This window comes from Streptomyces sp. NPDC052701 (assembly GCF_040678355.1).
Classification (GTDB): domain Bacteria; phylum Actinomycetota; class Actinomycetes; order Streptomycetales; family Streptomycetaceae; genus Streptomyces.
In genome coordinates this window covers 1-115,343 of record NZ_JBFATO010000021.1, presented here as the reverse complement: position 1 = coordinate 115,343, position 115,343 = coordinate 1, and the positions used below count along the sequence as shown (strand labels likewise).

Genomic DNA, 115,343 nt, shown 5'->3' with positions numbered 1-115,343 from the left:
CGTGGGGCGGTCCGCTCAGCCGGCGGCCTCCTGGGCGAAGACGTCGAGGTACGTCTCGCAGAACGCCTTCAGGTCGTCCGGCTTACGGCTGGTGACCAGCTTGTTGGAGCCGTGGTCGCAGACCTTCACCTGCTCGTCGACCCAGGTGCCGCCCGCGTTGCGGATGTCGGTCCGCAGGCTCGGCCAGGAGGTCAGCACCCGGCCGCGCACCACGTCCGCCTCGACGAGCGTCCACGGCGCGTGGCAGATCGCGGCGACCGGCTTGCCCTGCTCGAAGAAGTCCCGTACGAACGCGACGGCCTTCTCCTCCATGCGCAGGAAGTCCGGGTTGGCCACGCCGCCCGGCAGCACCAGCCCGCCGAAGCGGCCGGCCGAGGTCTCGCCCACCACCTCGTCCACGGGGAAGGTGTCCGCCTTGTCGAGGTGGTGGAACGCCTGGATCTCGCCCGGCCGCGTCGACACGAGCACCGGTTCGTGGCCCGCGTCCTTCGCCGCCTGCCACGGGTCGGTGAGCTCCACCTGTTCCACGCCTTCGGGTGCGGTCAGAAAAGCGATGCGCATGATGGTTCAACGCCCTTTCGTGGGTCCTCGCGGCGCGCCGTCGAGCCTCGTCGCCCGGGGCGCGCTCCCTCTTCCGTCTTCCGCCGTCCCGCGTGCCCACGCCCGCCGTCCCGCGCGTCCTGCGGCGCGGCGGTCCCCGCCCGCGGTCCGGACCGCGGGCGGCGGGCGGCGGCGCGGGTCGCGGTGCCCCTTCCGGCCCGGTCGCGGCTCACGCACCGCCCCGGGCGTCCGGCTCGGCACGGCTGATGTCGGCCAGCGCCGACTCCGGTTCCTCGGCCTCGGCCAGGTCGCCGAGGCTGACGACACCGACCGGCAGGCCGTTCTCCACGACCGGCAGCCGGCGTACGGCGTGCGCCCGCATCAGGGCGAGGGCGGCCGACACCGGGTCGTGCGGCGCGACCGTCACCGGATCCGGCGTGCACACCGTGCGGGCGCTCACGGTCAGCGGGTCGATGCCCTCGGCGACGGCCCGTACCGCGATGTCACGGTCGGTGAGCACGCCGACGACCTCCTGGCCGTCGGCCACCACCACGTCGCCGATGTTCTGCGCGCGCATCAACTGCGCCGCCTCGACCAGCGAGGCGTCCGGACGCACCGCGACCACGCCCGGAGTCATGACGTCCTTGACGAACTGAGCCATCCCTGGGCCCCTCCTCAGCCGCCCGGCCGCCGGGGGCACCGCGGACGGCCGTCGCCGCGCCGCCCGCGGTGCCCCCGCGCCGGGTCCCTATGTGCGGTTCTCCTGTCCGGACCGCCCGCCGGTGTCCGCCCGCGCGGCCCCCTGCCCGGCCTCCCCGGAGCGGACCACGGCCTCGGCGAGCTGCTGGACCGTGCCGTAGTGGTCCCGGTGGGGCAGCCGCTCCACCGCCTCGACGAGCGCGTCGGGCGCCTGGTGCTCGCGCAGGGCCCGGGTCAGCTCGCGCCCGCTCGCCGGGAAGGCGCGGCGGCCCAGGATCCGGGCCAGCTCCAGCCGCACCGCCTCCAGCGACGTCGGCGCGCGGCTCGGTGTCACCGGTCCGCGGAAGACCTCCGGGTCGTCCTCGGCGGCCGGCTCCGGGTCGTGCCACTCCTCGGTGCGCGTGGGGTGCCCGGACCTGAGCAGACCCTGCAGTTCGTGCTTCATCTCGTCGTCCCGGTGGACGCTCAGCCGGTCGCTGCCTCGCTGCATGTCTCCCTCCACATCTACGGGGGTCCGCACCGCGTACCCGGACACCGCACGCCGACACCGGGTTGCCGCGCCGGATCGCCGCCGTCCGGGTTCGCCCCGCGTGCGACGGCGGACGCGGCGCCCCCGCGGCCGCTACTTCTTCTCGCGGCCCGGCAGGAACTCCTGCATCTTCGCCTTGAAGCCCTGCTTGATCACCGACCCCCGGTCGGCGTCGCCCTTCAGGAGGGAGGCGGCCGTCGCCTCCATCTGCTCCCAGGTGGCGTGCGGCGGAACCGGCGGCACGGCCGGGTCGGTCAGGAACTCGACCACCGCGGGACGGTCCGCCTCCAGGGCGGCCCGCCAGGCGTCCTGCACCTCCTCCGGCTTCTCCACCCGGATCCCGACCAGTCCGAGGGAGCGGGCGAACGCGGCGTACTGCACGTCCGGGAGTTCCTGCGAGGGCAGGAAGGACGGGGCGCCGCCCATGGCCCGCAGCTCCCAGGTGACCTGGTTCAGGTCGTGGTTGTTGAAGACGCCCACCACCAGGCGCGGGTCCTCCCACTGGTCGCGGTACTTCGCCGCCGTGATCAGCTCCGCCATGCCGTTCATCTGCATCGCGCCGTCCCCGACCAGGGCGATCGCGGGCCGGTCCGGGTGCGCGAACTTCGCGCCGATCACGTACGGCACGCCGCAGCCCATCGTGGCGAGCGTCCCGGACAGCGAGCCGCGCATACCGGCCCGCAGGGTCAGGTGCCGCGCGTACCAGTTCGCCGTCGACCCCGAGTCGGAGGTGACGATCGCGTCGTCCGGCAGCAGCGGGTCCAGGGCGCGGGCCACGTACTCCGGGTTGACCGGGTCGGCGCTCAGGCCCGCGCGCCGCTCCAGCACCTCCCGCCAGCGCCGGACGTTGTCGCACACCGTCTCGAACCACTCGCGGCCGCGGCCCCCCTCGATCAGCGGGATCAGCCGCTCCAGCGTCGCCTTCGCGTCCCCGACCAGGTTCACCTCGTAGGGGTAGCGCATCCCGACCATGTGCGGATCGACGTCGATCTGCACGCCCCGCGCCTTGCCGTACTCCGGCAGGAACTGCGAGTACGGGAACGAGGACCCGATGGTCAACAGCGTGTCGCAGTCCCGCATCAGCTCGTACGAGGGACGGGTGCCCAGCAGGCCGATCGAGCCGGTGACGTACGGCAGTTCGTCGCTGAGGACGTCCTTGCCGAGCAGCGCCTTGGCGACGCCCGCGCCGAGCAGCTCGGCGAGCCGCTCCACCTCGGCCCGCGCGCCGGCCGCGCCCTGGCCGACCAGGATCGCCACCTTGTCGCCGGAGTTGAGGATGTCCGCGGCCCGCCGCACGGCGTCGTCGGAGGGCACCGTCGTCCACGAGGTGCGGTCCAGGCTGGAGGGCACCATCTTGAACTCGTGCGTGGGCGGCGAGTAGTCGAGCTCCTGCACGTCACCGGGGATGATGACCGCCGTGGGGCAGCGCCGCGCGTACGCGGTGCGGATCGCGCGGTCCAGCACGTTCGGCAGCTGCTCGGGCACCGTCACCGTCTCCACGAAGTCGGAGGCGACGTCCTTGAACAGCGTGTGCAGGTCGACCTCCTGCTGGTAGGACCCGCCCATCGCGGTGCGGTGCGTCTGGCCGACGATCGCCAGCACCGGCACGTGGTCGAGCTTGGCGTCGTACAGGCCGTTGAGCAGGTGGATCGCGCCGGGCCCCGACGTGGCCGCGCACACGCCGAGACGGCCGCTGAACTTGGCGTACCCCACCGCCTGCAGCGCGGACATCTCCTCGTGCCGGGACTGGACGAAACGGGGCCGGTCCTCGGCCCGGCCCCAGGCGGCGAGCAGGCCGTTGATGCCGTCGCCGGGATAACCGAAGACGTGCTCCACCCCCCACGCGCGCAGCCGTTCGAGGACGTGGTCGGAGACGGTGGTGCTCATGTACGACCTCCCGGACGTAAGGGACACGGGCAGCACCGCTACGAGTCACCCCGCGCGCTGGGGGAAAACCTGCGCGGGGTTCGCGGCCGGGGGCGGGGGCGGGCGCGTGTCAGTGCCTCGGACAGCAGGCACGCCCGTGGGAGCGGCGCGAGGCCGCTCCGGACGCGTCTGTGCCGGCCTGCGGGTGCGCTTCCACGGTGACCTCCCAACCCGGAGCACCTTGGAGGGAGTTGCGACGCGCCATGCCGACCCGGCTCAGCACCCGGCAGCACCCGCACGACGACGCCCCGGCACCGCCGACGCCTTCCGCAGGCTCGCCGCGCTTTCCCGGGGCCCGAGCGCGACGCGCTCCGCGACGAGGTCGTCGAGGCCCGACTGCCCATGGCCGGCCGGCTCGCCGGACGCTTCCGCAACCGCGTCCGCTTCGCCTGCCAGGACCTGTCCCGGACCGTCTCCGGCCGCCGGCCCGCCGTCGCCGAGGTCGCCGGGCACGCGAACCCGGGCGAGGAGGACGTCCGGGCGGGGCGGGCGGCGCTGCCCGAGCGGGAGCGGACGATCCTGTACATGAGGTTCTTCGGGGACGTGACGCAGAGCCGCATCGCCGAGCAGCCGGGGATCTCGCGGATGCACGTGTCCCGGCTGATCGGCCGGTGCTGCGGCCGGGTGCGGGAGGAAGCCCTGCGGGACGCGCGGCAGGGCGTTCGCCCCCGGTGCGGGAGCCGCTCCCGCGCCGGACGCGAAGACGCCGGGGACGTCGCCCGTTCGGACGCGTCCCGTCCCGCTAATGGGGTCCGGCCGCGCGCGGGCGCCCCGCGGGCGGGCTGTGATGGCTGCGTAGCCGTAACCGCTCGAAGGAGCCCGTCCCATGCGCCGCACCGCCCGAGCCCTGTCCGCCGCCCTGCTGGCCGGTACCGCGTTGGGCGTCCTTTCGCCGGCCGCCTCCGCGGAGCCGACCGCGGAGGTCGGCGAGAGCACCGTCGCACCGGGCGGGAGCGTCACCGTCGAGGTGTCCTGCGACCCGGTCGGCGGCACACCGCCCGACACCGTGGAGGCCGTCTCGCGGGCCTTCGCGGAGGGCACCGTCCGACTGCGCCGCGCCACCGGCGGCGACGACGCGGCGTCCGGCCCCGCCTACCGGGGCACCGCCAAGGTCGCGCCCGCCGGCGATTTCGAGGAAGACCCCGACGCGGCCGGTGAGGACTCCCGGTGGACCGTCGACGGCACCTGCCCGTCGCCCTCGGGGAAGGACGGCGAACCCTGGAGCGCGGCGTTCACCGTCGCCCACCGCAACGGCACCGGCAGCTCCGGTTCCGCCCAGGAGTGCTCGGACCCGCACGCCACCGACTGCGGCGACTCCGGATCCGTCCCCGGTGGCGACTCCGGATCCGAGGCCGGAGGTGACTCCGAATCCGAGACCGGAGGTGACTCCGAATCCGGCGCGGATGGCGACTTCGCCTCCGGCGGCGACTCCGGGTCCGTCCCCGGTGGTGATTCCGAACCCGGGTCCGGTGGCGACTCCGAATCCGCCCCCGGTGGCGACTCCGGATCCGAGGCCGGAGGTGACTCCGGATCCGAGGCCGGAGGTGACTCCGGATCCGAGGCCGGAGGTGACTTCGAATCCGTCCCCGGTGGCGACTCCGGATCCGGGTCCGGCGGCGACTCCGAATCCGGCGCGGATGGCGACTTCGCCTCCGGCGGCGACTCCGGATCCGTCCCCGGCGGCGATTCCGAACTCGAGTCCGGCGGCGACCCGGGCTCCGCCCAGCCGTGCCCCGACCGGCACGCCACCCCCTGCGGCGCCGCCACGGTGCAGCGCGGGGTGCGGGCCGGTGCGGGCGGTTCCTTCACCGACTCCGTGCCCGCCCTGGTCGCGGGCGGACTGCTGATCGCCGGCGCGTGCGGCGCGGCCGTGCACCGGCTGCGCCACCGGGACACCGGCATCCACGGCTGACCGTTCCCCCGCGGGCGCGCCCATGCTGTGACCGGCACAACCCTGCCGGGCACCCATGGGCGGCGCCGCCGTGGGTATCCAAAGGCCGAGGGCACGAGCCGCACCGTACGCACCGTCCGGCAGCGCACGGCACACGAGCACGAGCCGAGGGCGTTCAGGACACGGCACGAGGACTGCGCGGAGGCAGGCATGCGGCGGACGGACCCGGTAGGCCACGGCCCCGTCCGTTTCGGGCCGTCGCTCCCCGAGGACGGGCTGCCCGTGCTGCCCGAACTGTCCGCCGTGCTCGCCGCCGCCGCGTCCCGCCCCGGGACCGAACCCGTCGGCGGCGGCCCCGCCCTGCTGGAGGCCGCCGGCGGCTACTGGGGCCGGCGCGGCCTGCCCGCCCGCCCCGAGCGGCTGGTCGCCGCCCCCGGCGCGCCCGCCCTGCTGGTCGCGCTGACCGCCGCGCTCGGCGGTGACGTCCTGGTGCCCAGACCCTGCGCCGCCTGGTGGGCGCCGTACGCCCGCCTGCTGGGCAGACCCGCCTTCCACGTGCCGACGCCGGCCGAGAACGGCGGCGTCCCCGACCCGTACGCCCTCCTGGAGACCGTGCGCCGGGTCCGCGCCGAGGGCGGCGACCCGCGCCTGCTCGTGCTGTCCGTCGCCGACGACCCCACCGCCACCGTCGCCCCGCCCGAACTGCTGCACGAGACCGTCGAGGCCGCCGCCGGCGAAGGGCTGCACCTGGTCAGCGACGAGACCTGGCGCGACACCCTGCACGAGCCGCACGACACGGTCCTGCTCAGCCCCGCCGAGATGCTGCCCGAGCGGGTCACCGTCGTCACCGACCTGGCCGGTGCCCTGCTCCCGCCCGGCTGGCCCGCCGCCGTGGCCCGCTTCCCGGCGCACCGGGCCGGGGACGACCTCCGCGCGCGCGTGCTCGACGTCCTCACCGCGCTCGGCGCCCGCGTCGCCGCCCCCGTCGCCGCCGCAGCCGGGTACGCGCTGGGCGAGCCGGAGCCGGTCACCGCGCGCGTGGCCGCCGCCGTACGCCTGCATGCGCGCGTGGCCGCCGCCGCACACGCCGCCGTGGTCGCCGCGGGCGCGCTCGCCCGGCCCCCGCGGGCCGGCCGCCACCTGTACGTCGACCTTGCCCCGCTGCGCCCCGCGCTGGCCGCGCACGGGGTCGGTGACGCACAGGAACTGGAGGACTTCCTCACCGCCCGGCTCGGCGTGCCCGCGCCGGGCGGCCACCGCTTCGGCGACGACCTCGCGGCGCTGCGCGTGCGCCTGTCCACCGGCTCCCTGCTGGGCGGTTCGGACGAGGAGCGCGCGGAATGCCTCGGGTCCCCCACGCCGTTGGAACTGACGCACGTGCAACGCGCGTTGAATCACCTGAAGTCGGTTTTCGACGATCTTTGCGACGACGCTCAGCGATGGGAGCCTCCTCGATGACGCAGCAGTCCGAGTCGACCACCACGAGCACACCCACCCCGGAAGCCGACGTTCCGCCGGACCCTTCCCCGCTCGCGCCCCCTCTTCCGCCGCTCCCGGCCCCCCGGCCGCTCGGCGAACGCCGGGTGTGGCCGAGAACGTTCCACGACCGGCTGACCGCTCCGCTGCCCGGCCTGAAGGCCATCGCCCGGTTCGCCCGCGAGGGTTCCGTACGCCCCGGCAAGGAAGGGCTCGCCGACATCCCCCGGCTGCCCTTCGAACCGGAGCCGCTGCCCCGGGTGGACGCGCGCACGGTCGCCGTCTCCTGGGCGGGGCACGCCAGTTGGGTCGTACGGATCGGCGGGCTCACCGTGCTCACCGACCCGGTCTGGTCCCGCCGGATCATCGGCACCCCGGCCCGGATCACGCCCGTGGGCATCCCCTGGGAGGCGCTGCCGCCCGTCGACGCGGTCGTCATCAGCCACAACCACTACGACCACCTGGACGCCCCCACCCTGCGCCGACTCCCGCGCGACACACCGGTGTTCGTGCCGGCCGGGCTCGGCCGCTGGTTCCACCGCCGCAGGTTCACCCGCGTCACCGAGCTGGACTGGTGGGAGGCGGCCGAACTCCCCCCGCGGGACGGTGCCGCGGGCGCCCCGGCCGAGGACGGCGGCGGGCGGCGGGCGGGGGTCCGCTTCGACTTCGTCCCCTCCCACCACTGGTCCAAGCGCACCCTCACCGACACCTGCCACAGCCTGTGGGGCGGCTGGGTGCTCACGGCCCCCGACGGCAAGCGGGTCTACTTCGCGGGCGACACGGGCTACGGCCACTGGTTCTCCCGCATCGGGCAGCGCTACCCGGGCATCGACCTGGCCCTGATGCCCATCGGCGCCTACGACCCGCGCTGGTGGCTCAGCGACGTCCACTGCGACCCGGAGGAGGCGGTCCGGGCCACCCTCGACCTCGGCGCACGGCGCATGGCGCCCATGCACTGGGCGACGTTCGTGCTGTCGGCGGAGCCGGTCATGGAACCCCTCACCCGGGTCCGCGCCGCCTGGGAGAAGGCGGGCCTGCCCCGCGAGGACCTGTGGGACCTGCCGGTGGGCGGGTCGCGCGTGGTGGACTGAGCGACCGGGGAACTCCCGGGCCGGGGGTGTCCCGCACCGGGGGCTGGTGCCAGAGGTGTGCCGGACCGTTCCGGCGGCGGGCGGGACCCCGGCCGCCGGGCGTCCGCCCGCGCCGCCCGCGCCGCCGCGGCGGCGACCCCAGGCCGCCCCCGGGGCCACCGGGACTACCGGGCGACCGTCCCGCGCAGCCGTCGCCACACGGACGGGGCCGCGCCGACCAGCAGGGTCAGTGCGACCGCCGCGACCACGCCCTCCCACGGCTCGGGGAACAGCGAGCCGCCGAGGATCCCGATCAGCTGGTACGTCACCGCCCAGGCCAGGCAGGCCGGCAGGTTGCCGCGGACGAAGCGCCGCAGCGGCCACTTCGCCATGAGGCAGGCCAGCATCACCGGTATGCGGCCCGCCGGCACCAGCCGGGACAGCACCAGCACCGCCACCTTGTGCTCGGTGAGCTTCTCCTGCGCCTGCGCCAGCCGGTCCTCGGGTGCCCGCGAGCGGATCGCCTCCAGCCAGCGCGAGCCGTTCTTCGACCGCATCCCGCGCCGCCCCAGCCAGTACAGCGCCGCGTCCCCGAGGAACGCCGCCAGCGACGCGGTCACGAACACCATCGCCAGCGAGAACGGCGCCGTCCGGTGGACGGCCACCGCCGCCGCCGAACTCACGATCGCCCCGGTCGGCACCACCGGCACCAGCGCCCCGATCAGCACCAGCAGGAACAGCGAGGGATAGCCGATCGCCTGCTGGGCGGACTCCGGCGTCAGGGTCGCGGGCGCGGCGGCGGCCAGGGCGGGCAGCGGCCCCGCCGCACCCAGCTGCGCGGCCGCGGCGGGCCACGTCACCGGGCGACCTCCAGGCGCACGCTCTCCCCGTGCCCCAGCCGGTGCACCGTCACGCCGGGCGCGTGCTCGGCCGCCAGGCGCACGAACTCGTCGCCCGGCGCGTGGAACTCGTGGGGGCGCACACCGTCCATGCCGATCGGCCAGTACGTGCCGTAGTGCACCGGCACCGCGCTGTGCGGCGCCAGCCGGGCCAGTGCCCGGGCCGCCCGCCCCGGGTCCAGATGCCCCTCCCCGAGGAACGGCCCCCAGCCGCCCACCGGCAGCAGGGCCACGTCGACCGGGCCGACCTCCTCGGCCATGCCGTCGAACAGGCCGGTGTCCCCGGCGAAGTACGTGCGGGCCTCGCCCTCGACGACGTACCCGAGGGCGGGGGAGCGGTGCGGGCCGAACGGCAGCCGCCGCCCGTCGTGCCGTGCGGACACGGCCCGTACCAGCAGGTCGCCCACCCTGGTCCGGTCACCGGGCGCCACCTCGCCGATCCGCAGGTGCGTGAGCCGGCGCAGCCCCGGCACCGCCCGTCGTGCGCCCCGGGGCACGAGCAGGCGCGTGCCCGGGGCGAGCCGCGCCAGCGACGGCAGGTGCAGATGGTCGGCGTGCAGATGGGAGACCAGCGCCAGGTCCGCGTGCCGGGCGCCGGGCGCCGGCAGCGCGCCGCGCCGGCGGCGCAGGTGCGCGAGCCGGCGCGCGAACAGGGGATCGGTGAGCACGCGTATGCCCGAATCACGGATCGCGCACGTCGCGTGACCCCACCAGGTGATCTCCACCGGCACCTCTTCGCCTCCTTCGCGCGACTCCCCGAAGCCTACGGGCAGGAGTAGGGTCGGCGGCGAAAACCGGAGGTGAGGGGGTGCCATGGGGCCGGTCAGGGTGACGGCGATCGCGAGTCTGACGCCACTGGAGGAACTGGACGCCGATCCCTTCCTGGTGGACTCCCGCAGCCAGTACGCCATGTGCGCCCGCTGGGCCGCCGAGCGCGGCTACGTCGTCACCCGGGAGTTGCTGGTACGCGGCCTGCGGCCCGACCACGGCGTGCTGTGGGACGGGGTGCGGCCCGGGCTCGACGTGTTCGTGGCCCCCAGCCGCCGGGTACTGGAGAGCGCGTTGTCCTCCGCCGAGGAGTTCGCCGCCGAGTGCGCCCGGCGAGGGGTGCGGGTGGAGACCGCGGGCCTGCGGGAGCCCTCGTACGACGCCGCGATGAAGGCGTGCGTGCACCGCCGGCTGTCCATGCCGACCGCCGGGTACGACGGGCGCTGACGCCCCTGCCGGCGCGCCGCGCGCGGGCGCCGGCGACCTGCTCGAGGCCGGGCCGGGGCCGGGCCGGGGCTCGGGGACGAAGGGCGGTCCCCGCCCGTTGTGCCAGGGTAGGTGCGGGCCCGCGCCGACGACGGGCCGGGACGTGAGGGGGGGGGCGGGCGTGCGTGGGGAGCGTTGGCGGCGGATCGCCAGTCAGGCCGGGCGCAGCGTCGCGGTGTGGGCGGTGTCCACGGTCACCCTGCTGGTGCTCGCCGGGATCCTGCCCGACTTCCGGCTGCGGGCCGCCGACGGCGACAGCGCCACCGACATCGCGGTGACCGCCGCGTTCGGCGCGGGCGCCTTCGGTGTGCTGTCGGCGGTGGTGTGGCCGCTGCTGGTGCGCCTCCTGCTGCTCGTGCCGGCGCTCGTCCTCGGTCTGCTGGTGTTCTTCCTCAACGGCGCCCTGCTGCTGCTCGCCCTGCGCCTCGACCCCGGCGAGCGCGGTGCCGCCGCGCCGGAGACGGCGGTGGTGGTCGCCGCCGTGATGTCCGCCGTCGCCTCCGCCACCGGTGCCGCCCTCGCGGTGCGCGACGACGACTCCTACCGGCGCCGGCTCTACCGCCTCGCCGACCGGCGCCGCAGGTCCGGGCCGCCCTGTCCGGCCACCCACGGCACCGTCTTCCTCCAGCTCGACGGCGTCGGCCACGACGTCCTCACCCAGGCCGTCGGCAAGGGCCTGATGCCCACCGTCGCCCGCTGGCTCGGCACCGGCGACGGCCGGCGCCCCACCCACCGGCTCACCCCCTGGCGCACCGACTGGTCCAGCCAGACCGGCGCCAGCCAGCTCGGCATCCTGCACGGCAGCAACCACGACGTCCCCGCCTTCCGCTGGTACGAGAAGGACACCCGCGAGGTGGTGGTCTGCAACCGCCCCACCAGCGCCGCCGAGCTCCAGCGCCGCGCCGCGCGGAACGCGGGCCACGACGGCCTGCTCGCCGTGGACGGCGCCAGCCGCGGCAACCTCTTCAGCGGCGGTGCCGGCGAACAGGCCCTGGTGCTGTCCATCGCCACCCGCCGCCGCAGCCGCGAGAACCGCTCCCGCGCGGGCTACTTCGCCTACTTCTCCGACCCGGCCAACGCGGTGCGCACCGCGCTGTCCTTCGTGGCCGAGGTGGGCCGGGAGATCGGCCAGTCCGCCCGGGCCCGCCTGCGCAAGCAGCGCCCGCGCGTCTCCCGGGGCGGCCTGTACCCCTTGGTGAGGGCCTTCGCGACCGTGGTCGAGCGGGACGTGGTCGTCGCCGCCGTGATGGGCGACATGCTCGCCGGGCGCACCGCCGTCTACGCCGACCTGGTGGCCTACGACGAGGTGGCGCACCACTCGGGGCCGGCCGGCCGGGACGCCGAGAAGGTCCTCGCCCGCCTCGACCGCTCGCTGGCGCTGATCGAGAAGGTCGCCGAACACGCCCCGCGTCCCTACCGGATCGTCGTGCTGTCCGACCACGGCCAGAGCCCGGGCGAGACCTTCCGCGCCCGCTACGGCCTCACCCTGGGCGACCTGGTGCGGGCCGGCTGCGGGCTGCCCGTGCCGCGCCGGGCGGAGCGCACCCGCAGCGGCGCCGAGGCCCGCGCGGCCGCCCGCGCCGCCCTGCGCATCCACGTCGGGGAGAGCGGTGAGCGGCACTCTCCCGCGCGCCGCTCGGAGCCGATCGTGCTCGCCTCCGGCAACCTCGGCCTGGTCTCCTTCCCGGACGTGCCGCACCGGATGAGCAAGGAGGAGATCGACGCCCGGCACCCCGGACTGCTGCCGACGCTCGCCAACCACCCGGGCATCGGCTTCCTGCTGGTGCGCAGCGAACGGTACGGAGGGGTGGTGCTCGGCGCGTACGGCGCGGAGATACCGCTGGACGAGCTCGACGACGACCCCGGCCCGCTCGCCCCCTTCGGGCCGGGAGCCGCCGAGGCCGTGCGCCGCACGCACGGCTTCCCGCACACCGCCGACATCATGGTCAACTCGTTCTACGACCCCGCCGACGGCGAGGTCCTCTCCTTCGAGGAGCAGATCGGTTCGCACGGCGGACTCGGCGGCGCCCAGGGATGTCCCTTCCTGCTGTCGCCCCTCGCCCTCTCACCGCCGGTCGGCGACGGGGCGGAACTCGTGGGAGCCGAGCGCGTCCACGACGTACTGCGCCGCTGGCTGCGCGAGTCGGACGGACCGCAGGTGCCGGTGGACGATTCCCGGCCGCGGGTGGCTGAGAACGCACCTTTTGCGGTGCCGGACGGGGTCGTACAGGACAAAAGCGCGTGATTTGGAGCCGTGTCGGGTCATGCCCGACCATGGGCGCCGCCCCGGCGATCCCGGGCACCAGTTCGAAGAGAGGCGCACCACCCCATGCACGTCACCGGAACCGCCCCCCAGCCGGCTCCGGCCCCGCAGGAGACCGCGGCACCCGCCCCCACCCCCGCCGAAGACCCGGCGGGCGGCACCGGCCGGCACACCCGCCGCTTCGGGCTGCCCGTCGCGACCGCCCTGGTCATGGGCAACATCATCGGCGGCGGCATCTTCCTGCTCCCGGCCTCCGTCGCCCCGTACGGCACGGTCAGCCTGCTCGCCTTCGGCGTCCTGACCGTCGGCGCCATCGCCCTCGCGCTGGTCTTCGGGCGGCTCGCACAGCGCGATCCGCGCACCGGCGGCCCCTACGTCTACGCCCGTGAGGCCTTCGGCGACTTCGCCGGCTTCCTCGCCGCCTGGGCGTACTGGATCACCACCTGGGTGTCGAACGCGGCGCTCGCCGTCGCCGCCGTCGGCTACCTCGACGTCCTGATCCCGGTGGACGACCACCGCTGGACCGCCTGCCTGGCCGCGCTCGCCATCCAGTGGCTGCCCGCGCTCGCCAACTTCGCCGGCACCCGGTACGTGGGCGCGGTCCAGCTCGTCTCCACCGTGCTGAAGCTCGCGCCGCTGCTGCTCGTCGCGGTCGGCGGGCTGTTCTTCTTCGACCCGGACAACCTCGGCCCGTTCCACACCGGCGAGGGCGGCGTCGTCGGCGCGGTGTCCGCGTCCGCCGCGCTGCTGCTCTTCTCCTACCTCGGCGTGGAGTCCGCCGCGGTCAGCGCCGGAGAGGTCGACAACCCCAGGCGCAACGTCGGACGGGCCACCGTCATCGGCACCGCGGGCGCGGCCCTGGTCTACCTGCTGGGCACCCTGTCCGTCTTCGGCACCGTCGCCCACGACCGCCTGGTGGAGTCCTCCGCCCCCTTCTCCGACGCCGTCGACGCCATGTTCGGCGGCGGCTGGGGCGGCTGGGCCGTCGCGCTCGCCGCGCTGGTGTCGATGACCGGCTGCCTCAACGGCTGGACCCTGCTGAGCGCCCAGACCCCCTACGCCGCGGCCCGCGACGGGCTGTTCCCCGCCGCGTTCGCGCGCCGGCGGCGCGGGGTGCCCACGGTCGGCGTCGGCGTCACCGTCGTGCTGGCCTCGCTGCTGACCGTCTACAACTACACGGCGGGCTCGGCGAAGGTGTTCGACGTCCTGGTCCTGGTCACCACCTTCACCGCGACCGTGCCGTACCTGCTGGCCACCGCCGCGCAGCTGCGCCACCTCGTGGCGGGCCGGGGCGACCTGGTCGACCGCGCGCGCCTGGTGCGGGACGCGGTGGTCGCGGCCGTCGCCGCCGCCTTCTCGATGTGGCTGGTCGCGGGCGCCGGCTACGCGGCGGTGTACCAGGGCGTGCTGTTCCTGTTCGCGGGCGTGCTCGTGTACGCGGTGATGACGGGCCGGCGGCAGCGGGCCGCCTGAGCCGGGCCCGCGCGCGTCCGGGCGGCGCGGTGCGGCGCCCGGCCCGGACGCGCGGCGCGGGGCGCGGGCGGACGCCTCCCCGCCCGGGTGCGCGCCCGGCCCGGGCCCGCGGTAATTCGGCTGCGCGGCGCCCGCCCGACGCCCACACTGTTCGCGTCGGACCCCGGACACCCCGGGGTCCCCGTCGAGCATCCCGAGGAGCCCCTGCGTGCAGGCAGCCGTCACCGTCACTCCCGCCCGTGTCCCGGAACTGCTGCTCGGCCTCGCGACCGTGCGGCCGGTCTTCCTCTGGGGCGCCCCCGGCATCGGGAAGTCCTCCCTGGTGCGGGAGTTCGCCGAGTCGCTGGGACTGGAGTGCGTGAGCCTGCTCGGCACCCAGCTCGCCCCCGAGGACCTGATCGGCGTCCCGCAGATCCGCGACGGGCGCTCGGTGTTCTGCCCGCCGGAGGCCATCGCCCGCGACGAGCCGTACTGCCTGTTCCTGGACGAGCTCAACGCGGCCACGCCGGACGTGCAGAAGGCGTTCTACTCGCTGATCCTGGACCGCCGGATCGGCACCTACGAGCTGCCCCGGGGCTCCATCGTGATCGGCGCCGGCAACCGCGCCACCGACAACGCCCTCGCCCGCCCGATCGCCTCCGCCCTCGTCAACCGCCTCACCCACGTGCACCTGGAGGCCTCCGCGAAGGACTGGCTGACCTGGGCCGCGAACAACGGCATCCACCCCTGGATCCTCGACCACCTCACCGACCGGCCCGACCACCTGTGGTCCAAGCCGCCCAAGACCGAGGAACCGTTCTCCACGCCCCGCTCGTGGCACATGCTCTCCGACGCGCTGCACTCCTTCGGGACCGACCTGGACGAGGAGACCCTGAAGGTCCTCGCGCACGGCACGCTCACGCCCGCCCACGCGACCGCGTTCTGCGGCTACGTCAAGATCGTGCGCAGCCGGTTCGGCATCGAGGCCGTCCTCAAGGGCGAGGCGGGCTGGCCGCGCCGCCCGCAGGACCGCGACCTGCTGTACTACCTCGCCGAGTCCTTCCGCGGCCGGCTCGCCAAGGAGCTGCCGGCGAGCAAGGAGCACATGTCGGCGAGCGGCCGGCAGACCGCGTACCGGGCCAAGTCGCTGCTCGTGCAGCTCGCGGAGATCTCCGTGGAGGTCGCCCAGAGCGTCATCGCCTCCGACGCGGACGGCAACCCGGTGCTGCCGTCCTGGTTCCTGGTGGAGGCCGCCCGCGACATGCCGCGGCTGGTGGAGGCCCGGCGGTGAGCCGCGACCGCGGGAAGGGGCGCAAGAAGCGGGACCCCGCGGCGGAGGCCTTCGCCGAGGGCCTGCGGCTGATGCGGGCCCATCCGGCGCTGGACGCGGTGGAGTTCACCGTCTGCCGCGCCGAGGACTGCGCCCTCGGGCCCCGCGACGGCCTCGTACGCGCCGACTCCGACGCCGTCCTGCACGTCCACCCGGCCCGCACGGCCGACCCGGCGACCTGGGCCTGGGCGCTCGCGCACGCCGTCCTGCACCTGGGCTTCGGGCACCTCCCGGCGGCCCGGGGCGAGCGGGAGCAGCCCGACCGCCACGACCTGGCCGCCCGCTGCGTCGTCGTCAACCGCTTCCTGCTCGGCTTCCCCGTCGGCCGGGCCCCCGACGACCTGCCCGCCTCCTACCCCGACGGCGACGAGGAGCAGCTCGCCGCCCGCTGGCGGCGCGACGGGCTGCCGGCCGTGTACGAGCACTGCGGCACGGCCGGCCGGGGGCCCGACCAGCTCCTCGTGGACTGGCACGACCGGTGGACACCGCCCCCGGACCGGCAGCTGGCGTTCGCCACCGCCCTGACCCGGACCGTGTCCGCGGCGATCGACATGGCGGGCGGCCGCCGCGACTCGCTGACCGGCGAAGCGCCCCCGGCGCGGCCCTGGGAACAGGCCCTGAGCTGGTTCGTCTCCTCCTACCCCCTGCTCGGCGGCATCGCGGCCGGCATCGAGCTGGTCGCCGACGCCGAACTCGCCCGCGCCCACGACATCTCCGTGGCGGCGGTGAACGCGGAGGCCGGGGAGATCTACATCAACCCGCTGCGGCGGTTCGAGACCGAGGAGTGGCGGTTCATCCTCGCCCACGAGATGCTGCACGCCGCCCTGCGCCACGGCGACCGCTGCGGCGCCCGCGACCCCTACCTGTTCAACGTCGCCTGCGACTACGTCGTCAACGGCTGGCTGTGCGAGATGCAGGTCGGCACCATGCCCGACGGGCTGCTGCACGACCCGCGGCTCGCCGGCCTGTCCGCGGAGGAGATCCACGACCGGATCGCCGGCGACCTGCGCCGCATGCGCCGCCTGGCCACCCCGCGCGGCAGGGGCGCCGGCGACATGCTCGGCGCCCCGCTCGGCCCGCCCCGCCACCACGTCGACCTCGACGCCTTCTACCGCCGGGCCCTCGCCCAGGGCCTCGACCTGCACGAGCGGCAGGAACGCGGCTTCCTGCCCGGCGGCCTCGTCGAGGAGATCCGCGCGCTCAGCCACCCGCCGCTGCCGTGGGACGCGCAGCTGGCCCGCTGGTTCGACGAGTTCGTGCCCAGCCCCGAGCCCGTCCGCTCCTACGCCCGCCCCGCACGCCGCCAGGCGGCCACGCCCGGCATCCCCCGCGCGGGGAGGTACTTCCCGCCCGAGGAGACCGCCCGCTGCACCTTCGGCGTGGTCCTGGACACCTCCGGCTCCATGGACCGGGTCCTGCTCGGCAAGGCGCTCGGCGCGATCGCCTCCTACGCCCAGGCGCGCGACGTGCCGGCCGCCCGGGTCGTGTTCTGCGACGCGGCACCGCACGACGCGGGCTACCTGCCGGTCACCGAGATCGCCGGCCGGGTGCGGGTGCACGGGCGCGGCGGCACGGTGCTCCAGCCCGGCATCGACCTGCTGCACCGCGCCGGCGACTTCCCGCCGGGCGCCCCGGTCCTCGTCGTCACCGACGGCCGGTGCGACGTCCTGCGGGTGCGGCGCGAGCACGCCTACCTGATCCCGCAGGGCGCGCGGCTGCCGTTCACCGCCCGTGGTCCGGTCTTCCGGGTACGGTGAGCCCGAGTGTGATCGGATGGGAACACGGAACCCCGCAACGGGTCCACACGCGAAAGGAACAACCGTGGCTACCACGCGCTCCGCACACACCGTCTGGGAAGGCAACCTGCTCGAGGGCAACGGTGTCGTCACCTTCGACTCCTCCGGCGCCATCGGCGATCAGCCGGTGTCGTGGCCCTCGCGCGCCGAGGAGGCGAAGGGCAAGACCAGCCCCGAGGAGCTGATCGCCGCCGCCCACTCCAGCTGCTTCTCCATGGCGCTGTCGCACGGCCTGGCCGGCGCCGGCACCCCGCCCACCAGGCTCGTCACCTCGGCCGACGTCACCTTCCAGCCGGGTGAGGGCATCACGGGCATCCACCTCACCGTCGAGGGCACCGTCCCCGGGATCGACGACGACGCGTTCACCGCCGCCGCCGAGGACGCCAAGGCCAACTGCCCGGTCAGCCAGGCCCTCAAGGCCGTACCGATCACCCTGTCGGCGAAGCTCGCCTGACCGGACCCCGCAGGCCGGCGTCGCGCGGGCCCTCCCCCGGGAGCGGCCCGCGCGACGCCGGTTCGCGCCCGGGACCGGGCAGGGGAACGACACCGCCGTCCGACGCACGGAAGGAACGCGATGGTCCCGGGAACGACGTCCGGCACAGCCAGGGCACTCGACCGCGCCACCCGGGACCGCAGCCGCGTCCGCGCGCTGCCCGGCCCGGCCGGCCGGCTCCGTCCGCGGGCCGCCGCCCCCGGCCGCCTCCCCGGCCCGGCCGCCCGCGGGAGGGCGTGCACGCCGGCCCGGCCGCCCTTCGCCGTCCCGGTCGTCACCGGGTCCCTCCTGCCCAGGAGGACCGGCACCCGCTCCGGACCGCTGCCGGCCCGGCCCGGGGACGAACCCGTGCCCGTGCCCGCGCCGCGCCCCCGCGCAGGGAGCTGACCCATGACACGACCCGCCGTCTCCGCCCACCAGGGAGGCGCCGAACGCGTCCGGCCCGCCACCCGGGAGGCGTACCAGGACGCGCTGCGCTCGGGTGCGGAATACGCCGAGTTCGACGTCCGGCGCACCGCGGACGGCGTCCTCGTCGTCCACCACGACCCCCGGGTGCGGCACACCGGGCCCCCGCTGTCCACGCTCACCCACGCCGAACTGTGCGAGCGGGCCGGGTACCCGGTGCCCGTCGTCGAGGACGTCATGGAGCTGATCGCCGGAAAGCTCCTGGGGCACCTGGACCTGAAGGAGCCCGGTTACGAGCGGGAGCTGATCGACCGCGCGATCGCCCTGCTCGGGGCGGACGGCTTCGTCGCCACGACCCTGGAGGACCGCTCTGTCGCCGCCATCACCCGGGCGTTCCCGGCCGTGCGCACCGCGCTGTCCCTGGGCCGGGACCGCAGGGAGCTGGGGCTGGCCCGGCTGCCCGGGACCCGGCTGAGCGAGCTGCTGCCGATGCGCCGGGTCCGCGCCTGCGGCGCCCACGGGGTCGCCGTGCACCAGCGGCTCGCCCGCGCCACCGTGCTGCGGGAGGCCGCCCGCAACGGCCTGTTCACCCTGGTGTGGACCGTCAACGACGACGCCCCGATGCGGGCCTTCCTCGCCGACGAGCGCGTGGACGTGCTCGTCACCGACCGGCCCCGGCGCGCCGTCGGCCTGCGCGGCCGGCCGCCGGGCGCGGACGACCCGTCCCGGAGCCCTCTCAAACGCTCCTCGCCCTGACGGGAAACCCACCCCCGGCATTGACAAGACTCCACTCAAGTTTTGTGCTGGAGTTCCGGAGGTGCCCTGACGGAAGGGGACGGCGATGGGACGCGCGGTCGGAATCGATCTCGGCACCACGAACTCGGTGGTGGCCGTGCTGGAGGGCGGCGAGCCGACGGTCGTCGCCAACGCGGAAGGGGCCAGGACCACGCCGTCGGTCGTGGCGTTCGCCAAGAACGGCGAGGTGCTGGTCGGCGAGGTCGCCAAGCGGCAGGCCGTGACGAACGTCGAGCGCACCGCGCGCTCGGTCAAGCGCCACATGGGGGACGCGCACTGGCGCTTCCCGGACACCGGCGACATCGACGGCAGGCGGTACACCGCGCAGGAGATCTCCGCACGCGTGCTGCAGAAGCTGAAGCGGGACGCGGAGACCTACCTCGGCGAGGACGTCACCGACGCGGTGGTCACCGTGCCGGCCTACTTCGACGACGCCCAGCGCCAGGCCACCAAGGAGGCCGGGGAGGTCGCGGGCCTGAACGTGCTGCGGATCATCAACGAGCCGACGGCCGCGGCCCTGGCGTACGGCCTGGACAAGGGGAACGACCAGACGGTGCTGGTCTTCGACCTGGGCGGCGGCACCTTCGACGTGTCGCTGCTGGAGATGGGCGAGGGCGTCATCGAGGTGAAGGCCACCAACGGCGACACCCGCCTGGGCGGCGACGACTGGGACCAGCGGATCGTCGACCACCTGGCCGAACGGTTCAAGAACGCCCACGGCGTGGACCTGTCCAGGGACAAGATGGCCGTGCAGCGGCTGCGGGAGGCCGCCGAGAAGGCCAAGATCGAACTGTCCAGCTCGTCCGAGACCTCGATCAACCTGCCCTACATCACGGCCTCCGCCGAGGGCCCGCTGCACCTGGACGAAAAACTCACCCGCGCCCAGTTCCAGCAGCTCACCGCGGACCTGCTGGAGCGCTGCAAGGGCCCGTTCCACCAGGCCGTCAAGGACGCCGGCATCAAGCTCCCGGCGATCGACCACGTCATCCTCGTCGGGGGCTCCACCCGGATGCCCGCCGTCACCGACCTGGTCAGGGAACTGACCGGCAAGGACCCGCACAAGGGCGTCAACCCCGACGAGGTCGTCGCCGTCGGCGCCGCCCTCCAGGCGGGCGTCATCCGCGGTGACGTCAAGGACGTCCTGCTGCTGGACGTCACCCCGCTGTCCCTGGGCATCGAGACCAAGGGCGGCATCATGACCAAGCTCATCGAGCGCAACACCACGATCCCCACCCGGCGCTCGGAGATCTTCACCACGGCCACCGACAACCAGCCCTCGGTCGGCATCCAGGTCTACCAGGGCGAACGCGAGATCGCCGCCTACAACAAGAAGCTCGGCGTCTTCGACCTCACCGGCCTGCCGCCCGCCCCGCGCGGCGTGCCGCAGATCGAGGTCGCCTTCGACATCGACGCCAACGGCATCATGCACGTCTCCGCCAAGGACCTCGCCACGGGCCGCGAGCAGAAGATGACCGTCACCGGCGGCTCCGCGCTGCCCAAGGAGGACATCGACCGCATGATGCGGGAGGCCGAGCAGTACGCCGAGGAGGACCGCAGGCGGCGCGAGGCGGCCGAGACCCGCAACCAGGCCGAGCAACTGGTCTACCAGACCGAGAACTTCCTCCGGGACAACGCCGACAAGGTCCCGGCGGACACGAGGGCGGAGGTCGAGTCGGCCGTGGCCGAGGTGAAGGAGCAGCTGGAGCGGCAGGCCGACACGGCCGCCCTGCGGGCGGGCGCGGACAAGCTCGCCACGGTCAGCCAGAAGCTGGGCCAGGCGATGTACGCGCAGGCCCAGCAGGGCTCCGCGGAAGGCACCGGGCCGCACACCGAGCCCCGGGACGAGGAGGACGTGGTCGACGCGGAGGTCGTCGACGAGGACAGGGAGGGGAGGGAGGGCCGGGGCGCCAAGGGCTCCGAGGACGGGGCCGCCTAGGGTCTGTCGTCGAACTCCCGCCCGCCCCGTGACGCCCTGCACGCACTCTCGCCGCACCGGGCGCGGACCCGGGTACATCCGGTACGAGGGCCGGCGCCCGGCACGCCGGGAGCACGCACCCGACGCCGCGGGGCCCGCCCTCCGGGCGGACGACGGGAGTTCGGCGACAGACCCTAGTCCCCCGCGGACGCGGCCGGCAGGGTCGCGCACACCGCGTCGAGGACGGACGCGTACGGCGTGCCCAGCTCCGTGAGGCGGGCACGCAGCCGCTCCAGCCCGGCGCGGTGCCGGACCAGCGGCCCGGTGTCGCCGGTGCGGGCCGCGAACTCCAGCACCGCGGGCAGGAAGTCGGGCAGTTCCCCGCCGGTGAGCGCGAGACCGTGCGCCCGGTACAGCTCCCCGAAGGAGGCCGGTGACATCCCGGGCCGCCGGGTGCCGCCCTCGCGCCACGCGCTCACGTACAGGCCGCGGCCGCGCCGGGCGTCGAAGACCTCGGCGTAGTGCGCGGCCAGCTCACCCGGCGGGCTGAGGGCCGCGTGGTCGGTGAACTCCCGCAACTGCGGGGCGGCTTCCCGCAGCAGCGGCAGCCGGGCGCGCAGGTCGCCGCCGGGGTACGTCAGGCACAGCGCGGCCGCCTGGTACAGCACCTCGAAGCCGGGCATCGGGCCTCCTTCGCGCAGCTCCCTCGCCTCGCCCCGTGGGACCGACGCTAGGGGCGGGCGGGGGAGCGCACCCGTCGGCGGGGCCCGTACGGGTCAGGGACGCCGCCGGCTCCCGTACCGGCCGGTCGCCCCGGACGGGCGGCGGGGCCGCGGCCCGTGCGGAGGGGCGCGCCGGTCAGAACGTGTCGCGGTACTCGCGCAGGAGCTTCTCCGTGCGCTCGACGGAGGCGGCGCCCGCCGTCATGTGGTCCAGGACCTCCAGGTGCGTGGAGACCTCCTTGCGGGAGTCCAGGTACAGGGCACCCGTCAGGTACTCGGTGAACACCATGTCGGGCAGCTCCGGCTCGGCGAAGCGGAACAGCGAGAACGGCGCGTACGTCCCCGGGTGCGGGCCGCTCGCGAACTCGGCGACCTGGAGCGTGACGCGGTCGCGCGCGGCGTACTCCAGGAGCTTGTCCAGCTGGTCGCGCATCACCGCGCCGTCCGCGCTCACCGGGCGGCGCAGGGCCGTTTCGTCCATGATCACCCACAGGTGGGGCGGGTCCGCGCGCTCCAGCAGCCGCTGCCGCTCCATGCGCAGCGCCACATGCCGCTCCACCGTCCCGGGACCCGCGCCGCCGATCGTCCCGGCCTCCATGACGGCCCGCGCGTAGTCCTCGGTCTGCAACAGGCCCGGCACGAAGTGCGGCTCGTAGGAGCGGATGATCCGGGCGGCGCCCTCCAGGCTCACGTACAGGCTGAACCAGTCCGGCAGCACGTCGTGGTACCGCTGCCACCAGTCCGGCCGGTTCGCCTCCTCGGCGAGCGCGACGAACGCGGCGACCTCCTCGTCCGGCACGCCGTACGCGGTCAGCAGGATGTGCACGTACGGGATCTTCAGCGCGACCTCGGCCGTCTCCATCCGCCGCACGGTCGCGGGGGCGACCCTGAGGACGCGGGCGGCCTCCTCGCGCCCGAGGCCCGCCGCCTCCCGCAGCTCCTGAAGCCGCCTTCCCAGCACCACCTGGCCCACGGTGGGTGCGGCCCGCCGCTCACTCACGCCACGCCTCCCCAACGCGCCCAAGCATGCGCTCAGTCTGCCATGCTCCGCCGGCGGTCCCACGGAGAGGCGGGGAGAGGGCCGGTGCCGCGCCCCCCGCGCGAGGTCCGGGGGCGCGCGTTTGGCGTCCGCCGGGCCGTTACCCCGCGGGTAATCGACCCGGCCGAGGCCCGGGCGGGATCGTGGACGCGTCGGGTCCCGGGCCGGCGCACTCCGGCCCGGGATCCGTCCCCCGCTCACGTACCCGACCCCGACGGAGGGTGATCCGCCATGTCCGCGACCCAGCTCGCCGTGCTCGCCCGGACCCGTGAACCGCAGTCGATGCTGCGCCGCTTCCTGGCGCTGGACGCCGTGGTGACCGGCGCGAACGCGCTCGCCTACCTCGCGCTCCCCGGCCCGCTCGGACGGCTCTTCGGCGTCGACGGCACGCTCCTGCTCGGGCTCGGCGTGTTCCTCGCGGTGTACGCGGCGGGCGTCGCCCGGCTGGCCTCGCGGCCCAGCCCGTCGGCGCTCGGGGTGCGGGTCGTCGTCGAGGCCAACCTCCTCTGGGCGGCGGCCGGCTTCGTCGCCCTGGCGCTGTGGCTCGCGCCGAGCACCGCGGGCGCGGTGTGGACGGTGTGCCAGGCCCTCACCGTGGCCGGTTTCGCCGTCCTGCAGCACACCGCCCTGAAGGTCCGTCAGGACACGTATTCCTGAAGGTACTTGGCCGTCGCCGGGTCGGCCGGGAGGAGCGTCTCGACGGCCAGCTCGGCGACGGTCACGTCCATCGGGGTGTTGAAGGTGGAGATCGAGGAGATGAAGGACAGCGTCCGGCCCTGGTGCTCGATCCGCATCGGCAGCGCGAAGTACGGCACCGGCTCCGGCGGTTCCTCCGCGTCCCTGGGCCCGGGCTCCGGCACCGGGTACGCCGCCACCTCCTCGTACAGCGCCCGCAGCGGCTCGAAGCGGCGCAGCGCGATCTGCCGCTCCATCTGCTCCAGCAGGTGGCCGCGCCACTCGCGCAGGTTGCGGATGCGCGGCGCGAGGCCCTGCGGGTGCAGGGTGAGCCGCATCGCGTTCAGCGGCGGCCGGAGCAGGTGCTCCGGGATCCCCTCCAGCAGCATCAGGATGCCCCGGTTGGCGGCCACCACCTGGTACGCCGCGTCGACCACCAGCGCCGGGTAGGGCTCGTAGCCGCCGATCAGCCGCTCGATGCCCGCGCGCAGGGCGCCCAGCGCCGGGTCGTCCAGCGGGGTCTCGGGATAGCGCGGGGCGTAGCCGGCCGCCAGCAGCAGCGCGTTGCGCTCCCGCACCGGCACGTCCAGGTGCTCCGCCAGCCGCAGCACCATCTCCTCGCTGGGCCGGGAGCGGCCCGTCTCGATGAAGCTGATGTGCCGGGCGGAGGAGCCGGCGCGCAGCGCCAGCTCCAGCTGGCTCACGCGCCGCCGCTCCCGCCAGGCCCGCAGCAGCGGGCCGGCCCCGGGGGCGGCGGAGGCGGGGGAGGGCGTGGCAGCGGTCATGCCAGGACCGTAGCCGAGAAGCGGCCGAACCGGGGAGGACCCTTCCTGACCAGGGCCCGCGGGCCCGCGCTGTGGCAGGCTGGGAGCGCGGCCGTGTGGGGTCGTCCGAGGGAAGGAGCGCAGCCCATGCCCGTCGAACCGCTGTCGCAGGAGGAGATCCGGGACCGGCTGGCCGAACTGCCGGGCTGGTCGCTGGACGGCGACCGCCTCACCCGCTCCTGGCGGCTCGGCTCGCACTTCGCCGCGACCGCCATGGTCATCCACATCGCCCAGGTCCAGGAGGAGCTCGACCACCACTCCGACCTCACCCTCGGCTACGACACCGTCTCCCTGTCCGTGCACACGCACAGCGTCGGCGGCGCCGTCACCGAGAAGGATTTCGAGCTCGCCCGCAGGGTGGACGCCCTGGCGCCCGGGCACGGGGCGCACTGACGCGCGTGCTCGACTACGACGAGGAAGCGGAGCGGTACGACGCCGCACGCGGCGGCGAGCCCCGGGCGGCGGCCGCCGCCGAGGCGGTGCTCGCCCTCGTGCCGCGGGAGGCGCGCAGTCTGCTCGACGTCGCCTGCGGCACCGGCATCGTCACGCGGCGGTTCGCGGCCGGGCGGGACGGCCTGCGGGTGACGGGCGTCGACCTCGCCCCCGCGATGATCCGCCGCGCCGCCGCGCGCCTGCCCGGCGCCGTCGTCCGGGCCGACGGCCGCCGGCTGCCGTTCCGGGACGAGGGGTTCGACGCGGTGACCAGCGTGTGGCTGCTGCACCTGGCGCGCAGCCCCGAGGACGCGCGGACCGTCGTCGGCGAGTGCGCCCGCGTGCTGCGTCCCGGCGGGGTGTACGTCACCACCGTCGACAAGGGCCCCTCCCACAACGTGGGCAGTGACATCGATGTCGTCCTCGCCTCCCGCCCGCCGAGCCCCGTCCGGGACGCCGCGGCGGCCGTGGCGGCCTACGCCGCCGGGCACGGCCTGCTGCCGGCCGGTGAGGCGCGCTTCCGGGGGCACGGGCAGGGCCGCAGCCCGCGCCGCACGATCGCGGACCTGCGGCGCGGCTGGTTCATGACGCTGCCGCCCGGTAGCCCGCTCGCCGAGCGCTTCGCCGCGCGGCTCGCCGAACTGCCCGACCAGGACCGGCCCCGCCCCGACCCCGTGTTCACGCTCAGGGCGTTCCGCAAGCCGGCGGGCCCGCCGGCCGAGTGAACTCCCGGGTCCGCTCTCCTGACGACCTGTGCGGGTGAAGTCCGGCCCCCCGTCCCGGTCCTCCTGCCGCTGCAGCTTTGCGGCGCCCGCCCGCCGTCCGACCGCCGCCCGGCCCCATTCCGGCGGGGCCGGGGCACTCCTCCCGGCCGGACCGCGCGGCCGGACCGCCCGGACCGTCGCGGAACCGCCCGGACCGTCGCGGAACCGGCCGGACCGCCCGGACCGTCGCGGAACCGGCCGGGCGGCACGGCAACTCCGGGGCGGGCGGCGGCGACTGAGGGGACGGAACCCTTCCGCCCCCGAGGAGGTACCTCGCATGTCCCACGAGCACCCGCGCACCCACCGCAGACGCCGGATCGCCGCCCTGCCGGCGGCGGCTGCCGCCGCGGCCCTGGCAGGAGCCGGCCTGACCGGGTTCGCCGCCGACACCGCGCAGGCCGCCACGGCCCGGCAGGTGGAGAGGCTCGACCGCGGCGTCGTCAGCGTCCACACCGACGGGGGCAACCTGGTCGGCTGGCGCTGGCTGGGCACCGACCCGGACGACGTCTCCTTCAACGTCTACCGCGCCGGCACGAAGGTCAACGCCACCCCGGTCACCGGCTCGACGAACTTCTTCCACGCCGGCGCCCCCGCCCAGGCCGACTACACGGTCCGCGCGGTCGTGGGCGGCGTGGAGCAGGCCGACTCCGTGCACGCGATCCAGTTCCGCACCGGCCACCAGGACGTCCCCCTCACCCCGCCGGCCGGCGGCACCACCCCCGACGGGGTGGCCTACACCTACGAAGCCAACGACGCCTCCGTCGGCGACCTCGACGGCGACGGCGCCCTCGACATCGTCCTGAAGTGGCAGCCCACCAACGCCAAGGACAACTCCCAGTCCGGCTACACCGGCAACACGGTCGTCGACGGCATACGCCTGGACGGCACCCGGCTGTGGCGCCTCGACCTGGGCCGCAACATCCGCTCCGGCGCGCACTACACGCAGTTCCAGGTGTACGACTACGACGGCGACGGCAGGGCCGAGGTCGCCATGAAGACGGCCGACGGCACGAAGGACGGCACGGGCGCGGTCGTCGGCAGCGCGTCGGCGGACCACCGCAACTCCGGCGGCTACGTGCTGTCCGGCCCCGAGTACCTGACCATGTTCGACGGCCGGACCGGCAGGGCGATGCAGTCCGTCGACTACGTCCCGGCCCGCGGCACGGTCTCCTCCTGGGGCGACTCCTACGGCAACCGCGTCGACCGCTTCCTGGCCGGCACCGCCTACCTCGACGGTTCCCGCCCCTCCCTGGTCATGGCGCGCGGCTACTACACGCGGACGGTCGTCGCCGCCTGGGACTGGCGCAACGGCTCCTTCACACGCCGCTGGACCTTCGACACCAGTTCCTCCACCAACAGCGGCAAGGGCTACGACGGGCAGGGCAACCACAGCCTGTCCGTCGCGGACGTCGACGCCGACGGCAGGGACGAGATCGTGTACGGCGGCATGACCGTCGACGACGACGGCTCCGGGCTGTGGACGACGGGACTGGGCCACGGCGACGCGGGCCACGTCGGCGACCTCGACCCGTCCCGCGCGGGACTGGAGTACTTCAAGGTCTCGGAGGACTCCGGCAAGCCCGGCTCGTGGATGGCCGACGCGCGCACCGGCCGGATCCTGTGGCAGACGGCCTCGGGCGCCGACAACGGGCGCGGGGTCGCCGCCGACGTCCACGCCGGCAGCGCGGGCGCCGAGGCCTGGTCCGCCTCCGACACCACCCTGCGCTCGGCGGCCGGCGCCTCCCTCGGCCGGGAGCCGTCCAGCGTCAACTTCGTCAGCTGGTGGGACGGCGACACCGTCCGCGAACTGCTCGACGGCACCCGCATCGACAAGTACGGCACCTCCGGCGACACCCGCCTGCTCACCGGCTCCGGGGTCTCCTCCAACAACGGCACCAAGTCCACGCCCGTCCTGTCGGGCGACATCCTCGGCGACTGGCGCGAGGAGGTGGTCTGGCGCACCGGCGACAACAGGGCGCTCAGGATCTACTCGACCCCGCACGAGACGAACACGCGGATCACGACCCTGCTGCACGACACCCAGTACCGCACCGCGCTGGCCTGGCAGAATACGGGTTACAACCAGCCTCCGCACCCGAGCTTCTTCATCGGCGCCGGCATGCCGACGCCTCCGCGGCCCACCGTCCACACGCCCTGACGACAGCGCCCGGGAACGGGATGCCCGGGGCCGGACCCCGAGGCAGCCGTCCGAGGCTGTCGGGAGGGACGCCGTACCCGCGGGCGCGGCGTTCCTCCCGTCGCCGTGTTGTGCTCACGCCCGGGCCGGGTACCGGACCGTGACCGCACCGGGAGGAACCGTGACCCGTGACACCCGCCTCAACAAGCACCTCGCCAGGACGATCCGCGACGCGGCCCGCCGCATGAACCAGGCGGAGCCGCCCGCCGACGTCGGCACCGCGCGGGACATGCTCATCGACCTCCACGACGCGCTGGCCAACCTGCGCGAGCCGCTGCGCGGCCTGCTCGACGCGGCGACGGCCGCGGACCCGGAGGGGGCCGGCCTGGCGGACGGCGCCGAGCGCCGGCTGAGCCGGCTCACCGCCGACCTCCTGCGGGCCGCGGGCGGGGACTGAGCCGTGACCGGTCCGGCGACCGGGGGCGCGGGCGTTCCGGCGCGCCCCCGGTGACCGGCTCACTTCACCGTGCAGCCGCGGTCGCCCAGCCTGAACGCGGCCGGTTCCGTGTTCGTCCCCGACCAGCTCCCCGTGAAGCCGAAGACCACCGACGAGCCGGCCGCCACCTTGCCGTTCCAGCCGGTGTTCCGCACGGTCACCGCGGGACCGGACTGCGTGAAGCCGGCGTTCCACAGCTGGGACACCTGCTGGCCGTCCGCGAACGTCCAGCCGAGCGACCAGCCGTCCCAGGCGCTCGTCCCCGTGTTGGCGAGCTGCACCTCCGCCTGGAAGCCGCCCGGCCACTGGTTGGTGACCTGGTACGTCACCGTGCAGGCGCCGGCCGGTGCCGGGCCGCCGCCGTCGTCCCCGCCGGTGCCGGAGGTGTCGCCGTAGACGACCCCGCGGCCGTTGGTCGCGACGTACACCCGCCCGTACACCCGGGGGTCACCGGTGATCGCCGCGCCCGTCCAGCCCCACTGGTGGGCGTCGTCGTTGATGCGGGTCCAGGTCGCCCCCTTGTCGGTCGAGCGGAAGATGCCGCGGACGCCGCCGATCTTCGCGCTGGTGTAGAGCGTCTGGTACGAGGCGCCGGCCGCCGCCTTGCCGAAGCCGATCGTGTCGGCCTGCTCGACGCCCGCGAGCCTGGCGAAGCTCGCTCCGCCGTCCGTGGAGTGCCACAGCCCGTACGCGCCGTCCGGGGCGCCGCCCGCCAGCCAGATGTCGCCCTTCCCGCCGGGCAGCGCCTTGAAGCGGACGCTGTCGCCGGCGGGCAGGCCGCTCGCCGCGGACTCCTCGAACGTCGCGCCACCGTCCGTACTGACGTAGAACTTCCCGGACTTGAAGCCGTAGAAGGTCTTCGGGTCGACCCGGTCGGACTCGACGACCGCGCCCGCCGGGATGCCGCTGGACGCCGACCAGGACGTGCCGAACCCGGTCGTGTGGTGCACGCCTGTGCCCTGCGGGCTCCACACGAACCGGCTGCCGTCGGCCGCCGCCGCGACCGTGCCGCCGCCGCTGACGCCCGAAGGGTCGCTCCCCGCGAACCAGTTGGCGCCGTTGTCGGTGGAGAACGCGATGTGCGGGCCGGAGTCCAGGTTGCCGGCCCGGACCACCGTGTCCGGGTTCGCCTCGGCGAAGTCGAGGCTGGTCGTGGTGGTGAAGTTCGGCTGGGTGTACATCATCGCCGGGACCTTGGTGAGGTCGGTGTGCCGGAAGCCGCCGATGTCGCCGAGGGCGCTGAGCAGCGGGGCGCCCGACGGGGGAGAGACCAGGTCGTTGACCGCGGTCTCCTCCAGGCCCCGCACCATCGGCGTGATGGTGAACCTGCTTCCCTTGTCCCAGTCGGTGAGGTTCTCGGTGCCGTAGATCGTCGCACCGGTGCCGTACATCATGCGGTCGGAGTCGAACGGGTCGATCTCCAGCGACTCCGTCATCCAGCCGAGTTTCGGCGTCTGCTCGGGCGGCGAGGGGTTCGCGCCCCACGTCAGCCACGGCGACGACGACACGTCCATCGTGTAGCGGTTCTCGCGGGTCGGGTACGACGTGTAGTCCCACGCCTTCGTCCAGGTCGCGCCGCTGTCCGTGGAGCGGAAGATCTGGGTGTCCGGCCACCAGGAGCTGTACGCCGTGGCCATCACCGTGCCGGGTCTCTGCCGGTCGACGGTCAGCCCGCTGAAGCCGTAGGAGGTGTCGGCCTCGGCGACGGGGCTGATGTCCGTCCAGGTGCCGGTCGCGGTCGTGTACCGCCACAGCCGGCCCTTGCCGCCGTCGTAGGGGCCGCCCTTGTCGCTGTACGCGAGGTAGAGGTGGCCGTTCTCCGCGTCGAGGACGCCCTTGTGGGCCAGGTGGCCGGTCGGCTGCCCGGCCAGCCGCTGCCAGGTCGCGCCCGCGTCCGTCGAGCGGTACACCGCGTTGTCCTGGTCGGCGACCCCCACGTAGACCGTCTTCGTCGCGGTCCCGGACGTGCCGGTGGACTCGTCGAAGGTGACCCAGACGATGCCCTGGTTGTCGCTCGCGTAGCCGCTGGTGTCGCCCGGGTCCTGGACGTAGTTCCCGGGGTTGGGGAAGTTCGCCACCTGCGACCAGGTCGCCCCCGAGTCCGTGGACCGCCACAGGCCCTTGCCGCTGGGCGCGCCCAGGTACAGCACGCTGTTCCTGTTCGGGTCCACGGCCAGCCGCTCGCCCATGCCGCGGCCGGGCATGTTGCCGCCCAGCTTGAACGGCAGGTCGGCCCTGCGCCAGCTCGCGCCCCGGTCCGAGGAACGCAGCACCGCGCCGTTGCCCGGGTCCCAGTCGTTGGTGTACGTGCCCACGGCCGCGTACACCCGGTCCGGGTCGACGGGGTCGGAGGCGAGGCTGACCACGCCCGTGTGGCCCCAGTCGTCCCAGCCGACGTGGTCCAGCAGCGGGGTCCAGGTCTTCGTCGCCTCCTGCCAGCGGTAGGCGCCGCCGATGTCGGTGCGGGCGTAGGCGAGGTTCTTCTCGGTGCGGTTGAAGACGATGCCGGGGACAAAACCGCCGCCGTCGATCCGGGCGTTCTTCCAGGTGTAGGTGTAGGCGGCGACGGACGCCTTCGGCTGCTCGGCGGCCGGCGCGGGCGGCGCGCCCGCGAGGAGACCGGCGGCGAGCGCCAGCACGGCCGTGAGCAGGCGGGTTCTTCGCACGGTGGGGCTCCCTTCCGGGGGAGTGGGGAGGGGGAGGGGGAGGAGACGCGCGACCGGGCGGCCCTCAGTGCGGGTGAGGGCCGCCCGGCGGTACGCGGAGCATTCAGCGGGGACTTATTCCAGGAGCTCCGCGTACGAACCCATGGCGGTGGCGATGTCCGCCTGGGCCCAGAACCGGTGGTACGTGAAGGTGGGCGCGGCCCCGCCCGCCAGGTACGCCTCGATCTTCGACCAGGCCGGGTCGTCCTCGTAGAAGGAGCGGATGGAGTCGAACGTCGACGAGGAGTTGATCGCGTCGCCGTTCGGCATGGTGCCGGTCCAGCCGCTCGGCACGTAGACCGGGTCGTCGAAGCGGTTGTAGTCGGCGCGGGTCTCCGGGACGGCGATGCCGAGGTCGTCCTGGTGGTTCTCCCACATGCCGTCCAGCAGCGCCTTCGCCGTGCCCGCCGCCTCGCTGTCGCCGGAGCGGTCCGCGTAGTACGTCAGCGTCTTGGCGTATGCGGCGGCCACGCCGACGTCGTTGGTGTAGTCGACGACGGTGACGTGCAGCGAGTTGTTGGCGCCCGGGCTCGACGCGTTCCAGGTGTCGGGCTGGCCCGACCACTGCAGCGTCGAGGGGATCCGGAAGGTGCCGTCCGGGTTGACCGTGGTGTGCTCCAGCGCCCAGTCGACCCACTTGTCGAGGACCGCCTTGGCCTGCGCGTTCCCCGTCTGCTGGTACAGCTCGGCGACCCGCTCCATGGACCACGCCTGGAAGCCGAACCACTGGTTGGACGGCGGGTCGTGGTACACGGGCTTCTCGTCGTAGTACATGCCGTAGAAGGTCGACTTGCCGGCCGGCGGGGTCGCGTAGCGGCCCGCCCAGCTGTTGGTCGCGCCGCCCGCGATGGCGCCCTCGGCGGACTGCAGCCAGCGGTAGAACTCCAGCTGCCGGTCCATCGACTTGGCCCAGTCCGCCGCGCCCGTCGCCGACTTCGGCTTCAGCGGGGCGTAGTTGGCGAGCGCGTGCGCCGCCAGCGGGTTCTGGTAGCCGCCGTGGGCGTGGCTGGAGCCGATGCGCCAGGCCCAGCCCGCGGAGGTGTCCACCGCGCCGCCCCAGGCGTAGTACCAGGACAGCAGGTAGTGCGAGGCGTCCTTGCCGGTGCCGGCCGGGCACGAGGGGCTCGTGCAGTTGCCGATCTTCTTGAAGTACTTGTCGAACAGGGCGTAGCGCAGGTAGTCGCCCATCTTCGCGGCCTTGGCGACGGTCGCGGAGACCTGGGAGCCCTTGCCCTGCTCCTTCGCCCAGATGTCCGCCCAGTACGCGGCCTGCACGGCCCGCGCGTCGGCGTCCGGGGCGTTGGTGAACTTCCACTGCTTGGCGTAGGACGCGTCACCGGTGAACAGGTCCAGGTAGCCGTTCTTGCCGCCGTACTTGAAGGCGTCGCAGGTCGGCTGCGGCACCGTCTCCCACACCGACTCCTGCGGCCCGCGCTGGAAGGTGTTGATGTACGACGGTCCGGTGTCCGACGGGCCCGCCTCGCACTTGCCGGGCGAGTTGCCGTAGCCGTACACGTTGTCCACGTCCTGGAGCCAGTGCATGCCGTAGACGTCGTCCGTGCCGTACGCGCTCTTCAGCTCGCCCGCGATCGGGTCCGGGCCGACGGAGACGCCGGCGTCGAGCTTGGAGGGGTACTCGTTGGGCGTGTCGTACTCCGGCGCGTACGTCGCCGGCTTGGAGGCGTTGTAGGAGGAGTTGGTCGGCTGGTCGGCGTGGGTGGGGATCATGTACTTCTCCATGATCTCCCAGGCGCCGTTGAACTTGGACCAGTCGCCCGTGACCTTGCCGTACATGGCCTGCAGCCAGAGCAGGTAGCTGTAGGCCTCCGAGGTGGTCTCGTGCCCGTGGTCGGGGGCCTCGACGATCAGCGTCTCGACCGAGTGGTAGGGGATGCCCTCGGGCGAGAAGTAGCCGTTCGCCGGGTTGGTGATCTTCCCGTACAGCTCCAGGAAGCGCGCGTCGTACTCCTTCGTGGCCCCGAGCTGCGTCACGGTGACGGCGGCCTTGGCGTGCCCGGGCGCCGTCGACTCGAAGACGGCCGAGCCGGTGCCGGAGGAGCCGGCGCTGACGGTCACCTTCTGCGCGGTGTTCCAGTTCTGCGGGGTGAAGGTGAGGGTGGCGCCGCCGGTGACGGTCAGGTTCGTGTTGCCGCTCGCGCGGGCGGTCGTCACGGTGACGTTCGCGCTCGGCTGCTTCGACAGCTTCACGTCGTAGGTGCCCGTCTTGCCCTGCTGGACGCCCAGTTGGGACGGCGAGGCGACGACCGTCGGGCCGGAGGCGACCGTGATGCCGACCGGGGTGGACTCCGCGGAGGCGCCGAGGCTGTCGTACGCCTTCGCCAGCAGCGAATGATTGCCCACGGCCAGATCGGAGACGGAGAGCGCGTAGGGCGCGCTCGTGTCCGTGCCCAGCAGCCTGGTGTCGTCGTAGAACTCGACCTTGCTGATCGTGGCGTCGTCGGCCGCCGCCGCGGTGGCCGCCAGCGGGACCGCCTCGCCCTGGGTGTAGACGGCGCCGGCGGCGGGGCTGGTCAGCACGGTGATCGGCGGCTGGTGCGCGCCGGTGCACGGGGTGCCGTTCACCGCGAAGGAGGCGGGGGCGGTGTTGGTGCCGCTGTAGGTGAACTGCGCGCCGGTGGAGACGGCGGCACCGGCGGCGATCCGCCCGTTGTACGAGGCGTTCTTCACGGTGACCGCCTGGCCGGACTGCGACCAGGCGCCGTTCCAGCCGCCGCCCTGCAGCTTCTGGTTGCCCGCGTAGGAGTACGTCAGCGTCCAGCCGTCGATCACGTCCGTGCCGCGGTTGGTGAGGGTCAGCTCGGCGGTGAAACCGGAGCCCCAGTCGTTCGTCCGGTAGTCGACGCCGCACTGGACCGCCGCCGCCCGGGCGGGGGCCGGCCCCGCGGAGAGCATCGTCAGCGGAAGCGCGAGAACTGCTGCTGCGGCGGTCCACAGCCGCCGTAAGGCTCTGCGTCTCCTGGGTGGGGGATGCATGGTGCTGGTTCCTCCTCGCGGCTGGAGTGAAGACAAGGCCTGAACCAGTGGGAGCGCTCCCATAGTGGGGACGGGGGTGGGAGGGGTCAAGATGTTCGAGGAGTCGAAAAGATTCGACAAGGAGAGTTGGGCGAAAGTCGGTGACTCCCCTGTTCTTTGCCGTCACTTGGCGCTAGCTTCGGTGACACCAGTGGGAGCGATTCCATCAGTCGGCACGTCCGTCACGGGCCCGAACTGCAAGGACTCGCTCATGCGACACCCCCCGCGTTCAGTACTTTCAGCCGCTGCGCCCGCCGCCGCCCCCGTGCGGCGGTGCGGTCGCACCGGCCGGCACGGCGCCGGCGGACGCGTCCGCCCGCCCGGCGGAGCACCGTGCCGCCCGTCGGCGGGACACCGGCCCCAAGGGTCCCGCGACGGCGGCCGGCAAAGCCCCGGGACGTCCCGGCCGTCGTGCCCCGCCCGCCCCACCGGCTCCGCCCGGACCGGGCGGCCGCCCCACGGCCCGCAGACCCGGCCGTGAGGCGGGAGGCGGCCCGGACCATCCGGGGCCGCGCTCCCGGGCCCGCCCGGACCACTCGGGGCCGCACCCTCGGGCCCGCCCGCCGCGACGCACCCCCGCCCCGTACGGCAGCGAGCCGCGCGACCCTCGCCCGCGCTGCCCGGACGGAACGTTCCGACGCATCCCTACGGATAGGAAACCCCCACTCATGAGTCGCACGAGTACCGCACTGCTCGCCGCCCTGGCGCTGACCGCCGGGGCCTCCGGGACGGCCCTCGCCGTCGACCCCGGAGGCGCCGGCACCGCCGCCGTCCCCTGCACCGTCGACTACAAGGTGCAGAACGACTGGGGCTCCGGCTTCACCGCCGCCGTGACCGTCACCAACAACGGCGCCGCCAAGTCGGCGTGGTCGCTGAAGTGGTCGTACGCCGGCACCCAGAAGGTCACCAGCGGCTGGAACGCCAAGCTCAGCCAGAGCGGCACCGCCGTTACCGCCGCCAACGAGTCCTACAACGGGACACTGGCGACCGGGAGTTCGGTCAGCTTCGGCCTCCAGGGCACCTACAGCGGCAGCAACGCGGTCCCCGCCACCTTCACCCTCGACGGCGTGACCTGCAACGTCGACGACGGCAGCGGCGGACCCGGCGGACCCACCGACCCGCCCCCCACCGGCGGTGCCCGGGTCGACAACCCGTACGCCGGCGCCAAGGTGTACGTGAACCCCGAGTGGTCCGCGAAGGCCGCCGCCGAACCGGGCGGCAGCCGCATCTCCAACCAGCCCACCGGCGTGTGGCTGGACCGGATCGCCGCGATCAACGGCGTCAACGGCGGCATGGGGCTGCGCGCCCACCTCGACGAGGCCCTGAAGCAGAAGGGCAGCGGCGAGCTCGTCGTCCAGCTGGTGATCTACAACCTGCCCGGCCGCGACTGCGCGGCCCTCGCCTCCAACGGCGAGCTGAAGGCGGACGAGATCGACAAGTACAAGACGCAGTACATCGACCCGATCGCGGCCATCCTCGGCGACGCCAAGTACAAGGACCTGAGGATCGTCACCACGGTCGAGATCGACTCGCTGCCCAACCTCGTCACCAACGTCACGCCGCGGCCCACCGCCACCCCCAACTGCGACACCATGAAGGCCAACGGCAACTACGTCAAGGGCGTCGGCTACGCGCTCAACAAGCTCGGTGACGTGCCCAACGTCTACAACTACGTGGACGCCGGGCACCACGGCTGGATCGGCTGGGACGACAACTTCTCGGCGTCGGTCCAGATGATCAAGCAGGCCGCGACGGCCGAGGGCGCCACCGTGGGCGACGTCCACGGCTTCATCACCAACACCGCCAACTACAGCGCCCTGAAGGAGGTGTACTTCTCGATCAACGACTCCGTGAACGGCAAGTCGGTGCGCGAGTCGAAGTGGGTGGACTGGAACCGGTACACCGACGAGCTGTCCTTCGCCCAGGCCTTCCGCAACGAGGCCGCCCGGCTGGGCTTCGACTCCAAGGTCGGCATGCTGATCGACACCTCCCGCAACGGCTGGGGCGGCTCCGCCCGGCCCACCGGACCGGGCGCCAGGACGGACGTGGACACCTACGTCAACGGCGGCCGCATCGACCGCCGCATCCACATGGGCAACTGGTGCAACCAGTCCGGGGCCGGCCTCGGCGAGCGCCCGCAGGCCAACCCGGAGCCCGGCATCGACGCCTACGTCTGGATGAAGCCGCCGGGGGAGTCCGACGGCTCCAGCAAGGCCATCGACAATGACGAGGGCAAGGGCTTCGACCGGATGTGCGACCCGACGTACACCGGCAACCCGCGCAACGGCAACAGCCCGTCGGGCGCCCTGCCGGACGCGCCGGTGTCCGGGCACTGGTTCTCGGCCCAGTTCCAGGAGCTGATGCGCAACGCCTACCCGCCGCTGTCCTGAGCGGGTGACCCCGCCGGGGCCCGGTCCTCACGGCCGGGCCCCGGCGGGCACGTGGTCGCGCGGGCCCGTTTTTGCGGGACCGGCAACAGCGGTGGCCTTTCCCGGGTGCGTCGGCGCACGCTGACGCCATCCGGACGAAAGGCTGACCACCATGGCGCACCACCACGACCACACCGACATCGACTGGGCCGAGATGGGCCCGCTGCTGGAATCCCAGGCCGAGCTGTTCACCCCGCTGTACGAACGGGCCCTGGCCTGGCTGGCGAAGGAGGTGACCGAGCCCGGACTGATCGTCGACGCGGGCAGCGGGCCCGGCGTCATCGCGTGCCTGTTCGCCGAGACGTTCCCGGGTGCGCGGGTCGTGGCGGTGGACAGCTCCGAACCGCTGCTGGAGCGCGCCCGCGCCCGGGCCGCCCGGCAGGGGGCCGCCGACCGCTTCGGCACGATTGCCGGTGAACTCCCGGACGTGCTGGACGAGTTGGACTACCCGGCCGACCTGTTGTGGGCGAGCCGCAGCCTGCATCACCTCGGCGACCAGCGGGCCGCCCTCGCGGCCTTCGCGGCGCGGCTGGCTCCCGGCGGCACCCTGGCCCTGATGGAGGGCGGCCTGCCCGCCCGGTTCCTGCCGCGCGACATCGGCATCGGACGGCCCGGCCTGCAGGCGCGGATCGACGCGCTGGAGGAGAAGTGGTTCGCCCGGATGCGGGCCGACCTGCCGGGCCACGTGGCGGAGACGGAGGACTGGCCGGCCCTGCTGGCCGCGGCGGGCCTGAAGCACACCAGGACCCGCACGTTCCTCCTCGACCTGCCCGCACCGGCCACGGACCGGGTCCGTTCCTACGTCGCCGCGTCCCTGTCCCGCCTCCGCGAGGGCGTCGCCGACGACCTCGACGCCGACGACCGCGCCACCCTCGACCGGCTCCTCGACCCCGCCGACGAGGCGAGCGTGCACCGCCGCCCGGACGTGTTCGTCCTCGCCGCCCACACCGTGCACACGGCGGTCCGCACCGGCTGAGACCGGGGCCGGGCGGTGAGCCCCCTGCGGCACAGGGCCGTGGCAGGAAGGCAGGCGGGCGGGCGGCGACCGGGGGCAGCGCCCGGGCCGGGTGCGGCCCGGACGGGGAACACCGGGAGAAACAGAAGAAGACAGAAGAAGGGGGAGGGCCCGGCCGGGCCCTCCCCCTTCTCCGTCCCCTCGTTCCGTCACGCCATGTCGAACGTCGCCGGGTCGGGGCCCAGGCGCCGGTCCTCGTTCAGCGCGCTGATCGCCGCCAGGTCCTCGGCGTCCAGGCTGAAGTCGAAGACCTCGATGTTCTCCTTGATCCGGGACGGCGTCACCGACTTCGGGATGACGACGTTGCCGAGCTGGAGGTGCCAGCGCAGCACGACCTGCGCCGGGGTGCGGCCGTGCTTGCGGGCGATGGCCACGATCGCCGGGACCTCCAGCAGGCCCTTGCCCTGGCCGAGCGGCGACCAGGCCTCGGTGGCGATGCCCTGCTCGGCGTGGTACTCGCGCGCGGCGTGCTGCTGCAGGTGCGGGTGGAGTTCGATCTGGTTGACCGCCGGGACCACCGACGTCTCGCCGATCAGGCGCTCCAGGTGCTCCGGAAGGAAGTTCGAGACACCGATCGCGCGGATCCGGCCGTCGGCGTGCAGCTTCTCGAACGCCCGGTAGGTGTCGACGTAGGTGTCGCGGGCCGGCAGCGGCCAGTGGATCAGGTACAGGTCCACGTACTCCAGACCCAGCTTGTCCAGGGACGCGTCGAAGGCGCGCAGCGTGGAGTCGTACCCCTGGTCGCTGTTCCAGAGCTTGGTGGTGACGAAGAGTTCCTCGCGGGGGATGCCGGAGGCGGCGATCGCCTTGCCGGTGCCCTCTTCGTTGCCGTAGATCGCCGCTGTGTCGATGCTGCGGTACCCGGCCTGAAGCGCCGTCGCGACGGCCGACTCCGCCTCGTCGTCCGGCACCTGCCAGACACCGAAGCCCAGCTGGGGCATCTCGACGCCGTTGTTCAGGGTGATCGGGGGGACCTTGCTGCTCACGCGCTCTCGATCCTTACGGTTGTGGTCAGGTGGTACTCCCATCGTCAACGATCACGGGCCGTGATGCATTCCTGATGGGACGATTCCGGTGGGAGAAAGTACCCGGGCCGGGACGTCTCAGGCGTGGTACAGGGCCTCGATCTCGTCCGCGTACGCCTTCTCGATCGCCTTGCGCTTCAGTTTCAGCGACGGAGTGAGCAGCCCGTGCTCCTCGGTGAACGGCTGTGCCAGGATGCGGAACGTGCGGATCGACTCGGAGTGCGAGACCAGGGTGTTGGCCGTGACCACCGCGCGCCGCACCTCCGTCTCCAGTTCCGGGTCGCGCACGAGCTGCTGCGGGGTCATCCGCGGTTTGTTGCGCATCGCCAGCCAGTGCTCGACGGCCTCCTGGTCGAGGGTCACGAGGGCGGCGACGTAGGGGCGGTCGTTGCCGACCAGGATGCACTGGTTGACCAGCGGGTGGTCCCGTACGCGCTCCTCCAGCGGCCCGGGCGAGACGCTCTTTCCGCCCGAGGTGACCAGTATCTCCTTCTTGCGGCCGGTGATGGTGAGGTAGCCGTCCTCGTCGAGGGAGCCGAGGTCCCCGGTGGCCAGCCAGCCGTCGTGCAGGGCCTCGTCGGTGGCCTTGGGGTTGTTGAGGTAGCCCTGGAAGACGTTGTCGCCGCGCAGCCAGACCTCGCCGTCGTCCGCGATGTGCACGGTGACGCCGGGGACGGGCTGCCCGACCGTCCCGTACCGGGTGCGCTCGGGCGGGTTGGCGGTCGCGGCGGCGGTGGACTCCGTCAGGCCGTACCCCTCGTAGATGTGCACGCCCGCGCCCGCGAAGAACAGCCCGAGCCGCCGGTCCATCGCCGAACCCCCGGACATCGCGTGCCGGATGCGGCCGCCCATCGCGGCGCGCACCTTGGAGTAGACGAGCTTGTCGAACAACTGGTGCTGCACGCGCAGCCCGGCCGACGGCCCGGGGCCGGTGCCCCACGCCCTGGCCTCCATGGCGTCCGCGTACTTCACGGCGACCTCGACGGCCTTCTCGAACGCCCCGGCCCTGCCCTCCTTCTCCGCCTTGCGGCGGGCGGCGTTGAACACCTTCTCGAAGACGTACGGCACCGCGAGGACGAACGTCGGCCGGAACGCGGCCAGGTCGGGCAGCAGGGCCGTCGCGTTGAGCTGCGGCTGGTGCCCGAACTTGACCCGGCCGCGGACCCCGGCGACCTGCACCATCCGGCCGAAGACGTGCGCGAGCGGCAGGAACAGCAAGGTGGCCGCCTCGTCGCCCTTCCTCGTGTGGAACACCGGCTCCCAGCGCTCGACGACGGTGTCCGCCTCGTACATGAAGTTGCCGTGGGTGAGCAGGCAGCCCTTGGGGCGGCCGGTGGTGCCGGAGGTGTAGACGATCGTGGCGACCGAGTCGGGGGTGACCGCCTGCCGGTGCCGGTGCACCACCTCGTCGTCGAGGTGGGCCCCGGCGTCGTACAGCTCCTGGACGGCGCCGGAGTCGAGCTGCCACAGCCGGCGCAGCCGCGGCAGCCGGTCGATGACGGTGGCGATCGTCATCGCGTGGTCCTCGTGCTCCACGATCGCGGCCGTGCACTCGGCGTCGTACAGCATCCACCAGCACTGCTCGGCCGACGAGGTGGGGTAGACGGGCACCACCTGGGCGCCGATCGTCCACAGCGCGAAGTCGAACAGCGTCCACTCGTAGCGGGTGCGGGACATGATCGCGACCCGGTCGCCGAAGCGGATCCCCCCGGCCAGCAGGCCCTTGGCCAGGGCGAGCACCTCGTCGCGGAACTCGGCGCTGGTCACGTCCCGCCACCGCCCGGCGTCGTCCTTGCGGCCGAGCGCGACGCGCAGCGGGTCCTCCCGGGCGTACCGGAAGACGACGTCGGCCAGCCCGCCCACCGGCGGTGCCGGCGCCAACGGAGGATTGGTGAACTCGCGCAAACCCCGCTCCCCGCTCTTCGTGGCCCTCCCGCGCAGCGCCGTGAAAGCTACCCCACCGGGCCGGGGGGCGGGAGGGGAGCAAAGTGGAGCAGTGCTCAGGTACGGGCCGGCCGGCCCGGGAAAATGCACTCACATCCGGAAGGGCCGGACATGAAACTGACGGACGGGTAAGTTTCGGTGCCGTAATCTCCACCGAATCTGTACGCCCCGCTTACCGCCCCGGCCCGTGCCGGCGCCGCGGGCGCCGCTCCCTCCGGTGCCGGTGCCGGTGCGCCGGATCCCGTCACCCGGGCGCCTCCCGCGGTCACGGGTCCCCGTGCCGCCGGCGCTGCAGCCGCTCCCCGCCCGCCAGGACCGCAGCCGCCAGGGCGTCCGCCGCGCCCCGGGCGGCGGTGCGGCGCGGGCCGTGGACCAGGACGAAGTCGACCCGCCCCAGCTCCGGCAGACCCGCCCGGTCGGGCACCCGCACCAGCCCGGGAGGGATCAGGCCCCGGGAGTGCGCCATCACGCCGAGGCCCGCGCGGGCAGCCGCGATCAGCCCGTTGAGGCTGCCGCTCGTGCACACGACGCGCCACTCGCGGCCCTGCCGCTGCAGCGCCTCCAGGGCGAGTGCCCGTGTGATGCCGGGCGGCGGGTAGACGATGAGCGGCACCGGCCGGTCCGGGTCCAGGCGCAGCCGCTCCGCGCCGATCCACACCAGCCGGTCGTGCCGGACGAGCTCGCCGCGCGGGTCCTGCGGGCGCCGCTTGGCCAGCACCAGGTCCAGCTTCCCGGCGGCCAGCTGCTCGTGCAGCGTGCCCGACAGCTCCACCGTCAGCTCCAGGTCGACCTCGGGGTGGTCGTGGCGGAAGCCCTCCAGGATCTCCGGCAGCCGGGTCAGCACGAAGTCCTCCGACGCGCCGAAGCGCAGCCGCCCCCGCGGCCGGGTGCCGGTGAAGAACGCCGTGGCCTGCTCGTGCACGTCCAGGATCCGGCGCGCGAAGCCGAGCATCGCCTCGCCGTCCTCGGTCAGCTCCACCGAGTGGGTGTCGCGGGTGAACAGCGGCCGGCCCGTGGCGTCCTCCAGCCGCCGCACGTGCTGGCTGACGGTCGACTGGCGCAGCCCGAGCCGCCGGGCCGCCTGCGTGAAGCTCAGCGTCTGGGCCACCGACAGGAACGTACGCAGGTGGGACGGGTCGTACACGACGCCAGGCTATCGCGGAACGTGATGACAGTGAGAGCGGTGTACGGGATTCCCGATCGCCGGGTGAGGGAGCACGATGGAGGGGGGCCCCTTGACCCAGGAGGGCACACCACCCCTGCCGCTGACAGCACCGACCAAGTGGAGCACCGTGAAACGCCTGCGCCGGCCGAGTCGGATGCCGATCGACCCGTACGTCCTGCTCCTGCTCGCGACGGTGGGCCTGGCCGCGCTGCTCCCCGCGCGCGGGACGGCCGCCGACGTGGCCTCGGGTGCCTCGACGGCGGCGATCGCCCTGCTGTTCCTCCTCTACGGCGCCCGCCTGTCCACCCGTGAGGCGCTGGAAGGGCTGAAGCACTGGCGGCTCCACGTCACCGTCCTGGCCTGCACCTTCGTCGTCTTCCCGGTGCTGGGCCTGGCGGCCCGCGGACTCGTCCCGGTGTTCCTGACCGACCCCCTCTACCAGGGGCTGCTGTTCCTGACGCTGGTGCCGTCGACCGTCCAGTCGTCGATCGCGTTCACCTCCGTCGCCCGCGGCAACGTGCCCGCCGCCATCTGTGCCGGCTCCTTCTCCTCGCTCGTCGGCGTCGTCGCCACCCCGCTGCTGGCCGCCGCCCTGCTCGGCGGCGCGGGCGGGGGCCTGTCCGCCGACTCGCTGGTGAGGATCGTGCTCCAGCTCCTCGTGCCGTTCCTCGCCGGGCAGGTGCTGCGCCGCTGGATCGGCGGGTTCGTCACGCGGCACAAGAAGGTCCTCGGGCTCGTCGACCGCGGCTCGATCCTGCTCGTCGTCTACACCGCCTTCAGCCAGGGCGTGGTGCGGGGCGTCTGGCACCGGCTGGATCCCGCCCGGCTGGCCGGGCTGCTCGCCGTCGAGGCCGTCCTGCTCGCCGTGATGCTCGCGCTGACCTGGTACGGCGCCAAGGCGCTGCGCTTCTCCCGCGAGGACCGGATCGTCATCCAGTTCGCGGGCTCGAAGAAGTCCCTGGCCGCCGGACTGCCGATGGCGAGCGTGCTGTTCGGCGCGCACGCCTCGCTGGCCGTGCTGCCGCTGATGCTCTTCCACCAGATGCAGCTGATGGTGGGCGCGGTGATCGCCCGGCGCCGCTCCCACGACCCCGTCGACGAGACCGGCGACGCGCGGCCCGCCGCGGGGGCGCGGACCGCGGTCGGCACAGGGCCGCGTTCCGGCTGAGCCGCGCCGCCGCCCGGGCGGTCTCCGGCCGGCCGACGCCGCAGCTCGGCACAGGACGGCCCCCGCCGCCGGCACGGGGTGCGCCCGCGGCCGCCGCCGTCCTGTCCGGAGCCGTCCCGCACACCGCTGTCCTGCACACCGTCGTCCCGCACACCGCCGTCCCGCCCGCCGCCGTCGTCGCCCCCGGGAGGCCGGTGAGCGGCGCGGCGCCGGGAACCGGGGCCGGCGGCGGGCCGGTCCCGGTTCCCGGCGCGCTGGCGTGCCCGTGCTGTGCCGTCGGGCACGCCCGGGGACGTCAGCGGCTGCCGCTCACATGATCCAGGGGGAGCCACAGGACGGTGCCCCGGGCGGCCGGCGCCGGGACGCCGGCGGCCAGTTCCTCGTCGGTGAGAGCCCGGTTCCACACCCGGACGTCGTCGATCGATCCGGTGAAGTGCGCCCGTCCGTCCACGCGCTGGCCGACGTGCACGCCGAAGGGCGAGGTGCGGCTGACCGAGCCGGGCACGTCCGCGGTGCCGACCGCCGTACCGTCGAGGAAGAGCGTCAGCCGGCCGCCGCCGCGGCGCAGGGCGAGGTGGTGCCAGCGGCCGTCGTTGCGGGCGCCGGTGCTGCGGACGTACGCCGACCGGGCGGGCGCGGCGCCGTCGCGCACGGTGATCAGGCCCTGGACGCGGTCCTCGGCCGGCTCGCCGCGCAGCCAGACCTGCGGCTGGCCGGTGCCCACGCCGCCCATCCACAGCATCGGCTGCTCCCCGGTCGTGGCCGTGTACCGGAACCACAGGGACGCCGTGAAGTCCCCGGCGCCCAGCGGGAGCCGGGGCCGGAAGCGAAGCCGTACGGCGTCGTCGGCGCCGTCGAAGGACAGCGCGCCGCCGATCGCGCCGGCCGTCCGCCGCGCGCCGCCGAGGACGGCCGCGGGCACGGCGGGCGCGGCGAGGTCGCGGGTGACCGGGTCCGGGCCGCGGCGCGGTGCCAGCCAGTCCTCGGTGAAGCGGGCGAAACGGATCTCGTCGCGCGCGTCGGCGGTGCCGCCCTCGTACATCAGGCCCGCGGTGGCGCCGTCGATCCGCACCAGGTCGGAGTAGCCGGACCAGTCGCGGGTGACGAGCGTGCCGCGGTCCACGCTGTCCCAGGTGGCGCCGCCGTCGTAGGAGGAGCGGATCATCATGGTCCGGCGGCGGTCCGGGTCGGCCGGGGCGGAGAGCAGGAGCCGGCCTCCGAAGGCCAGGGTCGCGCCCTGGACCTGGGGGGTGTACAGGCTCGGCAGGGACCTGAAGCGCGTGGCGAAGCTGTCCCCGCCGTCGAGGCTGACGGTCTGGGTGCGGTGGCCGAGGTCGGTGCCGTCCTGTTCGCGGCCGCTGACGAGGACCGCTCCGTCGGCGCGTTCGGTGAGGGTCAGCTCCGACGGCTTCTGGCGGAACGTGCCGTCCTCGGCGACCGGCCAGGAGTCGGTGGCGCCGATCCGCCAGTGGTCGCCGCCGTCGTCGCTGACGACGAGCGCGGCGTGGTTCGCGGTGACCCGGTGGCCGTCCCACGTCTCGGTGTTGACGCCGAGGACCAGACGCCCGGCGTGCCGGCCGCGGGTGAGCTGGATGCCGTGCACGGGACCGGTGGCGTACCAGGAGTTCCAGTGCGCGGGGCGGATCTGCGCGCTCAGGTCGCGCGGCTCCGACCAGGTCAGGCCGTCGTCGTCGCTGTACTGCAGGTACGGGGTGCGGTCGCACGGCACGGAGCAGTTCGCGCTGTCCGTACGGCCCGGGTTGTAGGTCTCCGCCAGCAGGATGCGGCCGGTGGCGCGGTCCACGACCGGGGCCGGGTTGCCGTGCGTGTCGCCGCCGCCGTCGTTGACGACCTGGAGCGGGCCCCAGGTGCGTCCGCCGTCGGTGGAGCGCTTGAGGACGATGTCGATGTCGGCCGCGTCCCCGCAGTTGAGGACGCGGCCCTCGGCGAAGGCCAGGAGCGTGCCGCGGGTGGTCCGCACGACCGCCGGGATCCGGAAGCAGGCGTAGCCGGGATCCTGGGAGGCCCTGAAGAGCACCTGCTGCTCGAACGGAGCCGTGGACGCGGGGCGCCGGGCGTGCGCGGGGGAGGGCGCCGCGGCCGTGACGGCCAGGACGAGCAGGACGAGCAGTGCGGTCGGGGTGGTTCTGGGACGGGCGCGGGGCCCTCGCGGAACGGAGCGACCTGTCGGCATGCGGCGACCTGCCCTTCGGCGTGTGTCGGTGGTCCGGTGTCTGTCGGTGTTCCACTCGTCCGGACATCAGGACATCCCATGTCCGATGCCGCGCCACGACGTTAGTGGGAGGCCGCCACGTCCCACAAGGACCGTGCGTGTGTCACCGAGGGGAACGAGCACCGCCGCGCCGACGCCGCCGCGTGTCCGCGGTGCGCGGGGCCGGGGCGGGGCCCTCGTGGCGCAGGGGGCGCTCCCCGCCGGCCGGGGTCCCGCCGCCGTGCCGCGGTGAGCCGGTTCAGCCCTGGGCGGCCGCGGCCCGCAGGGCGATCCGGTGCTCGCCCGCGTACACGTTCATGGAGCTGCCCCGCAGGAAGCCCACCAGCGTCAGCCCCGTCTCCACGGCCAGGTCCACCGCCAGGGACGACGGCGCCGAGACCGCCGCCAGCACCGGGATCCCGGCCATGACCGCCTTCTGCGCCAGCTCGAAGGAGGCCCGGCCGGAGACCAGCAGGACGCTCCGCGACAGGGGCAGGGCGCCCTCCCGCAGGGCCCGTCCGACCAGCTTGTCGACCGCGTTGTGGCGGCCCACGTCCTCCCGCACGTCCAGCAGCTCGCCGTCCTCGTCGAACAGGGCCGCCGCGTGCAGCCCCCCGGTCCGGTCGAAGACGCGCTGGGCCGCGCGCAGCCGGTCGGGCAGGCCCGCCAGCAGCTCGGGGCCGAGGCGCAGCGGGGGAGTGTCGGCGACGGGCCAGCGGGCCGTCGTGCGCACCGCGTCCAGGCTGGCCTTGCCGCACAGGCCGCAGGAGGAGGTGGTGTAGACGTTGCGTTCGAGGGTGATGTCGGGGATCGTCACGCCCGGCGCCGTCTTCACGTCCACCACGTTGTAGGTGTTCGCCCCGTCGGCGGTCGCCCCGGCGCAGTAGACGATGCTCTGCAGGTCGCGGGCGTCGCCGAGCACGCCCTCGCTCACCAGGAATCCGGCGGCCAGCGCGAAGTCGTCGCCCGGGGTGCGCATGGTGATCGCCAGCGGCCGGCCGTTCAGCCGGATCTCCAGGGGCTCCTCGGCGACGAGCGTGTCCGGACGGCTGGAGACCGCCCCGTCCCGGATCCGGAGCACCTTGCGTCGTTCCGTGACTCGTCCCATGTCCCCATCAGTCCCGTCCGGTCGGTCCCGCTCAGTCCCGGTTCTGCACGTGCTGGTGGCCGAAACGGCCCTTGCCGCACAGGGTGCCGTGGGTCACCGGGTTCTCCTGCGGCGAGGTGACCTTCACGATCCCATTGTCCCGCACGTGCGGCGTGCGGCCGCGGCCCGCTCCGCAGTACCCGCACACCGTCGTCGCCCGCGTCTGCCTCGACTCGTCCGACCTACCCACCTACCTGCCTACCCGCCGCCCGCAGGGCGGACTCCGGCGGAGCGTGCGGGCCGGCACGGCCCCGCCCCGCACGAACCCGCGCAAAGGCCACCCGGTCGTGCGCCGGACGGCCCGGGAGGGCCGGCCGACGGGTTCCGCGGGTGGCCGCCCGGGCGTCCGGGGTGAGGGAAGCCGACAAGCCGGGCGCTCGATTCCTGTCGGATCACCTGCCGTCGTACCCGCCGGTCACTGATCACACTGGTGCATCCCGCCATACCCGCACCGAGGGGGATCCACCCATGCACGGCTCGCGCATCACCGCCGTCGGCCACTACCAGCCCGCCCGGGTCCTCACCAACGAGGACCTGGCGGGCATGGTCGACACCAGCGACGAGTGGATCAGAACCCGGGTGGGCATCCGCACCCGCCGGATCGCCGGGCCCGACGAGCCCGTCGACGAACTGGCCGCCCACGCCGCCGCCAAGGCGCTCGCCGCGGCCGGGCGGGCACCCGCCGACGTCGACCTGGTGCTGGTCGCCACGTCCACCGCCATCGACCGCTCGCCGAACATGGCCGCCCGGGTCGCCGCCCGCCTCGGCATCCCCTCGCCCGCCGCGATGGACGTCAACGTGGTGTGCGCCGGCTTCACCCACGCCCTGGCCACCGCCGACCACGCCGTCCGCGCGGGCGCCGCGAGCCGCGTCCTGGTCATCGGCGCCGACAAGATGTCCGACGTGGCCGACTGGAGCGACCGCACCACCTGCGTGCTCGTCGGCGACGGGGCGGGTGCCGCGGTGGTGGAGGCCGCGCGGGAGCCCGGCGTCGGCCCGGTGCTGTGGGGCTCGGTGCCCGAGATGGGGCACGCGGTGCGGATCGAGGGGACCCCGCCGCGGTTCGCGCAGGAAGGGCAGAGCGTGTACCGCTGGGCGACCACGCGGCTGCCGTCCATCGCGCGCGAGGTCTGCGAGAAGGCCGGGCTGGCGCCGGCGGACCTGGCCGCGGTCGTCCTGCACCAGGCGAACCTGCGCATCGTCGAACCCCTCGCCCGGAAGATCGGCGCGGTGAACGCCGTGGTCGCGCGGGACGTCACCGAGTCCGGCAACACCTCGGCCGCGAGCGTGCCGCTCGCCTTCTCCAAACTCGTCGAGCAGGGCGCCATCTCGTCCGGCGACCCGGTGCTGCTGTTCGCCTTCGGCGGGAACCTCTCCTACGCGGGCCAGGTCGTGCGCTGTCCCTGAGGGCGGGGCGGCCGTACGCGGGGTATCGCCCAGACACGGGTCAAAGGGGCAATGAGTTGGTCTCGGAGCCCTGAACATCTCGATCCGTCACCCGTTCGGCTCAGTGTCGTTGGTCGTGATGTTGTTGCCGTCCGGTCCCGGGGCGGGACTGTGACCTCGATCGAGCGGACCGCGTACCCGCGGTTCAAGCGGCTGATCACCGCGCATGAATTGCCTCTGTTCTTCTCGCCGGCTCGTGATGAGCTTCAGTGGGCGGCCGATGCCACGGACGGTGACGAGCATCTGCTGGCCCTGCTGCCGATGCTGAAGTCGTACCAGCGCATGGGCTGCTTCCCCTCGCCGGAGGAAGTCCTGGAGCAGGCGGTGGAGTTCGTACGGCGCCAGGTTGAGCTGCCGGAGGGCACGCTGCCGCTGTACCGGGCGGAGGTTTTTCACAACGCCCTGGGCGTCGTGGAGATCGCCCGCCAGCTCCAGGAAGAGGGCCGGACGATCGAGCCGGAGGACCTGGCCCGCATCTCGCCGTACCTGACCGAGCACATCAACCGGTTCGGCGAGCACTCCACCCACGAGCTCGGCATCCAGCCCGGCGCGTACGGGACGAAGCCGGATGTCGGCTTCACCCCGCTGCGTGAACCGGGCCCGGCCGCCGCTGGCTGCGGCCGGGCCGCGTGACCTGGCCGTGTCGCCGTCATGAGCCCATGGGCGGGACACGCGAATTCTGTTCGACATCACCGCCAGCGGCCCCGGTCAGGGCCTGCTCCCATTCCGAGATCCCGACACCGCCGAAGACGACGGGGAAGAGGACTGACGGCCGGAGCACCCGGGACGTGGGGCCGAGGCCGGGGCGTCGTTGGTGGCCGCATGCCATGGCCCGGGGGGCACGAAATCGGCGCACGGTCAGCCGGGCCGGGGTCCGGCCGGCTGACCGTGCGCCGGCGAACGCGACGTACGCGGAGCGGTGTGCCCGGTGTGCGTCCGGACTCTTGTACGGTCAGCGAGCGGCGACGGTCTCGGCGGGGGCTTGCTCGTCGGTGTCCGCGGAGGGTGTGTTCTCGGGGCCGCGGAAGGCGATGTAGACGAACAGGACGGCCATGATGGCGGTGCCTGCCCACATGGCCTGCTGCCAGCCGTCGACGAAGGACTGCTGGGCTGCGTCGAGCAGGTCCTGTGCGTGCGATCCGGTGCTCCCCGCGACCCCGACGGCGTTGGCGACGCCTTCGCGGGCGGTGTCCGCGGCGCTTCGGGGGATGCCGTTCAGCTTGTCGTCGATGGAGCTTTGGTAGCCGGCGGAGACGAGCGCGCCGAGCAGGGCGACGCCGAGTGCGGTGCCGAACTCGCGGGTGACGTCGTTGAGGGCGGAGGCGACGCCCTGCTTCTCGCGCGGCAGGGAGGCGGTGATGGCTTCCGTGGACGGGGTCATCGACAGGCCCATGCCGACGCCCATGGCAAGCAGGCCGGGCAGGACGGACAGGTAGCCGCCGTCGACGGAGACGAACAGCGCCATGAGCGCCATGCCGGCGCCGGCCAGCGCAATGCCCACCACCGTGGTGGCGCGGGCGCCGGTACGCGCGGCGAGCTCGGGGGCCAGTCCGGAGGCCATCATCATCGCGAGGGCCATGGGCATCATCGCGACCGTGGAGAGCAGGCCCGACCAGCCGAGCACGGCCTGGAAGAACGGGAAGAGGACCACGCCGATGCCCGCCTGGACGCCGAAGACGACCAGAAGCGTGACCGAGCCGCCGGCCAGAGTGCGCCTGCCGAACAGCCGGACGTCCAGCAGGCCGGTGTCCCGGCGGTGCAGCTCCCAGGCGATGAAGCCGGTGCCGGCGATGAGGCCGGCCGTGAGGCTGATCAGTGTCCGGGGGGCGGTCCAGCCGTGTTCGGGGCCTTCTTGCAGGACGAAGATGAGGCCGGTCACCGCGATCGCGGAGAGGAGAGCGCCGATGGTGTCGAATCGGTGGGGCGAGGTCTCGCGGGAGTTGGGGACCGACTTCAGCGTCATGGCCAGGGCCGCGACGACGAGGACGGCCGGGAGGACGAACAGCCAGCGCCAGTCGGCGACGTCGACGAGGAGCGCGGACAGGAACATGCCCAGGATGCCGCCGCCGCCGGCGATGCCGGTCCACACGCCGATCGCCTTGCCGCGCTGTTCTTCGGGGAAGGTGGAAGTGATGACGGCCAGCGTGATCGGCATGATCATTGCGGCGCCGATACCGCCGGCCGCGCGGGCGGCGAGCATCACTTCCGCGGTCGGGGCCAGGCCCGCGAGGACGGTGGCGGTGCCGAAGACGCCCAGTCCGGCGACGAGCATGGGCTTGCGGCCCAGGCGGTCGCCCAGGGCGCCGAGCGGCAGCAGCAGCGCTGCCAGGACCAGGGTGTAGATGTTGATGATCCACAGGACCGTGCTCTGGGACGCGCCGAATTCCACGGCCATGTGGGTCTGCGCGACGTTCAGTCCGGTCACCGAGGCGATGACCGCCATCAGGGCGATGGAGACGGCGGTCAGGACCTTGCGCAGCTGACGCGCGTCGGGGACACCCCCGTTACCGGCCTCCACGGCCTGTGCGGGCTGGTCCGTACTCATGGATTTCCTCTCAGAAAGGGCATGCCGAGGTAGCGCCGGAGCAGGGCCGGTCGCCGAGCAAAAAAGAGGGGGGTGGGCGGGGCACCGCGCGCATCGCCAGGCGGTCGAGCGGCGGCGGGTGCCGTGCCGGAATGTCAGGGGGCGGGCGTGTTGCCCTGGGCTGCGTGGAGGGCCGCGTCGGTGTCCGCGGTGGCCAGCACGCTGTTGATGTGGGCGCCGGCCAGGGCTCCGGCCGCTGCGGAGGCGCCGACCTGGGCGGCGAGGTCGGTGGCGTTGCCGGCCACCCACACACCCGGCACCTCGGTGGTGCCGGCCATGCCGGAGGCGAAACCGTGGCCCATGCCGCCCGGCAGCTCCTGCATCGGCAGGCTCAGGCCCTCCAGGCCCTGGGTGCGGGCCTGCATCCGCGTGGCGACCGCGAGGACGCGGCGGGCCACGACCTGACCGTCGGCCAGGCGCACCCCGGCGAGGGCGCCGTCCTCGTGGTTGACGACCTCCTCGACCGGGGTGTCGACGATGCGGATGCCGCGGGCAGTGAAGCGGGCCCGGGTGTCCTCGTCCAGGTCGGTGCCGTGGGTGAAGTAGGTCAAATCCTCGGTCAGCTGACGGAACAGGAACGCGTGGCCGGTGGAGGCCGGGCCGGTGGCGAGGACGCCGATGGGCTCATCGCGCACCTCCCAGCCGTGGCAGTACGGGCAGTGCACCACACTGTGCCCCCAGTGCTCGGCGAGCCCGGGCACCTCCGGCAGCGCATCCGTGAGGCCGGTGGCCACCAGGATGCGGCGAGCGGTGATGCTGCGGCCGTCGGCCAGGGAGACGGTGAACCGCAGATCCCCGTCCACCGACGGGGCGGCGGACTCGGCCGAGATCACCTCGCCGAGGACGACGCGTCCGCCGTACTGGCGCACCTGTTCCCGGCCCCGTCGAAGGATCTCGGGCGGCGGGGTGCCGTCCAGGACGACGAAGCCGTGCACGGCCTTCGCGGGCGCGTTGCGCGGAGAGCCGCTGTCGATCACGACGACCGAGCGGCGGGAGCGGGCGAGCGTCAGTGCACCGTTCAGCCCCGCGGCGCCCCCGCCGATCACCACCGCGTCGACGGTCCCCTCGGGCAGTGCGTCGCTCGCGTACGGAGAAGTCGTCACAGCCATGGCCTCCTGCCTTTCCTCGTGCGTGGCCCCACACGTTGCGGACCAGCCACACACGACGCTAAGCCAGGTATGCAATACGGGCATACGATGTTGCCCATGACGCAAGAAGACGGAGATCTGGACAGCCTCGTACGCAAACGCCTCCGCGCTCTGCGGGTGGCGCAGGGCTGGTCCCTGGAGGAGCTGGCCTCCCGCGCCCACCTCAGCCAGTCCTCACTGAGCCGCATCGAGAACGGTCAGCGCCGCCTCGCCCTGGACCAGCTCGTCACCCTCGCCCGCGCGCTGGACACCACCCTCGATCAGCTCGTGGAGACCGCCACCGACGACGTCATCACCAGCCCGACGATCGACAGCACCCGCGGCCGGATGCGCTGGACCGTCAAGGCCGACCCCGGGATGAGCGTGGTGCGCCAGCGCCTGACCGAACCACCCCCTGAGAACCCGGCGCGCATGCGTGCCCACCCGGGGCGCGAATGGCTCGTCGTCCTGTCCGGCACCGCCGTCCTCATGCTCGGCCACCGCCGCTTCCGTCTCGAGACCAACCAGGCGGCCGAATTCCCCACGATGATGCCGCACGCGATCGGCGCCGAAGGCGGACCCTGCGAGATCCTGGGCATCTTCGACCGCGACGCCCGCCGCGGCCACCAGCGCGACGGCGACGGCGACGGCGAAGAGAGCGCTCCCGTGTGACGACCGGTTCCGCGGCCCGCGCGGAGGCGGCTCTTGCGCGTCGGGCAGCACACCCGGCCATCGTCTTGCGTAAACCGGGATGTTCAGTGCCATAGAGGCATAATCGCCCTAGGGTGAAAAACATGAGCCACGCGCACACCCGCACCCCCCACCACGGCGCCTCCCACGGCCGGCACCACGGCCACCGAATCGACACCGACGGCCAGGCCGAGATCCTCGACCTGGACGCCGAGGTCCTCGTCGAGCACACCGCCTCCATCACCGCATGGCTGCCGCTGAAGACCCGCCCACACCACATCGTGGACCTGGGCTGCGGCACCGGCGCGGGCACCTTCGCCCTCCTCGACCGCTTCCCCGACGCGCACATCACCGCCGTCGACGCCTCCGCCGACCACCTCCAGCGCCTGCGCACCAAGGCATGCGCCCGCGGCGTCGAGGACCGCGTACGCACGGTGCAGGCCGACCTCGACGACGACGCCTGGCCGGACCTCGGCTCACCGGACCTGGTGTGGGCGTCGGCCTCGATGCACCACATGGCCCACCCCGACCGCGCGCTGCGCACCGTCCACGACGCGCTCGCGCCCGGCGGCCTGTTCGCCGTCGTGGAACTGGCCGGCCACCCCCGCTTTCTGCCCGGGAACGCCCCCGCGGACCGGCCCGGCCTGGAAGAGCGCGTCCATGCCGCGGCCGACCGCCGCCAAGCCGAACACATGCCCCACCGCGGCGCCGACTGGGGCCCGATGCTGACCGCCGCCGGCTTCACCATAGAGGGCGAACGCACCATCGCCGTCGACATCGAAGGCGACCGCAGCGAGGCGATCGGCCGCTACGCCGTCGCCGTCCTGCAGCGCGTCCGCAGCGTCGTCGCCGACAGGCTCACCCCCGAAGACCTCGCCGCGCTCGACCGACTCCTCGACACCAGCGGCCCGCACGGCATCCTGCGCCGCAACGACCTGACGGTACGCACCGAACGCACTGTCTGGGCCGCCCGGCGCGCCTGACACCGAGCGCGGGGGTGCCACGTCCGGCGCGGTCACGCGGAACCAGGCCGTCGCATCCGCGTGACGCAAGGGCACTCCCACGAATGACCAGTTGCGAGAGTTCTGCGAACACCCCGGAGCCGATCGTGAATCCGCAGGTCGTCGTCTGCAGAAGTCCTCCCGGAACCGGCGAGTCGTGCGAGGCGGTTCCGAGACGCTGCCGGGGTGGATCTGGCGCCCGATCAGGCCGCAACCGCGGCAGGACGAAACGACTGTCCGGAGTGTGAAGCCCCGGCCGGCAGCGCGTGCCGCGCCCGCAGCGGAAAGTGCGCGACGAAGTACCACACCGCCCGCTTCATCCTCGTCCCCGCGCTCCGCGAGGAGCTTGAGGCGAGCGTGCCGGAGGACCAGGGCCCGGGGCGGCCGTGGAAGCCGGGCCGCCCGGCCGCCGGCCCCGGGGCCGCGTCGCGCGGCCGTGACGCGGCCAACTCGACGACCCCCTGGCCTTCGTGCGCCGTAGACTGTAGACGAAAGACAATGGACGTGTCGGCCCGGTGGTGCCGCGAGCGCTCCGCGCGCCGTGCACGGCCTGCCGAGGAGGGGGACCGCGATGTTGTCGGCAGGACTGCCCCGGGGGGCGGTGCCCAAGCTCGAACGGCCCGGCCCGTTGCGCGACCGCGTCTACGAGGCGCTGCTCGAACTCATCACCACCCGTGCCCTCCAGCCCGGTCAGCACCTCGTCGAGAGCGAGCTCGCCGGGCACCTCGGCGTCTCCCGCCAGCCGGTGCGGGAGGCGCTGCAGCGGCTCAACACCGAGGGGTGGGTCGACCTGCGGCCTGCGCAGGGCGCGTTCGTGCACGAACCGACGGAGGAGGAGGCCGACCAGCTCCTCACCGTCCGTACGCTCCTGGAGGCCGAGGCCGCCCGGCTCGCCGCCGCCCACGCCGACGACGCCGGTATCGAGGCCCTGCGCGAGGTGCTGGAGCAGGGGCTGCGGGCCGTCGCCGCCGACGACGTGGACACCGCCGTGGCCCTCAACGCCCGGTTCCACGCCAAGATCATGGAACTGGCCGGCAACGCGGTCCTCGCCGAACTCGCCGCGCGGGTAGACCGGCGGGTGCGCTGGTACTACACGCCGGTCGCCCGGCAGCGCGGACAGCGGTCCTGGGACGAGCACCGCGAGCTGATCGCCGCCATCGCGGACCGCGACGAGCAGCGCGCCACCCGGCTGATGCGCGAACACACCGAGCACACCCGGCGCTCCTACCACGCGCTCCGGCGGTCCTAGTACTCCCATTGCAGTTCGCTGTCTCTGCTGGTCAGAGGCATCTTCTCGAGTCTGTTCGGCTGCCGTGGCGCCTGGTGCCGGAAGTTCGTGACCTCCACCGCGGCGGTCTGCTGTGATTGTCGTGCAGGAGGTGCGGCCCGACGACTGGTCGGTGGAATTGGAAGAGGTACTTGGAGGTACTTGTTCGGGTCGGTCGCCGGTTCGGGCGGGTGGACCTGCGGCGGCAGATGCGAGCCTATGTCCATGGCCTGCTCGGCCCGGTGGGCCGGAAGAACAGCCGGCAGCTGGCCGAGTACGTAGGCCACCGCACCCCTGCGGACCTGCAGAATCCGCTGAACCGTGCACGCTGGAATCCTGGCGAGGCGCGTGATGACCTGCAGGAGTACGTCGCCGAGAAGCTCGGGGAGCCGGGCGGTGTGCTGATCCTCGACGACACCGGCTTCCTGAAGAAGGACACGGTCCCGGCCGGCGTCCGGCGGCAGTACCCGGGGACCGCCGGCCGCACGGAGAACTGCCAGACCGGGGTCTTTGCCGCCTACGCTTCCCGGCGGGGACGGGCACTGGTGGACCGGGAGTTGTATCTGCCGAAGTCCTGGACGGCGGACCGGGACCGCTGCGGGGCGGCGAAGATACCCGACGACCGAGACTTCGCGACCAAGGGCGACCTCGCCAAAGCCATGATCCAGCGCGCCTTGTCCTCGCTGCTGCCCATCGCCTGGGTGACTGCGGACTCGGCCTATGGCCAGGAGTGGCGGCTGCGGCGGATGCTGGAGGAAGCCGGCGTCGGTCACGTCCTGGCCCTCCCGAAGTCCCAGCCCGTCCCCGCGCGGGGCCGGATCGATCTCGTCACCGCCCAGGCGCCGGACGAGGCCTGGGAGCGTCATTCCTGCGGTGAGGGGGCGAAAGGGCCGCGCGTCTACGACTGGGCCGCGGCGAAACTGCCGGCCGTCTACGACTTCGACGGCGATCAGCCCACGCACGACCGGTGGGTTCTGGCCCGCCGCAGCCTCGCTCGGCCGGAAGAGATCGCCTACTACCTCGCCTACGCACCTGTCGGCGCAGAGGTTTCCGAACTGGCCCGGGTAGCCGGCAGCCGGTGGGCGATCGAAAAGTGCTTCCAGGCCGCGAAGAACGAATGCGGCCTGGACCAGTACGAGGTCCGCCGCTGTCCGGGCCGGTACCGGCACATCATCCTCGCCATGCTGGCCCACGCCTTCCTCGCGGCCATGTCCGCCACCGCAACGACGGCAAGGAGGGCCGCAGAAACGGTTCCGGTGTCCTTGCGCCCCTCACCGTGGCAGAAGTCCGGCGGCTCCCGGCAGTTCACCGTCCCCCACCGGCACACCGGCGGAAAGCCGGTCACGTGCTGAGCTGGTCCTGGTGGCGGCGCCGCCACCAGGCAACCGCACGACGCTGCCACTACCGCCGCCGCGGTGGAGGTTACGAACTTCCGGCACCAGGCGCCACGGCAGCCGAACAGACTCGAGAAGGCGCCTCTGACCAGCAGAGACAGCGAACTGCAACTGGACTACTGGAACAGGGCGTCGACCTCGTCGTGATCAAGGAACTCCTCGGCCACGCCCACATCGGCGTCACCGCCACCGTCTACGCCCACGTCCGACTCCGTCTCCAACACCAGGCCATCGACACCCGCGGCAACGCCCTCGGCGAGAACGACGCTCCAGACGACCCGCCCATCGCAGCCATCGTCCGCTGACGTTGCCGTCAGCGTTGCCGTCAAACGGCCATGGGCGGGTCCCCCGGCCTCCGAGCCGGGGGACCCACCCATTCCTCTGCCAAAGCGACTTGTTCGAATCTGGCTACTGCAGGAGCACGCGCATTCGCCGCGCGATATCAGCTGCCTTCAGCCGAACCTGGTCATCGTCCAGCAGGTCAGGCATACCGATGCCAGCTGAGTCGTAGTCGTGCGCGACATAGAAGAGATCTGTCGCCGCCTCATACTGCTCGGCTGTCGGATACGAGCCGCCGTACCCCTTGTACAGGGGAAGGCAGACAAGAGAGAACTCTGAAGGAGAGATCCGCCCTTCGGACACAGCCTCCGCAAGTACCAGGAAGGGTTCCAACGTCGCCATTTACAGTTTCCCTTGCATGGTCAGGTACCAGAACTGGTCTGAAGTCACATCCGACTTCCAAGCTCCCAGCATCTCGCCCGACTCAATGTCCACCGAGACGTGACGCCCGGTATTGAGATCCACGTAGTGCCGGGCAGGGATCCCGCGATATGTTCCCGCGATCTGAACGTTCCCTGGATCCTTAACGAAGCCTTCCAAGGCGTTCACGAATGCCTGCTTGCTCGCCTTACTCTCCTTCGCAGTGACCCCGAAGTCAGCAGCATGTTTGAAATGATGAGGCACTCTGTTCGAATCGACCCACACGGATCCACACCCCGGACCTGAGTTATGAACCAGGACCGGCGTCGAGCCCGCGAGCACATAGTACGTGTGCTACGCGAAGCCTTCGACCTGCTTTTTCGCAGGTCAAGTGCGGTTTGCTGGTCCGGTGACGTGCGCGGGTGTCCGGGGTTGTTGCCGTCGCTACTGCCGTCAGACGGTTCAGCCCAGGTACGGCTTCTCGCGCTGTTCCAGGAAGTGCTGGAGCCTGAGTCGTTGGGTGTGGTGCATCGGCAACTGCTGGATTTCTTCCGGCGGTACGAACCGGAGTTCGGTGGACTCGTCGGAGATTGCCAGCTGGCCGCCGGTGATGCGGGCGGTGAAGCAGACGTTGAACTGACGGCGGACCTCGCCGTCGGTGTACGCGATGATGTGTTTCGGGTCGGTGTAGGTGCCGACCAGGCCGGTGATCTCGATGTCGAGGCCGGTTTCTTCCTTGACTTCGCGGACGGCCGTGCCGGGCAGGGAGTCGGTGAGGTCCATGCCTCCGCCGGGCAGTGCCCATAGGTCGTTGTCGCGGCGGCGCTGGAGGAGGATGCGCCCGTGGTCGTCGGTGACGACGGCGGAGGCGGCGACGACCATGCTGTTCGGCTTGGGTGCGGTGGGGTCGTCGTAGTACTCGGTGCGGGCCACAGTCAGCCTTCCTGTTGTACGGGGGTTGCCGTCGCCCACACGGCATCGAAGCTCTCGGCGTAGGTGTCGAACATGCCGCCTGTCTCGTGTCGGCGAAGATGCCATACGGGGGCGGCGTAGGCGTTGACGCCCCAGACATGGGCGTTGACGAGTTGCTGGTCGTCGGCGCGGTAGAGGGAGTTGTAGAGCGTGGTTTCGTGGGTGCGGACTTCGATGCCGGGGGTGCCGGCGAGCGGCCTGTAGTGCATGAGGGCGAGGCGGCAGCGGGATTCGATGCCATGGCCGAACCGCTCCTCCTGGCCGCGGGCTTGGACGTTGTCGCTGTCGGCGTCCCCGATCGCAACGCGGACGGTGCAGCCTTCGGCGGCGCGCTCGGTGAGGAGTTCGTTCAGCCGTGGGTAAGCCTCGTGGAGGAATACGGCCGTGTAGACGAGGATGTCGATCCGTTCCCGGGCCTGGGCCATCAAGTCTCGTCATGCCCCGAGCAGCACCAACACGCCCACATCCACGGCCGGTTACTGATCGGGGCCACACACCCGACAGAAGGGACACGCCCCGAATGGTCACCCTGGACCTGCGCCACGTGGCAAGCCCCGCCGTGCGGGACCTGCTCCGCCTTGTCAACCACCCCGACTTCGACCGCGCACAGCAGCAGATCGAACGCCTCGGCGGCTGCACCGAACCCGTACGCCTGACCGGACACACCACCACCCTCGACACCACGACCGGTGAGGTGCTGCGCTCCTACAACTCCTGCGCCGAGCCCGCGGGCAGCCTGCTCACCGCGTGCGACAACCGCCGCGCCTCCCGCCGCCCGGCCTGCTCCCGCCTCTACGCCGCCGACACCTACCACCTCATCCGCGCCGGCCTCTCCGGCGGCAAGACCGTGCCCGACACCGTCCGCACCCACCCGCGCGTCTTCGTCACCCTCACCCCGCCGTCCTTCGGCCCCGTCCACAACCGACCCACCACCCCCGGCGGCGACATCCGCCCCTGCCGCTGCCGCAAGCTCCACGAACCCACGGACCCCCTGGTCGGGACGCCGCTGAATCCGGCGACGTACGACTACACGGGCGCGGTCCTGTTCAACGCCCATGCCTCCGCCCCGTGGGCACGCTTCACCACCTACCTGCGCCGCGAGCTTGCCGCCCGACTCGGCATGACCCAGAAGGCCGCCCACGCGGTCCTGCGGATCTCCTTCGCCAAGGTCGCCGAGTACCAGAAGCGCGGCCTGGTCCACTTCCACGCCGTCATCCGCCTCGACGGCCCCGACGGCACCAGCCAGCCCCCGCCGCCGTACGCCACCGTCGCCGTGCTCACCGACGCCGTACGCGCCGCAGCCGCACGGGTCCGCGTCACGGTCGCGTCGGACGCGATCGGGGAACGAGAACTCACCTGGGGCGAACAACTCGACGTAAGCGAGATCACGGCCTTCGGCGCTGACACCGAATTCACCGACCAGGCCGTGGCCGCCTACGTGGCGAAGTACGCCACCAAGTCCGCCGACGCCTCCGGCGCCCTCGACCGTGCCCTGTTCTGCCGTCCCTGCCAGGGACGCGGCGCCACCGTCCTGCCTCACGGGACCCCGCTCCCGTGCACCGCCTGCGACGGCACCGGTCAGGCCCGGTCGTTGCCCCGGCTTGCCGTGGCACGTCACGTGCGGCAGATGATCTGCACCTGCTGGGGCTGGGCAAGCTGCCGGAGTTCGCCGATCTGAAGCTCTGGAAGTGGGCACACATGCTCGGCTTCCGGGGCCACTTCTCCACCAAGTCCCGCAGCTACTCCACCACCCTCGGCGCGCTGCGCGCCGCCCACCGCGCCTGGCGCACCGAACAGGCCCACACCCGCGGCGGCCTGCCCGATCCCGACCCGGACACCACCCTCGTCGTCGGCCACTGGACCTACTTCGGCACCGGCTACAGCCCCGGTGCCACGCTCCTCGCCGCCCACGTCTGGCACCGCAAGGAACTGGAACGGCAGTTCACGGCCAAAGGGGGCTGCTGATGGCCTCGCCCCCGACCACCGCCCCCTGTGCGGAGGCGGCACAGGCGCTGGATCTGTTCACGGGCCCCCAGGTGATGGCCCGCCTCCAGCTCGGCCGCTCCGCCGTCTACGACCTGCTCCGCTCCGGCCAGCTCGCCTCGATCACCCTCGGCCGCGCCCGCCGCATCCCCGCTCACGCGCTCACCGACTTCATCCGCACCCGCCTCGACCAGGAAGCCGCCGCCTGATGACTGCACCCCGAGACACCCCCGCCTCCCGCCGTGTGCGCGCCAATGGCGACGGAACCGTCTACCAGCGCAAGGACGGCCGCTGGGAGGCAGCCGGATACGTCCTCGCCCCCGGCAACACCCGCAAACGCGTCCGCGTCTACGGCACCACCAGGAAGGAGGCCCTGGCCAAGCTCACCGAGAAGATCGCCGCCAGCAACCGCGGCCTTCCCGTCCCCTCCGCGCAGGGCAGCGTGGCCGCGTACCTGACGTACTGGCTGGAGAACGTCGCCGTCCACCACCTCCGCGAGAACACCCACATCCGCTACACCGCCTGTGTCCACCGGTACCTCATCCCCGGCCTCGGCAAGAAGAAGCTCACCAAGCTCGCCGCCAAGGACGTCCGCACCTACCTCAACCAGCTCCGCACCACCTGCCAGTGCTGCGAGCGTGGTATTGATACGGCCCGTGATGAGCCCCGTTGCTGTGCCGTCGGGCAATGCTGCCGCAAGCTGCTCTCCCCGCTGACGCTCACCTACATCCACTCCGTGCTCAAGTCCGCCCTGGAACACGCCGTCCGCGAGGACGAACTGCCACGCAACGTCGCCCGGAACGTAAAGACGACCACGCCCCGCCCCCGGCGCTTCCAGCCGCTCACCGCCACCGAAGCCCGGCAACTCCTCCAGGCAGCCAACGGCGACCGACTTCACGCCCTGTACGAACTCGCCCTACGCACCGGACTCCGCAAGGGCGAACTCCTCGGCCTCCATTGGGAAGACCTCGACCTCGACGGAGGCACCGCCACCATCCACCGCTCCCTCCAGCGCACCCGCACCCAGGGCCTGACCGTCCTGAACACCAAGACCCTGGCCTCCGAGCGCCGCATCGCCCTCCCCGCCGAATGCATCAATTCCCTCAAGATCTACCAGGAACGGCGGCAGGAAGAGCGCCAGGCGGCCGGAACGGGCTGGACGGACAATGGGCTCGTCTTCACTACCCCGAAGGGCAGGCCGCTCGACCCCACCAACCTCACCCGCCGCTTCCGGCGCCTCCTCCATAAGGCAGAGCTCCGGACGATTCGCTTCCACGACCTCCGCCACTCAACTGCCACCCTGCTCCTGGAACAGGGCGTCGACCTCATCGTCATCAAGGAACTGCTCGGCCACGCCCACATCGGCGTCACCGCCGGCGTCTACGCTCACGTCCGGCTCCGCCTCCAGCGTCAGGCCATCGACACCCTCGGCAACGCCCTCCGCCCCACCGGCAACGACCCCGACGACCCACCAGCCGCAGCCGTCGTCCGCTGACGTTGCCGTCACCGTTGCCGTCAAGCACCTGCGCAGCGGTAACTGACGCGCTCTCCGCGGTATGCGCTCCTCCCTCAATTCATCAGCGGTTTGAGCTGTCTCCGGAATTTCCGTAGACCACTTGATCCTGGGGGTCATACGCAGTCAGCCCGTGCGTCGACGCCAAGTCGAGCAGCACAGAAGAGACTTCACTGGAACGCGACCAAGAGATGGCGGCGATTACGCACTCTCCAGTGACATAGAGAGGAGAGGCCCACGGAGACTCCTCCATATTTTCTTCGCTTAGGTCTGGAAATTCGGAGATCACAGCTCGGTAGAAGTCCTCGACAGCCGAACTCTCTTCGACGATACCGGTAACTCCATCCGTCAACTGATCGTAGATCTGAGCGGCCTCCCCTGATGTCGGGGCCACTTTTTGATACCAAAAAATCAGATCGAAACTCATCGTCACCATCTCTCCCGAAGTCGCGAGCCGGGGCCGACTCGCAGCACTGAGCTGCGGATACGGTACCGCAGTCCGGCCAGATCGCCTTGTGGGGTCGACCCGATTGTCCGGGTCGACCCCACAGGCTCTACCGATCTATCCACACATCGTGGACCCCGACAAGCGTTCGACCATCGCTAGTTGTGACCGTATTGCCAGGCGTATTGAGCCAATCATCGAACTGCCGTTGCTGAGGATTCTTCTTGGCAGTTCCGCCCTTAACCTCTATTCCATACCACTGGCCGTTGATCTCAACCGTGCCGTCATACTTGCGGACTCGCATTCCTGGTGCGGAAACTGCAGTTTCGTTGCGCATGACCACTGCGCCGTCCATTTCCAGCTGATCCCAGGCGTTTGCTTCATCCGCAGCACCATCACGCCCAGGCTCACCATTACGCTTCGAGAACTTGCCGTCCGCTGAGCGCGGGGCCCCAGTTGGGCATCCCCCAGAATTGTGAACGAGAACCGGAGTCTCGCCCGCCAGCACATAGTACGTGTGCAGCTCATCAACGGTGAGGTTGTGTACACGGGCGGTCTGTGTCCACCGCTGGACGGCGTCGATCTGCACCAGGGTTCCGGCGGACGTACGCAGCCACTGCCCCGCCTTGAGGTCGCCGGCCTTCACCCACTCGCGGAGTTCAGGTACCCAGAAGGGGTGGTTGTCGGTGGCGGTCAGAGTCTGCCGTCCGCCCCGCTCGTCGTGCACGATGATCTTCACGAGGTGTTTGACACCCTCGCTCAGGAGTTCAGCGGTCACCTTCTGCGGCGAGGTTTCCCCTGTTTCAGGATCTGTCGCAAGAACTTCGTCACCGACTCGCAGATCCTCGATGTTCTTGGTCGTGCCGTCCGCCATGAGGACCTGAGTTCCGGGAAGGAAACTCATTCTCTTGCAGGTCAAGGCAGCGGCCGCTGCGTTGTCGCCCTTCTTGACCAGGCTCGCTGCCTTGGCGAGCTTGCCCACCGGCAACAGCCCGACCGCTGTCCAGACACAACCGCTGACGCTTCCCTGGGTGCACCGAATGGCATCGCGGACACCGATGAACTCGAGGAAATCCTTCGTCGGGCTGACCCAGCCCAACGCGTCGAGGGCGCTGCAGAGGTCACTGCTCGGGTCGCCGAGGCACTGACCGTCGGCCCACTTCACCAGAAGCTGGGAGTAGGTCTGGTTGCCCCAGGGATCGTACCCGCGGTTTCGCAGGTCCTCCTCAGCGGGAATCTCCACACCGGGGATGATCTCGGGACGCTTGGCCGTACCGCTGCTGGTGCCGGTGCTCTTGCTGCCGCTACTGCCCGAACCGCCACCGTGGTCGATCGGGTAGAGGACGTTACCGCCCTTGTCGTAGCAGTTGTTGTGTGTGCACCCGGGGCCGTTGTCCGGTGTCCAGACGGTGTCCGGGTTGTTCACGCTGCATCCGTCGCAGAACAGGCCGGTCGGGTCCGCGTGTGTGACCGGGCTGTTGTTCGCGTAGCTGTAGCCGTTGAGGGACCAGGGGTTGGTGCTGTCCAGGACAGGGTCGATGCTGACGAACTGGCCGAGGGCGGGGTCGTATTGGCGCGCACCGATATGGGTGAGACCGGTCGTGCCGTCGGCGGGCTTGCCGAGGAACGCCTTGTCGTCCGGCCAGGTGGTCGGCTCCTTGCCGCGCGGGGAGCCGAACGGTGTGAGGTAACGGCGGGTCGGGGTCTGCGCGGTGTCGTCCTTGACGCTCAGGCTCATGGTGCCGTGGTGGTCACCGGCCTGGAAGGTGAGTTCCGTCTTCCCCCCGACAGCGGTGCGTACGGCGCCTCCGGCGTAGTAGCGGGTGCCCGACAGCGCCTTGGTCTGCCCGCTGTTGGAGACGGTCAGCTTCACCTCGGTGGCACCGAGGTAGAGCACCGTCTCGCCGTCGGTGGTTCCGGCGCGGCGGACGAGGAGTTCTCCGTCGGCGTCGTACAGGTACTTGGTGTTGGTGGCGGGCTTGCCGCCGGCGGCCGGCTCACTGGCCGAGACGAGCCTGCCCTCGCTGTTCCAGGCCAGGGTCTGCTGTGCCTGGGTGCCGGGCCTGCTTCTGGTGTTGCCGGTTTTGTCGTACTCGTAGGTGTGGGTGGTGGCGGTGGTGCTGCCGGGGACGGTGGTCCTGGTCGTCGTCAGTGGGTGCGGCTGGCCGGTGGTGGTGCCGTGGACGTAGTCGATCACCGTGTCGCCGGACAGACCGTGCTGCGTCTCGGTGTCGCGCTGACCGGCGCTGTTGTACGTGTAGCTGAACCAGTACGGTGCCGCTCCACCCAGGTTGGCCGTCGTACGGCCGGAGGCGGAGCAGTCCGCGGTCTTCGGGGTCCAGGCTTCGGTGAGGCGGCGGTGGCCGTCGTAGGAGAAGCACTGGTGGTCGGCCTGGGAGGTGCCTTGCCAGGTGGCGATGTCGGAGACGGACGTGATGTTGCCCGCGTCGTCGTAGGAGTACTTGAGGTCCTGCACCATGTAGCTGTGGGTGTCGGTCGTGACGTCCGACTTCTTCAGGCGGCGTGTGCCGTCCTCGTACTGGTTGGCGACGTAGACCTTCTTACTGGCGGAGTCCCGGCCCAAGGTCTGCTGTTCCAGCAGCCCGACAGGGGTGTAGGTGGTGCCCAGCAGATAGCCGGTCACGCCCTTGGCGGTGTTGAGCATGCCGAGCGTGTTGTACGTGTAGTCGATCTGCTCGTAGGACTGCGTTCCGGTGGCGGGGAGGCCGGCGACGGCGGGTTCGCGGGAGTACTGGACGGTGCCGTCGACGTTGTAGGCCGTTTCGAACTTCAGTGTCTGCGGCACGCCTGCGGCGACGAGGGGTTCGTCGGCGGCAGCGGGCAGCTGGAGTTCGGCGGACAGCGGCTGGTAGAGGCTGTTGTAGGCGCTGATCTTCTGGGTGTACGCCTTGCCTGTTGCTCCGCCCACGTGGCGGGTGGCGGAGGCCAGGTATCCCTTGCCGTTCGTGACCGTGTCGTAGGCCCAGGTGGCGAGCTTGTTGGCGTCCGACTTCTCCGTCTCCCACAGGTCTGTCTTGCGGCCGAGGGCGTCATAGCCGTAGAGCAGCTTCCGGTTGTCGGCGTCCAGACTGGTGTCCAGCAGGTCCAGGCTGTTGTAGTCGGATCTCGTCGTGCCGCTGTCCGGGTCGGTCGCGGTCGTCCGGCGGCCCTTGAGGTCGTAGCCGTAGGACCACTGCTTGCCGTCAGGCCCGGTGATGGTCTTCGTCTGGCCACCGGGAGCATAGGTGAACTTGGTGGTGGCGGGCGTGCCGGTCGCCGTCGGGTTGGGGTACTCGCGGCGCTCGGTGACCTGACCGAGGAGGTTGCTCGTCACGGTCACCGCGCTGCCGCCGGCGGGTGCGGTGGTGGTGACGGAGTCTCCGGTGTAGCTGCTGGTGGTGGTCCAGCGGGTGGTGTTGTACGTCTTGGTCACCACTTGGGTCGGCCGGCCCAGACCGTCGTAGCTGGTGTCGGTGTGCAGTGGGGCGGAGCCGCCCGCCGTGGCGACCAGCGTGCTGGAGGGGGCGGTGGAGTCCCACAGGTCGGCGTTGGTCTCGATCGCCAGGCCGCGGTCGTCGTAGAGGGTCTCGTCGACGACCCTGCCGCCTCGCGGGGACGGGGACTGCGTCTGGCGCGGTCGCTGGAGCGCGTCGAAGATTTCGTAGCTGGTGTTGTACTGGGTCCTGCCGAGCACCGAGGTGGACAGCCACGACGGGGCGGTGTTGGAGATGGTGTATCCGAACCTGTAGTTGCCGCCCTGGCCGAGTACGCGGGACCGGTTCGGCAGCCACACCTCGGTCAGCCGGCCGAGGCCGTCGTAGCTCTGCTCGGTGACTTTGTTGTTCGGGTCGGTCGTCTTCAGCGGAAGGCCCCGCCCGGCGTCCATGCTCATGACGGTCCGGTGGTCCTTGGCGTTGTAGACCTCCGTCTGCGTCAGCGGGCCGGCGGCGGCCGGGGTGTAGACCGTGCGCGTCGTGGCACCGAGGGCGTTGGACACGAGGGTCGCGCGTCCCAGGGTGTCGTAGTCGGTCGCGGTCACCTTCTCCCAGATCGGGTTGTCCGACGTGTCATAGCCGTTGGCGCGGCCGATCCACCTCACTTCTCCCTTGGTGGGCACCTGGTCGGCCGACCACGTGGTGGTGTCGTACGCGGTGCCGGTGTCGGCGATCACATCACCCGGGCGCGAGTCGTCGGCCGGGAGGTCGAGCAGGCCGATGGTCACGCCGCACGGCTTGGCGACCATCTGCTCGCGAGTGACCAGCGTGGTGAGTCCTGCGGCTGGGTTGCGGGCGTACCACGTGCGGGTGCAGACCTCGTCGCCGACGGCTTCCGTGCCGGAGTCCTCGACCGTCTCGGGCATGCCGTAGTCGTCGAAGGTCGTTCTCGTGCTGCGGGTCCGGTCCGTGGCGCTGACGCCCGAGGTCACCCGGGTTCGCGCGCGGCTGGCCTCGGTGCGTACGTAGTACGCCTCCGTGTCCGCGTAGGACTTGTGCTGCGTGGCGGTCTTCTTCGACCAGGGATCGTTGATCCTCCCGGAGACCTCGTCGGCGCCGTCGTAGGTGACCTGTTCACGGGTGAACCCGGCGTACTGGTCCAGGTCGGTGATTTCCGGGGCCTTGATCCCGGTGACCTTCACGGTGCGGGTCGTGCCGTCCTTCTGCTTGTCGCCGTGCATGCCCCGCAGGTAGACGGTGGCGTCCTTGGACTTGGGTCCGGTGTCGTCGCCGACGGTGTGGGTGACCTTCTCGAAGCCGCGCCAGACCGACCAGGTGCGTTCCTTCTCCGGCGTCATGGGGTCGTCGTTGTAGTGCCATGCCCCGCCGCCGGCGTAGTCGTAGTGGTGGTTGACGGCCTCGGTGCCGCCGTAGGCGGAGCCGGTGCGCACGTCGGAGACGGGGTACTTCTGGAACCAGTCCAGCTGTGGGACGGAACCCCCGTTGGGTGACCAGTAGATGGGGTAGCAGCGCTTGGTGTTGTTGTCCTCGGCCGGCTTGGTCATGCCGGCGGTGCACTCGGCGGGTAGGTAGGTGACGGTGGTCTGCTGGCCGGTCTCGGAGACGATGGTGGACAGCCGGGGCTTGCCGAGCGGCAGGATGTTGTCGGCCGTGCCGTCGACACGGTTTTTGAGCATCTGGTGGCCGAACCTGACGGGCGGCAGCGTGATGTCCGTGCCGTGTTTCCCTGTGCGCTGCAGTTCATCGAGCCACAGCGACTGGTCGGAGGAGTCACCGACCTCGCCCGGGTCCAGGTAGAGGTGCTTGAGCTTCCAGGAGTCGACCTGGTCGAAGGCCGGTGTGGTCAGTTTCGTGTTCCAGAAGTAGGTGTCGATGTCGGTCAGCCGCTTGCGGGTGAAGAAGCTGGGACTGGTCTGGCCGGTGCAGGCGTTCCCCTCCTTGCAGATCGCGTCGTAGGGCACGTCCGGCCAGTTGGTTCGGTGTGCCTCGTCCAGGGTGTCGCAGCCGGGGGAAGCCGCCAGGCAGCGCTCGGCGACGGTGAAGGTGACCTTGTGCGAGGCGGCCGGTGTCCCGGTGAACAGTGCGGAGGCGCGCTGGCCGTACCGGATCTCCTTCAGGTAGCCGCCCCGCGCGTACTCGGCGCCCGGGGTGTCGACTCCGTTCTTCGCGTAGAAGTTCTTCTCCGCGGTGTACCAGTAGGTCATGGCGTTGCCGTGGGTGTCCTCGACCATGTCGAGGTTCCAGCGCCAGGCCTGGATGTCCCACCGGTCGGCAAAGCTGCTGCCGCCTGCGTAACCCGGCTCGCCCTCGTCGTCGCCGAAGACCGGCACGGTCCACACGGAGTTGGTGCGCTCGCCGCTCGGGGCGCCGGGCAACTTGTGCAGGCCGAAGGTGTACTGCGTGCCGTCGCCGGTCGTGATACGCCAGTACTCGCCGCTGCTGTCGCCGTTGCCGAGAGCGGTGTCGGTCAGGTGCTCGACCTTGGAGGCGTCGTCGTTCTTCAGCCTCCACTGGCCGCTGGTGTCGTCCTTGACCAACTCGGAGGCCTTGCCGTTGAGCACCAGGGAGGCGTTGGTGTACTTCCAGCACAGGTCGTACTTGCCGGTCTGGCCGTCGTCGTCGCAGGAGTGATATTTGCGTTCGACGTAGGAGGATGTGATGTCGAAGCCCTCGCCCACCAACGAACTCTGGTTGTTGGTGTTCGCGGTCCGCCCGTCCACGCTGCTCGAGTCGTAGGAGAGGGCCAGGTCCGGCTTCGGTCCGGCGGCGGGGGCCGGGACGCCCAGGGGGTAGCTCCAGGTGAAGGAACCGGAGGAACCGCCGGCCTCCCACGTGGAGGAGGCGGACAGCGGGGTGGCCTTGTAGTTGCCCGAACCGGAGCCGGCGCCCGCGGTGACGGCCAGCAAGGTCACCTGGCGTGCCCGTGCCGTCCCCTCAGCAGCAGGCCGGCCGGACGTCGGGGCGGCGGGCTCAGGCACCGTGACGTCCCCGGTCACCCGTGCCGCGCGGCGATTGTTGGTCGAGGGCAGTTCCTTCTGAAGCCGGCAGGCACGCTTGTGGGGCGTGGTCAAGGCACAGGCAGGCAGTTGGACCAGGCGGAGACGACCGGCGAAGTCTGCGCCGCCGACCGCGAACTTGCGGTAGTCCACGGACAGCCGGGCGGTGCTCTTGGCGTTGCCGGTGACGGTGAGCATCACCCCGTCGACTCCGGCCGCCTTGGCCTTCTTGCGGTCCAGGACCGTAACGGTTACCTCGTCGGCTGTCCGGGCGCGCTTTGTCCTGGGGGCTGCGAGGGTGATGGGCAGGGAACCTGCCTGGGCACGAGCGGTGCCGGTGGCAGGCACGTCCACGGTGACGGATCCGGGCTTGGGCCACACAGGCTTGGTCGCCTGCTCGTCACGGGCGCGCTGTGCCGCGGCCTTGTCGGCGGCCTCCGCCTTCTTCAACGCAGCGGCACTCTTGTTGTCCGGCTTGGTCTTGATGGGGCGGAGATCGGCTTCCCGTGGCGCGGGCAGTTTCGGCCGGCCGAGACCCTTGTCCTTGGCCTCGGCCTGGAACTCGGTGGGCCCCAGCAGGCTCGGCACCGTGGCCAGCGCCAATACCGCAGCCACCCGACCCATCCAGCGTCGCCGCCCTGCTCGGTGTGCAGCCTTCATGGCCTTCTTCCGCCCATCGTCATCGTCTGACCCGCACCGATATGCACGTCAGGATCCGCGTCGTTGCCCCGCTTGCTCAGGTGGGCGGTGTGCCGGCCTCGGCGGCCGCCCTTGAGGTTCCGGCTAGCCGGTGGTTGTGACTGGTTCGCCGAGGACCCGCTCGGCGATCTGGCGGCTTTCCATCGCACCGGTCCAGATCCGCAGTTTCTGTACGGCCCCGGGCAGGTATTCGCCGGGCGCCCCGTTGCTGTGGCTCCGGCCGATGGCGAGCTCACCGGTGCCCTGCTGCGGGTCGGCGAAGTCGGGCTCGGTGGCGTCATCCACTTGGTCGTCAGCGCCGATGAACAGGTGGAGCTTGCCGAACCGGGTCGCATCGCCATCGGCGAATGGATCTGCAGCGTCGTACACGCCTGTGACGTGGACGAGTTCATCCAGGACGGCCACCGCAGTGGCCGACACCTGCGTCGCGGAAACCTTGTTCCCGTTCGCATCGACCCTGGTTCGCTCGAAGCGCCACAGGCATTCGGGCTTGTTGTCGCCGTCGAAGTCGTCGGCCATCTTGACCAGTTTCAAGGCCCAGGACGCTTCACTGCCGATCTTCTGGCCGGCGATGGTGACGGTGTAGCCGTCCGCCTTGCCGACCAGCTTCGCCGAGTCCACGCGGGCCAAGGCGCTGACGGTGAATGAGCCGGTTTCGTCGACCGCCGGCCCGCCGGCAGAGGCATAGCCGGTGGTGCCGTTCAGGGCGAGGAGCCGTGGTGTTTCCGCGAGTTGCGCGTTTCCGGACAGAGCCATGCCGGCGAGGGGGTAACCCGTCTTCTCCGCCAGGGTGGTACCTGTCGAGGTGGTGGCGTCCCATTCCGCCACCAGTTCGGTGGCCGCGGCGTCGTTCTCCTTCAGCTCGCCTTCGGCACGTATCTGGGGTTCGGTCAATGCCTGCTGCCACACGGCCGTCTCATCGAGCCGTCCGCGGAAGAACTCCCCTCCGACACCGGACTTGACCGAACGAGCCCACTGCAGGCCACCGGAGGCTGACCATGGCTGGTAGGTGGAAGCCGCACTGGCCAGCTTGACCGGCTGGCCCTGAGGCCGGCCGTTGACGAACAGTTGGATGGTGTCGTTGGTCGGATCGGTGTCCGCAAGGCCGTCATCGCCTTCGGTTTTGAACACACCTGTCAGATGCGTCCAGACCTTCGGCTGCGGTTTCTGCTCGGCTGTGGAGCGGATGAACACCGGGCTGGTCTTGTCCTGGTCGGTGCGGTTGAACACCCAGGCGTTGTAGGCGGTGGAGTAGTACAGGGTGAACGCGTTCGCATGGGTGCCGGGCTGAGCCAGGACCACCCTGTTGACCGACGTGTCGGTGAGAAACGCCCATGTGGAGACGGTGAAGGAGTCGCTGGTGTTGATCGGCGGCGTGGTGGTGGCCGCATAGCCCTGCTGCTTGGCCGGGTCGGAGCTGTCCAGCCACAGCGACCGGTCGACCCCGTCGGCACCGCCGCCGCGGCGTGCCAGGGAGGAGAAACCGGCGCCGTCGGTGTACAGGGTCGCGTCATGCCGCACGGTGCCCTCGGTTGCCGTGTCCCGGGCGAGCTTTTCCGGTGAGCCGGCCGCGTAGTCGTCGAACTGCCACCGGCCGATCGCGCCCTTTGCAGCCAGTACCTTGATCTTCACGTAGGCCCATTCCCCCGAACCGCCGGAATCCCAGCCGCGCACCTGCAGGGTCTGTCGGCCAGCCACCAAGGGAGTGATGGGCTCATCCACGCTCGCACCGGTGGCGAAGTCGCTCTTGGACATGCCGGGCAGCAGCCACTCGTACTTGACGACATCGGTGTCCGCCGCGTTCTGCGCGAAGTGCACCTTGCCCTGGATACCGGGCCCGCCCTGCGCAGAGCAGTCCTCAGTGACGCACAGGGAGTAGATGCCGCCTGTCACCGCGGTGACCACGGGTGGCTTCGGTCGCTCGAGGTCGACCTTGAAGTAGCACCAGGGCGTGTAGGAGGAGAACAAGTCCCCGGATTTGTCCTCGTAGGTCCAGTGCGACTGCGTACGTGCCTTGACGCGGTACAGGGTATTGTCCGTTCGCGGAGAGACCTTCGCCGTCTCCACAGTGCCGTCCGGGACCCAGCCGGAGTCGGGCTTGTAGTCGCTCCAGCTGCCTGTCCAGGTGCCGTCGGACTGCCGGCGCTCCATCACCCACTCGGCCTGCAGCGATCCCTCGGATCTTCCTGCGCTGTGCTCGACCTTGGTCTGCACCGCCGCCTGCACCCACGGCTCAGCCCGGGTGACGATGATGGGATTCGACGACGAGGTGGCGCACTGCACGTCGTCCGGGTCGCTGCCAGGGCTGCCCGGCCACAGGCCATACCGAGTCGGCACACCGGGCTGGTAAGCGAAATCCACCTGCAACTCGGCGTTGTCGTCGAAACGCTTCCAGGCGGTGACATCCGACTCGTCCTTCGCCTTCAGCATCAGCGTCAGGTTGTCGATCTTGCCGTCGGCGAAGTTCCGCACCGTGGACTTGAGGTTCTCGTCCGGCTCGTCCGGGTTGTCGTTGAACTCGATCCACGCGTTCGGCTGCTCAGGGGAGCAGGCGGTGCCCCGGCCGGCCGAGACATAGCGGTCGCCCACCTGGTCCCAGCTGTTGTCCGCCTTGGGCCCGCCCGGGCCCGGCCAGTTGCTGCCCGACGAGATGCCGTCGGTGCGCTCCAGGTCCACCCATGCCGGGTTGCAGTCGAACGACCATGTCTCATAGGCCCGGAAGGTCGCGTCGAGCACGTACTTGCCGCGCAGGGCACTGGCGGAGTTGAACTGGAAGTACATCCGGTTCGTGTACCAGGCACCGGTGGTGCAGGCGCCCTGCGAGTTGTAGCCGCACCGGCCGATGCCGTAGCCCGCCCCGTCGAACATCCAGTAGCTGTCGCCGTCCGATGACAGCACCGTGCGGTACGTGTGCCCGAGCCCTACCGCGGGGTCGATATAGACCGGGTAGACCGTCCCGGCGCCCTCCAGCACCTCGGTGTCAGGCACGACAGCGATGCTGTCGTCGGCAACCTGTACCGGCATGACCGCAGAGGCGTCGCCGTCGCTGGGGCCGGCGGCCGGGTCGGTCTGCTCCGCCCCGCCCTCGGCCGCGACCGAGGCCTGCGACTCAGTCGTACTCGTGCCCCTCATGGGCTGGGCGCCCGTGGCTTCGGCCTCACCGGCGGAGTCCCACATCCGCCCGGGCGGGCCGGTGAATATTTCCACCCCGTCGTCGTTCGCCGCCACCAAGCCGCCGTGGGGGGTGGGTCTGACCTCCAGACCCTGGCTGTCGATGCTGAAGAGCACCTTGTCCAACTCCGGGCTGGCCGCCGCCTCCGGTGTCTTGACCACAAGAACTTCGCGATAGGACTCCGCCGTGGCCGTCAGGCGCAGATCGACACCGGGAAGCACCTCACGGTAGGTGGCCGTATCGCCCTCCAGAACCGGCTCAGGCAACGAACGGCCCCACCCCAGACTGAGCGTGTGGCCGTTGCGGTCTCCGATCCGGATCATGTCGGAACCATTGCCCTGGCCGGAGAAGGAAAGGTCCACCACGGCGCCCCGCGGCGCAATGCGGCCATCGGCGCGCTTGGCCAGCGTGACATCCACCGGCTTCCACGACCCGTCGGAGGCCCTCACGCGCTGCGGGGCAGTGGTCTGCGTCAGCTTGAAGCCGCCGTCCGGCTGGGCGAAGACCTGGGAGTGCTCGGTTCGCTCGTACAGCACCTCCACCGGCTCCCCCGTCTGGGCAGCGAGGGCAGACGCGGCCTCCGCCTCCGCGGGAGCGGAAGCCGCAGTCTGTGTTCCTTCGGCGTCGGCCGTCACGGCACGAGCCGCACCGCCGAGCGGCAGCACACCCCCCACGACCGCCACTGTGACCGCGGTCAGGAACGTCTTACCGACACTGTGACGCCACATGGACGCGCTCATCCCATGCCCCCCCGACTCCACAGCATCCCCACCCGGGAGTCACAAGATGATCAAAGTTGAGGCACCCTACCCAGTTACGATCAGAACATGTCAAGAGTCTGAGCTGTGGTTCGCTGCATGTAGCCACGAACGCGCAGGCACACAACTCGCCCACAGGGCCATGCGGGGCGAGAAGGGCGAGGCGTCGACATCACTTCGTGCCGTATCCGGCACAGCTGTCACTCGCTTTATGCGGTGACAGATCGACGCAGGTGTTGTTCGAAGTGCGCTGGGTCAAGGACGGCCTGCCGAGGCCGAGGCGGTCTCCGGCGCGAAGAATGCCCGACGTAGGTGGTTTGCTACCCGGAAGTGCACCCGACCGGGACCTCCACAACTCATGAACACCGTTTTTTGGTACTCCGGCAGCGGTTCGAGTCGTGAGCTGCGTTTTCGATAGTGACAGCGGCGGGCGATGGCTTGGAGGCGTCTTCTCCAGGCCGGCCACCTCAGTGCGTGGGTGACGGCATTGCGGTCGGCTCGTGGGTGGGGCAGGAGAGCGTCCAGGAGTCGCCGTATCCCTGCCACGGTGAGCGAGGCGAGGGCTGATCCGTTTCTGCAGTCCTCTTTGCTGCAGCACCGGCCTGGGCTGCGAGTGCTGTCAGGAAGGCGTGGGCGAGTATCACCAGGGTGATGTGCCGGTACCAGCCGATGTGGCGGCGGACCTCGTAATGGTCGAGGCCGCATTCGTTCTTCGCTGCCTGGAAGCACTCCTTGATCGCCCAGCTGGAGCCGGCGATGCGGACCGGCTCGGCCAACTCGATGCCGACGGGTGCGTAGGCGAGGTGGTAGCCGGGCTCGCCGGGGTCGGACAGGCTGCGGCGGGCCATCACCCAGCGGTGATGAGTGGGCGGATCGGGGTCGAAGATCGGGTCGGCGGGCAGCTTGGCCGCGGCCCGGTCGTGGACGCCGGGCCCTTGGTGCCGTCGCCGCAGGCCCAGCAGGCCTCGGGCAGGGTCCCGCATCCGCCACCGCAGATCCGCCGGACCGGACCGGCCCGCCACCCGCTCGAATGCGGAGTCCAACTCCGCGGACCGGCACCTGACTTCGGTCATCCCCTCCATGCCAGGGCAGCGACAACCGCCGGCTCAGGACGTGAACCGCTGCTGGAGGACCAGGACCTGTCGTCGCGGTGCAGGCGGGAGTTCGACGACAGGGCTCAGGACCCGCCGGAGCGCCGCCGGGGACGCACCGGAGCGGAACACGCCGGCGCGCGCCCGCGCCCCGGAACGGGTCTTTGTCCTGTGAGTGGAGAAAGTCGGAAGCAATTCGTGCGTTACTTCTTCCCACTCGTGGCGGCCGCTGCTACGTTCCTCTACCGAAGCAAGCCGCAAAAGCGGTGGTGAACCGGCGCGCACAGGCCGGTCGGGGCGGGGAGGGGCTCGTGAGACGCATGACCGCACGACCCGCGAACGCCCATCAGGCCCGGCTGCTGAAGCTGTTGCGCGACGGCGGCCCCAACTCCCGTGCCCAGCTGGGCGACCAGGTCGACCTGTCCCGGTCCAAACTGGCCGTGGAGGTGGAACGGCTGCTGGAGACGGGCCTGGTGGTGGCCGACGGACTCGCCGCCTCGCGCGGCGGCCGGCGCTCCCACAACGTCCGGCTCAACCCGCACCTGCGGTTCCTCGGCGTCGACATCGGCGCGACCTCGGTCGACGTCGCCGTCACCAACGCCGAACTGGAGATCCTCGGGCACATCAACCAGCCCATGGACGTCCGCGAGGGCCCGGTCGCGGTCTTCGAGCAGGTCCTGGCCATGGCGGCGAAGCTGAAGGCCTCGGGACTCGCGGAGGGCTTCGACGGCGCCGGCATCGGCGTCCCGGGCCCGGTCCGCTTCCCCGAGGGCGTCCCGGTGGCCCCGCCGATCATGCCGGGCTGGGACGGCTTTCCCGTACGGGAGGCGCTCAGCCAGGAACTCGGCTGCCCGGTCATGGTCGACAACGACGTGAACCTGATGGCGCTGGGGGAGCAGCACGCGGGCGTCGCCCGCACCGTCGCCGACTTCCTCTGCGTCAAGATCGGCACCGGCATCGGCTGCGGCATCGTCGTCGGCGGTGACGTCTACCGCGGTACGACGGGCAGCGCCGGCGACATCGGGCACATCCAGGCCGTGCCCGGGGGCCGCCCCTGCGCCTGCGGCAACCGGGGCTGCCTGGAGGCCCACTTCAGCGGGGCGGCCCTGGCCCGGGACGCCACCGAGGCCGCCCAGCAGGGCCTGTCCGCCGAACTCGCCTCGCGGCTGGAGACGAACGGCGCCCTCAGCGCCGTCGACGTCGCCGCCGCGGCCGCCGCGGGCGACGCCACCGCGCTCGACCTGATCCGCGAGGGCGGCAACCGCACCGGCCAGGTCATCGCCGGCCTGGTCAGCTTCTTCAACCCGGGCCTGGTGGTGATCGGCGGCGGGGTGACCGGCCTCGGCCACACCCTGCTCGCCGCGATCCGCACCCAGGTCTACCACCAGTCGCTGCCCCTGGCGACCGGCAACCTGCCCATCGTCCTGGGCGAGTTGGGCCCCACCGCCGGAGTCATCGGCGCGGCCCGCCTCATCAGCGACCACCTGTTCTCCCCCGCGTAAGCACCACCGCACACCACGGTTCAAGCCCGACACGGTTCACGCACACCACGGTTCACCAGTACCGCGCGCCGCTCCGCCCTGCCCGACACCGCTCCCCGCAAGGGGACCACCCTGCAACCGGCCCGCACGCCCGCCGAGGGGAATCCGCATGGCACCAGAACCACCGCTGCTCAGCATGTCCGGCATCACCAAGTCGTTCCCCGGAGTCCGGGCCCTGGACGGCGTCGACCTCGAGGTCCAGGCCGGCGAGGTGCACTGCCTGCTCGGCCAGAACGGGGCGGGCAAGTCCACCCTCATCAAGGTCCTGGCCGGCGCCCACCAGCCCGATGACGGCACCATCCGCTGGCGCGGCGAGCCGGTCACGCTCCGCTCGCCGATCGCCGCCATGCGCCTGGGCATCGCCACCATCTACCAGGAACTCGACCTGGTGGAACACCTGTCGGTGGCCGAGAACGTCCACCTCGGCCACGAACCCACCGCCGCCGGCTTCGTCGTCCGCGGCAAGGCGGCGCGCGCGTCGACGGCCCGGCTGCTCCGGCGGCTGGGGCATCCGGAGATCGACCCGGCGCGACTGGTGGGCGCGTTGTCGGCGGCGCAGCAGCAGATCGTGTCCATGGCGCGGGCGCTCTCCCACGACGTACGGCTCATCGTGATGGACGAGCCGTCCGCCGCCCTCGACCCGGACGAGGTCGACAACCTCTTCCGCATCGTCGCGGACCTCACCGCCGAAGGCGTCGCCGTCGTCTACATCTCGCACCGCCTGGAGGAGATCCGCCGCATCGGCGACCGGGTCACCGTCCTGAAGGACGGGCGCGCCGTCGCGGGCGGCCTGCCGGCGAAGACGACGCCGACCCGCGAGGTGGTGGCGCTGATGACGGGGCGCAACGTCGAGTACGTCTTCCCGGACCGGCCCGCCTCCCCGCCCGGCGGCACCCCCGTCCTGCGGATCGAAGGGCTGTCCCGGCAGGGCGAGTTCGAGCCGTTCGACCTCCAGGTGCACCCCGGCGAGATCGTGGGCCTCGCCGGACTCGTCGGCTCCGGCCGTTCCGAGATCCTGGAGACCGTCTACGGCGCGCGGAAACCGACCTCCGGCCGGGTCCTGGTCGACGGCCGCCCGCTCAGGCCCGGCAGCGTGCGCGCGGCCGTCCGCGCCGGACTCGGCCTCGCCCCCGAGGAGCGCAAGGCACAGGCCCTGCTCATGCTGGAGTCCGTCACCCGGAACGTGTCGGTGTCCTCCCTGTCCCGCTTCGCACGCGGCGGCTGGATCGACCGGGGCGCCGAACTGGGCGCCGCCCGGGCCGCGACCCGCGAACTGTCCCTGCGGCCCGACAACCCGTCGGTGCCGGTGCGCACCCTGTCGGGCGGCAACCAGCAGAAGGCCGTCCTGGCGCGCTGGCTGCTGCGCGGCTGCCGCGTGCTGCTGCTCGACGAACCCACGCGCGGTGTCGACGTGGGCGCCCGCGCCGAACTGTACGCGGTCGTGCGCCGACTGGCCGACGAAGGCCTCGCCGTGCTCCTGGTCTCCAGCGAGGTGCCCGAGGTCCTCGGCCTCGCCGACCGCGTCCTGGTGCTCCGCGAGGGGCGCGTCGTCCACACGGCGCCCGCCCGCGAACTCGACGAGCACCGCGTCCTCGACCTCGTCATGGAAGGAAGCCCGGCGTCATGACGCAGCCCGTCTCCCCGCCGCGGAGCGGTACCGACAAGATGCCGTCGGTCGACCGGCTCCCCGCCTGGCGCGGCCTCACGGCCCGCGCCGACGTACGCACCCTCTCCCTGCTCGGCGTGCTCGTCGTGCTGATCCTCATCGGCGGGATCACCAAACCGGACGAGTTCCTCGACACCCGCAACCTCCAGCTCGTCCTCACCCAGGCCTCCGTGATCGGTGTCGTCACCGTCGGCATGACCTTCGTCATCACCTCCGGCGGCATCGACCTGTCCGTCGGCGCGATCGTCGCCCTGGCCTCGGTGTGGGCGACCACGGTGGCCACCCAGGAGTACGGCTTCGGCGGCATCCTGTTCACCGCGGTCGCCGTCGGCGTCGGCTGCGGCCTGGTCAACGGACTGCTCATCGCCTACGGCGGGATGGTCCCGTTCATCGCCACGCTCGCCATGCTGGCCTCCGCCCGCGGCCTCGCCCTGCAGATCACCGACGGCAGGACGCAGATCGTCACCGTCGACGGCGTCCTCGACCTCGGCGAACGCGACGCGTACGTCCTCGGCGTCCCCCCGCTGGTCCTGGCCTTCGCCGTCGTCACCGTCATCGGCTGGCTGGTGCTCAACCGCACCACCTTCGGGCGCCGCACGGTCGCCGTCGGCGGCAACGCGGAGGCCGCCCGGCTCGCCGGCATCGACGTACGCCGCCAGCGGCTGTACCTCTACCTGCTGTCCGGGCTGTGCTGCGGCGTCGCAGCCTTCCTGCTGATCGTCCTGTCCGGTTCCGGCCAGAACACCAACGGCAACCTCTACGAACTCGACGCGATCGCCGCCGCGATCATCGGCGGCACGCTGCTCAGCGGGGGCCGCGGCACCATCACCGGCTCCGTGCTCGGCGTCCTGATCTTCACCACCATCACCAACATCTTCGCCCTGAACAACCTGCAGAGCGACGTCCAGCAGATCGCCAAGGGCGCGATCATCGTCGCCGCCGTGCTGGTCCAGCGCCGTACCGCGAGCACGACCTGAGGAAAGGGTTCACCGCCATGACACAGTTCACCAGCCGCAGAGGACTGCTCTTCGGGACCGCCGCGGTGTCCGCCGGGGCCCTCCTCGCGGGGTGCACGAGCAACGAGCCCGAGGACTCCGGCGACGAGCCCGCGGCCAACGACCGGCCCGCCGACGACAAGCCCGGCAAGCCCGTCACCATCGGCTTCGCCGGCCCGCAGGCCGACCACGGCTGGCTCAACGCCATCAACGACAACGCCAAGAAGCGCGCCGGGAAGTACTCGGACGTCACGCTGGAGATCACCGAGGGCTCCAACGACACCGCCCAGCAGATCGGCCAGATCGAGACCCTCATCAACAAGAAGGTCGACGTGCTGGTGGTGCTGCCCGCCGACGGCAAGGCGCTCACCCAGGTCGGTCTGAAGGCGATGCGCGCCGGCATCCCCGTCGTCAACCTCGACCGGGTCTTCAACACCCCGCAGGCCTACCGCTGCTGGATCGGCGGCGACAACTACGGCATGGGCCTCAACGCCGGCCACTACATCGGCGAGAAGCTGAAGGGGAAGCCGAACGCCCGCGTCGTCGAACTCGCGGGTCTGGACAACCTGGAGCTGACCAAGCAGCGCACCCAGGGCTTCGACGACGCGCTGAAGAACTACCCCAACATCAAGAAGGTGGCCCGCCAGGCCGCCGAGTTCACCGTCGAGTCCGGGCAGGCCAAGATGGCCCAGCTGCTGCAGGCCCAGCCGGAGTTCGACGCCCTGTGGAACCACGACGACGACCAGGGCGTGGGCGCCCTGCGCGCCGTCGAACAGGCCGGGCGCGACGACTTCCTGATGGTCGGCGGCGCGGGCGCGCTCTCCGCCTTCCAGGCCATCAAGCGGGACGACGGCGTGCTCAAGGCGACCGTCCTGTACCCGCCGACCATGGCCGCCTCCGCGATCGACCTCGCCCGCGCCCTCGGGCAGGGCAAGGGCGTCGGCGGCCTCGCCGAGTACGAGATCCCGGCCTCGCTCACGCTCTACTCGGCCGTCGTCGACAAGACCAACATCGACCAGTACATGTCCACCGGCTTCAAGTGAGGCGCCCCGCACCGCAGTCCCGGCCGGCCGGACCGGCCGGCCCGGCCGGAGCGGTCGGGTCCCCATCCCCACCGCGCCACGACGACGAGGAGGACACTCCCATGGGACAGCCGCAGCAGCCCGACGGGGCCGGGGCGGAGGCAGGGGCCGGCGGGCCCGCCGCCGGGGCCGGGGACACGGCCGTGCCCGGGGCCCGTGCCGGGACCGGGCTGGAGGCCCACGCCGGGCCGGGACCCGGAACGCGCCCCGCGGCCGGGGCGCACCCCGTCACCGGGCTCGGGACGCACCCCGGGAGCCGGGGCACGCCCGGCGCGCCCCGCACGACGGCCCCCCGGACCGGGAGCGCACCCGCCGCCGACGCCGCCCCGCCCGGCCCGGGCAGGCCACCGCTGCGCGTGGGCATGGTCGGCTACGCCTTCATGGGCGCCGCCCACTCCCAGGGATGGCGCACCGCGGGCCGCGTCTTCGACCTGCCGCTGGACCCCGTGCTCGCCGTCATCTGCGGCCGGGACGCCACCGCCGTGCGCGCCGCGGCGGACCGGCACGGCTGGGCGGCCACCGAGACCGACTGGCGCGCCGTGGTCGAACGGGACGACGTCGACCTCGTCGACATCTGCACCCCCGGCGACAGCCACGCCGAGATCGCCCTCGCCGCGCTCGCCGCCGGCAAGCACGTCCTGTGCGAGAAGCCCCTCGCCAACACCGTCGCGGAGGCCGAGGCGATGGCCCGGGCGGCCGAGCAGGCGCACGCCCGCGGGCAGGTGGCCATGGTCGGCTTCAACTACCGCCGGGTGCCGGCCACCGCGCTGGCCCGCCGCATGGTCGCCGAGGGCCGCCTGGGCAGGCTGCGGCACGTGCGGGTCGCCTACCTCCAGGACTGGCTCGTGGACCCGGGGTTCCCGCTGACCTGGCGGCTGCGCAGGGAACAGGCGGGCTCCGGCTCGCTCGGCGACCTCGGGGCGCACATTGTGGACCTCGCGCAGTACCTGGCGGGAGAGCCGCTGGCGGGCGTCTCCGCGCTCACCGAGACCTTCGTACGGCAGCGGCCCCTGCCCACCGGACCCGGCGGCGGCCCGTCCGCCGCCTCCGCCACCGGCGAGGTCACCGTGGACGACGCCGCCCTGTTCACGGGCCGCTTCACCTCCGGCGCGCTCGCCTCCTTCGAGGCCACCCGCTACGCCACCGGACGCAAGAACGCCCTGCGCATCGAACTCAACGGCGAGCACGGCTCGCTCGCCTTCGACCTGGAGCGGCTCAACGAGCTCTCGTACCACGACGGCACCGAGCCCGGCGCGCACGCCGGTTTCCGCCGCATCCTCGTCACCGAGCCCGACCACCCCTACCTGGACGCCTGGTGGCCGCCGGGCCACGGCCTCGGGTACGAGCACACCTTCGTCCACCAGGCCCGCGACCTGGTCCGGGCGATCGCCGAGGGCCGCAGGCCCGAACCCTCCTTCACCGACGGCCTCCAGGTGCAGCGCGTGCTGGCCGCGGTGGAGGAGAGCGCCGGGAAGAACTCCGTCTACACGCCGATCGCGGCCTGAGGAGGCAGATTCGGATGCCGCGCACCTTCACCCTGTTCACCGGCCAGTGGGCGGACCTGCCCCTGGAGGAGGTCTGCCGCCTCGCCCGCGACTTCGGCTACGACGGCCTGGAACTCGCCTGCTGGGGCGACCACTTCGAGGTCGACAAGGCCCTCGCCGATCCCTCCTACGTCGAGTCCCGCCACCAGCTCCTCGACAAGTACGGCCTGAAGTGCTGGGCGGTCTCCAACCACCTGGTGGGGCAGGCCGTCTGCGACGCCATCATCGACGAACGCCACCGGGCGATCCTGCCCGCGCGCATCTGGGGGGACGGCGAGCCGGAGGGCGTACGGCAGCGGGCCGCCGCCGAGATGAAGGACACCGCGCGCGCCGCGGCCGCCCTCGGCGTCGACACCGTGATCGGCTTCACCGGCTCCGCCATCTGGCACCTGGTCGCCATGTTCCCGCCCGCGCCCGCCTCGATGATCGACCGGGGCTACGAGGACTTCGCCGAGCGCTGGAACCCGATCCTGGACGTCTTCGACGCCGAGGGCGTGCGCTTCGCGCACGAGGTCCACCCGAGCGAGATCGCCTACGACTACTGGACGACCGTGCGCGCCCTGGAGGCGGTCGACCGCCGGCCGGCCTTCGGGCTCAACTTCGACCCCTCCCACTTCGTGTGGCAGGACCTCGACCCGGTCGGCTTCCTGTGGGACTTCCGCGACCGGATCTACCACGTCGACTGCAAGGAGGCCCGCAAGCGGCTGGACGGCCGCAACGGCCGCCTCGGCTCCCACCTGCCCTGGGGCGACCCGCGGCGCGGCTGGGACTTCGTCTCCGCCGGGCACGGCGACGTCCCCTGGGAGGACGTCTTCCGGATGCTGCGCTCCATCGGCTACCAGGGCCCCGTCTCGGTGGAGTGGGAGGACGCCGGCATGGACCGGCTCCAGGGCGCCCCCGAGGCGCTGGCCCGCCTGAAGGCCTACGACTTCGAGCCGCCGGCGGCCTCCTTCGATGCGGCGTTCGGCAACTGACGTCCGACCCCGGAGGGTCTTTGGAGGGCCCGGGACTCCCCGAGCCCTCCGGGTCCGCCCGGCGCTCCGGGGCGACGGCGCGCCCCGGCGTACGCACCCGCCCGCACCACCGGCCCCATCCACGGAGGCATTCGTGCACGGGAACGACCCCACCACCGGCACGGACGGAACCGGGACCCGCAGACGGCGCCCGGCCTTCCGCCGCCCGGCCCCGCACAAGGCGGTCGCCCCGCTCGGCGGGGCCCCGCAACCGCCCGCGAAGACCCCGGCACACGCGGCTTCGCGGGGCGACTGAGCGACGGCGGGCGGGGGACGCCGGACCCCCGCCCGCCGTCTTCACCACCCCACCGTCCCCACCTCCCCGCTGGGGTCCCCGTACGACAAGGAGGCTGCGCATGTCCGCGTCCCGTTCTGGTTCCCGTGTGGGGGTGTGGCTGATCGGAGCGCGCGGCTCCGTCGCCACCACGGTGGTGGCGGGATGCGCCGCCGTGACCGCCGGCCTGCACCCGCCGACAGGCCTGGTGACCGAGACGCCCGCCTTCGCCGGCAGCGGCCTGCCCGCGCTGTCGTCGCTGGTCTTCGGGGGACACGACACGGTGGACTGCCCGCTGCCGAAACGGGCGGAGGAACTGGCCGCCCAGGGCGTGCTGCCGCCCGGCCTGCCGTCCGCCGTCGCGGCCGAACTGGCCGCCGCCGACCGGGAGATCAGGCCCGGCGGCCCCCTCGCGGGCGACACGAGGCAGGCGGAGGAGCTGATCGCCGCGTTCACCGCCGACCTGCGCGACTTCGTACGGCGCCACGAGCTGGCGCGGGCCGTGGTGGTGAACGTGGCGTCCACCGAGCCCGCCGCCACCGGTGACGCGCTGCCGCCCAGCTCGCTGTACGCGGCGGCCGCCCTGCGCGCCGGCTGCCCCTATGTCAACTTCACTCCGTCCACGGGCCTGCACCATCCCGCCCTCGCCGCGCTGGCGGAGTCCTCCGGCCTGCCCCACGCGGGCCGCGACGGCAAGACCGGCCAGACGCTGCTGCGGTCCGTGCTGGGCCCCATGTTCGCGCAGCGGGCGCTGGCCGTGCGGGCCTGGTCGGGCACGAACCTCCTGGGCGGCGGCGACGGCGCGGCCCTGGCCGACCCGGCCGCCGCCGCGGCGAAGAACGCGGGCAAGGAGCGGGTGCTGGCCGACACCCTCGGCGCCGCCCCCGAGGGCGAGGTCCACATCGACGAGGTCCCCGCGCTCGGCGACTGGAAGACCGCCTGGGACCACATCGCCTTCGACGGCTTCCTCGGCACCCGCATGATCCTCCAGACCATCTGGCAGGGCTGCGACTCGGCCCTGGCCGCCCCCCTGGTCCTCGACCTGGTCCGCCTGACCTCCCGCGCCCACGAGACCGGCCGCTCCGGCCCCCTCGGCGAGCTCGGCTTCTACTTCAAGGACCCGGTGGGGGACGGGCCGTCGGGCCTGGCGGAACAGTACGCGGCGCTGAAGGACTTCGCGGGCGGGCTGCGGGGGCCGGGGGCCGCGGGGGCGCAGCCGGGCGGGGGAGAGCGGCGAGGGGGCGCCGCCGGGCGGGCGGACGCCACCGGGCGGACGGGCGCGTCCGGTGCGCGGGAGGCCGGCTCCGCCGAGCGCCCGGACGGCGTGGGGGAGCAGCGGTGAGGCGGGACGAGAGGACGGAACGGGCCGCCGAGCGCCCGAAGGCCGGCCGGAAGCGCGCCTGGGCCGAACTGCTGCGCCTGCCCGCCCTGTTCACCGTCCCCGGCGACGCACTGGCCGGCGCGGCCGCGACCGGCACCGCCCCCGGCCCCCGCACCCTGCTCGCCATCGGTTCCTCCCTGTGCCTGTACGAGGCCGGCATGGCCCTCAACGACTGGGCGGACCGCGAGGAGGACGCCGTCGAACGCCCCCACCGCCCCCTGCCCTCCGGCCGGGTCCGGCCGGCCGCCGCCCTCACGGCCGCCTGCGCCCTCACCGGGGCCGGACTGGCTCTGGCAGCCGCCGCCGGCCGCCCCGCACTCGCCGTCGCCGCACCCCTCGCGGCCACGGTCTGGGCGTACGACCTCACCGTGAAGCACACGCCCGCCGGTCCCGCGGCGATGGCGGCGGCCCGCGGACTGGACCTGCTGCTGGGCGCCGCGGCCACCGCCGGCACCACGCGCCGGGCCCTGCCCTCCGCGGCTCTGCTCGGCGCGCACACCCTCGCCGTCACGGCCGTTTCCCGCCAGGAGACCCGGGGCGGCTCGCCCCTGGCCCCACTGGCGGCCCTCGCCACCACCGGTCTGCTGACCCGCCTGACGGCACACCGCCCCCCGCCGCCTCCCCGCCACCGGCGGGAGCCGGCCGCTCCAGCCCGGCCGCACCCCGCCACGCCAGGCGGCCTCGAGCACCGGCAGGCCACCGCCCGGCTCGCCACCCTGCTCGCCACCGCCTACGCCGCGACCACCGTCCGCCCCTACGTCCACGCCGCCCTCAACCCCTCACCCCCGCTCACCCAACGCGCCGTCGGTGCCGGCATCCGCGCCACCATCCCCCTCCAGGCCGCGCTCACCGCCCGCGCCGGCGCCGCCGTCCCGTCCCTGCTCGTCGCGGCGCTGGCCCCGCTCGGGGCGAGGTTCGCCAGGAAGGTGAGCGTCACGTGAACCCGGACACCGGCCACCCCGGACACCGCGGCACACCCGAACAGCCTCACCTCACGGGCGCGGGCACGGGCCCGGACACAGGTACGGACGCGGGCACAGGTACGGGCACGGGCACGGGCACAGGCAGGGACACGGGCGCGGGCACCGGCACGGCACCTGGTGGCCGCGACGGAGGGCGGCGCCGGCACCGGGCGGCCGGTCAGCCCCCCGGCGCCGCCCCTCCCGCCACCCGGCGGGAGGGCACGCAGGCCGCCGCCGCGACCACCCCGGCCGCGCGACCCGCCACCTCCCTCCGCTTCGGCTACGGCACCAACGGCCTGGCCGACCTCCGTCTCGACGACGCCCTCGCCCTGCTCGCCGACCTCGGCTACGACGGCGTCGGCCTGACCCTCGACCACATGCATCTCGATCCGCTCGCCCCCGACCTCGCTGCCCGCACCCGCCGCGTCGCGCGCCGCCTGGACGCGCTGGGGCTCGGCGTCACCGTGGAGACGGGCGCCCGCTACGTGCTCGATCCGCGCCGCAAACACGGCCCCTCCCTGCTGGACGCGGACCCGGACGACCGGGCCCGCCGCGTCGGCCTCCTCGTCCGGGCCGTCCGGGTGGCCGCCGACCTCGGGGCGCACGCCGTCCACTGCTTCAGCGGCACCCTCCCGGCGGGCACCGACGAGGACACGGCCTGGGAACGCCTCGCCGAGTCGCTCGCCCCCGTCCTGGACGCGGCCACCACGGCCGGCGTCCCGCTCGCCGTCGAGCCCGAACCGGGCCACCTCCTCGCCACCCTCGCCGACTTCCACCGCCTGCGCCGCGCCCTCGGCGACCCCGGCGCCCTCGGTCTGACCCTCGACATCGGCCACTGCCAGTGCCTCGAACCCCTCCCTCCCGCCGACTGCGTCCGCGCCGCCGCACCCTGGCTGCGGCACGTGCAGATCGAGGACATGCGGCGCGGCACCCACGAGCACCTCCCGTTCGGGGACGGCGAGATCGACTTCCCGCCCGTCCTCGCGGCCCTCGCCGCCACCGGCTACCGGGGCCTGACAGTCGTCGAACTGCCCCGCCACTCCCACGCGGGCCCCCGCTTCGCCGAACACTCCCTCCCCTTCCTCCGCCGCGCGGCCCGGGCCGCGGCCACCCCGCCACCGGTCACCACGCCCGGCCCCGCCACCGCGCCACCCGCGCCCACGGCACCTCCCGGCGCTCCCCGCGTGCCCGTCCCGCACACCGCCCCACCCCCCGGCGAGCCCTCCGCCACCCCCGAAGGGAGCAGCACCCCATGACCCGCCACCACACCACCCCGGCGGCACCCACGAGCCCCCGGGACACCCGGCACACCGCGGTGACCGAGCACGCCGGGCAACCCCACGGCGACGCCTGCGCCCCCGCCTCGCCGGCCGAACTGCGCCGCCACCTCACCGCCCGCCTCGGCGGAGCCGCCCGCGCCTGGCTCGACCAGGCCCTCGACGAGGCCGCCGCCCACCCCGGCCTGCACGGCCCCGTCTCGGTGTGGGAGCTGCGCCTGGCCGAGGCCGGCCGCCGCTGCGGCCCCGCCCGGGCCGACGCCGCCCGCGTGCTGATCCTGCACGCGGCCCGCGCCGACGCGGACGCCCTGGCCCGGGTCTACCACCAGGGCACCGCCGACGAACGCCGCGCGGTCCTGCGGGCTCTGCCCCTCCTCGTGCCCGGGCCCGAGGCGCTGCCCCTCGTCGAGGACGCCCTGCGCGCCAACGACACCCGGCTCCTCGCCGCCGCCCTGGGCCCGTACGCCGCCCGGCACCTGGCCCCCCACCCCTGGCGCCACGCCGTGCTGAAGTGCCTGTTCACCGGTGTCCCGGTCGACAACGTGGCGGACCTGGCCCGGCGCGCCCGGGGCGACGGCGAACTCGCCCGCATGCTGGGCGACTACGCCGCCGAGCGCACCGCGGCCGGCCGTGCCGTCCCCGATGACCTGTACCGCGTCCTGGCCCTGACCGGGTCCCCGACCTCCTCGCACAGCACGGACCGCCCCCACGGCAAGGAGTCCTGATGCGCATCTTCGACCCCCACATCCACATGACGTCGCGGACCACCGACGACTACGAGGCCATGTACGCAGCGGGCGTCCGCGCCGTCGTCGAGCCCGCCTTCTGGCTGGGCCAGCCCCGTACCTCGCCCGCCTCCTTCCTGGACTACTTCGACTCCCTCCTCGGCTGGGAGCCCTTCCGCGCCGCCCAGTACGGCATCGCCCACCACTGCACCCTGGCCCTGAACCCCAAGGAGGCCAACGACCCGCGCTGCGTCCCCGTCCTGGACGAACTGCCCCGGTACCTCGTCAAGGACCACGTCGTCGCCGTCGGGGAGATCGGCTACGACTCCATGACCCCGGCCGAGGACGCGGCGCTCGCCGCCCAGCTGCAGCTCGCCGCCGACCACGGCCTGCCCGCGCTGGTGCACACCCCGCACCGCGACAAGCTCGCCGGTCTGCGCCGCACCCTCGACGTCGTCCGGGAGTCCGCCCTGCCCCTCGAACGCGTCCTGGTCGACCACCTCAACGAGACCACCGTCGAGGAGGCCAAGGACAGCGGCTGCTGGCTGGGCTTCTCCGTGTACCCGGACACCAAGATGGACGAGGAGCGGATGGTGGCGATCCTGCGCGCCTACGGGCCCGAGCGGGTCCTGGTCAACTCCGCCGCCGACTGGGGCAGGAGCGACCCCCTCAAGACCCGCAAGGTCGGCGACCTGATGCTGGCCGAGGGCTTCGACGAGGACGACGTGGACCTGGTCCTGTGGCGCAACCCCGTCGCCTTCTACGGACTCAGCGGCCGCCTCGACCTCGACGTCACCGCCACGCCGGCCACCCACGAGGGCAACTCCGTCCTGCGCGGCGCGCCACGGGACGACGGCCACGAGCCCGCCGGCGTCCCCGCCGCGGGGGTCTGAACCATGCGCTTCCGCCACCCCGACGGCTCCACCGTCCACCTCGCCTACTGCACCAACGTCCACCCCGCCGAAACGCTGGACGGTGTCCTCGCCCAGCTCCGCGACCACTGCGAGCCGGTCCGCCGCCGCCTGGGCCGCGACCGCCTCGGCATCGGGCTGTGGCTCGCCCGCGACGCCGCCCGCGCCCTCGTCACCGACCCGTCCGCCCTGCGCGGCCTGCGCGGCGAACTGGAGCGGCGCGGCCTGGAGGTCGTCACCCTCAACGGCTTCCCCTACGAGGGCTTCGGCGCCGAAGAGGTCAAGTACCGCGTGTACAAGCCGGACTGGGCCGACCCCGAGCGCCTCGACCACACCACCGCCCTGGCCCGCGTCCTCGCCGCGCTGCTCCCCGACGACATCCTCGACGGCAGCATCTCCACCCTCCCCCTCGCCTGGCGCACCGTCCTCCCGCAGGACCCCGGCACCGCCGCGGACCGGGGGGCCCGCATCGCCGAGCGCGTCGCCACGGCCCGCGCCGCCCTGCGCACCCTCGCCGAACGCCTCGACGCGCTCCAGGACCTGACCGGCCGCTCCATCCGCATCGGCCTGGAGCCGGAACCCGGCTGCGTCGTCGAGACCACCCGCGACGCCATCGCCCCGCTGACCTCGATCGGCCACGACCGCATCGGCATCTGCGTCGACACCTGCCACCTCGCCACCTCCTTCGAAGACCCGCACACCGCTCTCGACGCCCTCGCCGAGGCCGGCGTCACCGTCGTCAAGTCCCAGCTCTCGGCCGCCCTGCACGCCGAGCACCCCCGTCTGCCGGAGGTCCGCGAGGCCCTCGCCGCCTTCGCCGAGCCCCGTTTCCTGCACCAGACCCGCGCCTCCTCCTCCGCGCCGCCTGCGAGCGGGGAGGTACCCGGCGCCGCCGGACCGCGCGGCACCGACGACCTCGACGAGGCGCTGAAGGGCGACGCCCTGCCCGACTCGGCACCTTGGCGCGCCCACTTCCACGTCCCGCTGCACGCGCCCCCCGCCGAGCCCCTCACCTCCACGCTCCCCGTCCTGAAGGCCGCGCTGACCCGGCTCGTCGGCGGCCCGCGCCCGCTCACCCGCCACCTGGAGGTCGAGACCTACACCTGGCAGGCCCTCCCGCCCGAGCTGCGGCCCCGCGCCCGCGCCCAGCTCGCCGACGGCATCGCCGCCGAACTCGCCCTCGCCCGCGACCTGCTGACCGACCTCGGCCTGAAGGAACTGCCATGAGCACCCACGCAGCGGCCACGGGCACCCCCCGGGACGGCCGGGCCCCCACCCCGCTCCTCGTCCTCGACGTCGTCGGCCTCACCCCCCGCCTCCTCGACCACATGCCCCACCTCAAGGCGCTCGGGCAGTCCGGCTCCCGCGCGCCCCTGGGCACCGTCCTGCCCGCCGTCACCTGCGCCGCCCAGTCCACCTTCCTCACCGGCACCCTCCCCTCGGAGCACGGCATCGTCGGCAACGGCTGGTACTTCCGTGAACTCGGCGAGGTCCTGCTGTGGCGCCAGCACAACGGACTCGTCGCCGGGGACAAGCTCTGGGACGCCGCCCGCCGCGCGCACCCCGGCTACACGGTCGCCAACATCTGCTGGTGGTACGCCATGGGCGCCGACACCGACATCACCGTCACCCCCCGCCCCGTCTACTACGCCGACGGCCGCAAGGAACCCGACTGCTACACCCGGCCTGCCGACCTGCACGACGAACTCACCGAGAAGTTCGGCACGTTCCCCCTCTTCCACTTCTGGGGGCCGGGCGCGGACCTGGTCTCCAGCCGCTGGATCATCGACGCGACCCGCCACGTCCTGCGCACCCGGCGCCCCGACCTGACCCTGTGCTACCTCCCCCACCTCGACTACGACCTGCAGCGCTTCGGCCCCGACGACCCGCGCTCCCTCAAGGCGGCCGCCGACCTGGACGCCGTCCTGGCCCCGCTCCTGGACGACGCCCGCGCCGAGGGCCGTACCGTCGTCGCGCTGTCCGAGTACGGCATCACCCCGGTGCGGCGGCCCGTCGACGTCAACCGGGCCCTGCGGCGCGCCGGCCTGCTGGAGGTGCACACCCAGGACGGCATGGAGTACCTGGACCCGATGGCGTCCAGGGCGTTCGCGGTGGCCGACCACCAGATCGCCCACGTCTACGTCCGCGACCCCGGGGACCTCGACGCCGCCCGGGCCGCTCTGGACGGACTGCCCGGCATCGAGCGACTCCTGGACGACGAGGGCAAGAAGACCCACCACCTCGACCATCCACGGGCCGGCGAACTCGTCGCCGTCGCGGAGCCGGACGCCTGGTTCACGTACTACTACTGGCTCGACGACGCCCGCGCGCCCGACTTCGCACGGCTCGTCGACATCCACCGCAAACCCGGCTACGACCCGGTCGAACTGTTCATGGATCCCCTCGACCCCTACGTCAAGGTCAAGGCGGCGGCCGCGCTGGCCCGCAAGAAACTCGGCATGCGCTACCGCATGGCGGTCGTGCCGCTGGACCCCTCGCCTGTTCGCGGCAGCCACGGCCGTCTTCCCGCGAGCGACGACGACGGTCCGCTCCTCATCTGCTCCACCCCCCGCGCCGTCGGCGACCGCGTCGCGGCCACCGACGTGAAGTCACTCCTGCTCCGTCTCGCCGGACTCGCCTGACCGAACGGCCACGACCGGCACGGACCGGCCCGCACCGCAGGCCCGCACCGGCTTTCTGCCTCCGACTGGTCCCAAGTGAAGCACTCACCACTGACAACGCCGTCCGACACCGAGGAGTTCCAGGCATGAGCCGCATCCCCCAGCCCGACCCCGAACTCACCCACCGCCTCACCAGACGGGGCATGCTCGGTGTGGCCGCCGGAGCCACCGCCGCCGCCCTGCTCGGCGCCGCGGCGACCCCCGCGACCGCGGTCCCCACGACCCCCGCCCCCGCCCCCGCTCCCGGCTCCGCGGGCCGCGGCCGGCCCGTCCTGCCGCCCGGCCGGCTCGGCATCCAGCTGTACAGCCTGCGCGACAAGGTCTCCACCCTCGGCTTCGCCCCCGTCTTCGCCGAACTCGAGAAGTACGGCTACGACGAGGTCGAGTTCGCCGGCTACACCCAGGGCTCGGCGGGCCCCATCACCCTCGCCCAGCTCAGACGGCTGGCGAGGAACCACGGTCTGAAGCCGATCGGCAGCCACGTCGGCTACTACTCCGACGACCCGAACGCCTACACCTTCGCCCAGAACCTCACCAAGGTCCTCGACGACGCGGAGGCGCTCGGCCTGAAGCACATCGGCACGGCCGCCGGCCCGTTCCGCTACGGCTCCACCGTCGACGCGTGGAAGCGCGCCGCCGAGGACTTCAACACCTACGGCGCGGCGGCCAGGGCGCGCGGCATCAAGTTCTACCAGCACAACCACTCCGAGGAATTCTCCTTCGCCGCCGACGACCCCGGGGTCCGGCTCTACGACGTCCTGCTCGCCGAGACCGACCCCGACCTCGTCTACCTGGAGATGGACATCTACTGGGCGTACGTCGGCCAGTTCCGCTTCTCCAGGCGGCCGGACGGCACGCCCGCGCCCTTCGAACCCCTCGACTACGTCCTCGCGCAGCCGCACCGCTATCCGCTGTTCCACGTGAAGGACGGCGAGAGCGATCCGTCGAACCCGTACGGCTACCGCATGGTCGACGTCGGCGACGGTGACATCGACTACCGGCGCTTCATCTCCGCCGTGACCCGGCTGCGCGGCGAGCGCACGGCCCACCACTGGCAGGCCGAACACGACGATCCCGGCGACTCCTTCACGTTCGCCCGCCGCTCCAGCGCGCACCTGCACTCGCTCCGCGAGAAGTGCTGAGACCCCACCGGACACCTCACCGGACACCCCGCAGGACACCTCACCGGACACCCCGCAGGACCCCGGGAGGCCCTCCCCGCACCCGGGGAGGGCCTCCCGTCACGCCGCGCGGCCGCCGGCCCGGCTCCCTACGCAGTCTCCTCGCCGAGCGGATGCGGGTTGGGGACCACGTGCCGGGGCCCCGGCCTGCCCGGCGCCTTCAGGAACAGCGCGAGCACCGCGCAGGCCAGCCCGGTGCAGCCCGCCAGGACGAACGCCCCCTCGTAGTCCCAGGCGGCGACGACGACCGCGCCCAGGCCGGAGCCGACGAGCCCGGAGACCAGCTTGGAGCTGTAGACCATGCCGTAGTTGGCGGCGTTGTTGTTCTCCCCGAAGTAGTCCGCGGTCATGGCCGCGAACAGCGGGAAGATCGCCCCGCCGCCGAAGCCGGAGACCATGGAGCACAGCAGGAAGAACGGCATGCTGCCCGTCCGGCCGGAGACCAGCACGCCGAACTGGGCGGCGCCGAGCACCAGGCACACGATGACCAGTGTGCTGCGGCGGCCGCAGCGGTCGGAGATCCAGCCGATGACGCCGCGCCCGGTGCCGTTGACGATGGCCTTCAGGGACATCGCGGTGGCCACGATCCCGCCCGCGAACCCCATGTCCTTGCCGAACGGCACCTGGAAGGCGATGCCGAAGATGTTGATGCCGGCCGTGCACAGCAGGCAGAACCACATCATCCACAGGACGGGGGTGCGGGCGGCCTCCCCGGGGGTGTACTGCTTGACCGCCGGCGGGTTCTTCTCCAGTGCCCGGCGGATCCTGGGGTCGTCGGTCCGCCTGAGCGGGTCGACGTGCGCGGGCCACCAGTTCTTCGGCGGGTCCTTGAAGAACCAGCCGGCCGAGGCCACCACCAGGCAGAGCCCGGCCCCGGCCGAGACCAGCACGGTCCGGTAGTTGTCCAGGTCCATGTACGAGGTGAACAGGAACACGAAGGGCACGGACCCGTAGGCGAAGCCGCCGTTGACGAAGCCGGTCTTGCCGCCCTTGCGCTCCGGGTACCACTTGCCGACCATGTTGACGCAGGTCGCGTACACCAGACCGGCGCCGATGCCGCTGCACACGCCGAAGCCGAGGTAGGCGACGATCACGTGCGGCGCGTACGCCAGGGACAGATAGCCCACCAGGGTGCCGACCGCGCCGATCAGCATGGCCGTGCGGGCGGGCAGCCTGCCGCTCTCCCGCAGCTGTCCGGCCGGGAAGGCCACGGCCGCCTGGAAGAACACCCAGACGCCCATCAGCCAGAAGATGTGCCCGCTGCTCCACAGGTGGGCCGCGTGGAGGGTGTCCTCCGCCGACGTGAACGCGTACTCGGCGGAGCCGATGCCCATCATGCCCACCCAGGGCAGGAGGACCATCCACCTGCGCGGCCGGCCCATGACATCGATGTCGGTCTCGCCGATCCGGTACACGCGGCCGTTGCGGTCCGTCACCTCCCTGAAGGGGACGGACGTCGAGTGGTCGGTGGTCGTCATGTCACTCGGCCCCCCGCCCGTCTCCCGCTTCCGCGCCGGTGGAGGGGCCCTCGGCCCCCAGCCTCGACGCCGCCCGCGCCCAGCGGTACTTCGCGCCGAGCACGGCCACCGGTTTCTCGGTCGTGTACGGGTACGCCACGACCCCCCGCTCGAAGAGGTACCGGCACGCCTCCTCGACCTCGACGTCGCCCGCGAGCGACGCCACGACCGGCTTCTCGACGCCGCGCTCCCGGAACTCGGCCACCACCCGCGCGGTGAGCTCGGCGAAGACCAGGGGAGGCGTGACGATGGTGTGCCAGTAGCCGAGGACGAGCGCGTGGACGCGCGGGTCCTCCAGACCCAGCCGGATGGCCGCCTCGTACGTGGACGGGGGCTCGCCCCCGGTGATGTCCACCGGGTTGCCCGCGGCCCCGAAGGGCGGGATGAGCCTTTGGAAGGCCTCGTCCAGGTCCGGCGGGATCTCCATCAGGGTCAGGCCGTTGTCCGCGACCGCGTCCGACAGCAGGACACCGCTGCCGCCGGCCCCGGTGATGACCACGACGTTGTCGCCCCGCGGGGTGGGCAGCACCGGCAACGCGCGCGCGTACTCCAGCATGTCGTCCAGCCCGGGCGCCCGGACGACACCGGCCTGCCGGAGGATGTCGTCGTACACGGCGTCGTCGCCGGCCAGGGCGCCGGTGTGCGAGCCCGCGGCCCGGGCGCCCGCCGCCGTGCGGCCCGCCTTGAGCACCACGACCGGCTTCTTCGGCACGGTCGCCCGCGCGGCCCGCACGAAGGCCCGGCCGTCCTTGAGGTCCTCCAGGTGCATCGCGACGCACTCGGTGTGCGGGTCCTCGCCGAACCAGGTCAGCAGGTCGTCCTCGTCCAGGTCCGCCTTGTTGCCCAGGCCCACGATCGCCGACACGCCCGTCCCGGTGGTCCGCGCGAAGCCCAGGACCGCCATCCCGATGCCGCCGGACTGCGAGGTCAGCGCGACCCCGCCCTTGACGTCGTACGGAGTGCAGAACGTGGCGCACAGGTCCTGCCACGTCGAGTAGTAGCCGTAGATGTTCGGCCCGAGCAGCCGGATGCCGTGCCGTTCGGCGATCGCCACGATCTCGGCCTGGAGCTCGTGCTCGCCGGTCTCCGCGAACCCGGAGGGGATCAGCACGGCGTTGGGGATGTTCTTGCGGCCCACCTCCTCCAGGGCCCGGGCCACGGACCTGGCGGGGATCGCGAAGACCGCCACGTCCACCTCGCCGGGAACGTCGGTGACGCTCTTGTACGCCTTGCGGCCCAGGATGTCGTCGGCCCTGGGGTTCACCGGATGGATGTCACCGGCGAAGCCGCCGTCGACGAGGTTGCGCATGACCGAGTTGCCGATCTTGCCCCGCTCGGCGGAGGCGCCGATCACGGCCACCGACGCGGGCCGCATCAGGCGGCGCATCGAGATGAGGATCTCCTCGCGCGTGTACGTGCGGCGGGGCGGCGGCTGCGACTCGGCCAGGATCACCCGGACGTCGGCGGCGACCGCGCCGCCGGCCGTCGCGACGACCGGGTTGAGGTCCACCTCGGCGATCTCCGGGAAGTCCGTGACGAGCCGGGATACCCGGCGGATCTGCTCGGCGAGGGCCCACCGGTCCACGCCGGCCCGTCCGCGCACCCCGCACAGGACCTCCGCCGACCGGATCGAGTCCAGCATGGACAGGGCCTCGTCCGCGTCCACGGGAGCCAGCCGGAAGGTGACGTCCTTGAGGACCTCGACGAGCACCCCGCCGAGCCCGAAGGCCACCACCTTCCCGAAGGCCGGGTCCGTCACCGCGCCGACGATGACCTCCTGCCCCGGGGGCAGCAGTTCCTGGATCTGGACGCCCTCGACGCGGGCCCGGGGGTCGTAGGCGCGCGCGTTCTCCACGACGGTGCGGAACGCGGCCCGCACGTCCGCGGCGCCCTCGACGCCGACGACCACTCCGCCGGCGTCGGTCTTGTGCAGGATGTCCGGCGAGACGATCTTCATCACGACGGGCCCGCCGAACCGTGCCGCGCACGCCACGGCCTCCTCGACGTCCCGTGCCAGTTCCTCGCCCGGTACGGCGATCCCGTACGCGTCGGCGAGCACCTTGCCCTCGGGCGCGGTCAGCGCCGTCCGGCCGTCGGCCCGCACGGAGTCGAGGAGCGCGCGCACCCTGAGCACCCGGTCTTCGGCCGTCACCTCAGATCACCCCGTTCGACTTGAGCAGGCGCAGTTCCTCGTCGTCGAGACCGAGTTCGCCGACGAAGACTTCCTCGTTGTGCTCGCCGAGCAGCGGTGAGGCGGTCACCTCGACGGGGGAGTCGGAGAGCTTCAGCGGGCTGCCGACGGTCACGAACTCGCCGCGCTCGGGGTGCGGGACGCGTACGACCATCTCGTTGGCGGCCAGCGACCGGTCCTCGATGATCTCCTTGGTGGACAGGATCGGCCCGCACGGGATGCCGTGCGCGTTGAGCCGCTCCAGCACCTCCCACTTGGGCAGGGTGGAGGACCACTCCTCGATCAGCTGGAACATCTTGCCGAGCTTGGGCAGCCGGGCCTGGGGCGTCGCCCACTCGGGGTCGTCGGCGAGTTCGGGCCGGCCGACGAGCTCGCTGATCGGCTTCCAGCCGGCGGGCTGCACGATGACGTACACGTAGTCGTTCGGACCGCCCGGCGCGCACTTGACCGCCCAGCCCGGCTGACCGCCGCCCGAGGCGTTGCCGGAGCGGGGAACCTCGTCGCCGAAGTCCTCGTTGGGGTATTCGGCGAGCGGGCCGTGCGCCAGGCGCTGCTGGTCGCGCAGCTTCACCCGGCAGAGGTTGAGCACCGCGTGCTGCATGGCCACGTTCACCCGCTGCCCGCGCCCGGTGCGCTCCCGCTGGTACAGCGCCGCGAGGATGCCCGCCACGGCGTGCACGCCCGTGCCCGAGTCCCCGATCTGGGCCCCCGTCGCCAGCGGCGGCCCGTCCTCGAAACCAGTGGTCGACATCGACCCGCCCATGGCCTGCGCGACGACCTCGTACGCCTTGAAGCCGGTGTACGGGCCGTCCCCGAACCCCTTGATGGAGGCGTAGACGATCCGTGGATTGATCTCCTTGACGCGGTCCCAGGTGAACCCCATCCGGTCGACCGCGCCCGGTCCGAAGTTCTCGACCATGACGTCCGAGCGCCGGATCAGTTCGGTGAGGAGTTCCTTGCCGCGCTCGGTCTTGGTGTTGAGGGTGATGCTCCGCTTGTTGCAGTTGAGCATCGTGAAGTAGAGGGAGTCGACGTCCGGGAGGTCGCGCAGCTGCCTGCGGGTGATGTCACCGGTCGGCGCCTCCAGCTTGACGACGTCCGCGCCGAGCCACGCCAGCAACTGGGTGGCGGAGGGCCCGGACTGGACGTGCGTCATGTCCAGGACGCGGATGCCGTCGAGAGCCTTGGTCGGGGGCTGGGTCATGCCAAGCGCTCCTCACTTGTACATGGTCTGGTTCATGGTTCCGGGGGCGTACGCGTCCGGGTCGACCCAGACGTTGATCAGCGACGGCTTCCCGGACTCGCGGGCCCGGCGCAGCGCGGGGCCGATGTCGGCGGGGTCGCGGACCTCCTCGCCGTGGCCGCCCAGCATCCGGGCGAACTCGTCGTAGCGGACATCGCCGAGGGTGTTGCCGACCCGCTCGCGCTCCTTGCCGTACTTGGCGGCCTGGCCGTAGCGGATCTGGTTCATGGAGGAGTTGTTGCCGACGACGCCGACGAAGGGGAGGTCGTAGCGGACGAGGGTCTCGAAGTCCCAGCCGGTGAGGGAGAAGGCGCCGTCGCCGAAGAGGGCGACGACCTCCTTGTCGGGCCGGGCCTGTTTGGCGGCGAGCACGAAGGGGACGCCGACGCCGAGCGTGCCGAGCGGGCCCGGGTCCATCCAGTGCCCGGGCGACTTGGGCTGCACGACCTGCCCGGAGAAGGTGACGATGTCGCCGCCGTCGCCGATGTAGACCGAGTCCTCGGTGAGGAAGTCGTTGATCTCGCTGACCAGTCGGTAGGGATGGATGGGCGAGGCGTCCGAGCGCAGCTGGGGCAGTCGCTTGTCCAGGGCGCCCTGTTCGGCCGCGCGCAGTTCGTCCAGCCACTCCTTGCGCCGGGCGGCACCGGTGTCGGCACGGCCGGAGGCCGCCTCGGCCACCGACTTCAGCACCAGGCCGGCGTCGCCCACGATGCCGAGGTCGATGTCGCGGTTCCTGCCGACGGTCCGGTAGTCGAGGTCGATCTGCACGACCGTCGCCGTCGGTGACAGCCGTCTGCCGTAGCCCATGCGGAAGTCGAAGGGCGTGCCGACGACGACGATCACGTCGGCGTGGGAGAACGCGTACCGGCGGGAGAGCTGGAAGTGGTGCGGGTCGCCGGGCGGCAGCGTGCCGCGTCCCGCGCCGTTCATGTAGGCGGGGACGCCGAGGGCCCGCACGAGCTCGACGGCCGCGTCGGTGCCCCGGGTCGTCCACACCTGGCCGCCCAGCAGGATCGCGGGCTTCTCGGCGTGCACGAGCAGGTCGGCGAGTTTCTCGATCGCCTCCGGGTCCCCGGCCGACCGGGTGGAGGCGCGGTAGGCGCCGGGCCGCGGCACGCGTGCCTGGGCCACGGGCACCCTGGCGTCGAGGACGTCGCGCGGGATCTCCAGGAAGGAGGGGCCGGGCGCGCCGTGGAAGCACTCGCGGAACGCCATCGACACCATGTCCGCCACGCGCGCCGTGTGCGGCACGGTGGCCGCGAACTTGGTGATCGGCGTCATCATGTCGACGTGCGGCAGGTCCTGCAGGGACCCCATCTTGTGCTGGGCGAGGGCTCCTTGGCCGCCGATCAGCAGCATCGGGGACTCCGCGCGGAAGGCGTTGGCGACACCGGTGACGGCGTCGGTCGTCCCCGGTCCGGCGGTCACGACGGCGCAGCCCGGCTTGCCGGTGACGCGCGCGTAGCCGTCGGCGGCGTGGGCGGCGACCTGCTCGTGGCGGACGTCGACGACCTCGATGCCCTCGTCCACGCAGCCGTCGTAGATGTCGATGATGTGGCCGCCGCACAGCGTGTAGATGCGGTCGACCCCCTCGGCCTTGAGGGCTCTGGCGACGAGATGACCACCGGAGACGGCGTCCTGGGTGTCCTCGGGCATGGCGAAGTCCGTCCCTTCGTAGGGGAGTGGGAACGCTCTCGCGGTACATTGCATACAGTCGACGAATACTGTATGGAGCTTGTTATCCCGCATCCGAGGGCCGGTGTCCAGGGGTGCCCGGCACTTTCCGGTCACCGAGGCGGCCGGGCGGCCGGGCGGCCGGCGCGGACCGCCGACGGAGCACGCCGGTCCGCCGACGGGACCGCCGACGGAGCACGCCGGTCCGCCGACGGGACCGCCGACGGGACCGGCGACGGAGCGGCGACCGCCGGTGGCGACCGGTGGCGATCGGTGACGGTCCGGTCGCGGGACGGCGGCCGGATCATCACCGGAGGTGACGGCGCCGGGCCGCTGTGTCGCACGGCCCGCGCAGGGCTCCGGCGGACGGAAACGCAGGTGAAAGGCGCTCCGAAACCTTGGTATGGTTGTCCGTGTCGCCGCGGGGAACAGCCCCGGCACGGCGGCGGACACCTGGTCCGGGTGGCGGAATGGCAGACGCGCTAGCTTGAGGTGCTAGTGCCCTTTATCGGGCGTGGGGGTTCAAGTCCCCCCTCGGACACAGAGAAGACGAAGATCGAGAACTAGTGCGGGTCGAGGACTGCCTCGGCCCGCACAGTCGTATGCCCGCACCCCGGCCGCACGCCGAGGCCACGGCCCGGGGGCGACCGGCGGCGGGGAAAATGCCGTGCCGGCGGCCTGCCCGGTTCCCTACACTCGCCCCACACCACGCGCCGCCCGGCAGGGCGGCGCGTCGTCCCGACGAGTGAGGGGAGCCGGCCGTGCGAGACCGCACCGCTATCGTCGTTCCCCGCTCCCGGTACGAGGTGATCCTCGTGTCCTCGTCCGTCCGGTGCCCGCTGCGCGGTCGGCACCGGATGCCGTGACGAGCGTCCGACACGCCCTCCTGCCCACCTTCCGGCGCTCCCTCGCCGGGCGGTACCCCGCCCGCCGACGGTCCGGCAGGTCCGCACGTCGTCGTCCCGTCCGGCCGATCGCGCCGTCCCGTTCCGGATGTCACCGAAAGGCCAAGGGCCGTGCGCACCGCACTCGAACGCCACCTCGCCAACCCGCTCTCCACCCTCCGCAACCTGGGCGTCCTCGCCCACGTCGACGCCGGCAAGACGACCGTCACCGAGCGGATCCTGTACGCCACCGGGACCACGCACAAGCGGGGCGAGGTCCACGACGGCACGACCGTCACCGACTTCGACCCGCAGGAGCGGGACCGGGGCATCACCATCTTTGCCGCGGCGGTGAGCTGCGCCTGGGACGGGCACCGGATCAACCTCATCGACACCCCGGGGCACGTCGACTTCGCCGACGAGGTGGAGCGCGCGCTGCGGGTGCTCGACGGCGCGGTCGCGGTGTTCGACGCGGTCGCGGGTGTCGAGCCGCAGAGCGAGTCGGTGTGGCGGCAGGCCGACCGGCACGGCGTGCCGAGGATCGCGTTCGTCAACAAGATGGACCGGGCCGGTGCCGACCTGGACGCGGCGGTCGCGTCGATCCGCGAACGCCTGCACCCGGCGCCGCTGCTCGTGCAGCTGCCGATCGGTACGGAGGACGGCTTCACGGGCGTCGTCGACCTGCTGCGCATGCGGGCACGGACCTGGGCCGACGGCGGCGACGAGGCCGCCGAGGGGCCGGTGCCGGACGCCCTGCGCGACGAGGCGGCACGGCGCCGCGGGCAGCTGGAGGAGGCCGTGGCCGGGCTCCACCCGGGCGCGCTGGAGGAGTACTGCGCCACCGGCACGCTCACCGCGCGGCGGCTCGCCGGCGCGCTGCGGGACCTGACGCACAGCGGCGACGGCGTGGTCGTGCTGTGCGGCTCGGCCTACCGCAACCGCGGCATCGAGCCGCTGCTGGACGCCGTCGTGGCCTACCTGCCGTCGCCGCTCGACGTACCGGCGGTGCGCGGCACCCGCGACGGCGGCGCGCAGGAGGAGCGGGCCGCCGATCCCTCGGCACCGCTGGCGGCGCTGGCGTTCAAGGTGAGCGCCACCCCGACGGGACGGCTGACGTACCTGCGGGTGTACTCGGGAACGATCGAGAGGGGAGACGCGGTGTGGGACACGGGCGCGCGGCGCACCGAGCGGATCGGCCGGATCCTGCGGGTGCGGGCGGACCGGCACGTCCCGCTGGAACGCGCCGTCGCCGGGGACATCGTGGCCGTGGTGGGCCTGAAGACCGCCCGCGCGGGCTCGACCCTGTGCGCGCCGGACGCGCCGCTCGTCCTGGAACCCCCGGGCGTGGCCGACCCGGTGGTCTCCGTCGCGGTCGAGGCGCGCCGGGGCGCCGACACCGGCCGGCTGGCCTCCGCGCTGGCCCGGCTGGCGGAGGAGGACCCCTCACTGGTGGTGCGGACCGACCCGGAGACCGGCCAGACGGTGCTGTCCGGCATGGGGGAGCTGCACCTGGAGGTCGCGGTGGAGAGGGTCCGCCGCGAGCAGGGGATCGAGGTCGGCGTCGGCCGGCCGCGGGTCGGCCACCGGGAGACCGTCGGACGCGGGGTGCGCGGGTTCGTGTACCGGCACGTCAAGCAGGACGGCGGTGCCGGGCAGTTCGCCCACGTCGTCCTGGACGTCGAACCCCTGGACGCCGACGCGGGTTTCGTGTTCCGCTCGGCCGTCGTCGGCGGGCGCGTGCCGCAGGAGTACGTCCGGGCGGTCGAGGCCGGCTGCCGGGACGCCCTCGCCGAGGGTCCCCTCGGCGGGCACCCGGTGACCGGGCTGCGCGTCACGCTCACCGACGGGGCGACCCACGTGAAGGACTCCTCGGAGACCGCCTTCCGCACGGCCGGCCGGCTCGGCCTGCGCGAGGCGCTGCGCGCCTGCGCGATGGTCCTGCTGGAACCGGTCGCCGAGGTCACGGTCACCGTCCCCGAGGACGCGGTGGGCGGCGTGCTCGCAGACCTCGCCGCACGGCGCGGCCGGGTCACCGGCTCGGCCGCCCGGGCCGGTGCCGCGGTCGTCACGGCCACCGTGCCACTGGCCGAACTGTTCGGCTATGCGACGAGGTTGCGCAGCCGCACCCAGGGCCGCGGCACCTTCACCGCCCGGCCCACGGGCCATGCCCCGGCGCCGGCGCTGGCTTCGGTACCGGCCCCGGCGTCCGCGCGGTAGCGCGGGGGCGGCCCTCCCTTCGCGGGAGGGCCGCCCCCGGCCTTCGCGCCGCGGCGCGGGTGGCGGTTCACCCGCGGGTGGCGGTTCACCCGCGGACGGCGGTCAGGGGTACGACACCACCGTCGACGGCACGGTGCTGGTCCCCGACGTCGGCGCCCCGGTGTCGTTGATGACGCGCTCGTACTGGCCGTTGCCGCCGAGCGAGACGACCAGCAGGTGGTGGAAGCGCACGCCCGGCCTGACCGGGGCGGCGAATCCGTGGTGCTGCACGATCGTGGGGTCGACGTTGTAGTAGCAGTAGCTGCCCAGGCCCCAGCCCTCGTGCGTGGTCACGTGGTCGCCGACCTTGTAGGCGGCGTACCCCTTGACCGAGCCGTTCTGGATGGCGGCCTGGTTCGGGGCGTCGTACGCCTTCTCGTTCTGGAAGAAGACCGTGCGGCCCCGCTCGCCGTTCCACTGCACGTCGTACTTGTTGAAGTGCTCCACGAACAGGCCCGTCGCCAGCACGTCGGAGCCGTTGACGACCAGGCCGTAGTCGGCCCGGTTGGTCTCCCAGCCCACGCCCTCGCCGTGGTCGGCGCGCCAGATCCAGGTGTGGTCGATGATCGTGTGGCGGCTGTTGACGACCATGCTGGTCGTCGCCTTGCCGGGGCCGGCCCCGCCGATGCGGATGAACACGTCCTGGACGGTGGTGGGGTTGGCGGAGTGGTCCCGGGACGCGCCCGCCGGGCCGACCTCCAGCAGGGTCGGCGAGTTGACCGGGCCGGCGTCGATGAGGAAGCCGGCCAGCCGTACGCCGTCGACGTCGGCGACCTTCAGAGCGGTGACGCCGTTGTCGGGGATGATCGTGGCGTACCCCAGGCCGAGGACCACGGTGTCGGCGCGGTTGACGCGGATCGGCTGGTCGACGTGGTAGATGCCGGGCGTCAGCAGCAGGTGCAGGCCCTGGTCGAGCGCCTGGTTGAGGGTGGCCGCCGAGACGCCGGGACGGGCGACGTAGAAGCGGGACAGCGGCAGCGAGGTGCCGCGCGGGGTGCCGTTGCCCCAGGTCACGCCCCGGGCATTGGTCCGCTTCTCCGGCAGGAACACGCGGAACTCGTCGCCGACGACGTACAGGAACGGCTTCTCCCGGGAGACGGGCGTCGTCTGGAGCGTGGTGTACGGCGGGTTGGGGAAGCTCTGCGCGGGCGCGCCCTCGACGCCGGAGAACACCATGTTCCACACGCCGTTGAGCCAGCTGCCGATCGCGCTGTCCCGGGTGTACCACTGCTGCTGCGAGTACGGGCCCACCTGGCCGTCGATGCGGCTGTCGGCGATGTAACCGCCGCTCGCCCAGCCGTAGCCGGTGGGGGCGAGGTTGAGGCCGCCGCGCACGTGCATGCGGCGGAAGGGGGCGGCCTGGGAGACGGCCCAGCGGTTGGTGCCGTTCGCCGGGACCAGGGCGAGGTTCTCCGCCGAACGCCAGAAGTTCTGCGTGGCGTTGCCCTCGAACCAGCCGGCGTCCACCGTCACATCGCCGTTGATCGTGGTGTCGTCGGGGGACAGGCCGAGGCCGGCGATGGAGGTGTAGAAGCCGATCTGGGCGTTGAGGCCGTGGTACGTGCCCGGCTTGAACAGCAGGGCGTAGCGGCCGGTGCCGAACTGGGCCGACTCCTGCCGGGCGAACACCTCGTCCAGCCTGGCCTGGATGCCGGGCGTGGACGGGTCGAACACGAGGACGTTGGGGCCGAGGTCGCCACCGCCCTGCAGGCGGCGCGGCCCGCCGCGCGTCGCCGGGGCGGCGGAGGCGGAGGAGGGCAGGGCCGCCAGCACGGGGGCGGCGGCCGCGGCGCCCAGGACGGCTCGGCGGCCGATCGCGGGCAGGCGGGGGGAAGGGGAGTCGGTGGACATGGGGCGGCTCTCCTGCTTCAGGAAGTGAACGAGGTGGGGGAGGTGGGAGCGCTCTCTCGCCGCTGAATAGTTCATCCCCGCAACTGATGAGTCAAGGGGTGCGGCGAGAGTTGGGGGAGTGCGTCGAAACCCTTGACGCGTGGCCGGGACGCCGCTTAACTCACGTCCTAAATTAAGCCATGAGTCACCTCGCCGAAAGGCGTACCGGCGGATGCGGGTACGGGAGCCCGCGTCCCCCCGTTCCCAGACCCCGGCCGTGCCGCCGGGTCTGGTCCGGCATGTCATGAGCACGGCTAGCAAGGCAGGAAAACCCCACACCCGGCCCCGGCACCCCCAACCTCCCCGAGGAGAGCCGCATGCCATCCCGTACTCCCCGCACGCCCGGCACCCCCCGGACGTCCCGCACTCCCCGCAGATCCCGCACCCTGCTGACGGCCCTGGCCACAGCCGCCCTGATGTCGGCGATGCCCGCGTTCGCAGCGCCCGCTCCGCAGACCACCGCCGCCGCGGCCGCCTGGGACACCGACCTGGCCGCGGCCGCCCTCACCGCGAACCCGGCCGCCGTCACGGCCTCCGGCAGCGAGAGCGCCGCCACCGCCCCCGGCCTCGCCTTCGACGGCAACGGCACCACCCGCTGGTCCAGCAACTTTGCCGACGACGCCTGGATCCGCGTCGACCTCGGCTCCACCGTGCGCATCCACCGGGTCGTCCTCGACTGGGAGGCGGCGTACGGCAAGAGGTACGTCCTGGAGGTCTCGAGGAACGGCACCGACTGGACGCCCTTCCACACGGAGACCGACGGCACGGGCGGCACGGTCACGGCGCACACCTACCCCCAGGAGGTCACCGGCCGCTACGTCCGCATGCGCGGCGTGCAGCGCGCCACCCCCTACGGCTACTCCCTCTACTCCTTCCGCGTCTACGGCGGCGAACCGGCCCCGGCGTCCACGACCCGCACCAACCTCGCCCTGAACCACCCGGCGTTCTCGAACTACTACCAGCACGCGGGCAACTCCCCGGCGTTCGTGACGGACGGCGGCCGGCCCGCCAACCTCAAGGACGACGCGACACGCTGGTCCAGCGACTGGAACGCCGACCGCTGGGTGTCGGTGGACCTCGGCGCGACGTCCACGATCGACACGGTGGACCTGTACTGGGAGGCGGCGTACGCCGTCGACTACGAACTGCAGGTGTCCGACGACAACCGCACCTGGCGCACGGTGTACCGCCCCTCGGCGAGCGAGGTCGCCGCCCGCCGGGCGAACGTGAAGTCCCCGGCGGAAGCGACGGGAGTCCACGACTCCGTCCGGCTCCCGCAGCCGGCGCAGGGACGCTACGTCCGCATGCTCGGCAAGGAACGCCGCTCCTTCTACAACCCGGCCCCCGCCACGGCCCAGTTCGGCTACTCCCTCTACGAGTTCGAGGTCTGGGGCACCGGCGGCAGCGCCTCGGCCGCCTACCCGGCCCTCCCCGCCGACCAGCCGGGCACCTACCGCACCACCTTCTTCGACGACTTCACCACCTCCGCGCTCGACCGCTCCAAGTGGCGGGTGGTGCGCACCGGCACGGAGATGGGCTCGGTCAACGGCGAGGCGCAGGCGTACGTCGACTCCCCGGACACCATCCGCACGGAGAACGGCAACCTGGTCCTGACACCCAGGTACTGCAAGGGCTGCACCCGGGCGGGCGGCGGCACCTACGACTTCACGTCCGGCCGCATCGACACCCACACGAAGTTCGACTTCACCTACGGCCGGGTCAGCGCCCGCATGAAACTCCCCGTCGGCGACGGCTTCTGGCCCGCCTTCTGGCTGCTGGGCAGCGACGTCGACAACCCGTCGGTCGGCTGGCCGTCCTCCGGCGAGACCGACATCATGGAGAACATCGGCTACGCGGACTGGACGAGCACCGCCCTGCACGGCCCCGGCTACTCCGCCGACGGCAACATCGGCGCCCGCCAGACCTACCCCAACGGCGGCCGGGCCGACCAGTGGCACACCTACGCGGTGGAGTGGACCCCGACGGCGATGCGCTTCTACGTCGACGACCGCCTGGTCCAGGAGACCACCCGCAACAAGCTGGAGTCGACCCGCGGCCAGTGGGTCTTCGACCACAACCAGTACGTGATCCTCAACTTCGCCCTCGGCGGCGCCTACCCGGCCGGCTGGAACAAGGTCACCAGCCCCTACTGGGGCCTGCCGCAGTCCAGCGTGGACCGGATCGCGGGCGGGGGAGTGCGGGCCGAGGTGGACTGGGTGCGGGTGGAGCAGAAGGGGTGAGCGCGCGGGCCACGGGCGATCCGGTCGCCCGTGGCCCGGTTCGACCCCGGCGACCCCTCGTACGGCTGCCGGCCCCAGCAGGTAATCTCGAGCACATCGTCAACGCGGCCCGACGGGCTTCCGCTCCGCCTCGGCGGAGTCTCGAAGGACATGCCCCCACCCGCACGAGTCACTTCGTGCTGCCTGGGGGAAGTTCTTGCTGTTCCGCGCGTCCGCGAAAACGGTCGCCGTCATGGCGCTCGACCGTTCGCTGTTCCTGCACCTCACCGACCAGTTCGCCCACATGCACGGCTACCGGCCCGGCGCCTCGGAGGTGCGCTCCTGGGAGCGCAGCATCCCCGTCCTGGCCGCGGCGCTCAACGACGCGGGACTGGGCGACGTGGAGGTCATGCTGGAGTACGCGCTCCCGCTGAACAGCAAGCGCGCGGACGTCGTGCTCGCCGGCGTGCACCCGGTCACGGGGGAGCCGTCGTACGTCGTGGTGGAGCTGAAGCAGTGGAGCCAGGCACTGCCTCACGAGGACGACCCCACCCTCTGTCACGTCGACGCCTACGCCCACCCGGTCCTCAACCCCGTCGAGCAGGTTCGCCGCTACTGCGACTACCTGGTCAACTTCAACGGGGCGGTGGCCGAACACGGGCACCGGGTCGACGGAGTGGCGTTCCTGCACAACGCCACGGAGTTCGGTGTGGCCGGTCTGCGGGAGATCGAGCGTGACGGCCGCGGGCTGCTCTTCACCGGAGACCGCCGCGGCGCCTTCCTCGACCATCTCCGTTCCAGGCTGAGCGACAAGCACTCCGGTGCCAAGGCCGCGGACGAACTGCTCGCGGGCGCCACGGTGCCGTCCAGGCAACTGATGTCGGTGGCCGCCGAGGAGGTCCGCGAGCGCCAGCAGTTCGTCCTGCTCGACGAGCAGCAGGTCGCCTACCGCATGGTGCTCAACGCGGTGGAGAAGGCCAAACGCGCCGACCGCAAGGAAGTCGTCATCGTCACCGGCGGTCCCGGCACCGGCAAGAGCGTGATCGCCCTGCAGTTGCTCGGTGAACTGTACCGGCGCGGGGTCTCGGCGCTGCACGCCACCGGCTCGCAGTCGTTCACCAGGACGATGCGGAAGGTCGCGGGCTCCCGGAAACGGGAGGTCCAGGACCTGTTCAAGTACTTCAACAGCTTCATGACCACCGAGAAGAACAGCCTGGACGCCCTGATCTGCGACGAGGCCCACCGTATCCGGGAGACCTCGGCCAACCGCTACACCCGCGCCGAGCACCGGACCGGCAGGGCCCAGATCGACGAACTCATCGACGTCGCCCACGTGCCCGTCTTCCTCCTCGACGAGCACCAGGTCGTGCGTCCGGGCGAGATGGGGACCGTGGCCGACATCAAGGCGGCGGCGGCCAAGCGGGACATTCCCTGCCACGTCGTCCCCCTGGACAGCCAGTTCCGCTGCGGCGGCAGCGACGCCTACCTGCGCTGGGTGGTCCGCCTCCTCGGCCTCGAACCCGGCGGACCGGTCGTCTGGGAACCCGACGGCCGCATGCAACTGCTGGTCGCCGACAGCCCGCAGGAGATGGAAACGCTCCTCGAAGCCCGCCGCGCCCAGGGCTACGGCGCCCGCATGTCCGCCGGCTACTGCTGGCGCTGGTCCCCGGAGCCCAAGCCCGGGGAACCACTGCCGCCCGATGTCGTCATCGGCGACTGGGCCCGTCCCTGGAACCTGCGCGGCGACCGCTCCGTCTCCGGCGCGCCCCCGGCCGCCCTGTGGGCCACCGACCCGGCGGGCTTCGGCCAGGTCGGCTGCGTCTACACCGCCCAGGGCTTCGAGTACGACTGGTCCGGCGTCATCATCGGCCCCGACCTGGTCTGGCGCGGCGACCGCTGGATCACGGACCGCACGGCGTCCAAGGACCCGGTGTTCAAGAAGTCCGTCCCGGACACCGACGTGGACCGCCTGATCCGGAACACCTACAAGGTCCTCCTGACCCGCGGCATGGTCGGCACGATCGTGTACTCGACGGACCCGGAGACGCGGGAGAAGCTGCGGGAACTGGCGGGTGGTCGGCTGGAGCGGCGACCTTCCACGGTTTGACCCGGGATCGGGACAGGTCCTCGCCACGATGCGCGTGTTCCAGCCATGATGGCCGCGCTTCGGGCCGACAACGGCGCCGCCGCCTTCCACCGGGCGGCCGTCTCCTTAAGATCACGGGTACTGATCGCGGCCCGACGGGCTTCCTCACGAGGACATGCCCCCACCCGCACGAGTCACTCGTGCTCTGGGGGACCACCTCGTGTCCATGCTCCTGCTGAGGCTGGCAGCGCAGGATCTGCTGACCTTGAACTCGAGGCGCCGCATGGTGCCTCACCTGGCCGCCAGGTGGCGGCACTTCCGAGGCGCCGACGCTTCGCTGACGGAACGTTCCGCGTGGGCCGAAAGCCTCGTGCACCTTGCCGAAGACCTGGTCGCCGCCGGTCGCGGAAACGTGGAGATGATCGTCGAGTGCGCTGCCACTCTCGACGAGGCCGACCGCCCCGGTGATCCGAGGCTCATCGATGTCGTACTCGTGGGCCATCACCCTGAAGAGGGGAGACTGTCCGTCCAACTGGTCGAGTTGAAGCGCTGGTCGATGGTGACCAGGGTGGAGCGAGCCACGGCGGAGCTGGTTCACGTACCGGGGATGGGCAGGAAGAAGCACCCGGCTCTGCAATTACGCGAGTACTACGAGGCGTTCACAGGCGGCAGGGGCCCGCTGCACGGACTGGACTTCGAATGCGGCGGTTTCGCCTACCTGCACAACGCCACCGACGCCTCCGTCCGGCCCTTGATCGACGTGGACGCCCCGACCGGCGCCTACGCCCGCGTCTACACGAACGACCGGCGCGAACAACTGCTGTCCGACCTGCGCAGGCATTTCGCCGACGAGGGCGGCGCCTCCGCGGCCGAGCTGCTGCTGCAGAACATGGGTTTGCGCAACACACCCCTGCTCGACGCCATGATCCGTTCCCGCGGGGAGGACACGGTCTTCACCCTGCGTGGTCGGCAGAAGAAGGTCGCCGACCAGATCCTCGACACCGCCGCCAAGGTCCTCCCAGATCCGCGGCGTCCGGCCCTCGTGCCGGACGAGCGGCGTGTGGTCTTCCTGGTCACAGGTGGCGCCGGTACGGGGAAGAGCGCCATCGGCCTCCAGATAAAGGCGGAACTGGAGGCCGACGGCCACACGGTCAAGTACGCCAGCGGCAGCAGGGCCTTCAACGGCGCGATCCAGGAACACGTCGGCTACGGGGACCGCGAGTTCAAGGAGACCTTCACCTACTTCAGCAACTTCGTCACCCCGCCGGACCCGCCCCTCGACGTGTTGATCTGCGACGAGGCCCACCGCCTGCGGGAACGCTCGACCAACCGGTTCTGGAAGCCCGAGCAGCAGGGCACCAAGCCCCAGGTCGACGAGCTCCTCGACGCGTCCCGTCTGACCGTGTTCTTCCTCGACGAGGGCCAGTGCGTGCGACCGAACGAGGTCGGAACCGTCGACCTGATCGAGGACGCGGCGCAGCGGTACGGCGCCAGTCTCCTCCGGTACGAACTCCGGGAACAGTTCCGCTGCGGCGGCAGCGACGCCTACATCCGCTGGGTGCGCGCCGTGCTCGGGGTGACGGACGAGGAGCCGGAGCAGTGGACGCCGGACGGACTGATGCACGTCGAGGTGGCCGACAGCCCGGAAGAACTCGAACGGATCATCCGCACCGAAGCGCTCGCCGGAGCGTCCGCCCGCCTGGTCGCGGGGTACTGCTGGCCGTGGACGAAACCGATCGGCAAGGAGAGGCGTCTGGAGGCCGACGTACGGATCGGTGACTGGCACAGGCCGTGGAACGCGGACAGCGACGCGTTCTGCGAGAACGGGGCACCGCCGTGCAAGATCTGGTCCGTGCACGAGAAGGGACTCGACCAGATCGGCTGTGTGTACACGGCCCAAGGGCTCGAATGGGACTGGTGCGGCGTGATCATGGGTGAGGACATGGTGCGTCGGGACGGCCGGTGGGAGTTCCGCCGGGGCAAGGAACGGAAGGACCCGGAGACCGGCGTCAAGCGCGTCGCCGTCCCGGGGTCGTTCGACCCCAAGGTGCGGGCCGGCAGCGTCGACGACCAGGAGTTCGCCCGGCTGGTCCGCCACGCCTACCACGTGCTGATGACCCGGGCGAGCCGTGCGACGGTGCTCTACTCCACGGATGAGGAGACCCGGAACTACCTGAAGGAAATGGTCGGCGAGGTCCAGGTCCACGGGCTGCGCCCCACCTGGGAGAACCTGCCGGAGGAAGCGCGCGTGCCGCACCTGCCCCGGCCCCGCCGGGGGCAGCGGCCCCGCAGGAGGCGCCAGGGTTCGGGCTCGCAGGTGCCTGATCCGCGTCTGTTCTGACGCACGTCGCCGGACACGTGGAGTGGCGGGCTCTCCGGGCCCGCCACAAGCCTGCGTCAGAAGACCAGGCGCGCTGCCGCCGTCAGGGCCGCCACCACGAGATTGGCGACGACACCCACGGTGACGTCGACCAGGATCTCGCGAAGCCGGTTACGACGTGCAGGCTCGTACTCAACGGGGTTCACAGGTATCCACTCCTTGGCGTGAGCTGGGAATGGCGGGACCGCCCTTCCGGGCATCCGCAGTCACACCGCGTGTGGACACGCAGCGGAAACCACTCGTCAGTCACGGCCGAGGACCGGCGCATGAACACCGCCGACGTACCCTCCGGGAAGGTGCGCAGCGGTGAACAACACTAATGCAGCACGAAGCTGGCGGCTGTTCATTTTCGGCCGTCGGCGGACGCGCGGTCACTTGCCCCGAGGCAGCCACCGTGCCGCCTGCTCGCGGCTCACCTCCGTGGCGTCGACGTGCTTGTCTCCTCTTCGGGAGGGCCGTTCGGTCGGGCTGCCTGCCTTCGAGGACCCGCCGCCCCGCGGTGTCAGAAGTGGTCGACCGTCTGCCCCTCGGGCACGCGGTAGCAGCCGGACGTGACGTCGATCCCCAGGCTCGGTGTCGCGTCCTTGGAGTACTGGACGATCCAGACGCTGACCTTCTTCGCGTCGTTGTCGGCGACCAGGTTGAGTGCCTTGTTGGGGCTGTTGTCGCGGTACAGCCGCTTGGTCACCCAGCCGCCCGTGTTCAGTTTCTTCTTCAGGTTCTCCATCGCCACGTCGATGTCGCCGGGCTTCGTCGGCGCGAAGTTCCAGGGGTGGTGGACGGTGAAGTACGTGTCCGGGTCCTTGCCTTCGCACTTCTTGACGCCGGGGCCGGGCTCGGACGCCTTGCCGGGAACGCCGGCGAACCTGTAGAGCTCGCTGGACACCTCCTTCACGGCGGCGACCGCCTCCTCGGTCGTCGCCGTGCCCGCGTCGGGAAGGCCCGCACCGGGCTCCTGGGAGCTGCCGGCCGCGTTGCCGGCGGAGTCGTTGCCGTCGTTTTCGGTCATGCCACATCCGCTGAGGAGAAGTCCGGTCAGGACGAGAGCCAGGGGCAGGGTCGGGAAGGAGCCGCCCCGGTGGTGCGGGGCCGGTACGGGGCGTGGTCCGTAGAACATGAAAGTCCAAGGTCTTCGTCGAGTGGGCGGTGGCGGAACGGCGCTCGACACCGTCATGCCGTCTTACTGGGGAGCGGTCACGTAGCCGTACTTGCCGACCACGACCAGCGCCTGGTTCTTCAACGCCGTCGTGCCCCGGTCCCAGTACTCGCTGTGGCCTGTGGCTCCCGTCGTTCCCGTGGGACCGGTTCCCTCGGGAGCCGTGTTCATCTGGTTCGCGCCGAAGGCCTCCTCGTCACTGGGGATGAGGAAGACGCCGCCGCCGAGGTTCCATCTGTTGCCGCCGTGGCCCCAGCGGCCGATGTCGGGCACCGGGTCGTCCTCGGCCTCCTGGTTCCAGACGTGCCCCTTCGGAACGTCCATCTGGTCGGCGTGGCCGACCTTGACGCCGGGACTCCCGGCGAAGATCACGTCGTCGGCGTTGAGGGTGCCGGTCTCGGCAGCGGCTCCGATGAGGGTGGTGCCGTAGGAGTGTCCGATGGCGGTGCGGTGCGGTTCCCCGGGGCCGGAGTGGGAAGCGTCGAGGCCGTCCATGAACCGCCGGTACGCGGGCGCGCCGTCGTAGGCGTAGTGCTCGAAGGGGGCGTCCTTGACGATCGACTGGGGCGCGTCGTAGCCGAGCCAGGTGATGGTCGACACGGAGGCGTCCGGTGACGTCTGGTTGGTCTGGCGCCACAGTTCGGTCATCCGGTTGATGTCACCTCCGATCTTCTCCAGGTTCGAGGTGGTGCCCGGCACGTACACCGCCTGGTGCTGGGCCGTGTCGGGGTTGCCGGTCGCGACGATGGCCCTGCCGTTCCCCTCCGGACTGAAGCCGAGCAGGTAGGCCTCGGGAAGTCCCTCCTTCCCCGTGTCGTCGAAGCGGTTCTGGATGGCGTTCATGCCCTTGAGAGAGGCCGTGAGGTGGCGGTACTCGTCACCGTACTTCCTCTCCCACGCCATCCATTCGTCCGTGTGGACCTTGGACGGATACGGGCCTGCCGTGATCCAGGTCCACTCGTTGACGGGCGGCTTCGGGATCGAGTTGAGCCTGAGCTGGTACTCGGAGCGTTTCTCCTCGAACACCACGCGGTTCGCCTCGTCCCTGACCTCGGCGGGCAGGCCGTCCAACCCTCCCACGACCTCGGGATGGGTAGCGAGGTACGCCTCGCGCTCTTCGGGGGCGAGCGCTTTCCACCAGTCCGCGTTCTGCTGAGGGGTGGCGTCCTTCGGCGGTCCGCCGATGGATGCCAGGTAGTCCTTGCCCGCCTCGCGGACTCCGCCCATGTCCGACTGGGCGTCCCTCAGGTCCTCGTCGGACACGGTCAGGTCGTCGTCGGCCTTCAGGGCACGGATCTTCGGCGCCCACTTGGCGTCCGCCTCCGTTGCCTCCTTGAGGGCGTGGGCGATGCGGTCCGCGATGGCCAACGCCTCGGCGTGGTGGGGATTGGGGTTGGAGTTCGCGGCCTGGCGAGCCACGGCCTGGGCCGTCGGGTCGGTGAAGCCGCCGACCGTGCCGCCCTTGGCCGGTGACCCGGATCCGTTCAGCGGTTGTCCCTCTGGATAGGTGACGCTGCCGTCCGCGTTGACGGTGAACTTCGACGCCTCCGCGGCATCGAGCGCGGACATGAGTTTCTTCCGCGCGGCGTCCAGATCGTGTGCGAATCCGTTGAGCGCTGCGCTGATCAGGCCGCATTCGATCTGTGTGTAGTGGAAGTTGGCCGAGAGCTTCTTCAACTCCCCGACAGCCGCTTCCAGCGCTTTGCCCTTGAGGGACTTACGCATGCTTACGACAACGACATGGCCGATGTGATCCTTGGCCGTGCCGGCCATGTCACCGGTGGCACGATAACCATCGGCGGCCTGTTCGAATTCTGAGGGTGCCAGCTTTTTGAGGGTCGCGAGGTCCACGGCAGGCTGTCACCGCCCCGAGCCCTGGCCGCCGACGGCGTGCGTGTCCGCGAATCGGGTGTCGATGGTGCCGAACACCGACCGCACGGCCTCGTCCGTCATCAGCAGGTCGTGCCCGATCTGCTCGAAAACCTCTTTGACACTGCCACAGCGGTCATCGACGCCCTTGAGATAGGAGGCCCAGGAGTCGTAGACCTCTTTCTGCGCCCCGGCCGACAGGCATCCGGTCTCGCCGGCTAACCCCTCCTGCCCGTCCCGTAACTTGTTCAGGGCCTTGCCGATGTCGTCCCTCAGCCCGCCGATGTCCGCTCCAGCCCTGTTCCACGCCCGCTTATTGGAAGTGAGTCCCCCGGTGACGCTGCTGGTGGAGGGGCCTGCCCCGTCGCCCGGCGGAAGCTGGTCGAGCTGCATCTGCGCACCGTGCCGCTGAGCGGCGTCCTGCTTGAGCTGTTCCCACTCGTCCCACGCCATGCGTCGTCCTTCCCGCGGCCCGGGCGGCTTGTCCAAGGGAGCACCGACCGGTGTTCAGCCGCTTTCTGCAAGATCGGCGCTGCGGACGTTATAGAACGGGAGCGCTCTACGACGTCCGCGCACCCACTCAATCCGGACTGAGTATGCATACTCAGTCCGGATCGAGTCGGGCGGACCACCCGGCTGGCGCGAAGTCGCCGCTGGGCGTGAGTGACGCGATGCGTCATAGGTGCTGCTGGACGCGGAGCGTCTGAGTGGCCGGTGGTACGGGGAGCGCGCAGGGGATTGGCCAGTTGTGACCGGTTCACCGTTTGTCCGGTGTCCGCGACGGGGCTCCTCGTCGCCGCAGGTGACGCGGCGCGGGGAGAGCGCCGGTCGAAGGGTTGTAGGCGATCTCCCACTTGAGGCGTTCGGCGCCCTTGCACATGTCTTCATGGAACCTGCGTTCCGCTTCGCTCGGTACTCCGAGGTCTCCGCTATGGCAACCGTGCCGGTGACGGCACGTGCGGCATGCCGCAGCGGCTCTGCGCAGTCGAAGGCGGGCTGTGAAAGTGGCTGACGTTCGGAGCTCTTTCAGCACTTTTTGACGAACTGTGCCGACTCGGAAGTCAGCTTCACCCAGCGACCGGAGTTGGCGGCAACATCCGAACCTGCCTGCGCGACTGCAGCTCCGGTACCGAAGGCGGACCTGAGCCGCTGCAGTCCGAGCTCCCTCGACGACAGTCCCTCCGAGGCGAGGAAGCGGTCGACATCCGTCGCGTTCCCGATGACCGCCAGTCCGTCACCGTCGCTGATCAGCTGAATCTCGTTGTCCATCGTCCGCCCCTGAGGTGGCTTCTCGCAGTTGAAGGGAGTCGGGGGCTCCGCGGCAATCGCCGGGCAGGGGCCGAGGTCTTCCGATGGCGGGAGACCGAGGTGCTGATCCAGGCAGGACCGGGGCGCCTTCCCTTCCCCTCGGCGGGACGTTCGGTGATGAACCAGGCGGATTTGTTCCCGGCCATCTCGCTGGTGTGAAAGTCGTTGGGTAGGTCGCGCGCCGACCCCGTCGGCATCCGCAAGAGCTTGGTGCAGGAGCTGGGCGGGCCGTGCACGCCTCATCGGGTGCGCTGCGAAGGGCGGGTCCTCATCTCGCCGAGGCACCAGGGCGGCCGGAAGTGCTCCCCGGCCGCCCTGGTGCCTCCTACTTCCGATGGGTTCGGGGCCAGCCGAAGCTTTCCAGCAGGTGCTGGACGAACTCGTTGTTCTTGGCCGTCTGGTCCGGTCCCACGCCGTGGACCTCCTGGTAGTGCCTGAACTCCTCCCGGAGCCGCGTCCAGAGTTCGGCCAGTCGGCTCTGGGTGGGGAAGGCCCCCTCGCGAGCGGCGTTCTCGAGATGGGTGGGCCGGTTGAAGGGCCGGCCGACGAGGTCCGTCGCCGCCAGCATGGCCAGGTAGAAGTGCAGGTTGGTGAACTCCGAGCCCGATACGGGAGTGGCGGACGACTGGAGGAACGCGTCGACGCGTCGCTGGGCCATGGCGAGCCACAGGTAGACGGGCAGCGGTGTCGTGGAGGAGAAGACGCGCTCGTAGTCGGAGTCGGACTTCAGCAGGCTGGAGGGCCGGGCTCGGGCGTAGTCGGGCCGCCCGAGTGCCATGGCCATCACGGTCTGGGCGAGGAAGGGGATGCTGATGATCCGGTCCAGGGGTTTGCCCTGGTTCCGGTAGTAGTTCTTACGCCGGTCGTAGAACCAGCCGCGGTCGTAGAAGTAGGACTCGATCTGCCGCTGGATGTCGTCCGTCGCCCGCAGCGAGGCCACCGGTACCGAGGTCTGCCGGTTGGTCGCCCTGATCACCGCGTCCCGCGCCGCCTGGTTCGCGGTGACGAGGATGCGCACCTGGACCAGCCGGGCGAACACGGCTGCGTCGGGGTCGGCCTCGTACTTGTCGCGCAGTGTGTCGTGCAGCGTGTACGACGTCTGCAGGCCATTGACGATCTGCACGTCGGACAGGCTGAGCCGCTTGCCGATGGAACTGGCGCCGGAACACACGATGGTGATGCCGTTGTTGAGCCACCAGAACTCCGGAGCGTCCGGGTCCAGCAGCGAGGCCGCGATCTCCCGGTTCACCTCGACGTTTCCCTGGTAGTCGCGCACGTTCCAGTCGAAGATGTGCGACTTGATCGAGCCGTCTTCCTCGCTCAGGAAGTCCAGGTAGTCCCCGAGCGTGATCAGCGCGATGTGGCTGGTGCCGTGGGTGATGCTTTCCTGGTACGGGAGCTCCAGCGTGTACGACGGGATGACGCTGGCCCGCTTCCACAGCTCGGCCGGCCCCAGGAACTCGACCTCCCCCGAGGCGGTGCCGAGAATTTTGGCGAACTGCACCTCCAGGTGCTGTGCCTTGAGCCGCACCTTGGGGTGGATGGTCTCCGTGTCACCGCGCGTGACATAGGAGAAGCGGATCTTGACCGAGGGCATGCGCTTCGCGGTGCGCAGCAGCGCCTGCCGGAAGAGGTTGATCCGGGCGAGCAGATCCTCGGAGTAGAGGCCGCTCAGGGTCTTGTCGTCCGCGTCGAGGTCGAGCAGCAGGTTGCAGGAGGATGCGACCTTGTCCAGGGCGACTTCGGAGAACGACTTGCTCGTCTTGGCCTGGACGAGCCAGAGGGTCAGCGGAACGCCCGTCTCCAGGCTGTTCACGGAGAAGGACGGCTGGAAGACATCGCTGTCCTCGTGCAGGAGACGGTTGCCGAGGAAGACGTAGGCGCCGTCGATGCCTCCGTCGTCGCCTCCCCCGATCACCCCCGCGGTGATCTCCTCCGCCGATAACCCGTACTCGTGCAGCGCCTGTTCGCAGGCGAAGTGCTCGAACGCGACGTCGAAGGAAAGCTGGACTTCGCCGTTGGTACGCCGGTCCTCGACGATCTGATCCGTCAGGACGAGGTCGTTGCCGCCCACGTCTCCACCCCCATGGTGCTGTGCAGCGAAAGAGCTGATCACTTTAGTACCGCGAGCGCGGGCGATGGCGGCATGTTCCGCGCCTCGGTACCGACATTCGGCGGATCCGGCGCTTGTGGTCTCGGGGCCGTGGCGGGAGTCGTCCGACAGCCTGAAGGCGTTCGGGGCGGCATTGAAGGCGTTCCGGGAACGTTCCCTGCTCACCCAGGAACAGCTCGCCGAGCGGCTCAACTACTGGCACGCCTCGGTCGCCTCGATCGAGCAGGGCCGGCGGATACCGACCGCCCGGTTCGTCGAGCGGGCGGAGGAAGTGCTGGAGGCGTTCGGCCGGCACGGCGGTGAGGGCAAGCCGCGCGTGGGGCAGCTTCCGGTGTGCTACGACCCCGACCGGGACGCCGCGGTCAAG

The 115,343-nt window shown here is 72.1% G+C and carries 81 protein-coding genes, 1 tRNA gene and 6 pseudogenes; 50 read left to right on the top strand and 38 right to left on the bottom strand.

Features of this window, described 5'->3' with window-relative positions; all coding sequences use genetic code 11:
- Window positions 1–15: 15 nt before the first annotated feature.
- From AB0L29_RS23185 to AB0L29_RS23170, 4 genes are all read right to left on the bottom strand, one after another.
- The gene (locus tag AB0L29_RS23185; protein WP_365829629.1) at window positions 16–561 is read right to left on the bottom strand and encodes a type 1 glutamine amidotransferase domain-containing protein; all 546 of its coding nucleotides are present in this window, start codon (window positions 559–561) and stop codon (window positions 16–18) included.
- Between the two features lie 208 nt (window positions 562–769).
- Window positions 770–1,201: a CBS domain-containing protein gene (locus AB0L29_RS23180; protein ID WP_365829628.1), complete on the bottom strand. Its 432-nt coding sequence runs from the start codon at window positions 1,199–1,201 to the stop codon at window positions 770–772.
- 87 nt (window positions 1,202–1,288) lie between these two features.
- Window positions 1,289–1,729: a DUF2795 domain-containing protein gene (locus AB0L29_RS23175; RefSeq protein WP_365829627.1), complete on the bottom strand. Its 441-nt coding sequence runs from the start codon at window positions 1,727–1,729 to the stop codon at window positions 1,289–1,291.
- 132 nt (window positions 1,730–1,861) lie between these two features.
- Window positions 1,862–3,655, bottom strand: coding sequence for a thiamine pyrophosphate-requiring protein (locus tag AB0L29_RS23170; RefSeq protein ID WP_365829626.1), 1,794 nt, complete (start codon window positions 3,653–3,655; stop codon window positions 1,862–1,864).
- Between the two features lie 242 nt (window positions 3,656–3,897).
- Between AB0L29_RS23170 and AB0L29_RS23165 the strand changes: the two are divergent.
- From AB0L29_RS23165 to AB0L29_RS23150, 4 genes and pseudogenes are all read left to right on the top strand, one after another.
- Window positions 3,898–4,345: pseudogene (locus tag AB0L29_RS23165) on the top strand (sigma factor-like helix-turn-helix DNA-binding protein); the annotation flags it as partial.
- 175 nt (window positions 4,346–4,520) lie between these two features.
- Window positions 4,521–5,606, top strand: coding sequence for a hypothetical protein (locus AB0L29_RS23160; protein ID WP_365829658.1), 1,086 nt, complete (start codon window positions 4,521–4,523; stop codon window positions 5,604–5,606).
- A gap of 189 nt (window positions 5,607–5,795) precedes the next feature.
- Window positions 5,796–7,043 (top strand): aminotransferase class I/II-fold pyridoxal phosphate-dependent enzyme, encoded by a 1,248-nt coding sequence (locus AB0L29_RS23155; RefSeq protein ID WP_365829625.1) that lies wholly within the window; start codon window positions 5,796–5,798, stop codon window positions 7,041–7,043.
- Window positions 7,040–8,152, top strand: coding sequence for an MBL fold metallo-hydrolase (locus AB0L29_RS23150; RefSeq protein ID WP_365829624.1), 1,113 nt, complete (start codon window positions 7,040–7,042; stop codon window positions 8,150–8,152). Before AB0L29_RS23155 ends, AB0L29_RS23150 begins: the two co-directional genes overlap by 4 nt.
- 164 nt (window positions 8,153–8,316) lie before the next feature.
- Here the strand turns inward: AB0L29_RS23150 and AB0L29_RS23145 are convergent, their stop codons facing one another.
- Both AB0L29_RS23145 and AB0L29_RS23140 read right to left on the bottom strand, forming a co-directional pair.
- Window positions 8,317–8,946, bottom strand: coding sequence for a VTT domain-containing protein (locus tag AB0L29_RS23145; protein ID WP_365829655.1), 630 nt, complete (start codon window positions 8,944–8,946; stop codon window positions 8,317–8,319).
- A gap of 41 nt (window positions 8,947–8,987) precedes the next feature.
- Window positions 8,988–9,761 carry an MBL fold metallo-hydrolase gene (locus AB0L29_RS23140; RefSeq protein ID WP_365829623.1) on the bottom strand — a complete coding sequence of 258 codons (774 nt, stop codon included), beginning with the start codon at window positions 9,759–9,761 and terminating at the stop codon, window positions 8,988–8,990.
- 82 nt (window positions 9,762–9,843) lie between these two features.
- Here AB0L29_RS23140 and AB0L29_RS23135 point away from each other — a divergent pair, with 82 nt between their 5' ends.
- The 8 genes from AB0L29_RS23135 (at window position 9,844) to dnaK (ending at window position 20,754) form a co-directional block, all read left to right on the top strand.
- Window positions 9,844–10,245, top strand: a complete 402-nt coding sequence (locus AB0L29_RS23135; RefSeq protein WP_365829622.1) for a hypothetical protein — start codon at window positions 9,844–9,846, stop codon at window positions 10,243–10,245.
- 160 nt (window positions 10,246–10,405) lie between these two features.
- Complete coding sequence (locus AB0L29_RS23130; protein ID WP_365829621.1) at window positions 10,406–12,529, top strand: phage holin family protein; 2,124 nt, start codon at window positions 10,406–10,408, stop codon at window positions 12,527–12,529.
- An 84-nt stretch (window positions 12,530–12,613) separates the two neighbouring features.
- Window positions 12,614–14,020 carry an amino acid permease gene (locus AB0L29_RS23125; protein WP_365829620.1) on the top strand — a complete coding sequence of 469 codons (1,407 nt, stop codon included), beginning with the start codon at window positions 12,614–12,616 and terminating at the stop codon, window positions 14,018–14,020.
- Window positions 14,021–14,228: 208 nt separating this feature from the next.
- Window positions 14,229–15,290 (top strand): MoxR family ATPase, encoded by a 1,062-nt coding sequence (locus AB0L29_RS23120; RefSeq protein ID WP_365829619.1) that lies wholly within the window; start codon window positions 14,229–14,231, stop codon window positions 15,288–15,290.
- Window positions 15,287–17,086, top strand: coding sequence for a hypothetical protein (locus tag AB0L29_RS23115; RefSeq protein ID WP_365829618.1), 1,800 nt, complete (start codon window positions 15,287–15,289; stop codon window positions 17,084–17,086). Before AB0L29_RS23120 ends, AB0L29_RS23115 begins: the two co-directional genes overlap by 4 nt.
- Window positions 17,087–17,150: 64 nt before the next feature.
- The gene (locus tag AB0L29_RS23110; protein ID WP_365829617.1) at window positions 17,151–17,579 is read left to right on the top strand and encodes an OsmC family protein; all 429 of its coding nucleotides are present in this window, start codon (window positions 17,151–17,153) and stop codon (window positions 17,577–17,579) included.
- 429 nt (window positions 17,580–18,008) lie between these two features.
- Complete coding sequence (locus tag AB0L29_RS23105; RefSeq protein ID WP_365829616.1) at window positions 18,009–18,779, top strand: glycerophosphodiester phosphodiesterase family protein; 771 nt, start codon at window positions 18,009–18,011, stop codon at window positions 18,777–18,779.
- 85 nt (window positions 18,780–18,864) lie between these two features.
- Complete coding sequence (gene dnaK / locus AB0L29_RS23100; protein ID WP_365829615.1) at window positions 18,865–20,754, top strand: molecular chaperone DnaK; 1,890 nt, start codon at window positions 18,865–18,867, stop codon at window positions 20,752–20,754.
- A gap of 173 nt (window positions 20,755–20,927) precedes the next feature.
- Here dnaK and narJ read toward each other — a convergent pair whose 3' ends face one another.
- A complete protein-coding gene (gene narJ, locus AB0L29_RS23095; protein ID WP_365829614.1) occupies window positions 20,928–21,416 on the bottom strand; it encodes a nitrate reductase molybdenum cofactor assembly chaperone in 489 nt (162 codons plus the stop codon).
- Between the two features lie 175 nt (window positions 21,417–21,591).
- Window positions 21,592–22,455 (bottom strand): helix-turn-helix transcriptional regulator, encoded by an 864-nt coding sequence (locus tag AB0L29_RS23090; protein ID WP_365829613.1) that lies wholly within the window; start codon window positions 22,453–22,455, stop codon window positions 21,592–21,594.
- A 270-nt stretch (window positions 22,456–22,725) separates the two neighbouring features.
- On the opposite strand from AB0L29_RS23090, the gene AB0L29_RS23085 reads away from it, so the two are divergent.
- On the top strand, window positions 22,726–23,151 hold the full coding sequence (locus tag AB0L29_RS23085; protein ID WP_365829612.1) for a hypothetical protein: 426 nt from the start codon (window positions 22,726–22,728) through the stop codon (window positions 23,149–23,151).
- Here AB0L29_RS23085 and AB0L29_RS23080 read toward each other — a convergent pair.
- Complete coding sequence (locus AB0L29_RS23080) at window positions 23,133–23,954, bottom strand: helix-turn-helix transcriptional regulator (protein ID WP_365829611.1); 822 nt, start codon at window positions 23,952–23,954, stop codon at window positions 23,133–23,135. The genes AB0L29_RS23085 and AB0L29_RS23080 overlap by 19 nt on opposite strands.
- 126 nt (window positions 23,955–24,080) lie before the next feature.
- On the opposite strand from AB0L29_RS23080, the gene AB0L29_RS23075 reads away from it, so the two are divergent.
- The 4 genes from AB0L29_RS23075 (at window position 24,081) to AB0L29_RS23060 (ending at window position 27,783) form a co-directional block, all read left to right on the top strand.
- Window positions 24,081–24,386 carry a 4a-hydroxytetrahydrobiopterin dehydratase gene (locus AB0L29_RS23075; protein ID WP_365829610.1) on the top strand — a complete coding sequence of 102 codons (306 nt, stop codon included), beginning with the start codon at window positions 24,081–24,083 and terminating at the stop codon, window positions 24,384–24,386.
- Between the two features lie 5 nt (window positions 24,387–24,391).
- Window positions 24,392–25,150, top strand: a complete 759-nt coding sequence (locus AB0L29_RS23070) for a class I SAM-dependent methyltransferase (RefSeq protein ID WP_365829609.1) — start codon at window positions 24,392–24,394, stop codon at window positions 25,148–25,150.
- A gap of 316 nt (window positions 25,151–25,466) precedes the next feature.
- The gene (locus AB0L29_RS23065) at window positions 25,467–27,347 is read left to right on the top strand and encodes a rhamnogalacturonan lyase (protein WP_365829608.1); all 1,881 of its coding nucleotides are present in this window, start codon (window positions 25,467–25,469) and stop codon (window positions 27,345–27,347) included.
- A 160-nt stretch (window positions 27,348–27,507) separates the two neighbouring features.
- Window positions 27,508–27,783 (top strand): hypothetical protein, encoded by a 276-nt coding sequence (locus AB0L29_RS23060; protein WP_365829607.1) that lies wholly within the window; start codon window positions 27,508–27,510, stop codon window positions 27,781–27,783.
- A gap of 59 nt (window positions 27,784–27,842) precedes the next feature.
- Here AB0L29_RS23060 and AB0L29_RS23055 read toward each other — a convergent pair whose 3' ends face one another.
- Both AB0L29_RS23055 and AB0L29_RS23050 read right to left on the bottom strand, forming a co-directional pair.
- Window positions 27,843–30,488, bottom strand: a complete 2,646-nt coding sequence (locus AB0L29_RS23055) for a cellulose binding domain-containing protein (RefSeq protein ID WP_365829606.1) — start codon at window positions 30,486–30,488, stop codon at window positions 27,843–27,845.
- 114 nt (window positions 30,489–30,602) lie between these two features.
- On the bottom strand, window positions 30,603–33,521 hold the full coding sequence (locus AB0L29_RS23050) for a glycoside hydrolase family 48 protein (protein WP_365829605.1): 2,919 nt from the start codon (window positions 33,519–33,521) through the stop codon (window positions 30,603–30,605).
- Between the two features lie 707 nt (window positions 33,522–34,228).
- On the opposite strand from AB0L29_RS23050, the gene AB0L29_RS23045 reads away from it, so the two are divergent.
- The gene (locus AB0L29_RS23045; RefSeq protein WP_365829604.1) at window positions 34,229–35,950 is read left to right on the top strand and encodes a glycoside hydrolase family 6 protein; all 1,722 of its coding nucleotides are present in this window, start codon (window positions 34,229–34,231) and stop codon (window positions 35,948–35,950) included.
- A 151-nt stretch (window positions 35,951–36,101) separates the two neighbouring features.
- On the top strand, window positions 36,102–36,965 hold the full coding sequence (locus AB0L29_RS23040; RefSeq protein ID WP_365829603.1) for a methyltransferase: 864 nt from the start codon (window positions 36,102–36,104) through the stop codon (window positions 36,963–36,965).
- Between the two features lie 188 nt (window positions 36,966–37,153).
- Here AB0L29_RS23040 and AB0L29_RS23035 read toward each other — a convergent pair whose 3' ends face one another.
- The 3 genes from AB0L29_RS23035 to AB0L29_RS23025 all read right to left on the bottom strand — a co-directional run bounded on the left by AB0L29_RS23035 (window position 37,154) and on the right by AB0L29_RS23025 (window position 41,117).
- Entirely contained in the window at window positions 37,154–37,990 is an 837-nt protein-coding gene (locus AB0L29_RS23035) for an aldo/keto reductase (protein ID WP_365829602.1), read from the bottom strand.
- Between the two features lie 117 nt (window positions 37,991–38,107).
- Window positions 38,108–39,934: an AMP-dependent synthetase/ligase gene (locus tag AB0L29_RS23030; RefSeq protein ID WP_365829601.1), complete on the bottom strand. Its 1,827-nt coding sequence runs from the start codon at window positions 39,932–39,934 to the stop codon at window positions 38,108–38,110.
- Between the two features lie 304 nt (window positions 39,935–40,238).
- Window positions 40,239–41,117 carry a LysR substrate-binding domain-containing protein gene (locus AB0L29_RS23025; RefSeq protein ID WP_365829600.1) on the bottom strand — a complete coding sequence of 293 codons (879 nt, stop codon included), beginning with the start codon at window positions 41,115–41,117 and terminating at the stop codon, window positions 40,239–40,241.
- Window positions 41,118–41,292: 175 nt separating this feature from the next.
- Between AB0L29_RS23025 and AB0L29_RS23020 the strand changes: the two genes are divergently transcribed.
- On the top strand, window positions 41,293–42,306 hold the full coding sequence (locus AB0L29_RS23020) for a bile acid:sodium symporter family protein (protein ID WP_365829654.1): 1,014 nt from the start codon (window positions 41,293–41,295) through the stop codon (window positions 42,304–42,306).
- Between the two features lie 295 nt (window positions 42,307–42,601).
- Here the strand turns inward: AB0L29_RS23020 and AB0L29_RS23015 are convergent, their stop codons facing one another.
- The 3 genes and pseudogenes from AB0L29_RS23015 to AB0L29_RS23005 all read right to left on the bottom strand — a co-directional run.
- Window positions 42,602–44,500 (bottom strand): sialidase family protein, encoded by a 1,899-nt coding sequence (locus AB0L29_RS23015; RefSeq protein ID WP_365829599.1) that lies wholly within the window; start codon window positions 44,498–44,500, stop codon window positions 42,602–42,604.
- A gap of 277 nt (window positions 44,501–44,777) precedes the next feature.
- The gene (fdhD, locus tag AB0L29_RS23010; protein ID WP_365829598.1) at window positions 44,778–45,626 is read right to left on the bottom strand and encodes a formate dehydrogenase accessory sulfurtransferase FdhD; all 849 of its coding nucleotides are present in this window, start codon (window positions 45,624–45,626) and stop codon (window positions 44,778–44,780) included.
- 31 nt (window positions 45,627–45,657) lie between these two features.
- Window positions 45,658–45,843 (bottom strand): annotated as a pseudogene (locus AB0L29_RS23005) (Fe-S-binding domain-containing protein); the annotation flags it as partial.
- Window positions 45,844–46,133: 290 nt separating this feature from the next.
- Here AB0L29_RS23005 and AB0L29_RS23000 point away from each other — a divergent pair.
- Together AB0L29_RS23000 and AB0L29_RS22995 are read left to right on the top strand one after the other, a co-directional pair.
- Complete coding sequence (locus AB0L29_RS23000) at window positions 46,134–47,072, top strand: beta-ketoacyl-ACP synthase III (RefSeq protein WP_365829597.1); 939 nt, start codon at window positions 46,134–46,136, stop codon at window positions 47,070–47,072.
- Window positions 47,073–47,222: 150 nt separating this feature from the next.
- Complete coding sequence (locus tag AB0L29_RS22995) at window positions 47,223–47,744, top strand: DUF4158 domain-containing protein (protein ID WP_365829596.1); 522 nt, start codon at window positions 47,223–47,225, stop codon at window positions 47,742–47,744.
- 319 nt (window positions 47,745–48,063) lie between these two features.
- On the opposite strand, the gene AB0L29_RS22990 is transcribed toward AB0L29_RS22995, so the two are convergent.
- Together AB0L29_RS22990 and AB0L29_RS22985 are read right to left on the bottom strand one after the other, a co-directional pair.
- Window positions 48,064–49,656, bottom strand: coding sequence for an MFS transporter (locus AB0L29_RS22990; protein ID WP_365829595.1), 1,593 nt, complete (start codon window positions 49,654–49,656; stop codon window positions 48,064–48,066).
- Window positions 49,657–49,790: 134 nt separating this feature from the next.
- Window positions 49,791–50,804, bottom strand: a complete 1,014-nt coding sequence (locus AB0L29_RS22985) for an NAD(P)/FAD-dependent oxidoreductase (RefSeq protein WP_365829594.1) — start codon at window positions 50,802–50,804, stop codon at window positions 49,791–49,793.
- A gap of 96 nt (window positions 50,805–50,900) precedes the next feature.
- Between AB0L29_RS22985 and AB0L29_RS22980 the strand changes: the two genes are divergently transcribed.
- The 5 genes and pseudogenes from AB0L29_RS22980 to AB0L29_RS22960 all read left to right on the top strand — a co-directional run.
- On the top strand, window positions 50,901–51,494 hold the full coding sequence (locus AB0L29_RS22980) for an XRE family transcriptional regulator (protein WP_365829593.1): 594 nt from the start codon (window positions 50,901–50,903) through the stop codon (window positions 51,492–51,494).
- A gap of 122 nt (window positions 51,495–51,616) precedes the next feature.
- The gene (locus AB0L29_RS22975; RefSeq protein WP_365829592.1) at window positions 51,617–52,495 is read left to right on the top strand and encodes a class I SAM-dependent methyltransferase; all 879 of its coding nucleotides are present in this window, start codon (window positions 51,617–51,619) and stop codon (window positions 52,493–52,495) included.
- A 589-nt stretch (window positions 52,496–53,084) separates the two neighbouring features.
- Window positions 53,085–53,762 carry a GntR family transcriptional regulator gene (locus tag AB0L29_RS22970; protein ID WP_365829591.1) on the top strand — a complete coding sequence of 226 codons (678 nt, stop codon included), beginning with the start codon at window positions 53,085–53,087 and terminating at the stop codon, window positions 53,760–53,762.
- A 170-nt stretch (window positions 53,763–53,932) separates the two neighbouring features.
- Complete coding sequence (locus tag AB0L29_RS22965; RefSeq protein WP_365829590.1) at window positions 53,933–55,132, top strand: IS701 family transposase; 1,200 nt, start codon at window positions 53,933–53,935, stop codon at window positions 55,130–55,132.
- Between the two features lie 146 nt (window positions 55,133–55,278).
- A pseudogene (locus AB0L29_RS22960) lies at window positions 55,279–55,479 on the top strand (site-specific integrase); the annotation flags it as partial.
- 103 nt (window positions 55,480–55,582) lie between these two features.
- On the opposite strand, the gene AB0L29_RS22955 reads toward AB0L29_RS22960, so the two are convergent.
- From AB0L29_RS22955 to AB0L29_RS22940, 4 genes and pseudogenes are all read right to left on the bottom strand, one after another.
- Window positions 55,583–55,855 (bottom strand): hypothetical protein, encoded by a 273-nt coding sequence (locus tag AB0L29_RS22955; protein ID WP_365829589.1) that lies wholly within the window; start codon window positions 55,853–55,855, stop codon window positions 55,583–55,585.
- Window positions 55,856–56,137 (bottom strand): colicin D domain-containing protein, encoded by a 282-nt coding sequence (locus AB0L29_RS22950; RefSeq protein WP_365829653.1) that lies wholly within the window; start codon window positions 56,135–56,137, stop codon window positions 55,856–55,858.
- A 198-nt stretch (window positions 56,138–56,335) separates the two neighbouring features.
- Complete coding sequence (locus AB0L29_RS22945) at window positions 56,336–56,806, bottom strand: NUDIX domain-containing protein (RefSeq protein ID WP_365829588.1); 471 nt, start codon at window positions 56,804–56,806, stop codon at window positions 56,336–56,338.
- 2 nt (window positions 56,807–56,808) lie between these two features.
- Window positions 56,809–57,276 (bottom strand): annotated as a pseudogene (locus AB0L29_RS22940) (XRE family transcriptional regulator); the annotation flags it as partial.
- Window positions 57,277–57,365: 89 nt separating this feature from the next.
- On the opposite strand from AB0L29_RS22940, the pseudogene AB0L29_RS22935 reads away from it, so the two are divergent.
- From AB0L29_RS22935 to AB0L29_RS22925, 3 genes and pseudogenes are all read left to right on the top strand, one after another.
- Window positions 57,366–58,810: pseudogene (locus AB0L29_RS22935) on the top strand (replication initiator).
- Window positions 58,810–59,037, top strand: coding sequence for a helix-turn-helix domain-containing protein (locus tag AB0L29_RS22930; RefSeq protein ID WP_365829587.1), 228 nt, complete (start codon window positions 58,810–58,812; stop codon window positions 59,035–59,037). The pseudogene AB0L29_RS22935 and the gene AB0L29_RS22930 overlap by 1 nt, the downstream one beginning before the upstream one ends.
- A complete protein-coding gene (locus tag AB0L29_RS22925; RefSeq protein ID WP_365829586.1) occupies window positions 59,037–60,323 on the top strand; it encodes a site-specific integrase in 1,287 nt (428 codons plus the stop codon). The genes AB0L29_RS22930 and AB0L29_RS22925 overlap by 1 nt, the downstream gene beginning before the upstream one ends.
- A gap of 82 nt (window positions 60,324–60,405) precedes the next feature.
- Here AB0L29_RS22925 and AB0L29_RS22920 read toward each other — a convergent pair whose 3' ends face one another.
- The 4 genes and pseudogenes from AB0L29_RS22920 to AB0L29_RS22905 form a co-directional block, all read right to left on the bottom strand.
- On the bottom strand, window positions 60,406–60,768 hold the full coding sequence (locus AB0L29_RS22920; RefSeq protein WP_365829585.1) for a hypothetical protein: 363 nt from the start codon (window positions 60,766–60,768) through the stop codon (window positions 60,406–60,408).
- A gap of 127 nt (window positions 60,769–60,895) precedes the next feature.
- Window positions 60,896–67,861 (bottom strand): polymorphic toxin-type HINT domain-containing protein, encoded by a 6,966-nt coding sequence (locus AB0L29_RS22915; RefSeq protein ID WP_365829584.1) that lies wholly within the window; start codon window positions 67,859–67,861, stop codon window positions 60,896–60,898.
- Between the two features lie 159 nt (window positions 67,862–68,020).
- Window positions 68,021–71,848, bottom strand: coding sequence for a LamG-like jellyroll fold domain-containing protein (locus AB0L29_RS22910; protein WP_365829583.1), 3,828 nt, complete (start codon window positions 71,846–71,848; stop codon window positions 68,021–68,023).
- 620 nt (window positions 71,849–72,468) lie between these two features.
- Window positions 72,469–72,723, bottom strand: a pseudogene (locus tag AB0L29_RS22905) (IS701 family transposase); the annotation flags it as partial.
- A 554-nt stretch (window positions 72,724–73,277) separates the two neighbouring features.
- Here AB0L29_RS22905 and AB0L29_RS22900 point away from each other — a divergent pair.
- The 14 genes from AB0L29_RS22900 to AB0L29_RS22835 all read left to right on the top strand — a co-directional run bounded on the left by AB0L29_RS22900 (window position 73,278) and on the right by AB0L29_RS22835 (window position 90,151).
- Window positions 73,278–74,459, top strand: coding sequence for an ROK family transcriptional regulator (locus tag AB0L29_RS22900; protein WP_365829582.1), 1,182 nt, complete (start codon window positions 73,278–73,280; stop codon window positions 74,457–74,459).
- A 148-nt stretch (window positions 74,460–74,607) separates the two neighbouring features.
- Window positions 74,608–76,125, top strand: coding sequence for a sugar ABC transporter ATP-binding protein (locus AB0L29_RS22895; RefSeq protein ID WP_365829581.1), 1,518 nt, complete (start codon window positions 74,608–74,610; stop codon window positions 76,123–76,125).
- Window positions 76,122–77,141, top strand: coding sequence for an ABC transporter permease (locus tag AB0L29_RS22890; RefSeq protein WP_365829580.1), 1,020 nt, complete (start codon window positions 76,122–76,124; stop codon window positions 77,139–77,141). Before AB0L29_RS22895 ends, AB0L29_RS22890 begins: the two co-directional genes overlap by 4 nt.
- A 17-nt stretch (window positions 77,142–77,158) precedes the next feature.
- The gene (locus AB0L29_RS22885; RefSeq protein WP_365829579.1) at window positions 77,159–78,202 is read left to right on the top strand and encodes a substrate-binding domain-containing protein; all 1,044 of its coding nucleotides are present in this window, start codon (window positions 77,159–77,161) and stop codon (window positions 78,200–78,202) included.
- Between the two features lie 101 nt (window positions 78,203–78,303).
- On the top strand, window positions 78,304–79,746 hold the full coding sequence (locus AB0L29_RS22880; protein WP_365829578.1) for a Gfo/Idh/MocA family oxidoreductase: 1,443 nt from the start codon (window positions 78,304–78,306) through the stop codon (window positions 79,744–79,746).
- 14 nt (window positions 79,747–79,760) lie between these two features.
- Complete coding sequence (locus AB0L29_RS22875; protein WP_365829577.1) at window positions 79,761–80,759, top strand: sugar phosphate isomerase/epimerase family protein; 999 nt, start codon at window positions 79,761–79,763, stop codon at window positions 80,757–80,759.
- 395 nt (window positions 80,760–81,154) lie between these two features.
- Window positions 81,155–82,414: an inositol-3-phosphate synthase gene (locus AB0L29_RS22870; RefSeq protein WP_365829576.1), complete on the top strand. Its 1,260-nt coding sequence runs from the start codon at window positions 81,155–81,157 to the stop codon at window positions 82,412–82,414.
- Window positions 82,411–83,394, top strand: coding sequence for an SCO3242 family prenyltransferase (locus tag AB0L29_RS22865; RefSeq protein WP_365829575.1), 984 nt, complete (start codon window positions 82,411–82,413; stop codon window positions 83,392–83,394). The genes AB0L29_RS22870 and AB0L29_RS22865 overlap by 4 nt, the downstream gene beginning before the upstream one ends.
- A 317-nt stretch (window positions 83,395–83,711) precedes the next feature.
- The gene (locus AB0L29_RS22860; RefSeq protein WP_365829652.1) at window positions 83,712–84,671 is read left to right on the top strand and encodes a sugar phosphate isomerase/epimerase family protein; all 960 of its coding nucleotides are present in this window, start codon (window positions 83,712–83,714) and stop codon (window positions 84,669–84,671) included.
- Entirely contained in the window at window positions 84,668–85,417 is a 750-nt protein-coding gene (locus tag AB0L29_RS22855; protein ID WP_365829574.1) for an EboA domain-containing protein, read from the top strand. The genes AB0L29_RS22860 and AB0L29_RS22855 overlap by 4 nt, the downstream gene beginning before the upstream one ends.
- Entirely contained in the window at window positions 85,417–86,310 is an 894-nt protein-coding gene (locus AB0L29_RS22850) for a TatD family hydrolase (protein ID WP_365829573.1), read from the top strand. Before AB0L29_RS22855 ends, AB0L29_RS22850 begins: the two co-directional genes overlap by 1 nt.
- A gap of 3 nt (window positions 86,311–86,313) precedes the next feature.
- The gene (eboE, locus tag AB0L29_RS22845) at window positions 86,314–87,555 is read left to right on the top strand and encodes a metabolite traffic protein EboE (RefSeq protein WP_365829572.1); all 1,242 of its coding nucleotides are present in this window, start codon (window positions 86,314–86,316) and stop codon (window positions 87,553–87,555) included.
- A complete protein-coding gene (locus tag AB0L29_RS22840; protein WP_365829571.1) occupies window positions 87,552–88,970 on the top strand; it encodes a nucleotide pyrophosphatase/phosphodiesterase family protein in 1,419 nt (472 codons plus the stop codon). The genes eboE and AB0L29_RS22840 overlap by 4 nt, the downstream gene beginning before the upstream one ends.
- Before the next feature lie 125 nt (window positions 88,971–89,095).
- Window positions 89,096–90,151: a sugar phosphate isomerase/epimerase gene (locus AB0L29_RS22835; RefSeq protein ID WP_365829570.1), complete on the top strand. Its 1,056-nt coding sequence runs from the start codon at window positions 89,096–89,098 to the stop codon at window positions 90,149–90,151.
- 128 nt (window positions 90,152–90,279) lie between these two features.
- Here AB0L29_RS22835 and AB0L29_RS22830 read toward each other — a convergent pair whose 3' ends face one another.
- Genes AB0L29_RS22830 through AB0L29_RS22815 form a run of 4 tightly spaced genes read right to left on the bottom strand, consistent with a single transcriptional unit; the run spans window position 90,280 to window position 96,797 of the window.
- Window positions 90,280–91,668 (bottom strand): OFA family MFS transporter, encoded by a 1,389-nt coding sequence (locus AB0L29_RS22830; protein WP_365829568.1) that lies wholly within the window; start codon window positions 91,666–91,668, stop codon window positions 90,280–90,282.
- Between the two features lies 1 nt (window position 91,669).
- Entirely contained in the window at window positions 91,670–93,859 is a 2,190-nt protein-coding gene (locus AB0L29_RS22825; RefSeq protein WP_365829567.1) for an acetate--CoA ligase family protein, read from the bottom strand.
- A 1-nt stretch (window position 93,860) separates the two neighbouring features.
- Window positions 93,861–95,102, bottom strand: a complete 1,242-nt coding sequence (frc, locus tag AB0L29_RS22820; RefSeq protein WP_365829566.1) for a formyl-CoA transferase — start codon at window positions 95,100–95,102, stop codon at window positions 93,861–93,863.
- A 12-nt stretch (window positions 95,103–95,114) separates the two neighbouring features.
- Window positions 95,115–96,797, bottom strand: a complete 1,683-nt coding sequence (locus AB0L29_RS22815) for a thiamine pyrophosphate-binding protein (RefSeq protein ID WP_365829565.1) — start codon at window positions 96,795–96,797, stop codon at window positions 95,115–95,117.
- Window positions 96,798–97,271: 474 nt separating this feature from the next.
- On the opposite strand from AB0L29_RS22815, the gene AB0L29_RS22810 reads away from it, so the two are divergent.
- A tRNA-Leu gene (locus AB0L29_RS22810) sits at window positions 97,272–97,356 on the top strand.
- Window positions 97,357–97,831: 475 nt separating this feature from the next.
- On the top strand, window positions 97,832–99,916 hold the full coding sequence (gene fusA, locus AB0L29_RS22805; RefSeq protein ID WP_365829564.1) for an elongation factor G: 2,085 nt from the start codon (window positions 97,832–97,834) through the stop codon (window positions 99,914–99,916).
- 102 nt (window positions 99,917–100,018) lie between these two features.
- Here fusA and AB0L29_RS22800 read toward each other — a convergent pair whose 3' ends face one another.
- The gene (locus AB0L29_RS22800; protein ID WP_365829563.1) at window positions 100,019–101,806 is read right to left on the bottom strand and encodes a coagulation factor 5/8 type domain-containing protein; all 1,788 of its coding nucleotides are present in this window, start codon (window positions 101,804–101,806) and stop codon (window positions 100,019–100,021) included.
- A gap of 455 nt (window positions 101,807–102,261) precedes the next feature.
- Between AB0L29_RS22800 and AB0L29_RS22795 the strand changes: the two genes are divergently transcribed.
- The 3 genes from AB0L29_RS22795 (at window position 102,262) to AB0L29_RS22785 (ending at window position 108,491) form a co-directional block, all read left to right on the top strand.
- Window positions 102,262–104,085 (top strand): discoidin domain-containing protein, encoded by a 1,824-nt coding sequence (locus tag AB0L29_RS22795; protein WP_365829651.1) that lies wholly within the window; start codon window positions 102,262–102,264, stop codon window positions 104,083–104,085.
- A 196-nt stretch (window positions 104,086–104,281) separates the two neighbouring features.
- Window positions 104,282–106,171: a DUF2075 domain-containing protein gene (locus AB0L29_RS22790; RefSeq protein ID WP_365829562.1), complete on the top strand. Its 1,890-nt coding sequence runs from the start codon at window positions 104,282–104,284 to the stop codon at window positions 106,169–106,171.
- A 349-nt stretch (window positions 106,172–106,520) separates the two neighbouring features.
- Window positions 106,521–108,491: a DUF2075 domain-containing protein gene (locus tag AB0L29_RS22785; protein WP_365829561.1), complete on the top strand. Its 1,971-nt coding sequence runs from the start codon at window positions 106,521–106,523 to the stop codon at window positions 108,489–108,491.
- A 56-nt stretch (window positions 108,492–108,547) separates the two neighbouring features.
- On the opposite strand, the gene AB0L29_RS22780 is transcribed toward AB0L29_RS22785, so the two are convergent.
- The 6 genes from AB0L29_RS22780 to AB0L29_RS22755 form a co-directional block, all read right to left on the bottom strand.
- Window positions 108,548–108,676, bottom strand: coding sequence for a DUF6408 family protein (locus AB0L29_RS22780; RefSeq protein WP_365829560.1), 129 nt, complete (start codon window positions 108,674–108,676; stop codon window positions 108,548–108,550).
- A gap of 356 nt (window positions 108,677–109,032) precedes the next feature.
- Window positions 109,033–109,539: a hypothetical protein gene (locus AB0L29_RS22775; RefSeq protein ID WP_365829559.1), complete on the bottom strand. Its 507-nt coding sequence runs from the start codon at window positions 109,537–109,539 to the stop codon at window positions 109,033–109,035.
- A 171-nt stretch (window positions 109,540–109,710) separates the two neighbouring features.
- Window positions 109,711–111,537 carry an alpha/beta hydrolase gene (locus AB0L29_RS22770; RefSeq protein ID WP_365829558.1) on the bottom strand — a complete coding sequence of 609 codons (1,827 nt, stop codon included), beginning with the start codon at window positions 111,535–111,537 and terminating at the stop codon, window positions 109,711–109,713.
- Window positions 111,538–111,546: 9 nt separating this feature from the next.
- Window positions 111,547–112,008, bottom strand: a complete 462-nt coding sequence (locus tag AB0L29_RS22765) for a hypothetical protein (protein WP_365829557.1) — start codon at window positions 112,006–112,008, stop codon at window positions 111,547–111,549.
- 573 nt (window positions 112,009–112,581) lie between these two features.
- Window positions 112,582–112,824, bottom strand: a complete 243-nt coding sequence (locus tag AB0L29_RS22760; protein WP_365829556.1) for a hypothetical protein — start codon at window positions 112,822–112,824, stop codon at window positions 112,582–112,584.
- A gap of 364 nt (window positions 112,825–113,188) precedes the next feature.
- Window positions 113,189–114,937 carry an AIPR family protein gene (locus tag AB0L29_RS22755; protein WP_365829555.1) on the bottom strand — a complete coding sequence of 583 codons (1,749 nt, stop codon included), beginning with the start codon at window positions 114,935–114,937 and terminating at the stop codon, window positions 113,189–113,191.
- A gap of 64 nt (window positions 114,938–115,001) precedes the next feature.
- Between AB0L29_RS22755 and AB0L29_RS22750 the strand changes: the two genes are divergently transcribed.
- A partial coding sequence (locus AB0L29_RS22750) for a helix-turn-helix domain-containing protein (RefSeq protein ID WP_365829554.1) occupies window positions 115,002–115,343 on the top strand: 342 nt, incomplete at its 3' end.

What these genes read in the sequence shown, in the direction of transcription:
- AB0L29_RS22850 (WP_365829573.1), top strand. Translation starts at nt 85,417, where the DNA reads ATGCGCATCTTCGACCCCCACATCCACATGACGTCGCGGACCACCGAC.
- AB0L29_RS23105 (WP_365829616.1), top strand. Translation starts at nt 18,009, where the DNA reads ATGACACGACCCGCCGTCTCCGCCCACCAGGGAGGCGCCGAACGCGTC.
- AB0L29_RS23080 (WP_365829611.1), bottom strand. Translation starts at nt 23,954, where the DNA reads ATGACCGCTGCCACGCCCTCCCCCGCCTCCGCCGCCCCCGGGGCCGGC.
- AB0L29_RS22885 (WP_365829579.1), top strand. Translation starts at nt 77,159, where the DNA reads ATGACACAGTTCACCAGCCGCAGAGGACTGCTCTTCGGGACCGCCGCG.
- dnaK (WP_365829615.1), top strand. Translation starts at nt 18,865, where the DNA reads ATGGGACGCGCGGTCGGAATCGATCTCGGCACCACGAACTCGGTGGTG.
- AB0L29_RS22975 (WP_365829592.1), top strand. Translation starts at nt 51,617, where the DNA reads ATGAGCCACGCGCACACCCGCACCCCCCACCACGGCGCCTCCCACGGC.
- AB0L29_RS22760 (WP_365829556.1), bottom strand. Translation starts at nt 112,824, where the DNA reads ATGGACAACGAGATTCAGCTGATCAGCGACGGTGACGGACTGGCGGTC.
- AB0L29_RS23160 (WP_365829658.1), top strand. Translation starts at nt 4,521, where the DNA reads ATGCGCCGCACCGCCCGAGCCCTGTCCGCCGCCCTGCTGGCCGGTACC.
- AB0L29_RS23085 (WP_365829612.1), top strand. Translation starts at nt 22,726, where the DNA reads ATGTCCGCGACCCAGCTCGCCGTGCTCGCCCGGACCCGTGAACCGCAG.
- AB0L29_RS23180 (WP_365829628.1), bottom strand. Translation starts at nt 1,201, where the DNA reads ATGGCTCAGTTCGTCAAGGACGTCATGACTCCGGGCGTGGTCGCGGTG.
- AB0L29_RS23050 (WP_365829605.1), bottom strand. Translation starts at nt 33,521, where the DNA reads ATGCATCCCCCACCCAGGAGACGCAGAGCCTTACGGCGGCTGTGGACC.
- AB0L29_RS23185 (WP_365829629.1), bottom strand. Translation starts at nt 561, where the DNA reads ATGCGCATCGCTTTTCTGACCGCACCCGAAGGCGTGGAACAGGTGGAG.
- AB0L29_RS23020 (WP_365829654.1), top strand. Translation starts at nt 41,293, where the DNA reads ATGCCGATCGACCCGTACGTCCTGCTCCTGCTCGCGACGGTGGGCCTG.
- AB0L29_RS22930 (WP_365829587.1), top strand. Translation starts at nt 58,810, where the DNA reads ATGGCCTCGCCCCCGACCACCGCCCCCTGTGCGGAGGCGGCACAGGCG.
- AB0L29_RS23155 (WP_365829625.1), top strand. Translation starts at nt 5,796, where the DNA reads ATGCGGCGGACGGACCCGGTAGGCCACGGCCCCGTCCGTTTCGGGCCG.
- AB0L29_RS23075 (WP_365829610.1), top strand. Translation starts at nt 24,081, where the DNA reads ATGCCCGTCGAACCGCTGTCGCAGGAGGAGATCCGGGACCGGCTGGCC.
- AB0L29_RS22830 (WP_365829568.1), bottom strand. Translation starts at nt 91,668, where the DNA reads ATGACGACCACCGACCACTCGACGTCCGTCCCCTTCAGGGAGGTGACG.
- AB0L29_RS22970 (WP_365829591.1), top strand. Translation starts at nt 53,085, where the DNA reads ATGTTGTCGGCAGGACTGCCCCGGGGGGCGGTGCCCAAGCTCGAACGG.
- AB0L29_RS22915 (WP_365829584.1), bottom strand. Translation starts at nt 67,861, where the DNA reads ATGGGTCGGGTGGCTGCGGTATTGGCGCTGGCCACGGTGCCGAGCCTG.
- AB0L29_RS23150 (WP_365829624.1), top strand. Translation starts at nt 7,040, where the DNA reads ATGACGCAGCAGTCCGAGTCGACCACCACGAGCACACCCACCCCGGAA.
- AB0L29_RS23045 (WP_365829604.1), top strand. Translation starts at nt 34,229, where the DNA reads ATGAGTCGCACGAGTACCGCACTGCTCGCCGCCCTGGCGCTGACCGCC.
- AB0L29_RS22955 (WP_365829589.1), bottom strand. Translation starts at nt 55,855, where the DNA reads ATGGCGACGTTGGAACCCTTCCTGGTACTTGCGGAGGCTGTGTCCGAA.
- AB0L29_RS22855 (WP_365829574.1), top strand. Translation starts at nt 84,668, where the DNA reads ATGACCCGCCACCACACCACCCCGGCGGCACCCACGAGCCCCCGGGAC.
- eboE (WP_365829572.1), top strand. Translation starts at nt 86,314, where the DNA reads ATGCGCTTCCGCCACCCCGACGGCTCCACCGTCCACCTCGCCTACTGC.
- AB0L29_RS22775 (WP_365829559.1), bottom strand. Translation starts at nt 109,539, where the DNA reads ATGACCGAAAACGACGGCAACGACTCCGCCGGCAACGCGGCCGGCAGC.
- AB0L29_RS22895 (WP_365829581.1), top strand. Translation starts at nt 74,608, where the DNA reads ATGGCACCAGAACCACCGCTGCTCAGCATGTCCGGCATCACCAAGTCG.
- AB0L29_RS22840 (WP_365829571.1), top strand. Translation starts at nt 87,552, where the DNA reads ATGAGCACCCACGCAGCGGCCACGGGCACCCCCCGGGACGGCCGGGCC.
- AB0L29_RS22925 (WP_365829586.1), top strand. Translation starts at nt 59,037, where the DNA reads ATGACTGCACCCCGAGACACCCCCGCCTCCCGCCGTGTGCGCGCCAAT.
- AB0L29_RS22880 (WP_365829578.1), top strand. Translation starts at nt 78,304, where the DNA reads ATGGGACAGCCGCAGCAGCCCGACGGGGCCGGGGCGGAGGCAGGGGCC.
- AB0L29_RS22835 (WP_365829570.1), top strand. Translation starts at nt 89,096, where the DNA reads ATGAGCCGCATCCCCCAGCCCGACCCCGAACTCACCCACCGCCTCACC.
- AB0L29_RS23040 (WP_365829603.1), top strand. Translation starts at nt 36,102, where the DNA reads ATGGCGCACCACCACGACCACACCGACATCGACTGGGCCGAGATGGGC.
- AB0L29_RS23015 (WP_365829599.1), bottom strand. Translation starts at nt 44,500, where the DNA reads ATGCCGACAGGTCGCTCCGTTCCGCGAGGGCCCCGCGCCCGTCCCAGA.
- AB0L29_RS23170 (WP_365829626.1), bottom strand. Translation starts at nt 3,655, where the DNA reads ATGAGCACCACCGTCTCCGACCACGTCCTCGAACGGCTGCGCGCGTGG.
- AB0L29_RS22890 (WP_365829580.1), top strand. Translation starts at nt 76,122, where the DNA reads ATGACGCAGCCCGTCTCCCCGCCGCGGAGCGGTACCGACAAGATGCCG.
- AB0L29_RS22795 (WP_365829651.1), top strand. Translation starts at nt 102,262, where the DNA reads ATGTCGGCGATGCCCGCGTTCGCAGCGCCCGCTCCGCAGACCACCGCC.
- fdhD (WP_365829598.1), bottom strand. Translation starts at nt 45,626, where the DNA reads ATGGGACGAGTCACGGAACGACGCAAGGTGCTCCGGATCCGGGACGGG.
- AB0L29_RS23125 (WP_365829620.1), top strand. Translation starts at nt 12,614, where the DNA reads ATGCACGTCACCGGAACCGCCCCCCAGCCGGCTCCGGCCCCGCAGGAG.
- AB0L29_RS22815 (WP_365829565.1), bottom strand. Translation starts at nt 96,797, where the DNA reads ATGCCCGAGGACACCCAGGACGCCGTCTCCGGTGGTCATCTCGTCGCC.
- AB0L29_RS22875 (WP_365829577.1), top strand. Translation starts at nt 79,761, where the DNA reads ATGCCGCGCACCTTCACCCTGTTCACCGGCCAGTGGGCGGACCTGCCC.
- AB0L29_RS22800 (WP_365829563.1), bottom strand. Translation starts at nt 101,806, where the DNA reads ATGTCCACCGACTCCCCTTCCCCCCGCCTGCCCGCGATCGGCCGCCGA.
- AB0L29_RS23065 (WP_365829608.1), top strand. Translation starts at nt 25,467, where the DNA reads ATGTCCCACGAGCACCCGCGCACCCACCGCAGACGCCGGATCGCCGCC.
- AB0L29_RS22980 (WP_365829593.1), top strand. Translation starts at nt 50,901, where the DNA reads ATGACGCAAGAAGACGGAGATCTGGACAGCCTCGTACGCAAACGCCTC.
- AB0L29_RS22910 (WP_365829583.1), bottom strand. Translation starts at nt 71,848, where the DNA reads ATGAGCGCGTCCATGTGGCGTCACAGTGTCGGTAAGACGTTCCTGACC.
- AB0L29_RS23135 (WP_365829622.1), top strand. Translation starts at nt 9,844, where the DNA reads ATGGGGCCGGTCAGGGTGACGGCGATCGCGAGTCTGACGCCACTGGAG.
- narJ (WP_365829614.1), bottom strand. Translation starts at nt 21,416, where the DNA reads ATGCCCGGCTTCGAGGTGCTGTACCAGGCGGCCGCGCTGTGCCTGACG.
- AB0L29_RS22900 (WP_365829582.1), top strand. Translation starts at nt 73,278, where the DNA reads ATGACCGCACGACCCGCGAACGCCCATCAGGCCCGGCTGCTGAAGCTG.
- AB0L29_RS23000 (WP_365829597.1), top strand. Translation starts at nt 46,134, where the DNA reads ATGCACGGCTCGCGCATCACCGCCGTCGGCCACTACCAGCCCGCCCGG.
- AB0L29_RS22765 (WP_365829557.1), bottom strand. Translation starts at nt 112,008, where the DNA reads ATGGCGTGGGACGAGTGGGAACAGCTCAAGCAGGACGCCGCTCAGCGG.
- AB0L29_RS22870 (WP_365829576.1), top strand. Translation starts at nt 81,155, where the DNA reads ATGTCCGCGTCCCGTTCTGGTTCCCGTGTGGGGGTGTGGCTGATCGGA.
- AB0L29_RS22920 (WP_365829585.1), bottom strand. Translation starts at nt 60,768, where the DNA reads ATGAGTTTCGATCTGATTTTTTGGTATCAAAAAGTGGCCCCGACATCA.
- frc (WP_365829566.1), bottom strand. Translation starts at nt 95,102, where the DNA reads ATGACCCAGCCCCCGACCAAGGCTCTCGACGGCATCCGCGTCCTGGAC.
- AB0L29_RS22985 (WP_365829594.1), bottom strand. Translation starts at nt 50,804, where the DNA reads ATGGCTGTGACGACTTCTCCGTACGCGAGCGACGCACTGCCCGAGGGG.
- AB0L29_RS23175 (WP_365829627.1), bottom strand. Translation starts at nt 1,729, where the DNA reads ATGCAGCGAGGCAGCGACCGGCTGAGCGTCCACCGGGACGACGAGATG.
- AB0L29_RS22990 (WP_365829595.1), bottom strand. Translation starts at nt 49,656, where the DNA reads ATGAGTACGGACCAGCCCGCACAGGCCGTGGAGGCCGGTAACGGGGGT.